This is a genomic window from Azospirillum sp. A1-3, assembly GCF_023806445.1.
Classification (GTDB): domain Bacteria; phylum Pseudomonadota; class Alphaproteobacteria; order Azospirillales; family Azospirillaceae; genus Azospirillum.
In genome coordinates this window covers 2,460,001-2,570,889 of the sequence record NZ_JAMSLU010000001.1, presented here as the reverse complement: position 1 = coordinate 2,570,889, position 110,889 = coordinate 2,460,001, and the positions used below count along the sequence as shown (strand labels likewise).

Sequence of the window (110,889 nt, the reverse complement as noted above, 5' to 3'; positions counted from 1 at the left end):
GCCGACGCCGTGCTGGACGGAGGCGGGCAGAGCCGTTAGCTTGCCGCCGAACCGCAAACGACCTTCGGAATGATGCCCATGCGCCCCTCCGGCCGCGCCTTCGACCAACTGCGCACCGTCTCCCTCGAGCCCGGCTTCAGCCGCTATGCCGAGGGCTCCTGCATGGTGCGCTTCGGCAACACGCATGTGCTGTGCACCGCCAGCGTCGACGAGACGGTGCCGCGTTTCCTGAAGAACACCGGGCTCGGCTGGGTCACCGCCGAATACGGTATGCTGCCGCGCTCCACCCACAGCCGCACCGACCGCGAAGCGGCGAAGGGCAAGCAGTCCGGCCGCACCCAGGAAATTCAGCGCCTGATCGGCCGTGCGCTGCGCGCCGTCACCGACCGGTCGGCGATGGGCGAGAAGCAGATCAAGATCGACTGCGACGTCATCCAGGCCGACGGCGGCACCCGCACCGCCGCCATCACCGGCAGCTATGTCGCCCTGCATCTCGCCTTCCAGCATCTGATGCAGATCGGCGCGCTGAAGACCATGCCGCTGACCGATCAGGTCGCCGCCGTATCCTGCGGCCTCTATCAGGGCAACGCCGTGCTCGACCTCGACTATGACGAGGATTCCAAGGCGCAGGCCGACGCCAACTTCGTCCTGACCGGCAAGGCCGGCATCGTCGAAATCCAGGGCACCGCCGAGGAAACCCCCTTCTCCGAGCCGCAGTTCATGGAGCTGATGGCGCTCGCCCGCAAGGGCGTGAACGAGCTGGTGGCGTTGCAGAAGCAGGTCCTCGGCATCAAGTAAGCCGGCATCTGCCAGAGGTCCATCATCCAGAGGTCCGTTACCATGTCCGCTCCCCGCCGCTTCACCGGCGACACGCTCGTCATCGCCAGCCACAACAAGGGCAAGGTGCGCGAGATCGCCGACCTGCTCGGCCCCTATGTCGCCACCTTCACCTCGGCCGGGGAGCTGGGCCTGCCCGAACCGGAGGAGACCGGGACCACCTTCATCGCCAACGCGGAGCTGAAGGCGAAGGCCGCGGCATCCGCCGGCCATGTCGCGCTCGCCGATGACAGCGGGCTGGTGGTGCCGGCGCTGAACGGCGATCCCGGTATCTATTCCGCCCGCTGGGCCGGCCCGACCAAGGACTTCGCCATGGCGATGCGGAAGGTCGAGGACGGGATGGCAGGGAAGGCGGATCGCAGCGCCTATTTCGTCTGCGCCCTGTCGCTCGCCTGGCCGGACGGCCATGTCGAGACGGTGGAGGGCCGCTGCTACGGCACGCTGGTGTGGCCGCCGCGCGGTCCCCACGGCTTTGGCTATGACCCGATGTTCCTGCCGGACGGCCACGAGCTGTCTTTCGGCGAGATGGATCCGGCCAAGAAGCACGAGATGAGCCACCGCGCCGACGCCTTCCGCCAGCTGGTGGAGCGGTGCTTCCGGTGAGCGTTTCCGATCCTGGTTTTGCCGTCTACGTTCATTGGCCCTTCTGCAAGTCGAAGTGCCCCTATTGCGATTTCAACAGCCATGTCCGCGAGCGGGTCGACCATGACCGCTGGCGGGCAGGGCTGGTGCGCGAGCTGGATCATTACGCCGACCTTACCGCCGGCCGCACCGTCACCTCGATCTTCTTTGGCGGCGGCACCCCGTCGCTGATGGAGCCCTCGACCGTCGGTGCCGTCATCGACCGGGTTGCCCAACGCTGGCCGGTGGCCGACGGGCTGGAGGTGACGCTGGAGGCCAACCCGACCTCCGTCGAAGCCGACAAGTTCCGTGCCTTCCGCACAGCCGGGATCGACCGGGTTTCTCTGGGCATCCAGGCTCTGGACGACGCCAGCCTGAAGTTCCTCGGCCGCGAGCACAATGCGGCGGAGGCGACCGGCGCCATCGAACTGGCGGCGCAGACCTTCGACCGCTTTTCCTTCGACCTGATCTATGCCCGTCCCGGCCAGACGGTGGCGGCGTGGCAGGCGGAGTTGGCGCGGGCGCTGGACTACGCGGTCGGCCACCTGTCGGTCTATCAACTGACCATCGAGCAGGGCACGGCCTTCTATCCGCTCCATGCCCGTGGCGATCTGGTGCTGCCGGACGAGGATTTGGCCGGCGATCTTTATGAGGCGACGCAGAGCCAGTTGAGGACGGCCGGGCTGCCGGCCTACGAGATTTCCAACCATGCCCGCCCAGGCGAGGAAAGCCGCCACAACCTGACCTATTGGCGTTATGGCGACTATGTCGGCATCGGTCCCGGCGCCCATGGCCGGCTGACGCTGGACGGCGAGAAGTTCGCCACCCGCGCCCATCGCGCCCCGGAAATCTGGCTGGAACGGGTGGAGCGCGACGGGCATGGTGCCGCCGCCCCCGATCCCATCGACCGTGATGCCCGCGGCACCGAACTGCTGATGATGGGGCTGCGCCTGAGCGAGGGGGTGCGGCTTGCCCGTCTGGTGGAGGAAACCGGCCGGTCGTTGGACGATTTCGTGGATCCGGCAGCCTTGTCCCGCCTGATCGACGGCGGTTTCCTGACGCGCGATGCCGACCGTCTGGTTGCGACATCGGAGGGGCTACAGCGTCTGAACGCGGTGCTCGGCGCAATTCTGGCGTAAGATCCCTTGTCTTCAATCGGGAAAGGGCAGGGGATGCTCATCAGCCTGATCGTCGCTGCCGCAACGAACGATGTGATCGGCCGTGACGGCCGGCTTCCCTGGCATCTTCCCAGCGATCTACGCCGGTTCAGGGAATTGACGATGGGAAAACCGATCCTGATGGGTCGGAAAACCTGGGACTCCCTGCCGCGCCGCCCGCTGCCCGGCCGCGACAATCTGGTGGTGAGCCATCGGGGCCTCGTCGGCGAGCATGACGGCGCCCGCTGGTTCACCGGTCTCGGGGCAGCAGTGTCGTGGGCACAAGGCTCCGGTGCGGCCGAACTGTGCATCATCGGCGGTGCCGCTCTGTTCCGTGAGACACTGCCGATCGCCGATCGCCTGCACCTGACCCGCATCGAAAGCACAGTGGACGGCGACACGCTGATGCCGCCCATCGGAGCGGAATGGGCAGAGGTGTGGTCGAGCGCGCCCATGGAAGAGAATGGGCTGTTCTATCGCTACATCGACCTTCAAAAGGTGCGGGGGTAGGGGGCGAGCGCCCCCCTTAAGCCCGTTACTCTTCGCCGCCCAGCCGGTGCAGAACGTCGTCTAGCTGGTCGAGCGTCTGGTAATGGATGGTGATCGTCCCGCGTTGACCCTGCGGGTTGATTGCGACCTTCAGCCCGATGCGGGCAGAGATCTCCTCCTCCAGATTGATCAGGTCGACATCCTTCATCGCAGGGGCGGATCCGGCACCGCCAGCCGCGGCCTTGCCCTTCTTCGCCTTGGGTTGATCGCCACGCATCAGGTCTTCGGTCTGGCGGACGTTCAGGCCGCGCGTCACCACCTCGCGGGCGACGGCGGCCGGGTCCGGGGCGGTCAGCAGGGCACGGGCATGGCCGGCGGTCAGCGCACCATCCTGCACCATCGACTTGACCGGCTCCGGCAGGGCCAGCAGGCGCATCATGTTGGCGACATGGCTGCGGCTCTTCCCGACAGCGCGGGCCAGATCCTCCTGCGTGTGCTCGAACTCCTCCATCAGGCGACGATAGCCTTCTGCCTCTTCCAGCGGGGTCAGATCCTGGCGCTGGATGTTCTCGATCAGCGCGATTTCCAGCGCCTCACGGTCGCTGAGATCGCGGATGACGACCGGAACCTCATGCAGGCCGGCGATCTGCGCGGCGCGCCAGCGGCGTTCGCCGGCGATCAGCTCATAGGAATTGGCATCCTCGCCATCGCGGCGGACGAGGAGGGGCTGCAGGATTCCCTTGTCGCGAATGGAGTCGACAAGGCCCTGGATGGCCTCCTCGTCGAACTTCCGCCGCGGCTGGTACTTGCCGGGGTGCACGAACTCGATCGGCACCTGCTTGGACTGCCGCACCTTGTCGAGCGCCGAGTAATCCTCGGTCGCCTCGCCGAACAGAGCGGAAAGGCCACGGCCCAGGCTGGCGCGGCGGGCGCCCCCTTGCTTGGTGTCGTCGATCATGCGGTCAGTCTCTTCTCACGGCGCAGCACCTCGCCCGCCAGATGGATGTAGGCCTGGGATCCGGGGCAACGCATGTCGTAGATCAGCACCGGCTTGCCGTGGGACGGCGCCTCCGACACCTTGACGTTGCGCGGGATCACGGTGTCGTACACCTTCTCCCCGAAGAAGCCGCGGACGTCCGCCGCCACCATGTCCGACAGGTTGTTGCGCTTGTCGAACATCGTCAGCACGACGCCGTGGATGTCCAGGTTCGGGTTGAAGGCGCGCTTCACCCGCTCGATGGTGCGGACCAGATGGCTGAGACCCTCCAGCGCGTAGAACTCGCACTGCAGGGGAACCATCACCGCATGCGACGCCACGAGCGCATTCAGCGTCAGCAGGCCCAGCGCCGGCGGGCAGTCGATCAGGACGTAATCATACTCCAGCGCGCTGTTGGCGACGGCCTCGCGCAGGCGGAACTCGCGGCGCTCGGCACCGACCAGCTCGATCTCCGCGCCCGACAGATCGACCGACGAGGTGATGATCGACAGGTTCGGCACCGAGGAGGGGGTCGCGGCCTGCTCCAGCGATACGTCGTCGAACAGCACGTCATAGATGCCGACGCGGCGGTCCGAGCGGGGGATGCCAAGACCGGTGGACGCGTTGCCCTGCGGGTCGAGGTCGATCACCAGCACCCGCTTGCCGATGACTGCGAGCGCGGTGGCGAGGTTGATCGTCGTCGTGGTCTTGCCCACGCCGCCCTTCTGGTTGGCAATCGCAACCACGCGGGCAAGGGGACGGGTGACGGCAGACATGGCAGCCTCTCGGGAGTCCGGTTGGCGGGAAGAGGGCGGGGGAACGGTGTCAGGCACGATCTTCACGCACGCTCAAGATGGCTCACACGCAGGATGGTCCCGCTCGGATCGGTGCGGCTGTCGAATCGCTCGGGAACCAGTGTCCAATATTGCGTTGCAGCGGTCAATTCGTCGTCCAGAGCCGCGCCCTTCAGGAACAGGCACTTGCCGCGCGATCCGATGAAGGGATGGGCCCAGGCGAACAGGTCGGCCAGCGGCGCCAGGGCACGGGCGGTGACGACATCGGCGTCGATGCCGGTGACGGTTTCGATCCGCTTGGTGTGGACGGTGACCGGCGCCTCGCAGACCCGGGCGACCTCGCGCAGGAAGGCGCATTTGCGCACGTCGCTCTCGATCAGATGCACCTGCGGCACGCCGAGAATGGCGAGCACCAGACCGGGAAAGCCGGCGCCGCTGCCGAGATCGACCAGTACCCGCACGCCGTCCGGCAGCAGGGGATGGAGTTGGGCGGAGTCGAGGAAGTGACGCTTCCAGGCATCCGGCAGGGTGGAGGGGCCGACCAGATTGATCTTCGGCTGCCACTTGCGCAGCAGAGCCTCGTAGGCGATCAGGCGGTCGAGCGTTTCACGTGAAACACCCGTGGCCTCCTGAAATGCAACCGCATCGAACCCGCTCATTCCGCAGCCACCCCGGACGGTTCCACATCGCGCCGCTTCACGTGGCGGAGCAGGGCGACCAGCGCCGCCGGGGTCATGCCGGGGATGCGGGCCGCAGCGCCCAGCGTCGCCGGGCGTGACTGGCGCAGCTTCTGCCGGATTTCCGCCGACAGGCTGCCGATGCCGTCGACATCGAGATCGTCGGGCAGGGCGAGCGACTCGTCCTTGCGGAAGGCGCGGATGTCGGCCTCCTGCCGGCCGAGATAGCCGGCATATTTGCCGTCGATCTCCAGCTGCTCGGCAATCTCCGGCGCGATCCCGCCAAGCTCCGGCCACAGTCGGGCGAGGGCGGCAAGGTCAATGTCGGGATAACGCAGCAGGTCGGCGGCACTGCGGCGCACGCCGTCCTGGTTCACCGCGACCCCCTGGCGGGAGAGTTCGGCCGGCGTCGCCTGCAGTGAGGCGACCAGCGCACGCCCCGCAGACAGAGCGGCGCTCTTCGCGGCGAAGACATCACGCCGCTCGGAACCGACGCAGCCGATGGCGACACCCTTGTCGGTCAGCCGCTGGTCGGCATTGTCGGCGCGCAGCAGCAGCCGGTATTCGGCGCGCGAGGTGAACATGCGGTAGGGCTCGTTGGTGCCCCGGCCGATCAGGTCGTCGATCAGCACGCCGATATAGGCGTCGGCGCGGTCGAGGACGAAGCCGTCGCGGTTGCCGCTCGCCGCCAGAGCGGCGTTGATGCCGGCCATCAGGCCCTGGGCCGCGGCCTCTTCATAGCCGGTGGTGCCATTGATCTGGCCGGCCAGGAACAGGCACGGCGCCCGGCGAGTCTCCAGCGTCGGCTTCAGCTCGCGCGGATCGACATAGTCGTATTCGATGGCGTAGCCGGGGCGGATCATCACCACCTTCTCCAGCCCCGGCATGCTGGCGAGGATGCCGAGCTGCACGTCACGGGGTAGGGAGGTCGAGATGCCGTTCGGGTAGACGGTGGGATCGTCCAGCCCTTCCGGTTCGAGGAAGATCTGGTGCTTCTCCTTCTCGGCGAAGCGGACAACCTTGTCCTCGATGGAGGGGCAGTAGCGCGGACCCGTACCGGTGATCTGGCCGGAATACATCGGGGCGCGATGCAGGTTGGCACGGATCAGCGCATGGGCATCCGGCGTCGTCCAGGTGATCGCGCAATCGATCTGCGGCGTGTCGATCCGCTCCGTTATATAGGAGAAGGGCGGGGGCGGCGTGTCGCCCGGCTGCTTCTCCAGCGCGTCCCAATCGATGGTGCGGCCGTCGAGCCGGGGGGGCGTTCCGGTCTTCAGCCGGCCGAGCGGGAAGCCGATACGAGCCAGCGTGTCGGACAGGCCAATAGAGGGCGCCTCGCCAACGCGGCCGGCGGGGGTGCGCTCCTCACCGATGTGGATCAGGCCGCGCAGGAAGGTGCCGGTGGTCAGCACCACCGCACCGGCGCGGATGGACTCGCCGGCCCCGGTAACGACACCGGTGATGCGATGGTCGGCGTCGACGATCAGGTCCTCGGCGCCGCCGGCTTCGATGAACAGGTTCTCCTGCTCGGCCAGCAGCGACTGCATCGCCTGACGATAGAGCTTGCGGTCGGCCTGGGCGCGCGGGCCGCGGACGGCGGGACCCTTGCTGCGGTTCAGGATGCGGAACTGGATGCCGCCGCGGTCGATGGCCTTCGCCATCACACCGTCCAGCGCATCGATCTCTCGCACCAGATGGCCCTTGGCCAAGCCGCCAATGGCGGGGTTGCAGGACATCTCGCCGATGGTTTCGACCTTGTGGGTCAGCAGGAGCGTACGCGCACCCATGCGCGCTGCCGCCGCAGCCGCCTCACAGCCGGCGTGACCGCCGCCGACAACGATGACATCAAAGTTCCGCATGCGCGGGACCATAGCCGAATGGCCGCACGGATCCAAGAGGCGGGGCAGGGACAAGTGAGGCGCATCAGCGCTGTTTCACGTGAAACACCCCCTCACCTGCCGCCGTCACTTGCCGATACAGAAGTCACGGAAGATCACATCCAGCAGATCCTCCACATCCACCCGCCCGGTAATCCGTCCCAGCGCCCGGCTGGCGAGACGCACATCCTCCGCCGCCAGCTCCGGCAGCGGCGCGTCGAGCGCGCGCAGCAGTGACTCCCGGCATTCCATTAACGCGGCACGATGGCGGGCGCGGGTCAGAGACGGAGCGCTGCCGATGGCGAGCCGATCGGCGCTGAATGCCGTCAGCTTTTCCTCCAACGTCTTCAGACCGGTGCCGGTGTGGGCAGAGACCAGGATCGGGGCCAGATCCGGTCGCAGGTCGGTGGCCGTCGCGAGGTCAGTCTTGTTGAACACCACCACGGTGTCGCGGTCGATCAGGCCCAGCGTCGCCGGGTCGAGATCGGGCAGGGTGGTGGCGTCGAACACCGCCACCTTCACGTCGGCCCGCGCCGCCCGGTCGCGGGCGCGGCGGATGCCTTCCTCTTCGACTTCATCGGCAGCAGCTTCGCGCAAGCCTGCGGTGTCGGCCAGCACGACCGGATAGCCGCCGAGGTCGAGATGCACCTCAATGATGTCGCGGGTGGTGCCGGCGCGGGCGGAGACGATGGCGGCCTCGCGTCGGGCAAGAGTGTTCAGCAGGCTCGACTTGCCGGCGTTCGGCGCGCCGACGATGGCGATGTGCAGACCTTCGCGCAGACGCTCGCCCCGTCCACCGTCATCGAGATGCGCTGCGATCTCATCAGCCAATCCGGCGATCACCGGACGGACGGCATCGGCGATACCGCCGGGCAGATCGTCTTCGGCGAAGTCGATGTCGGCCTCGATATGGGCAAGAGCGCGGGTCAGCCGCTCCCGCCAGCCGTCATAGAGTTTGCCGAGCGCACCTTCCATCTGCCGCAACGCCTGCCGGCGCTGGGCATTGGTCTCTGCATCGATCAGGTCGGCGACCGCTTCGGCCTCCGTCAGGTCGAGCTTGCCGTTCTCGAAAGCGCGGCGGGTGAACTCGCCGGGTTCCGCCAGCCGCAGGCCGGGCAGGGTGGCGAGCGCCTCGATCACGCCGGTGACGACGGCGCGGCCACCATGCAGGTGCAACTCCACCACATCCTCGCCGGTGAAGCTGGCGGGGGCGGTGAAGCGCAGGACCAGTGCGTCGTCCAGCGCGTCGCCGGTGCGCGGGTCGCGCAGCTTGGTCAGCACGGCCCGACGTGGTGCGGGCAGAGGGCGACCGGTCAGCGCCGCGAGGGCGGATCCGGCCTCGGGTCCCGAAATGCGAACCACCGCCACACCGGAGCGGCCAGGGGCGGTGGCGAGAGCGTAGATGGTGGTCGTGAACATCGGGGATGGATCAGCCGCGCTGCTCGGGCCGCAGCTCCCGCTGCTCCGGCGTCAGCATCAGGCGTTCGACGCGGCGGCCTTCGACCAGATGGGTCTGCAGGATTTCGTCGACGTCGCCGGTGCTGTGGTAGGTGTACCAGACACCTTCCGGATAGATCACCAGCGTCGGGCCCAGCTCGCAGCGGTCGAGGCAACCGGCGGAATTGATCCGCACCTTGCCGTCGAAGCCGAGTTCACGGGCGCGGGCCTTCATATAGTCGCGCAGCTTTTCCGACCCGTGGGCGGCGCAGGAGCCGCGCTTGTGCCCATCGGGACGGCGGTTGGTGCAGCAGAAGACATGGGCTTCGAAATAGGGCTTTTGTGATTCAAGAGTTTGGTCGGTCACTTTCTTCCTTCCTGACCCAGGGCTGACGCCATCTGGGACCAAAACATCTTCTGCATCTGCTCCATGCCCTGGATACCGGCGGGGAGCCAGGTCTTCAGCATGGTCTCCGGGTCCATGGCCTGCAGGTTCGCACGCATGCGCTCCTGGATCTCCTGCATCATGGCATCCTGCATCGGCTTCACATCGGGCAGGCCCAGGAAGTGCCGGGCCTCGTCCGGGGTGCAGTCGATGTCGACGGTGATTTTCATGGGAACCCCCTCCAGACCCGGATCGGGTGCCGGATCCGGCACCGTTGCAGGCATTGGCCGTGTTGATTTTGGGGTTGAGCGCCGCGGCGGCTCATGCCCCACTATACAGATAGGATGCACTGGCGCAACGCCACCCCGGCGCCACCTATTGTCTAACGACACACCAACAGATCGGACACCGCCATGCCCGCCACTCCGTTGGGCGCGAACCTGCTAGGCCGGGAGACGAGCCCCTATCTGCTGCAGCACAAGGACAACCCGGTGCACTGGATGCCCTGGGGGCCGGAGGCCTTCGCCCGTGCCAAGGCGGAGAACAAGCCGGTGCTGCTGTCGGTCGGCTATGCCGCCTGCCACTGGTGCCACGTTATGGCGCATGAGAGCTTCGAGAATCCCGAGATCGCCGGGCTGATGAACGAGCTGTTCGTCAACATCAAGGTCGACCGGGAAGAGCGGCCGGATCTCGACACCATCTATCAGTCGGCGTTGGCGCTGCTGGGACAGCAGGGCGGTTGGCCGCTGACCATGTTCCTGACGCCGGATGCGGAGCCCTTCTGGGGCGGCACCTATTTCCCGCCGGCTCCGCGTTATGGCCGGGCCGGCTTCCCCGACGTGCTGCGCGGCATCGCGGGCACCTTTGCCAATGAGTCTGACAAGGTCGGCAAGAATGTCGACGCGCTGAAATCGGCGCTCGCGGGAATGGGAGAGAACCGGTCGGCCGGCGCCGTCGATGCCGGGGTGCTGGATCAGGTGGCGCAACGGCTGCTGCGGGAGGTCGACCCGATCCATGGCGGCATCGGCAGCGCGCCGAAATTCCCGCAGGTGCCGCTGTTCGAACTGCTGTGGCGGGCATGGCAGCGCACCGGGCGCGAACCCTTCCGCGAGGCGGTGACCCACACGCTGGCCAACATGGCGCAGGGCGGCATCTACGATCATCTCGGCGGCGGCTTCGCCCGCTATTCCGTCGATGAACGCTGGCTGGTGCCGCATTTCGAGAAGATGCTCTACGACAACGCGGAGCTGCTCGACCTGATGACGCTGGTCTGGCAGGAGACGCGCGATCCGCTGCTGGAAACCCGCATCCGCGAGACGGTCGGCTGGCTGCTGCGCGAGATGATCGCCGACGGTGGCGGCTTCGCCGCGACGCTCGACGCCGACAGCGAGGGCGAAGAGGGACTCTTCTATATATGGCAGGACCATGAGGTCGACCGGCTGCTCGGTCCCGCTCTCGGCGACAACGGTCTGGCGACGTTTAAGCGCGTTTACGAGGTGCTGCCCCAGGGCAATTGGGAGGGCGTCACCATCCTGAACCGGCTGGGCGGCCTGACCCTGGCCGACGACGCCACCGAGGCGACGCTCGCCAAGGGCCGGGAGATCCTGTTGCGGGCGCGGGCCAAGCGGGTGCGGCCAGGCTGGGACGACAAGGTGCTGGCCGACTGGAACGGCCTGATGATCGCGGCGCTGACCCATGCCGCCCTGGCGCTGGACGAGCCGGACTGGCTGGACGCCGCCGGCCGCGCCTTCGCCTTCGTCCGCGACCGGATGGATACAGGCGGGCGGCTTTGCCACAGCTGGCGGCACGGGCAGGGCAAGCATGCGGGGATGCTCGACGATTACGCCCAGATGGCGCGCGCCGCCCTGGCGTTGCACGAGGCGACCGGGGATCCGGCGGCGCTCGATCAGGCGAAGATTTGGGCGGCGACGCTCGACGCCCATTTCTGGGACAGCGCCAACGGCGGCTATTTCTTCACCGCCGACGATGCCGAAGGGCTGATCGTCCGAACCAAGAGCGTCTACGACAACGCCACGCCCAGCGGCAACGGCACCATGCTGGCGGTGCTGACCACGCTGTTCCAGCGCACCGGCGAGGATGCCTATCGCGAGCGGGCAGAGGCACTCGCCGCCGCCTTCTCGGGGGAGTTGACACGCAACTTCTTCCCGCTGCCAACCTTCCTGAACGCGGTGGAGCTGATGACGGCACCGCTGCAGATCGTCATCGTCGGACCGCCCAAGGCGGCGGAAACGGAGGCGCTGCGCCGCACCGTGCTGGACCGCTCGCTGCCCAACCGTATCCTGACCGTGCTGGCGCCCAAGGGGGATTTTCCAGCGGATCTGCCCGCCAATCATCCGGCCCAGGGGAAGGGGATGCGCGACGGGACGGCCACCGCCTATGTCTGCCGCGGCATGACTTGTTCGGCCCCGGTGACGGCGCCGGCGGATCTGGCGGCGCTTCTGGGAACGAAAAGCTGACTTCCGGGGAGGAAACCATGGCGCGTCTTTCCATCGACAGCCCGCTGGGGCCCCTGATGCTGAGCGGGGACGGATCCGCCCTCACCTCGGTCGGCTGGGGCCGCTTCGACCATGACGAACCCGATGCGGTGCTGGCCGAGACGGCGCGCCAGCTGGAGGCCTATTTCACGGGACGGCTCCAGCGCTTCGACCTGCCGCTGAAGCCGGCAGGTACCGCCTTCCGGCGCAACGTCTGGGACGCGATGCTGGCGATCCCCTATGGCGGCACCGCGACCTATGGCGGGATGGCGAAGATGCTGGGCAGCGGGCCACGCGCGGTCGGCGGGGCCTGCGGCGCCAATCCGATCCCGATCATCATTCCCTGTCATCGGGTGCTGGCGAGCGGCGGAGCGCCCGGCGGCTATTCCGGCCATGGCGGGCTGGACACCAAGGCGTGGCTGCTGGCGCTGGAACGCCGGCATGCCGGCGTGGGGCAGGGCAACGGTGCGGCGGCGGAGCAATTCGCGTTGCTCTGAGACGCCTGAGACCTCGAAAAAGAAGGGAGACGAAACCACCATGGTTCATGCAATCCGCATCCACGAGCACGGTGGGCCGGAGGTTCTGCGCTGGGACGAGATCGAGGTCGGAGAGCCCGGTCCTGGTCAGGTGCGCATCCGCCAGACCGCGGTCGGACTGAACTACATCGACACCTACCACCGCTCCGGCGCCTACAAGCTGCCGGATCTGCCGGCGGTGATCGGCATGGCGGGCACCGGCGTTGTCGAGGCGTTGGGGCCGGACGTCACCACGCTGAAAATCGGCGACCGCGTCGGCTACGCCATGTCGATCGGCGCTTACGCCGAGAGCCGCCTGATCGCCGCCGACCGGCTGGTGCCGCTGCCGAGCTGGCTCGACGAGCAGGCGACCGCCGCCACGCTGCTCCAGGGGTTGACCGCGCAGTATCTGCTGCGCAGCACCTATGTGGTCCAGCCCGGCGATACCATCCTGGTGCAGGCCGCCGCAGGCGGAGTGGGGCTGCTGCTATGCTCCTGGGCGCGCCATCTCGGCGTCACGGTGATCGGCACCGTCGGGTCGGAGGAGAAGGCCGAACTGGCGAAGGCCCATGGCTGTCACCACACCATCGACTACACCCGTGAGGATTTCGTCCAGCGGGTAAAGGACCTAACGGACGGGCAGGGCGTGCCGGTGGTCTATGACGGCGTCGGCAAGACGACCTTCCTGAAGGGGCTGGACTGCCTGCGGCCGCGTGGGCTGATGGTGCTGTTCGGCGCCGCGTCTGGCACGCCGGCGCCGCTGGATCTGGGGCTGCTGGCGACGAAGGGGTCGCTCTATGTGACTCGGCCGACGCTGGCGACCTACACCGCCAAGCGGGAGGATTTGATGGCGTCCGCCGCAGATCTGTTCGACGCGGTGAAGAATGGCGGGGTGACCTTCACGGTGAACCAGCGCTTTGCGCTGAAGGACACGGCGGAGGCGCACCGGGCGCTTGAGGCGCGGGCGACGACAGGGTCGACGGTGCTGGTGCCGTAAGGTTTCGGCTGGCGAATGCCCCCACCCTAACCCTCTCTCGCGGAACGCGGGGGAGGGTCGGTGAGGGGGCATTCAGTGGAGCTACTCCACTGCCCAGAGCGGGTTCTTGATCTTCTTCAGCATCTCCGCATGCGCCGCGGCCTCGTCGTCGCTGAGGGCGAAGACGCGGGCTTCGCGGAAGGGGCGGTCGATACGGACCGGACCGGCGGGACCACTCTTCGATGCCGGACCGCCGGCAAAGGACAGGCCGGTTTGCCGGCCGCCCAGCAGCTCCAGATAAACCTCGGCCAGCAGTTGGGCGTCGAGAAGCGCGCCGTGCAGGGTGCGGTTTGAGTTGTCGACGCCGAAGCGCTTGCACAGCGCATCCAGGGTGGCGGGCGAGCCGGGGAACTTCTGCCGGGCCATCAGCAGCGTGTCGATGGCGCGGTCCTTCGGCATCACCGGATGGCCGGCGATCTTCAGCTCCCAATTCAGGAAGTGCATATCGAAGGCGGCGTTGTGGATCACCAGCGGGGCGTCACCGATGAAGGCGACGAAGTCGGCGGCCACGTCGTTGAACAGCGGCTTGTCGGCCAGGAATTCCGAACTCAGCCCATGGACGGCGAAGGCCTCCGGCGGCATGTCGCGTTCGGGGTTGAGGTAGACGTGGAAGCGTTCACCAGTGGCGAGGTGGTTGACCAGTTCGATGCAGCCGATCTCGACCAGCCGGTGACCCTCCTCCGGCTTGAAGCCCGTGGTTTCGGTGTCGAGAACGATTTCACGCATGATGGATCTGCCCTGGTTGATAGCCGCGCGGCGGCCAGTGCCTGCCCGGCCGCCGTGCCATCCGATGTTGTCTGACTTGGCGCACAATGCCCTGAAGTGCCCGCTGCGTCACCAGCCGACCGGCACCCGTCGGCACGACATAGTCGGCACGGCGACGTTTCTCCGCATCCGGCATCTGGCGGGCGAGGATACCGGCGAACTTCTCCGCCGTCATGCCCGGCCGGGCCAGCACGCGGGCGCGCTGGACGGCGAAGGGTGCGGAGACGACGATGGTGGCATCGACGCGCCGCTCGCCATGGGTCTCGAACAGCAAAGGGATGTCCAGAACGGCGATCTTCGCGCCACGCCGTGCGGCTCGCGCGAGGAAGTCGCGCTGCGCCGCCTGGACCATCGGGTGCAGGATCGCCTCCAGCCGCTTCAGCGCATCGGCATCGCGGAACACCGCCGCCCCCAGCGCCGGGCGGCTGACCGCGCCGTCGATCACCACGCCGGGGAAGGCGGCGTCGATGGCCGGCACCGCCCGGCCGCCCCGGCCGAGCAGCCCATGCACCACCGCATCGGAATCGCAGACCGGGGCACCCATCGCCTGCAGCATGCGGGCGGCGGTGCTCTTGCCCATGCCGATGGAGCCGGTCAGACCCAGCACGATCATGACCCGAGCCTCAGCCTTCCAGGACGAAACGGGTCAGTTCCGGCGTCACCTGCGGCTCGACGCCGAACCAGGCCTTGAAGCCGGGACGCGCCTGATGCAGCAGCATACCGATGCCGCCGGCCATCGGGTTGCCACGCGCCCTGGCCTCGGCCAGCAGCGGGGTTTCCAGCGGCACATAGACGATGTCGTTGACGACAGCCGAGACGGGCAGGGCGCGCAAAGGCAGGTCAAGCGCCGGCTGCCCCGCCATGCCCTGGGTGGTGGTGTTGACCAGCAGAGCGGCGCCTTCGAGCGCGGTTTCACGTGAAACCCAATCCACCACCGTCACACCGCCATTCAGGCCGGCCGCGGCCAGATCCGCCGCCAATTCCTCGGCGCGGGCGCGGGTGCGGTTGACCAGACGGACCTCCGGCGCACCGGCGTCGAGCAGGGCGACCACCACGGCGCGGGCGGCACCGCCGGCACCGATCACCACCGCCGGGCCACGCTCCGCTGTCCAGCCCGGCTGTTCGGCGCGCAGATTCTCGATGAAGCCGAAGCCGTCGGTGTTGCCGCCTTCCAGCGCGCCGTCCTCCGCCACCACGATGGTGTTGACGGCGCCCATGCGCCGCGCGGTTTCGTCCAGCCGGTCGACGGTGCGGAAAGCGATCTCCTTATGCGGGACGGTGACGTTGCAGCCGCGAAAGCCGAGCGCGGGCAGGGCGCGGATCGCCTGTTCCGCGCGCTCGGGCGCCACCGCCAGCGGCACATAGGCGCCATCGATCCCATACTGGCGCAGCCAGAATCCATGCAGCCGGGGCGACCGCGAATGGCTGATCGGCCAGCCCATCACACCGGCGATCTTGGCCTTGCCGCTGATAAAGTGACCTGCCGTCATTCCTTGCCCACTCCATGCACGCGCAGAAAGCCGAGCAGCGGCAGAAGCGGCAGCCCGAGGATGGTGAAGAAGTCGCCCTCAACCCGATGGAACAGCTGCGCCCCCAGCCCTTCCAGCTGATAGGCGCCGACCGAATGCAGCACGTCGTCGCCGACACAGGTAAGATAGTCGTCGAGGAAGGCTTCGGAGAAATTGCGCATGGTCAGGCGGGCACTGTCGATCTGGTGCCACATCCGTTCGCCGTTGCGCACCACCACGGCACAGCTGACCAGCCGGTGGGTCTTGCCGCGCAGATCGAGAAGCTGGGCGCGCGCCGCGGCGCGGTCGGCCGGCTTGTCGAACCAGCGCCCCTCGCATTCCAGCATCTGGTCGGCACCGACCACTAGCGCACCGGGGTGGCGGCGGGTGATGCGCTGGGCCTTCAGCTCGGCCAGGGCCTCGGCGACGATGTCGGCGGAGACGCCCTCCGCCCGGCCGGCGGCCTTCACCTCGTCCTCGTCGACCAGCGGCTTGTCGAGGATCGCTGTCACACCGGCCTGCTCCAGCATCGCCGCCCGCGTGCGCGAACCCGACGCCAGGACGAGCTTGGGAGCCGTGCTCACGTCTTCTTTCCTTCCGGGCTGAAGTTGGCGCTCTGGCGGCGGGCGAGCAGCATCATGATCTCGGCCGCTGTCTCTTCGATGGAGCGGCGGGATACGTCGATCACCGGCCAGCCACGCCGGCTGAACAGGCGTCGCGCCTCCTGAACCTCGGCGCGGACCAGCTCGGGGTCGGCGTAGCTGGAGCCCTCGCCCTGGTTCAGCAGCTTCAGACGGTTGCGGCGGATCTGCACCAGCCGATCGGGATCCTTGGTCAGCCCGACGATCAGCGGCCGGGTCAGCAGGTCCAGTTCCGCCGGCAGCGGGCTGCCCGGCACCAGCGGGATGTTGGCCGCCTTGATGCCGCGGTTGGCCAGATAGATGCAGGTCGGCGTCTTGGAACTGCGCGACACGCCGATCAGCACCACGTCGGCCTCGTGCAGGTCCCAGTTCGACTGGCCGTCGTCGTGGGACAGGGCGAAATCGACCGCGTCGATCCGGCTGAAATACTCGGCGTCCAGCACATGCTGGCGGCCGGGCTGGCGCTGCGATTCCACGCCCAGGAAGGCGGCAAGCGCGTTGATCAGCGGATCGAGCACGGGGATGCAGGGGACCTGCATCTCGCGGCAGAAATCCTGCAGGCGGCGACGCAGCGTCTCGTCGACCAGCGTGAACATCACCAGCCCGTGGTTGTCCCGAATCCCCTCCAGCACGAGGTCGAGCTGGCGGTCGGTCCGCACCAGATTCCAGAAATGCTCGATGGGACGCACGTCGTCGAACTGGATGACGCAGGCGCGCGCCACGCTGTTGATGGTCTCGCCCGTCGCATCGGACACGAGATGTAGGTGGAACTCTTTCATCCGTCCCCAACATTCTGTGGAGAACCCGGCCCAGATCTGTGGACAACCGGATCCGCCTTCGTTTCGTCCCGACCGGGGGACTCCTCCTCCCCGATACGGCCAAGCGCGGAACAACTCCGCCGACCGCTTCGGAAGCTGGGAAGATCCGGCCCCGTCCGCCCTGTTATCCACGGGACTCCCGTTCGTCCAGCTATAGCATTTCCGCCGTTTCCGACGGTAGTGCTCCGAATCGTCCACAGATCCGCGCACATGGACGCACAAGCCCCCGGATCTGTGGATAGATTCTCTTGAGTCGGGGATCACCGTTATCCACAGGCATCCACCTCATCCTCTTCCTTTCTCCCTTTAAAAAATATAGTGAAGAAGAGGGGATAAACCCGTCCCGGAATCCGGCGCGGAATCGGCGCTGGAATCGCAGGGTTTCAGATTCGCACGTCCCAGATTCGCAAAGCCAAGGAACGCACCGTCTTGTCCGCCACCAGCTCCGACGTCCAGAATCAGGCTTCCCAGCCTGCCCTGAAGCCGATGCTCGCCGCCCTGGCGGGAGAGGTGCGGGCGCGTCCGCCCTTCTGGCTGATGCGTCAGGCCGGACGCTATCTGCCGGAATATCGCGAGCTGCGGGCGAAGGCCGGCAGCTTCCTCGACCTCTGCTACAATCCCGACTTCGCGGTCGAGGTGACTTTGCAGCCGCTGCGCCGCTACGGCATGGACGCGGCGATTCTGTTCTCCGACATCCTGGTGGTGCCGCATGCCCTGGGGCAGCCGCTGGCCTATCTGGAAGGGGAGGGGCCGAAGCTGGATCCGGTCCGCAACGTGGAGGACCTGAAGCGCCTGTCGCGCGACCGCTTCCACGAGACGCTGGCGCCGGTCTACGAGACGGTGCGCCGGCTCTCCACCGCGATTCCGGACGGGACGACGCTGATCGGCTTTGCGGGGGCTCCCTGGACCATCGCCTGCTACATGGTCGAAGGGGCGGGCTCCAAGGAGTATGCGCACGTCAAGCGCTGGGCCTATGGCGACCCGGCGGGATTCGGCCAGCTGATCGACCTGATCGTCGAGGTGACCGCCGACTATCTCTGCCGCCAGATCGAGGCGGGGGCCGAAGTGGTGCAGCTGTTCGACAGCTGGGCCGGCGTGCTGCCGGTGGCGGAGTTCCGCCGCTGGGTGATCGAGCCGACGCGGCGGATCGTCGCATTGGTGAAGGCGAAGCACCCGAACACCCCGGTCATCGGCTTCCCGCGCGGGGCCGGCCACGCCTATGAGGAATACGTCACCGAGGCTCGTGTGGACGCCGTCGGTCTCGACACCACCGTCCCGCCGGTGTGGGCGGCGCAGACTCTCCAGACGCGGCTGCCGGTGCAGGGAAACCTCGACCCGATCATGCTGGCGGCGGGCGGCAAGGCGCTGGAGACCGCGACGCGCGACATCCTGGAGGCGTTGGCCGGCGGCCCCTTCGTGTTCAACCTGGGCCACGGCGTCATCCAGTCGACCCCGCCGCAGCATGTCGCCGATCTGACCCGCATCCTGCGGGAATGGCCGGGTCGCGGCTGAGGCATTCCGGCGAACCGGCGCTAAGGGGCTGAAAAAGCGACGGAGGGGGTCTGGACAGAGCGACGGCGACGCTCCAGTTTAGCGGGCACCATGAGCCAGCAATTCTCCCAGACCTCCGCCTCGACCAGCGCAACCTCCGGCGGCTCGCCGCGGCGTGTCGCCGTCGTGCTGTTCAACCTCGGCGGTCCCGACGCGCCGGAGGCGGTGCGGCCCTTCCTGTTCAACCTGTTCGCCGATCCGGCCATCATCCGGCTGCCGAACCCGTTCCGTTTCCTGATCGCCAGCCTGATCAGCGGACGGCGGGCCAAGCCGGCCACCGCGATCTATGCCCAGATCGGCGGCAAGTCGCCGCTGCTGGAGAACACGCAAGCCCAGGCGGCGGCGCTGGAAGCGATGCTGGGGGCAGATCCGGCGACGGCCGGCGCGGAGACCAAGGTCTTCATCGCCATGCGCTACTGGCACCCGATGAGCGCCGAGACGGCCGCCCGGGTGAAGGCCTACGACCCGGATCTGGTCGTGCTGCTGCCGCTCTACCCGCAATTCTCCACCACCACCACGGCGTCGAGCGCCAAGGCGTGGCAAGAGGCGGCGCACACCGTCGGGCTGACGGCGCCGACGAAGCTGCTGTGCTGCTATCCGACCCAGCCCGGCTTCATCGACGGCACGGCGGATCTGATCCGCCCGCTGTACGAGGCGGCCAAGGCCCATGGCAAGCCGCGCGTCCTGTTCTCCGCCCACGGGCTGCCGAAGAAGGTGGTGGCCGCCGGCGACCCCTATCAGTGGCAGTGCGAGCGGACGGCGGAATCCATCGCCGCGGCGCTGGGCATCGACGATCTCGACTGGATCAACTGCTACCAGAGCCGCGTCGGCCCGATGGAGTGGATCGGTCCCAGCACCGACGCCGAGATCCGTCGCGCCGGCCAGGACGGCGTGCCGATCCTGGTGGTGCCGATGGCCTTCGTGTCGGAGCATTCCGAGACGCTGGTGGAGATCGAGGTCGAATACCGCCATCTCGCCAAGGAGGCAGGGGTGCCGCACTTCACCCGCGTGCCGACCGTCGGGGTGCATCCCGGCTTCATCGACGGGCTGGCGGCGCTGGTGCGGCAGACGGTCGCGGGCAAGGCGGCGATCTGCTCCCAGAAGGGCGACCGGATCTGCCCGTCCAACTTCTCCGGCTGCCCGCAGGCGCGGCCTTGAGCCGCAACGCTGAACCGCGACGGCCGAACCGCAAAGAATAGAGGGGACACGCCCGGTGCTGTACGATTGGGTCAAGGCGCTGCACGTCATCAGCATCATCGCCTGGATGGCGGGGCTGCTCTACCTGCCGCGGCTGTTCGTCTACCACTGCCAAGTGCCGGCCGGATCCGAGGCGTCGGAAACCTTCAAGGTGATGGAGCGGCGCCTGCTGCGCGCCATCATGAACCCGGCGATGATCGCCTCGTACGTGTTCGGCATCACCATGATCGTGCTGACGCCGGAATGGATGAAGCAGGGCTGGCTGCACGCCAAGATTCTCTTCGTGCTGCTGCTGACCGTCAGCCATATGATGATGGCCCGCTGGCGCCGGGACTTCGCCGAGGACCGCAACACCCGGCCGCAGCGCTTCTTCCGCATCGCCAACGAGGTGCCAACGCTGCTGATGATCGGTATCGTCATCTTCGTCATCGTGAAGCCCTTCTGACTGGCAGCAGGTGAACGCGCCGTCTTCCACCTCCCGGAAAAAGCGGAATCCGCGACCTGTGCGGGTTTCGCTTTCGTTTGACTTGCGCCTGCCGATCCGATAACCATGTCAGGACCACGGGGTTTTCGCCCCGCGGCCTCCCACGCCCACATCTGCCGATCCGACGCTCTGACTTTGAGCCGGGCCTGGTGGCTGGCGATCCGCTCCTGTGCGACCATTATCCGGACGCCCTGGCGCGCACCCGCCAAAGCGCCACCCGCTGCCCACCCGACGCGACCGCGTTGCGGCGCCCCCCGCCGCCAACCGCCGTCGGCCGGACCTTCTGGCACCTCCCATCCCCAAGGCCACTCCCCCGCATGACGATTTCACAGGCAATCCGATGCATCTCCAAGAGCTGAAGTGCAAAAGCCCCGCCGAACTGCTGGCGTTCGCGGAGGAGCTTCAGATCGAGAACGCGAGCACGCTGCGCAAGCAGGACATGATGTTCGCGATCCTGAAGCAACTGGCCGAAAACGATATTCCGATCTTCGGCGACGGCGTGCTGGAGGTGCTGCAGGACGGGTTCGGCTTCCTGCGCTCGCCGGAAGCCAATTATCTGCCGGGTCCCGACGACATCTATGTCAGTCCCAGCCAAGTGCGCCGCTTCGGCCTGCGCACCGGCGACACGGTGGAGGGGCAGATCCGCTCGCCCAAGGACGGTGAGCGCTATTTTGCCCTGCTGAAGGTCAACACCATCAATTTCGATACGCCGGACAAGGTCCGTCACCGTATCAACTTCGACAACCTGACGCCGCTCTATCCGGAAGAACGCATCCGGATGGAGGTCGAGGACCCGACCAAGAAGAACCTCACCGGCCGCATCGTCGACCTGGTGGCGCCGCTGGGCAAGGGGCAGCGCGGGCTGATCGTAGCACCGCCGCGCACCGGCAAGACGGTGATGCTGCAGAACATCGCCCACTCGGTCGCCACCAACCACCCCGAAGCCTATCTGATCGTCCTCTTGATCGACGAGCGTCCGGAAGAAGTGACGGACATGGCCCGCTCGGTCCGCGGCGAGGTCATCAGCTCCACCTTCGACGAGCCGGCCACCCGCCACGTCCAGGTCGCGGAAATGGTGATCGAGAAGGCCAAGCGCCTGGTTGAGCACAAGCGCGACGTGGTCATCCTGCTGGACTCGATCACCCGTCTGGCCCGCGCCTACAACACCGTCGTGCCGTCGTCGGGCAAGGTGCTGACCGGTGGTGTCGACGCCAACGCCCTGCAGCGTCCCAAGCGCTTCTTCGGTGCCGCCCGCAATGTGGAAGAGGGTGGATCGCTGACCATCATCGCCACCGCGCTGATCGACACCGGCAGCCGCATGGACGAGGTGATCTTCGAAGAGTTCAAGGGCACCGGCAACTCGGAAATCGTGCTGGACCGCAAGCTCTCCGACAAGCGCACCTTCCCGGCCATCGACATCTCCAAGTCGGGCACCCGCAAGGAGGAACTGCTGGTCGACAAGGGCACCATGTCGAAGATGTGGATCCTGCGCCGCATCTTGATGCCGATGGGCGTGACCGACGCGGTGGACTTCCTGGTCGACAAGCTGAAGCACACCAAGTCGAACAACGAGTTCTTCGAGAGCATGAACCAGTAGGGGCCGGAACCGGGGCCGGATCTGCCGGCCCCTTGCCCGGATCTTTGCTGGGACCTTCAGGGAGCGTTATCCCCGCGAAGGCGGGGAACCATGCTTCTCCTGACGGTCGCTTCCAAAGGTTCTGGATTCCCGCCTTCGCGGGAATGACGGCCGGATGGGGCGACAGGCGGTTCGGAACGAGCGGCATAAGAAAAGGGCGGGGGCCTTTCGGCCACCCGCCCTTTCTTTTTTAGCTCAGCTTCTTCCCTTGGCTCGATCCACTGGATCAGAACGGGGGCTGCTGCGGCTGTTCGGCCTGCTGGCCCGACTGGCGGTGGTACAGCTCGGCGAAGTCGATCGGGTTGATCATCAGCGGCGGGAAGCCACCTTCGCGGGTCGCGCTGGAGACGATGGCGCGGGCGAACGGGAAGATCATCCGGGCGCCTTCGATCATCAGGACCGGGCGGTGATGCTCCTCCGGCAGGCCGGGGAACTGGAACAGCGCGCCATAGGCCAGTTCGACCAGGAAGGCCACGGATTCGCCCTGGCGGGCCTCGCAGCGCAGGTTCAGCGTCAGCTCATAGATGTCGTCGCCGACCTTCTGGCCCTGGACGTCGACACCGATGTTCACCTGCGGCTGCGGCTGGTTCGGCAGCAGGCTCTGCGGGGCGTTGGGGTTCTCGAACGAGAAGTCCTTCACATACTGCGCGAGGACATGCATCGGCAGCGAAGAGGTCTGCTGCTGCTCGGCGCCGTTGCTCATCTGATCGGACATAACGGACTCCTAATCGCCGGCTGTCGTCCCGGCCATCGTTCCGCATCGGGAAAGGGCGGGGACGGTGGGCCGACCCGGATGTGAGGTGACAGGGGGTGGTTCGCGACGGTTGTGCCTTCGCCCAAGGGGCTGGCTATCACGGATCGGTCGTCCTGCCAACGGAAACCGCCGGCCCGCCGGCCGGTCAGCGCCGCTCATCCGGGCGGTGCTTCCCCCATTGGGAATCGGTCAGCCGGGGCGCGTCGCGGTCGTCGGTTTCCTCGCTCATCTTCCCGTCGCCCATCTTGCTCTCGCCGGGCGTAACGTCGCGGTAGTCGCCGTCGATCACGCCGGGCACGCCGGTGGTGGGGCGGAAAGGATCATCGGCCGGGCGGGGGCCGTCCGCGCCGAAACCGGGTCCGCCGAATCCCCCGGCTCCGAAATTGCCGGCGCCGAAGCCGGGACGGCCGGCGGTGGTGGTGAAGACCGGCATCCCGGCCCCCATGCGGCCGAGCAGCCAACGGCCGATGCCGCGGCGCAGCGGCCCGATCAGCAGGGCGATGCCAAGGATGTCGGTCAGGAAGCCGGGGATGATCAGCAGGATGCCGGCCAGCACGGCGCAGAAACCGTCCAGAACGGTGCCGATCGGCGCCTCGCCGCGGGCGGCTGCGGCCTGGGCGCGGGTCAGCGAGGCCAGACCCTGGTGGCGGACCAGCAGCACACCCACCACCGCCGACAGGGCCAGCAGCCCGATGGTCGGCCCGGCGCCGATCCAATCGCCGACCTGGATGAATCCGACGATCTCCAGGATCGGCAGAAGAAGGATCAACAACAGGGGATTCATGGTGTCCTTGCTCTTCGGGCTCGCTGCCCCTATCTAGGTTTGGATAGGTCGTCCGGTCGAAACACCGTCGGCCTCATCCAATTGGCCGTTGCTGGCGGGCAAGCAACACGTAATGCCGACCGGCCGCAAGGTCCAGAGGCGGGCCGGATCCGCCGGCGATTTCGCCGCGGCACAAAGCTCACGACAAGTCGTTTTGGAAGGAACAGATGATGGGAGACGGGTTCGTGTTCATCGAGATCGTGATCTTCGCGATGATCGCGGCCTTCCTCGTTTATCGGCTGCGCAGCGTCCTCGGCCGCCGGACGGGGGAGGAGCGTCAGCGTTCCAACCCCTTCACCGCCGCTCCGAACCCGGCGAAGCCCGACAATGTCGTGCCCCTGCCGGAGCGCAACCGGCCGCGGCCTGATGTCGCACCCGGTGCGGACGTGACGGCCTCGGACGAGCCGCTGTCGCTGGCCGCCTCCATCGACCAGATCCGGGCCGCCGATCCGAATTTCGACGAGAAGCATTTCCTGGAAGGCGCCAAGGCGGCCTTCGCCATGATCGTCGACGCCTTCGCCCGCGGCGACACCGCAACGCTGCGTCCGCTGCTGGCCGACGATGTCTATGACAGCTTCGCCCGCGTCATCCGCGACCGTCAGGCCGCCGGCGAGCAGCACGAGGCCCGCATCGAACTGGTGCGCGAGGCCGAGGTGGTGGAGGCGAAGCTGGATGCCGGCCGCACCGCCCGCGTCACCGTGCGTCTGGTCTCCGATCAGGTGAATGTGGTGCGCGACCGCGACGGCGCCGTCATCGACGGCGATCCCAAGGCGCTGGTCGAGAACACCGACGTCTGGACCTTCGCCCGCAACCTCCGCTCCCGCGATCCCAACTGGGCGCTGGTCGAGGTGCGTCCGGTTCAGTAACGAACGACCAGTGGTAATGACGTTCCATCACCGTCCCAGTTTCAGCGCCATCGCCCTCTTCGGGGCGGTGGCGTTGCTGTTTTCGGCCTGCGCCCCCAAGGAAGAGGCGAAGCCGCCGCCCGATGCCCTGACCCTGGCGCCGCTGTCCTTCACCGACTTGGCCGGTTGGCGCACCGACCCTCTGGCCCAGGCGGTGCCGGCGCTCGCCCGCTCCTGCGCCCGATTCAAGACCCAACCGAAAGACCGCCCGGTGGGGCCGGGCGGGGTGGCGGGGACCATTGGCGACTGGCAGGGCCCTTGCGCGCAGCTGGCGGATCTGCCGCCCGGCGACGATGCCGCCGCCCGAGCCTTCTTCGAGGCGAACTTCACCCCCTATGCCGCCGGAAACAACGGGACGCGCGAGGGGCTGTTCACCGGCTATTACGAGGCCGAGCTGGAGGGCAGCCGCAAACCGGATCCGGCCTATCCGGTGCCGCTTTATCGCCGGCCGGCCGATCTGGTGATGGTCGATCTCGGCGACTTCTCCGACCGCTGGAAGGGGGAGCGCACCGCCGGCCGGGTGATCGATGGCAAGCTGAAACCCTACGAGGATCGTGCCGCCATCGTCGCGGGGTCGCTCAAGGGCAAGGGCCTGGAACTGGTCTGGGTGAAGGACCCGATCGGTGCCTTCTTCCTGCAAATCCAGGGGTCGGGGCGGATCCAGTTCCCCGACGGCGGCGAGATGCGCGTTGGCTACGCCGGCCAGAACGGCCACAAGTACGTCGCCATCGGCAAGGAACTGATCGAGCGCGGCGCGCTGAAACGGGAGGAGGTTTCGCTGCAGACCATCCGCGCTTGGCTGCTCGCCCATCCCGATCAGGCGCCGGCGGTGATGAACGTCAACCCGTCCTACGTCTTCTTCCAGCCGCTGTCGGGCGACGGCCCCAACGGTGCCCAGGGCGTGGCGCTGACCCCCGGCCGCAGTCTGGCGGTGGATTCCAAGTTCATGCCCTATGGCGTGCCGGTCTGGCTGGATGCCGAGGACCCGTTGGATGCCGGGCAGCGATTGCAGCGGTTGCTGGTCGCCCAGGACACCGGCGGGGCGATCCGTGGTCCGGTGCGCGGCGACGTCTTCTGGGGCCATGGCCCGGAGGCGGAGCAGCGGGCCGGGGTGATGAAGAGCCGGGGGAATTATGCGCTGCTGCTGCCGAAGAGCGTGAAGGTGGCGGCAGGCGGGTAGGGGCCCGGCAGAGGAATGTTTCACGTGAAGCAGGGGGCACCCGATACGAGTGCCCCCTGCTTCCTTACAGAATGAACTTCGACAGATCGGCGTTCTTCGCCAGACCACCGACCCGCTCGCGAACCAGGGCGGCGTCGATGGTGATGGTCTCGCCGGCGCGGTCGCTGGCGGCGAAGCTGATCTCCTCCAGCAGGCGCTCCAACACCGTGTGCAGGCGGCGGGCGCCGATGTTCTCGACCGAGCTGTTGATCTCCGCTGCCAGACGGGCCAGCTCGTCGATGCTGTCGTCGGTAAAGACCAGATCGACCTCCTCCGTCTTCATCAGCGCCTTGTACTGACGGATCAGGCTGGCTTCCGGTTCGGTCAGGATGCGCTTGAAATCATCCTGGCTCAGCGCCTTCAGCTCGACCCGGATCGGCAGGCGGCCCTGCAGTTCGGGCAGCAGGTCGGACGGCTTGGCGATGTGGAAGGCGCCCGACGCGATGAACAGGATGTGGTCGGTCTTCACCGGGCCGTGCTTGGTCGACACCGTCGTGCCTTCGATCAGCGGCAGCAGGTCGCGCTGAACGCCCTCGCGGCTGACATCGGCGCCACGGGCGTCGGAGCGGGCGGAGATCTTGTCGATCTCGTCCAAGAAGACGATGCCGTTCTGCTCGACCGCGCGGATCGCCTCCGCCACCACCTTCTCCTGGTCCAGCAGCTTGTCGGACTCTTCGGCCATCAGCACGCCGTGGCTTTCGGCCACCGTCATGCGGCGGGTCTTGGTGCGGCCGCCCATCATCTTGCCGAACATGTCGTTCAGGTTCAGCATCCCCATCTGGGCGCCCGGCATGCCGGGGATGTCGAAGGTCGGCATGTTGCCGGCCCCGGTGTCGGCAACCTGGACCTCGATCTCCTTGTCGTTCAGCGTGCCTTCGCGCAGCATCTTGCGGAACTTGGCGCGCGTCTCCGCACTGGCGCTGTCGCCGCACAGCGCGTCGAGCACGCGCTCCTCGGCGCGCAGTTCGGCCTTGGCGGCGACCTCCTTGCGCAGGCGCTCGCGGGTCAGGCCGATGGCGGCCTCCACCAGATCGCGGACGATCTGTTCCACGTCGCGGCCGACATAGCCGACCTCGGTGAACTTGGTCGCCTCCACCTTCAGGAAGGGGGCCTGGGCCAGCCGGGCAAGGCGGCGGGCGATCTCGGTCTTGCCGACGCCGGTCGGGCCGATCATCAGGATGTTCTTCGGCAGCACCTCTTCGCGCAGGCCCTCCGGCAGTTGCTGCCGGCGCCAGCGGTTGCGGAGCGCGATGGCGACCGCGCGCTTGGCGTCGTTCTGCCCGACGATGTAGCGGTCGAGTTCCGAGACGATCTCGCGCGGGCTGAAGGCGGCGCTGTCGGCGGAGACGGATGCGGTGCTGGCGGTCTGGCTGGTGTTCTGGCTCATGGCGGTCACAGCTTTTCCAGGGTGACGTTTTCGTTGGTGTAGACGCAGATGCCGGCGGCGATCCTCATCGCCTTGCGCGCCACCGCCTCCGCATCCATCCCGTCGATGTCGATCAGCGCACGCGCCGCCGACAGGGCGTAGGACCCGCCGGAGCCGATGCCGATCAGCCCGTCCTCCGGCTCCAGCACGTCGCCGTTGCCGGTCAGCACCAGGCTGACGGACTTGTCGGCCACGGCCATCATCGCTTCCAGCCGGCGCAGGTAACGGTCGGTGCGCCAGTCCTTGGCCATCTCGACGCAGGCGCGGGTCAGCTGGCCGGGATACTGCTCCAGCTTGCCCTCCAGCCGCTCGAACAGGGTCAGCGCGTCGGCGGTGGCGCCGGCGAAGCCCGCCATCACCGTGCCGCCGGCCAGCCAGCGGACCTTGCGCGCGTTGGCCTTCATCACCGTCTGGCCGACCGAGACCTGCCCGTCGCCGGCGATCACCACCTGACCGTTCTTGCGCACGGACAGGATGGTGGTGCCGTGCCATTGGATGGGATCGTGTGGATTGGACGCTGGATAGGTCATGCGGAAACCACGCTGGAAAATGGGGAACGGCCTGCCGCCCCCTGGAGTGCTGCGCCGATGCGGCGCGCGGACCCCTTTGAATCGTGGCGGCAGGACATCCGGTCTATGTGGGAGGGGCGATGTCGCCGTCAAGCAGTTCGCCGTCTGGCGCCTCGTCCTGCCACAGCGGGTCGGGCGAGCTCTTGCGGCGTGATTTGCCCGGTTTGGATGGAGCGGGAGGCTGAACGGCGCCCACCGGATCCGCCCCGAGCCGATCGAGCAGCGGGCCGACCGCCAGGAACTCCACCAGTCCGGCCGGCGTGACGGGGGAGCGGCCGGCGGCCGGTGCCACGCCGATCAGAGCGCCGCTTCCGTCGAACAGCGGATCACCGGCTTGCGTCACCGCGGTGAAAAGGTCGGCCGAGCCCAGATCCGCCTGGATCAGTGTGCCGCTACGAGCCTCGTCCGCCGGCAGACCGCCGACGATGCCGGTTATTTCCTTGCCGTGCCCGCCGACGATCGCCTTCACCGGTTCGCTGATGCGCGGGGTCGCGGTACGGATGGTCAAGGCGGGCAGCCGCGCCGGCACCCGAACCAGGGCAAAGCCGCTGGCCGCGTCGCGCCCAACCACCCAGCCGGTCAGCTCCACGCCACGGGCCGGCCGCACCGTGACGGTGGGGTCGGATCCGGAGAGGGGAGCCAGCAGCACCGCCTGCACCTCGCCAGCGACGTCGGTTTCTCCGATCGCCAGCCCGTGCGATCGGCCGACCGGTATCCTTGCCGATGCGATGCGGCCGAATCCGGTCCCGCCGCGCAGAAGCAGGCGGTTAGGGGCGGCCTGTGCAGGGGCTGAGACCGGAGCGGAGGGAGCCTTCGCCGGCGTGGCGGCCGGCGTCAGCGGAATGGGGCCGGATCCGGCCGGTGCCGCCACGGGAAACACCGTCGATGGCGGCGCGGCTGGGGAGGGCAGGGAGCCGCCGGACAGCAGAGCACGGAAACCGGCATCGGCGGCGAGCGCCTCCACCGCCGCAGCGAAGGCTTCCTCGACCAGCAGGGTCTCGCCCTGGGGCACGCCGCGTTCCTGCGCCGTGGCGCCGGTGGTGACGAGGCGATGGACCAGCCCGCCGCCGCGCGCGTCGTAGACCGTCCATTCCACCTTAACGCTGCCGGTGCCGGAACTGCCCTTGCTGCTGCCGGTCAACCAGTTGGTGCGGTGGCACAGCTCCAGTTGCACGTCGCGCAGGTCGCCCAGCACGGTGAAGCGGGCGCGGCTGCGGTTGCCGTCAGGGTTGTCGGGACCGCCGGGCCGACCGACCACGTCGAAGCCGGCGGCGGTCATCACCTCGGCAAACCGCTCGTCGAAGGTGGAGCCGCGCCGCATGTTGACACCGCTGGTCCAATAGACGTCGTCATAGGGCGGGGCGCAGTCGATGCCCCAGACATAGCGGCCGATCTGCATCCCGCGCCGCATCGACCCGATGGTCAGTTCGCCGAAGCGGAAGGGCGCGGTGGTCCCGGCGGCGACCGGCGCCGCCGCCTTTCCGACCGGCGGAGGCGGGGACATGCCGCCGCAGCCGGCCGGCAAAAGGCCGAGAAGGAGAATCAAAGCTGCGGCGAATGGGCGCGGGTGGATCGTCATAAGCGGATATGCACGCAGGGAGTGTGAAAGACTGTACCCCGCACACCCATGTAGGACAATCGTCGGAATGGACAGAGCGCGCATCATTCGTGCCGGATGCTGGCGCGTGCGGATGCTTCCTGCTACAAAACCGCCATGGACCAGACCCCCACCAACGGCGGCCGCCGCGCCTCAATCGAGCGGAACACCACGGAGACCCGGATCCGGGTCGCGCTGAACCTGGACGGCACCGGCGTTTACGACGTCAAGACGGGGGTCGGCTTCCTCGACCATATGCTGGAGCAGCTGTCGCGCCACAGCCTGATGGACCTGACGGTCCTGGCCGACGGCGACCTGCACATCGACTATCACCACACCACCGAGGACACCGGCATCGCCATCGGCATGGCGGTGGCGAAGGCGCTGGGCGACCGCAAAGGCATCCAGCGCTATGGCCATTCCTATGTCCCGATGGACGAGACGCTGACGCGGGTGGCGCTGGACTTCTCCAACCGGCCCTACCTGATCTGGAAGGTGAACTTCACCCGCGACAAGATCGGCGATTTCGACACCGAGCTGTTCCGCGAGTGGTTCCAGGCCTTCGCCATGGCCGCCGGCGTGACGCTGCACGTCGAGAACCTGTATGGCGAGAACAACCACCATATCGTGGAAAGCTGCTACAAGGCGCTTGCCCGCGCGCTGCGCGCCGGGGTGGAGATCGACCCGCGCAAGCGCGATGCGGTGCCCTCCACCAAGGGCACGCTCGGCGGATCGCTCTGACGGCGGGGACCTGAAGTCTCCCTCCGCCGTCCTATCGGAAGGTTTGTCACGTCCATGGAAACGGTCGCGCTGATCGATTACGGCTCCGGCAACCTGCGCTCCGCCGCCAAGGCGATCGAGCGCGCGGCCGGCGAAGCCGAAGCCTCCTACAATGTCCTCGTCACCTCCGACGCCGATGCGGTCCGCCAAGCCGACCGCGTGGTGCTGCCCGGCGTCGGCGCCTTTGCCGACTGCAAGCGCGGCCTGTCGGAGGTCCCCGGCATGCTCGACGCGCTGGAGGAGGTGGTGCACCGCCGCGGCCGGCCCTTCCTGGGCATCTGCGTCGGCATGCAGCTGATGGCCGAACGCGGCCGCGAATATGGCGTGACCGAGGGGCTCGGCTGGATCCGCGGCGAGGTGGTGAAGCTGGAGCCGGCCGATCCCACCCTGAAAATCCCGCATATGGGCTGGAACGAGCTGAACATCCGCCGTCCGCACCCGGTCCTGGCCGGGCTGCCGGAGGGCGCGCATGCCTATTTCGTCCATTCCTACCAGTTCAAGCCGGCCGACCCTGACACGCTGATCGCGTCCGCCGATTACGGCGGACCTTTCGCCGCGGTGGTCGGGCGCGACAATCTGGTCGGCACGCAGTTCCACCCGGAAAAGAGCCAGGCCACCGGTCTGGCGCTGATCGCCAATTTCCTGCGCTGGAAGGTCTGACGCGATGGCCGAGATCGCCATCGACAAGGTCGATGCGCTGAAGACCGCCGACCTGCACGACCTGTGCGACGCGGCCGACGATGCCATCCGCGCCGGCGGCGGCTTCGGCTGGGTCGAGCCGCCGCCGCGCGACGTGATGGAGCGCTTCTGGAAGGGCGTGCTGGTGGTGCCGGAACGGGTGCTGTTCGTCGCCCGCCTGGACGGGGTGGTGGCCGGATCCGCCCAGCTGGTCAAGCCGCCGCGCAACAACGAGGCGCAGGCCCACGCCGCCCAGCTGACCACCAGCTTCGTCGCCCCCTGGGCGCGCGGCCACGGCCTTGCCCGCCGCCTGACCCTGGCGGTGGTGGAGGAGGCGCGCGCCGTCGGCTTCCAGGTGCTGAACCTGGACGTCCGGGTGACGCAGGAGGCGGCCATCACGCTCTACGAATCGCTCGGCTTCAAGCGCTGGGGCACCCATCCCTTCTATGCGCTGGTGCAGGGCAAGCCGCTTGCCGGACATTTCTACTGCAAAGACCTTCAGCCCGATTCCCAGCCGCCCGCCGAATAACGCCCGACAACCGCCAGCCACGCCATAGGAAGACGCCCGCGATGATCATCTATCCCGCCATCGACCTCAAGGACGGTGCCTGCGTCCGCCTGCTGCGCGGCGAGATGAGCCAGGCCACGGTCTTCAACACCGATCCCGGCGAACAGGCCCGCCTGTTCCAGAGCCAGGGCTTCGAATGGCTGCATCTGGTCGACCTCAACGGCGCCTTCGAAGGCAAGCCGGTGAACGGCGCCGCGGTGGAAAGCATCTTGAAGTCAGTGACCATTCCGGTCCAGCTCGGCGGCGGCATCCGCGACCTGAACACCATCGGCATGTGGCTGGAGAAGGGGATCAGCCGCGTCATCCTGGGCACGGTGGCGCTGCGTGATCCTGAACTGGTCAAGGCCGCCTGCCGCGAGTTCCCCGGCAAGGTCGCCGTTGGCATCGACGCGCGCGAAGGCTATGTCGCCGTGGCTGGCTGGGCCGAGACCTCCGACATCAAGGCGCTCGATCTGGCGCTGAAGTTCGAGGACTGCGGCGTCGCCGCCATCATCTACACCGACATCAACCGCGACGGCGCCATGGGCGGCGTCAATGTCGAGTCCACCTCCGACCTCGCCTTCCATCTGACCACCCCGGTGATCGCGTCGGGCGGCGTCTCCTCCATCGAGGACCTGAAGGCGCTGAAGTTGGAGGAGGATACCGGGATCGAGGGCGTGATCTGCGGCCGCGCGCTGTATGACGGCCGGATCGACCCGAAAGAGGCGCTGGCCCTGCTCTCCGCCCCCGCCGTCGAGGACGCCGACTGATGCTGAAGATGCGCGTCATCCCCTGCCTGGACGTCAAGGACGGCCGGGTGGTCAAGGGGGTCAATTTCGTCGATCTGGTCGATGCTGGCGATCCGGTGGAGCAGGCCCGCGTCTATGACCGCGAGGGGGCCGACGAGCTGACCTTCCTCGACATCACCGCCAGCCACGAGAACCGCGACACCATCTTCGACGTGGTGCGGCGGACGGCGGAGCAGGTCTTCATGCCGCTGACCGTCGGCGGCGGCGTGCGCACGGTGGACGACATCCGCAAGCTGCTGCTGGCCGGCGCCGACAAGGTGTCGATCAACACCGCGGCGATCCACCGTCCGGAGTTCGTGCGCGAGGGGGCCGAGAAGTTCGGCGCCCAATGCATCGTCGTCGCCATCGACGCCAAGAAGGTCGCTCCCGGCAAATGGGAGGTTTTCACCCATGGCGGGCGCAACGCCACCGGCATCGACGCGGTGGAATGGGCCAAGCGGATGGAATCGCTGGGAGCCGGCGAGATCCTGCTGACCTCGATGGACCGCGACGGTACCAAGAGCGGCTTCGATCTGGAGTTGACGCGCACGGTGGCGGACTCGATCCGCATTCCGGTGATCGCGTCCGGCGGCGTCGGCACGCTCGACCATCTGGTGGAGGGCATCCGCGAGGGCCACGCCACCGCCGTGCTCGCCGCCTCGATCTTCCATTTCGGCACCTACACCATCGGTCAGGCCAAGGCGGCGCTGAGTGCCGCCGGAATCCCGGTGCGCCCGGCCAAGGCGGTGGAGACGGCTGCCGCGGAGAAAGCCAATGGGTGACAAGAAGGCAGTAGAGAAGGCGGCCGAAAAGGCGGCGGCCCTGCCGTCGGCCCCTCTGTCCGCCGAGGTGCTCGACCGGCTGTTCACCACCGTGCTGGCCCGCAAGGGGGCGGATCCGGAGACCTCCTACACCGCGAAGCTCTACAGCCGCGGCACCGCCAAGATCGCCCAGAAGGTGGGCGAGGAGGCGGTGGAGGCGATCCTTGAGGCCGTGCGCGGCGACAAGGCGGCGCTGGCCGCGGAATCCGCCGACCTGCTCTATCACCTGCTGGTGCTGTGGGCCGACCTCGGACTGGATCCGGCGGAGGTCTGGAGCAAGCTCGCCCAGCGCGAGGGCACCAGCGGCATCGACGAGAAGAAGTCCCGTAAAGTTTGATCGGGACTCCCCACCAAGAGGACGCATGCGATGGCCAAGAGCTATGACGCCAACAACGTGTTCGCCCGCATCCTACGCGGCGAAATCCCGTGCAAGAAGGTGCATGAGACGGAACACGCGCTCGCCTTCCACGACATCGACCCGCAGGCGCCGACCCATGTGCTGGTGATCCCGAAGGGCGCCTATGTCGACATGGACGACTTCACCGCCAAGGCGTCGGATGCCGAGATCGCCGGCCTGTTCCGCGCGGTCGGCGAGGTCGCCCGCATGGTCGGCGCCGACGGCCCCGGCTATCGCGTTCTGTCCAATTGCGGCGAGGCCGCGCATCAGGAAGTGCCCCACCTGCACATCCACCTGTTCGCCGGCCGCGACCTGGGGCGGATGATCGGGAAGGCTTGAGGGCGTTCAGCGTTTTGCCCCCTCCCTAACCCTCCCCCTCTTCGAGGGAGAGGGAACTCCGCTGCTCTCGTGCTCAACTCCCTCTCCCGCGAAGCGGGGGAGGGTCGGGGAGGGGGTATTCGAAGCCGACACCCCCCGCAATTCCATCACCGCCGCCGCACCCCCACCCGCCGACGCGTGCCTTTCCTCGGCGGCACCGCATTCAAAATCGCCAGGATCGCATCGATCCGCTCCTCGTCCAGATCGCCAATGCGCTCCGACAGCCGGTTGGCAAGCTCGGTCGCTCTCGCGCTCAGCCCCGCGGTGTCGACGGTCACGCGGGGGTGGGACAGATCCGCCAGCCGTTCCAGCTCCTCCGCCTCGTCCCAGATGATGCCGAAATAGGCGCAGATCTGCCGGACCAGCTGGGGGGAGGGCTGGCCACGCTTGCCGTGTTCCAGGGCCGACAGATAGGCGGACGAGATGGACAGGTCGGTCGCCATCTGCTTCAGCGTCACGCCCTTGGCGTCGCGCAGCGACCGGACCCGTTCGCCGAACGGGGTCATGTGGAGTCCCTGACTGTGTGGGACTCAGTCCTTACGGTCGCGCCGCCGTTTGATCAAGACATACAGCGCGCCGTCGCCGCCATCCTTCGGCCGGGCCGGCTGGATCGCCAGCACCATCGGGCGCAGGGCCGGATCCGCCAGCCAGCGGGGGGTCGCCTGACGCAGCACGCCCAGTCCGCCGAAGCTGCCCTTGCCGGTGATGACCAGAACACAGCGCCGCCCCTCGTTCCAGGCGCGGTGGACGAAAGCGGCAAGCGCGTGGTGAGCCTGGGCCTGGGTCATGCCGTGCAGGTCGATGCGGCCGTCGATCTCCAACTCGCCGCGGCGGAAGCGGTCGCCGGTGCGGCGGTCGATGTTGGCGGTCGAACCCGGCGTCAGCGGCGGATGGCTGGGCCGGGCCAGGCCGGGCGGAGAAGGGTGGCGGCGCGCGGTCGGCGGCGGGGCGAGGCTGGTCGCCACCGGCTCCTCCACCAGTTCCGCCATGGTCGCCACCGGTTCCGGCTCTGCCTCGACCGCGCGGCCCGGCATTGGTTCGGCGTCGCGCATGGCGAGCCGCCACAGGCGCCGCTCGTCGGGCGTGGGCAGTCGTCTGCGGGTCATCGGCGCGGAACCTTCTGCGGAAACGAAAAGGGCGGTGCCGACGGATAAAGCCCGTCGGCCCGCCCCTGTCAATGTGTGTTGCCGCAACGCGAAAGAAAAGGCGTCCGGAGAAAGGATGGTGGCGGCGGCGACGGTCAGCCGCCCGCCTTCAACGCGTCCAAACGCCCCTTCAACAGGGTGTATTCGGGGTCGCTCGGCTTGAACTGGGTGATCAGCTTGCTCCAATGGGCCTCGGCCTCGTCCTTGCGGCCCGACATCATGGCATCGAGGCCGAGCAGCCACAGCGCGTCCTTGTTCTCCGGCTCCGCCTTCAGCGCCAGACGCAGGGCGGACGTCGCCTCTTCCGGCAGCGGCTTCGGCGTCTCGTTGCGCGGCTGGGTCTGCAGCACGGCGTTGGCGTAGGCGACCTGCACGTCGGCCCGCTCCGGCGCCCGCTCACGTGCCTTGCGGGCGGCGTCCAGCGCCTTGGCCGGCTCGCCCAGCACGCCGTAGGAGCGGGCGAGCTTCAGCCAGCCATCGACGTCGGACGGGTCGGCGTCCAGCCTTGCGGCGAGGTTGGCGACCATGCCGCGGATCATCTCGTCCTGGCCGGCCATGCTGGCAGGAGCGTTCGGTGCGGCGTTGGGAGCGGCCTGCGGGCCACCCGGCTGACCTTGCGCCGCCTGCTCCTTCTGTTCCGGCGGAAGCGGCTGCGGCGTCACCTTGGCGGGGTCGAGGTTCAGCGCCACCGCGGCCTCGCGGATCTGGTCGCGGACCACCGGCACCCACGGCGCGTCGGCGGGAGATTCCGCCATCAGCGCGCTCCAGCGGTCCAGCGCCCCTTGCTGGTCGCCGGCCTGGAAGCGGGCAAGGGCGGCGAAGAAGCGGGCGCGCGGGTCCTTCGGCTCCTTGGCGAGCACGGCGTCGAAGGCGGCCACCGCCTCTTCCGGGACCATGCCGTCGTTGGCGGAGACCAGCGTTTCGCCGAACAGGCCCTGGATCTCGACATCGTCCTTGTTCAGGGCGACGGCGTGGCGCAGCGCGTCGGCCGCGTCGGCGTTGCGGCCCATCTTGGCATAGGCTTGGCCCAGGATCAGCCAGCCCTGCAGATCGTTGGGGTTCTCGGCCAGCTGGGCCTTCAGCTTGTCCATCGCGGCAAGCACGCTCTTGGGCGGACCGCCGCGCTCCTGCTCCAGATTGCGGGAGGCCAGCGGCTGGGCCGGCAGGTCGGGGCGGCCGACCGAGCCGTAGACCGCAAGCGCGCCGACCGGCAGAACCAAGGCCAGCAGCACCGCCAGCAGGCGACCGCTGCGCACCGTCGTCGGTGCACCGTCGTTGCCGCCCTTCTCGGCGGTTGCCAGCATGCGCCGGGCGATTTCCGCCTTGGCCGCTTCGGCCTGGGCGTCGTTGATCAGGCCACGCGCCCGGTCGCGTTCCAGCTCGTCCAGCTGGTCGCGATAGACCTCGCGGTCGAACTCTTCCCGGTCGGGGCCGGATCCTGCCGACCGCAGCAGCGGCGGCACGAGCAGCAGCAGAACGGCCGCGGTCAGGACGGCGGCGAAAATCCAGAACAGCATCAGTCGTCTTTCCGCAGCAGGGCGTCCAGCCGCCGCCGCTCATCCGCGCTCAGGGGAGCGGTATCGGCGCCGGCGGCGACACCGCGCCGCCCGCGCAGGAACAGGAAGGTGCCGGCCGCACCCAGCAGCAGCACGGCGAAGGGGCCGATCCACAGCACCAGCGTGGTCGCCTTGAAGGGCGGCCGCAGCAGGACATAGTCGCCGTAGCGGTCGGTGACGAACTCCATCACCTTGTTATCGCTGTCGCCGGCCTTCAGCCGGTCGCGCACCAGCAGGCGCAGGTCGCGGGCCAGCGGCGCATTGCTGTCGTCGATCGACTGGTTCTGGCAGACGAGGCAGCGCAGCTCCTGGCTGATGGTGCGGGCGCGGGATTCCAGCGCCGGGTCCTGCAGCACCTCGTCCGGCTGGACGGCCAGGGCGGGCGTGATGGCGGGGGACAAGGCCGACAGCGCCAGCAGGGCGGCGAGAAGGATGCGCTTCATCATCCCTGCCTCAGATGCTTGACCATGGGGAGGATCTGCTCCTCCACCACCTGCGGGGTCAGCGGGCCGACATGCTTGTAGCGGATGCGGCCCTTGCGGTCGATCAGGTAGCTTTCCGGCACGCCGTAGACGCCCCAGTCGATCGACACCCGGCCGTCCTGGTCGGCGCCGATGGCGGCATAGGGGTTGCCGTTGCGCGCCAGCCAGGTCAGCGCGTCCTCCGGCTTGTCCTTGTAGTTGATGCCGTAGACCGTCACCCCCTGCTCCCGCGACAGGCGGGTGATGACGGGATGCTCCGCCTTGCAGGGGATGCACCAGGAGGCGAAGACGTTCACCAGCGTCACGTCACCGCTCAGCTTGGCCGAGGACAGGCCGGCGGTGGCCGGTTGGCCCGGGATCGCCGGCAGGTCGAAGGTCGGGGCCGGCTTGTCGATCAGGGCCGACGGGATGTCGCGCGGGTCACGTTCGAACCCCAGGTAGAAGGCCACGCCCACCCCGATGAACAGCAGGAAGGGCAGCAGGTACAGAAGGCGGCGCATCGTGTCTTGGTCCTCATTCGGCCGGAAGCGGGGCCGATTTTCCGGCCGCCCGGCGGCGTTCGGGCGCGCCGATGCGGAAGCGACGGTCGGTCAGGCTCACCAGCCCGCCCAGCATCATCCCAACGCCGCCGATCCAGATCCACGGCACCAGCGGGTGGTGATAGATGCGGACGATCCAGGCGGTGCCGTTCTGCGTCGGGTCGCCCAGCGCCACATACAGGTCGGAGAAGACCGTGGTGTGGATGGCCGATTCCGTGGTGGTCATGCGGGTGGTGCTGTAGCTGCGGCGCTCCGGCTCCAGCGTGGCGATGGGCCGGCCGTCCTTCGTCACCGTGAAGATGCCGCGCTCCGCCTTGAAGTTTGGGCCGTTCACCAGCCCGACGCTGTCGAAGTGGAACTCGTAACCGGCGACGCTGGTCTGGTCGCCCGGCTTCATCGACGTGATGGATTCCGTCTGCCAGGCGGAGGTGCCAGTCATGCCCAGGATCGACAGGCCGATGCTGGCATGGGCGATGGTCATGCCCCAGGCGCTGCGCGGCAGATGCACCGCACGGTTCCAGCTGTTGCGGAACGAGGTGCGGAACAGGGCGATGCGGTCGGCGAACTCGACCAGCGAACCGACGAAGGCCCAGGCGGCGAGCGCGATACCGACCAGCGCCATCAGCGGCCCGCCGCCCGCCTTGACATAGGCGGTGATGGCGACGGCGATCACCACGGCGACGCCGGCCACCCACAGCCGGGTCAGCGCCGACCCCAGATCCGCCCGTTTCCAGGACAGGTAGGGGCCGACCACCATGGCGATCACCACTGGGATGGCGACCGGAACGAAGGTGGCGTTGAAGAAGGGGGCGCCGACCGACACCTTGCCCAGCTTCATGATGTCGAGGAACAGCGGATAGAGCGTGCCGATGAACACCGTCGCCGTCGCGGTCGACAGCAGCAGGTTGTTCAGCACCAGCGCGCCTTCGCGGCTGATCGGCGCGAACAGCCCGCCCGCCTTCAGCGACGGCGCCCGCAGGCTGTAGAGCAGCAGCGAACCGCCGGTGGCGACCGCCAGCAGCACCAGGATGAAGATGCCGCGCTTGGGATCGACGGCGAAGGCGTGGACCGAGGTCAGGATGCCGGAGCGCACCAGGAAGGTGCCCATCAGCGACAGCGAGAAGGTGACGATGGACAGCAGGATGGTCCAGCTCTTCAGCGCGTCGCGCTTCTCCACCACGATGGCGGAATGCAGCAGCGCCGTGCCGGCCAGCCAGGGCATGAAAGAGGCGTTCTCGACGGGGTCCCAGTACCACCAGCCGCCCCAGCCCAGCTCGTAATAGGCCCACCAGGAGCCCATGGCGATGCCCATGGTCAGGGTCGACCAGGCCGCCAGCGTCCAGGGCCGCACCCAGCGCGCCCAGGCGGGATCGACCCGCCCTTCGATCAAAGCGGCGACCGCGAACGAGAAGGCCATGGAGAAGCCGACATAGCCGGCATAGAGGAAGGGCGGGTGGAAGGCGAGGCCGGGGTCCTGCAGCAGCGGGTTCAGGTCGTTGCCGTCCAGCGGCGCCGGGACCACGCGGATGAAGGGGTTGGAGGTGATCAGGATGAACAGCAGGAAACCGACCCCGATCAAACCCTGGACCGCCAGAACCCGCGCCTTCAGCGTCGGCGGCAGGTTGCGCCCGAACAGGGCCACGGCAGCGCCGAAGATCGTCAGCATGACGATCCACAACATCATCGAGCCCTCGTGGTTACCCCAGACGCCCGACACCTTGTAGAGCATCGGCTTGGCCGAGTGGCTGTTCTGCACCACGTTCAGCACGCTGAAATCGGACACCACATGCGCCCAGGTCAGGGCGCCGTAGGCGATCAGCACCAGCATCATCTGGGCGATTGCCGCGGGCACCGCGACGTTCATCCAGGCGGTGTTGCGGGTGGCGGCGCCGACCAGCGGCGGGACCGACTGCACCAGTGCGACGAACAGCGCCAGCACCAGCGCGTAATGGCCGAGTTCGGGGATCACGGGCCCGCTACTCCTTCTTCGCGGTCTTGGTCTCGGACTCCGCCGGCTTCTTGTAGACGCCGGCCTGCTTCAACGCCTCCGACACCTCCGGCGGCATGTAGTTCTCATCATGCTTGGCCAGCACCTCGCGCGCTACGAAGACGCCGCCGGTCATTTTGCCCTCTGCCACCACGCCCTGACCCTCGCGGAACAGGTCGGGCAGCTGGCCGCGATAGCGGACGTCCACCGTGTTGGCGGTGTCGGTGACGCGGAAGGAGGTGGTGACGCCGTCCGGCAGCTTCTGCACGCTGCCTTCCTCGACCAGCCCGCCCAGGCGGAAATTGCGGTCGCCCACATGCTGGGCCTGCAGCTGGCTGGGGCTGTAGAAGAAGACGATGTTGTCCTGGAAGGCGGTCAGCGCCAGGGCGGTCGCGGTGCCCAGCCCGAGAAGGGCGAGGCCCAGCATGTAGAGGCGGCGTTTCTTGCGGGTCATCCTTCGCTCGCTTCCGCCGGCGTTCCGGCGTTCTGATCGGCCGCTTTGCGGCCAGCATTATTGGGGCCATTGCGGGTGCGGCGGCGGGCCGGGCGGGCGCTTTCCAGCGCCTTCAGCGTCGCCTCGGCGTTGCGCAGCCCCTTCCAGGTGGCGGCCAACAGGCCCAGCAGGACCAGGGTGGCGATGCCGTAGGCCGGCCAGACGTAGGCGGCGTACCCGCCCATGTGGAAGAAGTCGCTCATCATCCTTACCCCCGCATCCCGTCCGCCACGGCGCCGTCACCGGCGACCGAAAGCCGCAGCGTCTGGATTTTGCGCTGGGCGATCTCGGTGCGCACGCGCAGCATGACGACCGACAGGAAATAGGCGGTGAAGGCGCCGGCCATCACCAGAAGCGGCGTCAGCATGCTGGGGTCGATGCTGGGACCGCCCATGCGCACGACGCTGGCGGGCTGGTGCAGCGTGTTCCACCAATCGACCGAGAACTTGATGATCGGCACATTGACGATGCCGACCAGCAGCAGGACGTTGCCGGCCTTCATGCCGCGTTGCGGATCGTCGAAGGCGTTCACCAGGGCCATGTAGCCGAGATAGAGGAAGAACAGGATCAGCACGCTGGTCAGCCGCGCGTCCCACACCCACCAGGTGCCCCACATCGGCGCGCCCCACAGCGACCCGGTCACCAGGCAGACGAAGGTGAAGCCGGCGCCGATGGGGGCGGCGGCCTTGGCGAACAGGTCGGCCAGCGGGTGCTTCCACACCAGACCCACGCCGGCGGCGATGGCCATGTTGGTGTAGATGAACATGCTCATCCAGGCGGCGGGCACATGGATGTACATGATCCGCACCGTCTCGCCCTGCTGATAGTCGGGCGGCGAGCTGAACAGGCTGAGCCACAGCCCGAGGATCGTCAGGATCACGGTCGCCCCGGCGCACCATGGCAGCAGCACGGCCGAAAGGCGCAGGAAGCGGGCGGGATTGGCGAAACGATGCATAGAACGATGGCCCCGGTACAGGTGACCTTGGTCAGGCTTGCCGACGATATAAGCGCATGTATGGCGGACTGCGAGGGGTTTCGCCTTGATCTCGGTCAGGAAGATTCGCCATTCATTCGTACTCTTACACAAAGGTATCAGGCGCCTCATGCCATTGCAGGCGCCTGTTTCACTCCCCGTCAGACGCCGGCGGCAGGGATTTTCATCCCTGTCCGCCGGTGATTTTTATGCGATCAGGCCGCCATGTCCTCCCGCACCGCCGCCCGCATCGCCTCGGCGATCCGGTCGAAATCGCCCAGGCTGACCGGCAGCAGGCCAAAGCGGAAGGGATAGCCCCAGTTCCGCACCCCGGCGGTCAACTCCAGTTGGTGCAGCAGCGGCTGGATCGGCGCTTCCTCAGCCGGCCACCAGGACACGTCGCGCCGGAAGGGAATGAAGCCGCCGCCCATGTCGAACTGGTAGGGCTCGCCCGGCAGGACGGTGCCGATGGCGGTGAAGGATTTCAGCCCATCCGCCGCACCGAATTTGTCGGTGGGGGAGTAGTAGACCACCCGGTCGCCCGGCCGGATCCGCCGCAGCGGAGCCGCCTTGCCGTGGCAGACCTGCATGAAGCCGCCGGCCCGGCCGCGCCGCACATGTTCGGCGCTGGCCACCGCGATCCAGGCTGCCATCTGGGCGCCGGTGCGCGTGGTGCCGCCGCTCACGACCGCACCTGTTCGGCCTTGGCTTCGTGCTGGTTGGCTTCCTCACCCTGGTTGGGGGCGAACACGCGCAGACGATGGCCGTCCGGGTCCTGTGCAACGAAGGTATGACCGAAATCCATCGCCGTCGGCGGCTGCAAGATGGTCAGGCCGCGGGCGCTCCAGTCGGCGTGGAGGTCGCGCACCGCGGCCTCGCCGGCGACGGTGAAGGCGATCTCGCCGCCGCCGGGCGCTGTCGCCGCCGGCTCCACCGTGTGGCGCGACCACAGGCCCAGCATCAGCCCGTCGCCCGCCTTGAACATGGCGAAGGTGGGGGAGGCTTCCACCGCCGGCCGGCCCAGCAGATCGGCGTAGAAGGCGGCGCTGGCGGCCGGGCTGTCGACGTAGAGCAGGACGAAATCCAGGGCGAGGGCGGCGGTGTTGGTGGCGGTCTGGGTGGCGGTCATGGCTGGCTCCGGTCTTGAAGGATTGGGGTGGGGCGGTCGGTTCGTTCCGTTCGTCGCCCTCACCGGCAAAGCCAAGACTAAGCCGACATGCTGACAGTTTCCGTCAGCATGGTGTCACCGTTGCGGGATGCCTTCCGCCGCGCGCCACTCCTTCAGCATCGCCTGCCGGCGGCGGGGATAGCGGGTCTCGCTGGCGGTCAGCGCCAGGATGCGGTCGGTGCGGAAATGGCGGAAGGACTGGCGCAGCTCGCACCACGCCACCATCACCCGCACCCGGTCGAAGAAGCCCAGCGCGAACGGCCAGACGATGCGCCGGCTTTCCGATCCGTCGCGGTCGCGATAGGCGATCTCCAGCTTGCGCTCGGTCCGGATGGCGCTGCGGATGGTCGCCAATTCGGTATCCCCTGCGGCGATCGGTTCGCCCGGACCCACCAGCAGGGTGGAGCCGTCCAGCCCCTCCCGCTTGTCCGGTGGCAGCACCGCGGCGATCTTGGCGAGCGCGTTGCGCGCCGCCCCGCCCAGCCGGCTGTCGCCGCGGTCCACCACCCAGCGGGAGCCCAGCACCAGCGCCTCCAGCTCCTCCTCGGTGAACATCAGCGGCGGCAGCAGGAAGCCGGCGCGCAGGAGATAGCCGACCCCCGGTTCCCCCTCGATCATCGCGCCCTGCGCCTGCAGCGTGGCGATGTCGCGATAGAGCGTGCGCAGGCTGACCCCCAACTCGCCGGCGAGCGACTTGCCGCTGACCGGCTGGCGATGCCGCCGCAGAACCTGCATCAGATCGAGGAGTCGTTCGGCGCGCGACATGGAGAACTGCGAGAAGGAAAGGGGGTCTCATAATGCCAAGGGGCGCTCCCCGATGGGAAGCGCCCCTTGTCATGGCAGGTCTCGCCCGGCGGTTGCCGGGCGTTCCCGAACCTTATCGACGGATCACTCCGCCTTCTTGGTCAGGTCCTCGCCGGTGGTCTGGTCGACCTGCTTCATCGACAGCTTGACCTTGCCGCGGTCGTCGAAGCCGATGACCTTGACCTTCACCGAGTCACCCTGCGACACGACGTCCGACACCTTGCCGACGCGCTGCTGCGCCAGTTCTGAGATGTGGACGAGGCCGTCGCGCGAACCCAGGAAGTTCACGAAGGCGCCGAAATCGACGACCTTCACAACCTTGCCGGTGTAGACGACGTTCATCTCCGGCTCGGCGACGATGCCCTTGATCCACTCGATGGCGGCGTCCGACTTCTTCTGGTCGACGGCCGAGACCTTGACGGTGCCGTCGTCGTCGATGTCGATCTTGGCGCCGGTCTGCTCCACGATCTCGCGGATCACCTTGCCGCCGGAGCCGATCACGTCGCGGATCTTCTCCTTCGGGATGTTGATGACGGTGATGCGCGGGGCGTTCTCGTTGACGCCTTCACGGGCGCCGGTCAGCGCCTTCGACATCTCGCCCAGGATGTGCAGGCGGCCGTCCTTGGCCTGGCCCAGCGCGATCTTCATGATTTCCTCGGTGATCGAGGTGATCTTGATGTCCATCTGCAGCGCGGTGACGCCGACCTCGGTGCCGGCGACCTTGAAATCCATGTCGCCCAGGTGATCTTCGTCACCCAGGATGTCCGACAGGACCGCGAAGCCGCTGTCTTCCTTGATCAGGCCCATGGCGATGCCGGCGACCGGACGGGCCAGCGGCGCGCCGGCGTCCATCAGCGACAGCGAGGTGCCGCAGACGGTGGCCATCGAGGAGGAGCCGTTGGACTCCGTGACTTCCGACACGACGCGCAGCGTGTAGGGGAAGTCTTCCTTCTTCGGCAGCAGCGGATGGATCGCGCGCCACGCCAGCTTGCCGTGGCCGATCTCGCGGCGGCCCGGGCTGCCCATGCGGCCGGCTTCACCCACCGAGTACGGGGGGAAGTTGTAGTGCAGCATGAAGTGCTCGCGATACTCGCCTTCGAGCGCGTCGATGATCTGCTCGTCCTGGCTGGTGCCCAGCGTGGTGACGACCAGCGCCTGGGTCTCGCCGCGGGTGAACAGGGCCGAACCGTGGGCGCGCGGCAGGATGCCGACTTCCGACACGATCGGGCGCACGGTCTTGGTGTCGCGGCCGTCGATGCGGCGGCCGGTCTTCAGGACGGCGCCGCGCAGGATGTCGGCCTCAAGCTCCTTGAACTCGAAACCGATCGACTGGGCGTCGAATTCCTCGGCCAGCGTCTCGAGGGCCTTCGCCTTGGCGGCGCCGACCTTCTCATAGCGGCTCTGCTTCACCGTCTCGGTGTAGGCGGCCTCGACGGCGGCGCCGACGGTCTCGCGCAGGCGGGCCTTCAGGGCCTTGCGGTCATAGGCCGGCTCCGGCAGGTCCCACGGCTCCTTGGCGGCTTCCTCGGCCAGGTCGATGATCATGTTGATCACCGGCTGGAAATTGGTGTGGCCGAACATGACGGCGCCCAGCATGACCTCTTCGGTCAGCTCCTTGGCTTCCGATTCGACCATCAGCACGCCTTCGACGGTGCCGGCGACGACCAGATCCAGGTCGCTGTCCTCGACCTCGTCCATGGTCGGGTTCAGGATGTACTGGCCGTTCTTGTAGCCGACGCGGGCGGCGCCGATCGGACCCAGGAACGGGATGCCGGAGATCGTCAGGGCGGCCGAGGCGCCGACCATCGCCACGATGTCCGGATCATTCTCCAGATCATGGCTCAGCACGGTGCAGACGACCTGCGTCTCGTTGCGGAAGCCATCGGCGAACAGCGGACGGATCGGACGGTCGATCAGGCGGCTGACCAGCGTTTCCTTCTCGGTCGGACGGCCTTCGCGCTTGAAGAAGCCGCCGGGGATCTTGCCGGCTGCGAACGCCTTTTCCTGGTAATTGACGGTCAGCGGGAAGAAATCGATGCCCGGCTTCGGCGCCTTGGCGGCGACGGCGGTGCACAGGACGGTGGTGTCACCATAGGTGACCAGAACCGCACCGTTGGCCTGACGGGCGATCTTGCCCGTTTCCAGGACCAGCTTGCGCCCGCCCCATTCGATTTCTTTGCGATGAACAGTGAACATGGATTCTTTCCTTCCATCCGACACCCTGCAACGGCCGGATTGCCGCCCAAGGCCGGGGCCATCGGTCGTAGGACCCCGCGAGAAAACTGGAGATGTGGTGTTCGACAACAGGACTAAACGAATCAAGATAGAAGTGTCGTGGATGCAAAAAAGGCCGGTCCCCGAATAATCGGGCCGGCCTGTCCGTCACGAAACGCTCAAGATCGAGTTTCTATTGCCAATAACCAATGAGGTGTTCCGGAACGATACAGGGGAAAGGCATCTTCGATGGTCCGCTGGACTGGGCGGGAAACCCCCGGCCGGTGGCCGGCCAGGGGAACCCGAACCCGTCAGCGGGACAGCGCGCCTGATTAGCGGCGCAGGCCCAGACGCTCGATCAGAGCGGCGTAGCGCGACTGATCCTTCTTCTTCAGGTAGTCGAGCAGACGGCGGCGCTGACCGACCATCACCAGCAGACCACGGCGGGAGTGGAAGTCCTTCTTGTGGCCCTTCAGGTGATCCGTCAGGTTGCTGATGCGCTCCGTCAGGATCGACACCTGGACCTCGGGCGAACCGGTGTCGTTGGTGCCGCGGGAAAATTCCTTGATCAGCTCTTGCTTGCGCTCGGGCGTAATCGACATCGAGGTCTCCTAAATCACGTGAGGTTGAGTACGCGCACCGGACGGACCTCCGCCCCCTCGACACGGGCCAACGCGACCGGCGTTCCGCCGAAAAGCGCAATGACGGTGCCATCCCCACCGTCAGCACCCTGAACCGCCATCAGGCGGTCACGATCCTGCCGGGTGAGGAGAGCGACCGTCTGGCCGTGCCTCAGTCGGTGCGCTTCCGCTTCCGTCAGGGCCAGCGCCGGGATGTCGTCCAGCGCGGTCTCGATCGGCAACAGAAGTCGTTCGACGGCCGCACCTTGATCCATGGCGGCCAGTTCGTCCAGGGAAATCGCGCGGTCCAGCGTGAAGGAGCCGACGCGCAAACGGCGCAGAAGCCCGACATGGCCGACCGTGCCAAGCGCTTCCGACAGGTCGCGGGCGAGCGAGCGGACATAGGTGCCCTTGCCGCAATCGACCTCGAACACCGCATGGTCGGCGTCGGGTTCCTCGACCAGTTCGAAGCGGTCGATGCGCACGGTGCGGGCGGCCAGATCGACCGCGTCGCCTTCGCGCGCGATGTCATAGGCACGCTCGCCGTCGATCTTGATGGCGCAGAACTGCGGCGGCACCTGCTGGATCTCGCCCAGGAAGGCGGGCAGGGCGGCGCGGATCTGCTCGGTCGTCGGCCGGTGGTCGGAGCGGTCGATCACCGCGCCTTCGCGGTCGTCGGTGGTGGTGCGCTCACCCCAGCGGATGGAGAAGCGGTAGGTTTTGGCGCCGTCCATGGCGTAGGAGACGGTCTTGGTCGCCTCGCCCAGCGCAATCGGCAGGATGCCGGTCGCCAGCGGGTCCAGCGTGCCGCCATGCCCGGCCTTCTCGGCGTTCAGCAGGCGGCGCACCTTCGAAAGCGCCTGGGTGGAGGTCATGCCTTCCGGCTTGTCCAGCACGATCCAGCCATGGATCGGCGTACCCTTGCGCTTACGAGCCACGACGGCCGCCCCGGCTCTCGTCCCCGCCTTCGCTCTCGCCCCTATCCTCGCCCCTGTCCTCGCCCTTGTCCTCGTCGTCGAGCATGGCGTGGTCGTCTTCGTCGAGGTCGTCGTCCTCGTCCGTCTCGTCGGGGCCGAGATCGTCGCCGTCCTCATCCCAGGAGTCGTCCTCGTCTTCATCCTCGTCGTGGTCGTCGTCGCCGTTGACGCGGCCCAGCGGATGGCCGCTCAGGTCGCGGGCGACCTCCGGGCTGTGCAGGATACTGTCGATGCGGTGGGCGTAGTCGAAGGAGGTGTCGCCTTCGAAGCTCAGCGTCGGGGCATGACGCAGGTTGACCATGCGCGCGACCTGCCCGCGCAGGAAGGCGGCCGCCCGCTTCAGGGCGACCTGGGCCTCCTCCATCCGCTCGCCGCCCAGCGTCGAATAGAAGACGGTGGCGTTGGACAGGTCGGGGCTGATCCGCACTTCGGTGACCGTGACGTTCAGCGAGGCCAGCTCCGGATCGTGGAAGTCCCCGCGGCGGAACAGGTCGGCGAGGGCGTGGCGCACCTCCTCGCCGACGCGCAGTTGCCGTTGGGACGGGGGCTTGCCGGCGATGAACGCGCCGCGCTTCTTGCTGGCCATGGTACGTGTCTTTCGTCGATGTCTGCTACCCGGGCGGCCTGACCGCGGTCAGGACCAGAGAACGGGCACGTCGTAAAGTCTTATGGTTCGGTCGGCACTTACCAGCGTCAAGCCATCCGCCTGAGCCTGTGCGATCAGCATCCGGTCGAAAGGGTCGCGGTGGTGGTTCGGAAGCCTGTCCAGTTGGCCGATGTGACGAACTTCGACAGGCAACAGGGAAAAGCCGCTTGCCAAAGCCAATCCGGACAAATCGTCCGGCGCCTCCAACTTTCCGTTCAACGCCTTGATGCGCAGTTCCCAAAGCGACGCAATGCTGACCAAGACCGTGATGGTCGTATCGGAAACCAGTTCATGCACGAGCGGAGGCAACCGTTCGGGCGTGCCCAGAACCCACAGCAGGACATGAGAGTCGAGCAGCAGCTTCATTGGCCTGATTTCGCACGTCGAGCCTTTGCAGCTTCGATGTCACGCAGCACCGTGTCCGGCAGCGGCTTGTCCGCATCGATCCCATGGAAGGCATCGATCAGCCAATCCGGCGTCTCATCGAAATCCTCGGCAACCTGGATTTTTCCCCTGGCAATGCCGAGCAGTCGTGGACGAGCCGTACTGGAGGCACTGGTCGCCTCTGCAATGGGTACAAGTTTCACCGCCGGTTTCCCGTCGCGAAGGATGACGATTTCCTCGCCATTCTCCACGCGGTCGATCAGTTCAGCCATGTGCCCATCGGCTTCGGATAGCGGGATGCGATCCATAGCATCACCTCCAGGTAGGCTTCACCCCCTCGTCCGGACAATGTCCGGAAAACGAACCGCCCGGCCCGCTCCGGTGAAAACACCGGAAGGGGCCGGGCGGGCCGTCGGTCTTACAGCTCGCGGGCGATTTCCTCGATCTCGAAGGCTTCGATCTGATCGCCGGCCTGGATGTTGTCGTAGTTCTCGAAGGCCATGCCGCACTCGTAACCCTCGCGCACTTCCTTGACTTCGTCCTTGAAGCGCTTGAGCGTCTTGAGCGTGCCTTCGTGAATGACGACGTTGTCGCGCAGCAGGCGGACGCCGGCGCCGCGCTTGACGGTGCCCTGCGTGACCATACAACCGGCGACCTTGCCGACCTTCGTGATGTTGAACACCTCGCGGATGGTCGCGTAACCGATGAAGCGTTCCCGCAGCGTCGGAGACAGCAGACCGGTCAGCGCCGCCTTCACGTCGTCGATCACGTTGTAGATGATCGAGTAGTAGCGGATTTCGACGCCGTCGCGCTTGGCAAGGTCGCGGGCCTGCGGGTTGGCGCGGACGTTGAAGCCGATGATCATCGCGTTGGACGCATTCGCCAGCGTGATGTCGGACTCGTTGATCGCACCGACCGAGTTGTGCAGGACGCGGACCTTGACCTCGGTGTTCTCGGCCGTGAGCTTCTCCAGCGAGCTGGCGATGGCTTCGATCGAGCCCTGCACGTCGCCCTTGATGACGACCGGCAGTTCCTTGGCCTCGCCGGCCTGGATGCGGCTGAACATGTCCTGCAGCGAACCGCGGGCGGAGGCCGCAACCACCGCTTCGCGCTTCTTGCGCTGGCGGAACTCGGCGATCTCGCGGGCACGGGCTTCGGACTCGACGACGGTGAAGTCGTCGCCGGCCATCGGCGTGCCGTTCAGGCCCAGGACCTCGACCGGGACGGCCGGGGCCGCCTCGTTGACGTTCTGGCCGCGGTCGTTGATGAGGGCGCGGACGCGGCCCCATTCGGCGCCGGTCACGAACACGTCGCCGACCTTCAGCGTACCGCGCTGGACCAGCACGGTGGCGACCGAACCACGGCCACGCTCCAGCTTCGCCTCGATGACGACGCCTTCGGCGGCGCGCTCGGGGTTGGCCCGCAGCTCCAGGATTTCGGCCTGGAGGAGGATGGCCTCTTCCAGCTTCTGCAGGTTCAGCTTCGCCTTGGCCGACACCTCGACGTCGAGCACGTCGCCGCCCATCTCCTCGACCACCAGCTCGTGCTGGAGCAGTTCCTGACGGACGCGCTCCGGACGGGCGTCCGGCAGGTCGCACTTGTTGATCGCGACGATGATCGGAACCTTGGCCGCCTTGGCGTGGCGGATGGCCTCGATCGTCTGCGGCATGACGCCATCGTTCGCGGCGACCACCAGCACGACCACGTCGGTGACGTTGGCGCCGCGGGCACGCATCTCGGTGAAGGCGGCGTGACCCGGCGTGTCGATGAAGGTGATGCGCGAACCCGACTCCAGCTGCACCTGATAGGCGCCGATGTGCTGGGTGATGCCGCCGGCCTCGCCCGACACCACGTCGGTCTGGCGAAGCGCGTCGAGCAGCGAGGTCTTGCCGTGGTCGACGTGGCCCATGATGGTGACGACCGGCGGACGCGGCACCAGGATGGCGCCCTCTTCCTCGGTGGCACGCAGGCCGATTTCGACGTCGGACTCCGACACGCGGCGGACGCGGTGGCCGAACTCGGTGATCAGCAACTCGGCGGTGTCGGCGTCGATGGTCTGGTTGATGGTCGCCATCACGCCCATGCGCATCAGCGCCTTGATGACGTCCGCACCGCGCTCGGCCATGCGGTTGGCGAGTTCCTGGACCGTGATGACCTCCGGCAGGACGACGTCGCGGGTGACCTTCGCGGTCTCCTGACGGCTCATCTGCCGCATGCGCTCACGTTCGCGGGCACGGCGGACGGCGGCCAGCGAGCGGGTGCGGTCGCTGCCGTCGTCGCTGAGCGCCTGCGAGACGGTCAGCTTGGTGCCCTTGCGGCGGTCGGCGCCGGCGGGAGCCTTGGCGGCGGGACGGGCGGGAGCGGCCTTGGCCGGAGCGCCACCACGACCGCCCTTGCGGCGGTTGTCGTCCTCTTCCTCGACGGCGCGGGGGGCCGGAGCACCGGCACCGGGCAGCGTGCGGCCGGGAGCGGCGTCGGCGGCGGGACGGCCGGCGGCACCACCGGGGCGCTGGTCGCCGGCCGGACGGGCACCGGCCGGACGCGCGCCGTCACGGCCCGCACCGTCGCGGGCGCCATCGCGGCGGGGTGCCGGTTCGGCATCGCGGCGCTTGGCGTCCTCGGCTTCCTTGCGCTTGGCCTCTTCCTCCTTGCGGCGGCGTTCGGCCTCTTCGGCGACCTTGCGGTCTGCTTCCTGAATGGCGCGCATCTCGTCCAGCTCGCGCTGGCGCAAGGTCTCGGCGTCCAGAATAATCGGCGGCATTTCCGGCGTAGCCTGGGCCGGGGCTTCCGCGGCGGCCGGAGCGGCGGCTTCGGAGGGGGCGGTCGGAGCGGTTTCAGGCTCTTCGGCGGCGCGGGCGGCGGCCTCGGCGGCGCGCGCTTCGGCACGGACCGCTTCTTCCTCGGCCTCGATCCGGCGCTGCTCTTCGAACGCAGCGGCGCCACGCAGCGCACGCAAGCGCGATTCCAGCTCCTCGCGGGTCAGCTGGCGCCCGGCAGGGGCACCGCCGCCGCGGGGTCGTTGGCCCTGCGCACCGCGCATGGGCAGGCCCTGGGCAGCTTGACGCGCGGCGGCGCCGCCGTCGGCGACGCCGGGCACGGCGCCCTTTTCAACATGACGCTTGCGCTTGACCTCTACGGTCACCGCTTTTGACCGGCCATGGGAGAAGCTCTGCCGGACCTGGGTCTCGACCGGCTTCTTCGACTCCAGCTTTCCTTTGCTGGCGCCGGTTAGGTGCAAGACTTTCTTCTGGTCCTGGTCGTTGCTGTCGGTCATCGGTTCCCGAATGGTCAGACGTTACATCGCAGGCCGGCCGGCCGTATCGCCGACTCCCAAGCCCTTATCAGAATCCTGGTGCGCATCCCGGTCCCCTTGGGGACCTTTCAGGTCCAGGTGCCCCTGGGGACCTTTCAGCCCCCTCAGGCGTGCCGCTTCGCGGACCAGCCCAGCGGCCAGCCTGCCTCGCGCCACCACGGCATGCACCGCATGATCGCGTCCCAGCGCCGCGGCCAAGGCCGAGGACTCGAACAGATCGATCACCGGCAGCGACGGCGCGAGCGCCGTCACCTTGCCGCGTTGGTCGAGCGAGCCGTCCGCGGCTTCGACCAGCAGGGCCGGCGGGGGACCCGCACGGCCGACCTGGTTGGCCCTCAACGCCTCGCGCACCTTCTCGTATCCTGCCAGAACATGGCCGGCACGGCGGGCAAGGCCCAACGCATGCAGACAACGCCGTTCCAGCAGCCGTTCCAGCCTTTCGGCCAGATCGGGCGGTACTTTCACCGCCCGGCGGGCCGCCTTGGCAAAAACGGATTTCCCCATGGCTTTCGCCAGGGCATCCCTGTCGGCCGTGACCCAAAGGCCGCGGCCGGGCAGACGTTCCTCCAGGTCCGGCACCACCTCGCCGTCGGGGCCGATCACGAAGCGGATCATGCCCTCTTTCGGCCCGACCGTACCCGACGCGATGCAGCGGCGCAGAGGCCCCTTCTCGTCGTCGGCCGGCAGGCGGTCCGTCCCGGCACCGTCATCCGGTGCCAATTCCTGATCCGGCACCGCATCCGCGGCGGCGGTCGGTGTCCGTTCGTCGTTCCGTTCGGTCATCCGATCGTCATCCGCTCGCGCGGTCCCGAATAATCGTTCCTGTCGGGCGCAGTTCCAACCGGCATTGCTGCCGGTCAGGCCTGCGCGCCCTGACCACCGGCGCTGCCATCTGCCGCAGGGGCCGTGGCGGCGCCGTCCTGTTCCTCACCCTCGAACCAGTGGGCGCGCGCGGCCATGATGATCGCGTTCGCTTCCTCTTCCGAAGGAGCGTCTTTGGCGCCGTCCTTGCTCAGGATCTCGACCAGCTCGTCGCCGGCCAGATCGGCCAGGTCGTCCAGCGTCTTCACGCCGTTCTCGCCCAGCTTCACCAGCTGCGTGGCAGTGAAGCCGGTCAGCTCGGCGACGATGTCCTCGACGCCCAGTTCCAGGCGACGCTCGTTGGCCTGCTCGTCCTGCACTTCCAGGAAGGCGAGGGCGCGCTGCTTCAGCTCGTCGGCGACCGACTCGTCGAAGCCTTCGATCTCGGCCAGTTCCTCGGTCTCGACGAAGGCGATCTCCTCGACGGAGGTGAAGCCTTCGGCGACCAGAAGGTGGGCGATCACGTCGTCGACGTCCAGGGCCTGCATGAACAGGGCGGAGCGGTTGTGGATTTCCTCCGACCGGCGCTCCGACTCTTCCTGTTCGGTCAGGATGTCGATGTCCCAGCCGGTCAGCATCGAGGCGAGGCGCACATTCTGGCCGCGGCGGCCGATGGCCAGCGACAGCTGGTCGTCGGGCACCACCACCTCGATGCGGCGGTTGTCGTCGTCGAGCACGACCTTGGCGACCTCGGCCGGGGCGAGCGCGTTGACGACGAAGGTCGCCGCCTCGCCCGACCACGGGATGATGTCGATCTTCTCGCCCTGCAACTCGCCGACGACGGCCTGGACGCGGCTGCCGCGCATGCCGACGCAGGCGCCGACCGGGTCGATGGAGCTGTCGTTGCTGTGCACGGCGATCTTGGCGCGCGACCCCGGATCACGGGCGACCGCCCGGATCTCGATGATGCCGTCGTAGATCTCCGGCACTTCCTGGGCGAACAGCTTCGCCATGAACATGGGATGCGTGCGCGACAGGAAGATCTGCGGGCCGCGCGGTTCCTCGCGGACGTCGAAGATATAGGCGCGGACGCGGTCGCCGTTCTTGAAATGCTCGCGCGGCAGCAGTTCGTCGCGGCGCAGGATCGCTTCGGCGCGGCCCAGGTCGACGGTGACGTTGCCGTATTCGACGCGCTTGACCAGACCGTTGACGATCTCGCCGTTGCGGTCCTTGTACTCGTTGAACTGGCGCTTGCGCTCGGCGTCGCGCACCTTCTGCACGATCACCTGCTTGGCGGTCTGGGCGGCGATGCGGCCGAAATCGATCGGCGGCAGCGGGTCGACCAGGAAGTCGCCGATCTTGGCGCCGGGCTTGCGGCGCTGGGCGTAGGGCAGGGTGACCTGCGTCGCCTCGTTCTCCACCGCCTCGACCACCTCCAGGTGACGGGTCAGATGGATGTCGCCGGTCTTGCGATCGATGCGGGCGCGGATGTCGTGCTCGTGGCCGTACTTGGAGCGGCCGGCCTTCTGAATCGCCTGCTCCATCGCCTCCAGGACTTCGTCCCGGTCGATGTTCTTTTCGCGGGCGACCGCGTCAGCGACTTGCAGCAGTTCCATCCGTTACACTTCCTGAGTCGGTCTTGTGTGATGCCGGTCTTGCGTGATGTCCGGTCGGGTCGGCGGGGTGGGGGCAGGCAATCCAGGCCAGGCAGTCCGATGGCGCGTCCTGATGGACGGGTCCGTCAGTTCTGCAGGCCCTCCTGCTGCTCCTGGCTGGCGCGGATCAGCTCGTCCGTCAGCACCAGCTTGGCGCGCAGGATATTGTCGAACTCCAGCCGGGCGGCTCCCTGTTCGGTGTCGATGCACACGAGGCCGTCCTCGACGCCCTTCAGCATGCCTTTGAAGCGCTTGCGGCCGTCGATGGCCATGCGGCTTTCCAGCCTGGCTTCGAAGCCGGCGAAGCGCACGAAATCCTTGAGCCGGGTCAGCGGCCGGTCGATGCCGGGCGAGCTGACTTCCAGCGTGTAGGCCTCGCGGATCGGGTCTTCCACGTCCAGCAGGGCCGAAACGGAACGGCTGATGTCGGCGCAATCCTCGACGGTCATGGGCGCGCCGTCGGCGCGCTCCGCCATGATCTGGAGGATCGCCCGCTGGCCGCCGGAGATCTGTACGCGCACGACCTCATAGCCCATGGCTTCGACCGACGGCGTGATGATCTGTTCGATGCGACCTGTAGCGTCCATTCCACCTAACCCAAAGCCTGCGGCCGGGATCGAACCGGACGAGGTTTCCACAACAGAAGGTTCAACAAGCGCGTGCTTCCACACGCTCATAAAAAAATAAGTGGGCAAAAGCCCACCCGCAAAGCGTCTCGCCGGCCCGGTTGCCCGGGCCGCCGATCCGTATGGGTTCTCAGCGGTGAATATAGTCATTCCGTCCGATGCCGCAAGCCTTTTCCGGTCCGATCGCCGTGCTCGGCCGGAATCTCAAGCGGAACGGGTATGCGTCAGCCTCGCGGGCGGCGGACGAACCGCATGAAGACCGGCTTGCGGCCGGCGGCGATGGCCTTTTCCTCATATCGGGTGGCGGGCCAGTCGTCGGGGCGGATGCGCCAGTCCGACGGGCGGCGTGCCGTCCACTCGAAATCGGGATGATTCACCGTGTGTTCAAGCATCCAGCGCACCAGACCCATGTCGTCGCTGGCCAGACGCAGTTCGGCGCCGTCCTTCAGCACGCGGGCGAGCCGCGGCAGATTCTCCGGCCCGATGAAGCGGCGGTCGGCGTGGCGCTTCTTCGGCCAGGGGTCGGCGAACAGCACGAAGGCGCGGCCGATGGAGGCATCGGGCAGGGCGTCCAGCAGCGGCCGGGCGTCGTCGGGCTGGATGCGCACATTCCGCAGATCGTCGTCATCGACCATGCCCAGCAGGCCGGCGATGCCGTTGAGGAAGGGCTCCGCGCCAATGAAGCCGACATCCGGATGGTGCCCGGCCTGCCAAGCAAGGTGATGGCCCATGCCGAACCCGACCTCCAGCCAGACCTCCCGTTTCGGGCTGTCGAACAGGCCGGCGGGGTCCAGCCGGTCGCCGGGCTGCGGCAGCGTGATCTGGAGCTGCGGCAGCAGAACGTCGATCAGTTCCGTCCGGCGCTTGCGCAACGGCCGGCCCTTGCGGCGCCCGAACAGGCGGTTGGAGCTTTCGGCGAGGGGGCCGGCGGCGAGGGGGCCAGTGGTGCTGTCGTCGGTCATGTCGGAACGCTGTATCGGGAAAAGGGATGGGCCTCAAAAGAAAGCAGGGGCCGTTGCCAGCCCCTGCCGTCCATCCGCCTTGCGGCGGGTCCTATGGTGCGAACGCGCTTTTACAGGAAGGCGCTGCGCAGGTCGCCGACCAGATCGGTCTTCTCCCACGAGAAGCCGCCGTCCACCTCCGGCTCGCGGCCGAAATGGCCATAGGCGGCGGTGCGGGCGTAGATCGGCTTGTTCAGGCCCAGATGCGTGCGGATGCCGCGCGGGGACAGGTCCACCAGCTGCTGCAGCACGTCGGACAGGCGATCCTCGTCGACAGTGCCGGTGCCGTGGGTGTCGACATAGACCGACAGCGGCTTCGACACGCCGATGGCGTAGGAGACCTGGATCGTGCACTTCTCCGCCAGTTCCGCCGCGACGACGTTCTTGGCGAGGTAGCGGGCGGCGTAGGCGGCCGAGCGGTCGACCTTCGTCGGATCCTTGCCGGAGAAGGCGCCGCCGCCATGCGGAGCGGCACCGCCGTAGGTGTCGACGATGATCTTGCGGCCGGTCAGGCCGGCGTCACCGTCCGGGCCGCCGATGACGAAGCGGCCGGTCGGATTGACGTACAGGTGCTTCGGGTCGCACATCCAGCCTTCCGGCAGGCAGTTGACGATGTGCGGCAGGACGATCTCACGCACGGCGTCCTGGTCCAGCCCCTCGGCATGCTGGGTCGACAGCACGATGGCGGTGGCGCGGGTCGGACGGCCGTCGACGTACTGCAGGGTGACCTGGCTCTTGGCGTCCGGACCCAGCTGCGGGGCGGCGCCGGAATGGCGCGCCTCGGCCAGCGACTTCAGGATGGCGTGGCTGTAGTAGATCGGGGCCGGCATCAGCGCCGGGGTCTCGCGGCAGGCATAGCCGAACATGATGCCCTGGTCGCCGGCACCCTCGTCCTTGTTGCCCGCAGCGTCGACGCCCACGGCGATGTCGGCGGACTGGGAGTGGACGAAGCACTTGACGTCCATCTTCTCCCAATGGAAGCCGTCCTGCTCGTAACCGATGTCCTTCACCGCCGCGCGGGCGACTTCGACCAGCTGGTCGGCCTTGATGCTGTCGGGGCCGCGAACTTCGCCGGCCAGAACGACCTGGTTGGTGGTCGCGAGCGTCTCGACGGCCACGCGGGCCTGCGGGTCGTGCGAAAGATAAAGATCGACGATGGCGTCGGAAATGCGGTCGCAGACCTTGTCGGGATGACCTTCCGACACGGACTCGCTGGTGAAGACGTAATTCAGCTTTGCCACGGGAAACCTCGGCATTCGGCGGCACGCTATTTCATGAGCCGAAACGGCAGACCGGTACAGCGGCCGCAGACACCGATCCAAAACGGGTTGTGACAAGGAATTCAGCCGGGGTCAAGAAATCTACCGGCGGTAGGGCCCCGGACCGATTACCGCAGGCGCCGCACGAAGGGGGAGCACGGTCGAGCCCATGCCATCCCCGTTCGGTGGGTATCACATGCCGTGTGGCAACCGGCAGGAGGTACTTGACAACGTTACTCGGCGGCTTCCGCAACGGCGGCGCTGGCCACGGCCTTGGTCAGTTCGAACAGGCGCTTGCGCACCGACGGATCGCTGATCTTGTAGTAGGCGCGGACCAGTTCCAGCGTCTCGCGCTTGGCCATCGGATCGGGCTCGTAGGTGCTGGCGGAGCGCTCTTCGGTCGCACCGGACTCGTCCTCGTCGTCGACGCGGGCGGCAGCCGCTTCGGCCGGCATGTCGTCGAAGAAGAAGGAGACCGGTACATCCAGGACGCGGCTGAGGTCGAACAGACGCGACGCGCCGATGCGGTTGGCGCCGCGCTCGTACTTCTGCACCTGCTGGAAGGTCAGGCCGATCGCCTCGCCGAGTTTCTCCTGGCTCATGCCGAGAAGCGTGCGGCGAAGACGGACGCGGGATCCGACATGGACATCGATGGGATTCGGCTTTCCGGTCTTCGGACGGCCGGCACCCGCACGGCGCCCGCGCGGCGCCCCAGTTTCAGTCTGCATCTCGTTTATCCCTGTAACGGTTGTGCAACCTAGTTACGACATATCCACGTATGCAGTCAAGCCCGCTCCGGTCAAGCCCGATACACGAAATTGTTCTGCCAGTGGCGGGCGGATTGCCCGTATTGCTGCGTCACCGGTGATATCGCGAGGCCAAGGCCGCCAGAAAACAGCCTAGAAGCACTATGCCGAAAATCCAGTCTCCCATACGGGCATAGGCTGTGACGCCGTCAGGCGCTTCCGGCAACGTGGTATCGATGAAGCCCCGCTCACCCAGACCGAGCAATTGTTGCACACGACCGTAGGAGTCCACCACCCCGGATATTCCCGTATTCGCCACCCGCACGAGCGGCAGTCCTTCCTCCACGGCACGGACCTGATTGATCGCAAAATGCTGGTGCGGACCGGCGGTGCGGCCGTACCAGGCGTCATTGGTCAGGTTCAACAGCCAGTGCGGCCGGTCTGCGGTATCGACCACGGCGCCGGGGAAGATGCTCTCATAGCAGATCAATGGGCTGAAGGAGGGCAGGCCGGCCACACGACCTTCCAGATCCAAGGTGCGCGGACCGGGGCCGGCCGAGAACTCCGCCCCGTTGCCGGCGATGGCACCGACGGGCAGCCATTGCCGCAGCGGCATGTACTCGCCGAAGGGCACGAGATGGAACTTGTCGTAGTCGGCGACAGCCGCACCGCTGCCGTCCACCGCCACCATGCCGTTGAAATAACGACGCTCGCCGTCCGCACCGACCGTCGTGCGCGGCGCCCCGGTGATCAGCAGACCGCCCGGCGGGATGACGGAGGCCATCGCCTGGCGCACCCGCGCATCCTCCTCGACGAAGAAGGGGACGGCGGTTTCCGGCCAGATGATGACGTTGGGCGGCGGGGCCGACGGATCGGCCGGCGGGGCGGCGGACAGGGCGAGATGGTTCTGGAAATTCTGCACCCGCTCGGCCGGCGCCCATTTCAGCCGCTGGTCGATCGCCGCCTGGACCAGCCGGAGACGGACGCCCGGTACCGGCTCGTCCACCGCGCCGGCCAGCCTCCAGGCGCCCCAGCCGCCCAGCACCGCCAGCAGCGCCAACCCGGCGGCAACGCCGGCCCAGGCGCGACGCGGTGTGGTGTCGCGGTCGGGCAGGGCCGCGGGCAGAGAGGCGACCAGCACCGTCACCAGCGTCAGCCCATAGATGCCGACCAGCGAGACGGTCTGCAGCACCGGCAGCACCCCGACCCAGCCATAGCCGATCAGGTTCCAGGGAAAGCCGGTGAAGACGTGGCCGCGCAGCCATTCCCACAGGCACCAGCAGGCGGCGAACAGCAGCGGTCGGCCCAGCCCGATGCCGAAGCCGCGCCGGCGCAGCATGTGGAAGGTCAGGGTGGCGCCGCCGCTGAACATCGCCAGCAGGATCGGCAGACCGACGGCCGACAGCGGCAGGGCCCACCAGAAGCGCTCGATATCGGTGAACAGGGCGGCGCTGATCCAATAGAGTCCCAGCAGGTGATGGCCGAAGCCGAAGAACCAGCCGAGGGCAAAGGCGCCCTTCTTCGTCTCAGCTCCGTCCAGCAGCCAGATCAGGCCGGGAAAGGCGACCAGCAGCACCGGTATCAGGTCGGCCGGCGGAACCGCCAGCGTGGCGAGCCCACCCAGCAAGGCCGCGGCAGCCAGCCGGCGCCAGCCGGTCAGCGCGGCCAGCCGCGCGGAAACACGGCCCAGCCGGGCGGGGACGGGCAGCGCATCGGTGACGGTCAAGACGGGAAACTCCGGCAGCGGCAAGGAATGGCGGGCGGCGCCATAGGTAATGCGGCCGGACAGGGGCGCCAAGGCTGTTGTGGGCGGAGCTGTGTTGTGGGGGTGGGGGAGGCGTCAGACCCCCACCCCAATCCTTACGCCGTCTCCGCCAGCTCCGAACTGTTGGCCGGGACGTTGTGGACGCGCAGGCGCTTCAGGCGGCGGGAGTCGGCGTCGACGATCTCGAACTCCAGGCCCGAGGGATGGATCAGCCGTTCGCCCAGCCCGGGCACGCGGCCGGCGATGGAAACGACCAGACCGCCCAACGTGTCGATGTCCTCGCGCTCCTCCTCGGACAGGACCGGGCCGACGCGATGCTCGAAATCTTCGATGGGCAGGCGGGCGTCGGCGATCAGGCTGCCGTCGGGACGCTCGACCAGCCGCGGCGCCGCGGTCTCATCATGCTCGTCCTCGATCTCGCCGACGATCTCCTCCACCAGATCCTCGATGGTGACGAGGCCGTCGATGCCGCCGAACTCGTCCACCACCAGGGCCATGTGCTGGCGGGTCTGGCGCATCTGCACCAGCAGGTCGAGCACATGCATGGAGGGGGCGACGATCTTCGCTTCGCGGATGATGCCGGTCAGGTCAGGCTTCTGGCGCAGGCCCTCGGGCGAGGCGGCCTGCTTCGCCAGCAGGGTCAGCACGTCCTTGATGTGGATGATGCCGACCACGTCGTCCAGCGTCTCGCGGTACACCGGCAGGCGGGAATGGCCTTCCTCGGCGACGCGCTGGACCAGGGCGGGGAAGGGGGTGTCGATGTCGACGGAGATGATGTCGGCCCGCGGCACCATGACGTCGGCGACGGTGCGGTCGCGCAGCTTCAGGATGTTGGTCAGCAGCGCCCGCTCGCCGGCGCCCAGCGAATCCTCGCCGTCCTCGCTCGCGGCATCGTCCAGGCCGGAGATCAGCTCTTCGATCGTGCCGCGCAGGGAATTGTCCTCGCGGCCACCCCAGACGGTGCGGAGCCACCCCTTGAACAGGTGGCCCAGGGAATGGTCTTCGGCCCCGTGGTCATCACGGGGCGTGCGACTGTCGGATATCTCGCTCATCGGTCCGGCGATTGGTGGTTGGCGGCGTAAGGATCGGCGATTCCGAGCGTGGCGAGCAGCCGGGTTTCCAGCGCCTCCATCTCCTCGGCCTCGTCGTCCGTCTCGTGATCATAACCCAGCAGATGCAGAACACCATGCATCACAAGGTGAGTCATGTGGTCTTTGAAGCTTTTCCCCTGTTCGGACGCCTCGCGGGCGACCGTTTCATAGGCGAGGATGACGTCGCCCAGCATCACCGGCACGCCGTCTTGCGCTTCCGGCTCCTCGGCCTCGGTCAGGGCGAAGGACAGGACGTTGGTCGGCTTGTCCTTGCCGCGATACTCGCGGTTCAGCCTGTGGACCAGCTCGTCGTCGGCCAGCACGACCGACAGCTCGGCCGGGCCTTCCTCGTCGTCATAGGCCGCACCCAGGGCGCCGAGCGCTGCGCGCTCCGCCAGCCACTCGGCATCCTCGGCCCAATCGCCGGCTTCACGTGAAACAGTGATGTCGACCGCGCTGGTCATTCCGGATCTCCAACGATCGCAGGTCCGCTGACGGTCGTTTCGGGTGCGGAACTGATGCGGCGGGCCTGTTTGCGTTCCGCCTCGCGGGCATCGGCCTGGTCATAGGCGCGGATGATGCGGGCGACCATCGGGTGGCGGACGACGTCGGCGTCGGTGAAGCGGACGAAGCGCACGCCTTCCACCCCGCGCAGGATGTCCAGCGCGTCGCGCAGGCCCGACCGGGTGCCCGACGGCAGGTCGATCTGCGAGATGTCGCCGGTGATGACCATCCGCCCGCCTTCGCCGAGACGGGTCAGGAACATCTTCATCTGCATCGGCGTGGTGTTCTGCGCCTCGTCCAGGATAACGAAGGCGTTGCCCAGCGTCCGGCCGCGCATGAAGGCCAACGGCGCGATCTCGATCTCGCCGGACTCCAGCCGCTTCTTCACCTGTTCCGCCGGCAGCATGTCGTGCAGCGCGTCATAGAGCGGACGCAGGTAAGGATCGACCTTTTCCTTCAGGTCGCCGGGCAGGAAGCCCAGTCGCTCGCCCGCTTCGACCGCCGGGCGCGACAGTACGATGCGATCAACCTGACCGGTGGTCAGCAGCGCCACCGCCTGCGCCACCGCCAGATAGGTCTTGCCGGTACCGGCCGGGCCGAGACCGAAGACCAGTTCGCTCTCCGCCAGGGCTTGCAGATAGGCGGCCTGGGTGGGGGAGCGCGGTGTGATCGGGCCGCGCCGGCGGGTGCGCAGGGCAATCTCGGCCCGGGTGATGGTCGCCTGCTGGCCGGGCGCGCGCGGCTCCTCGCCCGTCGCCACACCGGCGAAACCGGCATCGGCGGTCGCCATACGGACGGCGCCGTCGACTTCACCGCCGTCGATGGTCTGGCCGCGGGTCAGCCGGCCATACAGGCCGTTCAGCGCCGTCCGCGCCGTTTCGGCGGCGTCGGACGGGCCGGAGATGGTCAGGGTGTTGCCGCGGGAAATCAGCGACACGCCGAGAAGAGATTCGATGCGGGCGAGGTGGCGATCATGCTCCCCGTACAGCATCGGCAGAAGCCGGTTGTCATCGAATTGAACGTCGATACGCCGTTCGGGCAGACCGTTCAAGCGCTTGCCTCCAAGGTTACGGCAGGCTGGAAGGGAGAGGCGGTGGTGTGTTCACCGGTTACGACCGTGCCGGCGAGGCTGTTGGCCAGCGCGGCGTCGACCCGCACCTCGACGATGCGGCCGAGCAGCCGTTCGTTCGCCTCGGCATGGACCGACTGCATCCACGGGCTGCGGCCCAGCAGCTGGCCGTCGCGGCGCCCGACACGGTCGAACAGGACCGGCACACTGCGGCCGATGAAGCTGTGGTTGAAGGCGACCTGCTGGGCGTTCAGCAACTGGTGCAGAGCCGCCAGACGGGATTCCTTCACCTCTTCCGGCACCTGGGCACCCTCGACCGAGGCCGGGGTACCGGGACGCGGGCTGTATTTGAAGGAATAGGCCTGGGCATAGCCGATCTCGGTGACCAGCTTCAGCGTCGCGGCGAAATCGGCGTCGCTCTCGCCGGGGAAGCCGACGATGAAGTCGCCGGACATCGCCAGATCGGGCTTGGCCGTGCGCAGCCGGTCGACCAGCCGGCGGTAATCGTCGGCGGTGTGCTTGCGGTTCATCGCCGCCAGGATGCGGTCGGACCCGGCCTGCACCGGCAGATGCAGGTAGGGCATCAGCTGCGGCACCTCGGCATGGGCGCGGATCAGGTCGTCGGCCATGTCGCGCGGGTGCGAGGTGGTGTAGCGGATGCGCTCCAGCCCATCGATCTCCGCCAGTTGGCGGATCAGCCGGCCGAGGCCCCAGGTGGTGCCGTCCGGCCCGTCGCCGTGCCAGGCGTTGACGTTCTGGCCCAGCAGGTTGATTTCGCGCGTGCCGCCGGCCACCAGCCGCTTCGCTTCGGCGAGGATCCGGTCGGCGGGACGGGAGAACTCGGCACCGCGGGTGTAGGGCACGACGCAGAAGGTGCAGAACTTGTCGCAGCCCTCCTGCACCGCCAGGAAGGCGGAGACGCCTTGGGCGCCGGCTTCCTCCGGCAGGAAATCGAACTTGGATTCGGCCGGGAAATCGGTGTTCAGCACGCTGCCGGCGGCACGGCTGGCCTTCGCCACCATCTCCGGCAGGGTGTGGTAGGTCTGCGGGCCGAAGACCATGTCGACGAAGGGGGCGCGGGCGACGATCTCCTCGCCCTCGGCCTGGGCGACGCAGCCGGCGACCGCCAGGATCATCCGGCCGTCCTCGGCCTCCGCCTTGCGGTCCTTCATCTGGCGCAGCCGGCCAAGCTCGGAGAAGACCTTCTCGGCGGCCTTTTCGCGGATGTGGCAGGTGTTCAGGATCACCATGTCGGCGCCGTCCGGCTCATCGACCGGTTGGTAGCCCAGCGGTGCCAGGACGTCCGCCATCCGGGCGGAGTCGTACACGTTCATCTGGCAGCCCCAGGTCTTGATGAACAGCTTCTTGGTCAACCCGCACCCTTCCGCTCAGAACAAAAACGAATAGCGCGCTCACGATGCTGCGTGGCGCGCGGCACGCCGCATATCCGGCGTCGCTCCTGAAAAGATGGTATCGCGTGTGGGGCGAATCGAGTCAATCCCGCTTCGCCCCACCCATGTTTGCAACGACGTCGTTTCCGCAATGCGGACCGAGGGCCGGAATGGTCACGCCGCGCCGGCTTGCAGGCCGTCGCGCCAGAACCAGTCGGTCCGGCGCACGCGGTCAGTCCAAAGTCGCTCCGCCGCCGTCCGGCTGAACAGGGCGCTGAAAGGGACGGGGGTGTCTCCCGCCAGGACGGGCGCGTTCGCAGCCGGGGCGGCCAGCACCGAGCTCATCACCGGGGTGGCGCCGATGGCGACGTCCTGCGCGTCCGCCTGTTCCGGCTTGCCGATCATGCCGGCGGCGCCGGCCAGCGAGCCTTCGACCAGTTCCAGGCCCAGCAGCCGGTTCATGTCGACCGGACCGGGCATCTGCATGCCCAGCGTCAGGGCGCGGGAGAAGCCGAACCGCTCGTAATAGGGGGCGTCGCCGACCAGGATCACCGACTTGTGGCCCAGCGCCACCGCCTTGTTCAGGCTCATCCGGATCAGCTTGCTGCCCAGCCCGCTGCCCTGCAGATGGGCGGCGACCGCGATGGGGCCGAGCAGGATGGACTGGGTGGTGCCGCCGACCAGGATCGGCCAGTAGCGGATGGTGCCCACCACCACCTCGCGCCCATGCTCGTCATGCTCGATGGCGACGAGGTTCAGGGCGGGGATGGAGTCGACGCCGTCGCGCAGCCGATAGGCGGTCTTGGTGAAACGGTCGGGACCGAAGGAGGCGTCCAGCAGGGCTTCGATGGCGGCGGCGTGCTTCGGCTCTTCGACGGTGATGATCATGCGTGGGGCTCCCGGCGGGAAGAAAGTCTTCTCAGAAGGCTTTTGGAGGGCGGATCGCGCCGCCGCCGGAAGGCCGGGGGTGTCAGGTCCCCGTTGTGCCTTTGGCGTTCGCACGCGACCCAAGGACGGCCGCAACCGCGATGCGCGGTGCGAGGCTCCGTCGTCGGATGCGAAGGGCGTGCGAACGAGACATGGACAAGGCTCTTCGGCCGTTGCTGGGACTTGCGCATATATCATCGTCTCCCCCCCGTCGCAAGACCATGCAGACCCGGAGACTGTGCATGACTGTGTCCATCCCAGTGCGGGCATGTCGCATCATTGTCCGGCCGCGTTCTGGACAGTGCGGGGAGGGGACTTTATCCTGCGCGGAACCGCCGCCCGGCCACCCGGAACCCCAGCCGGAACCCCAAGCCGCCGGCCCGTTTTTACGGCCGGCGCCGTTCATCGGACCGCCCGCCATGTACACCGCCGTTACCCACGACATCCGCGTCACCGTCCAGCCCGTTTTCCTGGAAGACCAGTCGGCTCCGGCCGAGGGGCGCTTCGTCTGGGCTTATCACGTCCGCATCGAGAACGAAGGCAGCGAGACGGTGCAACTGCGCACCCGCCACTGGCGCATCACCGACGCCATGGGCCGCGTGCAGGAGGTGCGGGGGCCCGGCGTGGTCGGCGAGCAGCCCGTGCTGGAGCCGGGCGACCATTTCGAATACACCAGCGGCACCCCGCTCGGCACGCCGTCCGGCATCATGGCCGGCAGCTATGGCATGGAGGGGGAGGACGGGCGCGCCTTCGACGTGACCATCCCGGCCTTCTCGCTGGACAGTCCGCACCAGCCGATGCAGCTGAACTGATCGGACGGCCCGACTGCCCGGCAATTCCGGACGCAGACGAATAATACAATAGAATGTGTGTGGATATTGGAAGAAATTAACAGGCGGCTTTGACAATCCGCATGGCTGTCCGTACTTTGTCCATAGCTTGCAGGCCATGGGGCGGGACCTAAATCTAGGGACTTCCGAAAGGCGGCAAGCGGCGGAAACCGTGGCTGGCGCCGTCGCTCCGCATTCTGCGAATGGGTTCTTTCGTCTTGCTGCCCGTTCGGTTGATCCGCCGGGGCTTCGGCTCCGTACTGACGACGGAAGTGACGCCAGACACGATGGGCGTGTTGCGCGACGGCCGTCGGATTGCGGCCATCGGCTTCGCGCAGGGCGTTTCCCAGTTATGGAAAGGATGTTTCCCGTGACGGCTACCAAGACCCCGCACGCCAAGCCCCCGGTCGCCGACAACGTGCTTCGCGGCCCCGGCCTGTCCCGGCCCGACCCCGTCGCCCGTCCGTCCCGCACCGAGGCGGAAGAGGCCGTGCGCACCCTGATCCGCTGGGCCGGCGACGACCCGGCGCGCGAAGGGCTGGTCGGCACGCCGGACCGCGTCGTCCGCTCCTATGAGGAATTCTTCGCCGGCTACGGCATCGACCCGGTTGAGATCCTGTCGCGCACCTTCGAGGAGACCGACGGCTACGACGAGATGGTCGTGCTGCGCGACATCCGGGTGGAGTCCTACTGCGAGCACCACATGGTGCCGATCATCGGCAAGGCGCATGTCGCCTATCTGCCGCGCCGCCGCGTCGTCGGCATCTCCAAGCTGGCGCGTCTGGTCGAGGCCTATGGCAAGCGCCTGCAGATCCAGGAGAAGATGACGGCGCAGATCGCCAACACCATCGACGAGGTCCTGCAGCCCGAGGGCGTCGCCGTCGTGGTCGAGGCGCAGCACCAGTGCATGACCACCCGCGGCGTCCACAAGACCGGCGTGACCATGGTGACCAGCCGCATGCTGGGCGCCTTCCGCACCGACCCGTCGACCCGCCGCGAGTTCCTCACCATGATCGGCAACCCGTCCTCACGCGGGATGGAGTGAGGTCCAGAGGGCTTTACACCCTCAACGCCGCCTGCCAAGCTCCCGCCGCACTTTGTCAGTGAGTGGTGTGGAATTCGGGGTGTGAGGTATGGCGGCGAAGGTGACACCGGCGGTCAATGCGGCGAAGGCGGCTGGCCTCGCCTTCCGGCTGATGGAGTACGAATACGATCCGTCGGCCGACGCCATCGGCCTGCATGCGGCCGAATCGCTCGGGCTCGACCCTGCCATCGTCTACAAGACCCTGATCGTCCAGCTTGAACCCAAGGCGCTGGCCTGCGCCGTCATCCCGGTCGCGGCCAAGCTGGATTTGAAGGCCATCGCCGCGGCAGCGAAGGCGAAGAAGGCCGACCTTGCCGACCCGGCGCTGGCGGAAAAGACCACGGGATTCCTGGTCGGCGGCATCAGCCCGCTGGGCCAGAAGAAGGCGCTGCCGACCTTCATCGACGCGAGCGCCGAAACGCTGCCGGAAATGGTGGTGAATGGCGGCCGGCGCGGCCTGCAGATCGTGCTCGCGCCGGCCGATCTGGCCAAGGCGACGAAGGCGACGGTCTGCGCCATCGTCGCGCACTGAAACCGGAACGGTGGTGGTGACCCCGGCAGGACTCGAACCTGCTGCCTCAAGTTTAGGAAACTCGCGCTCTATCCTGATGAGCTACGGGGCCACTTGCGCCGCACCTTAACGGTTTCGCCGGCAAGGTGAAAGTGGCTTTTGGGGGAAGCGCCTCCTCACGGCGTCAGTCGGAATAGCGTTCCTCCAGCCACGGGTCGGCGTGGTTGTTGTAGCCGCGGACCTCCCAATAGCCTTTGCGGTCGCCAGCCAGCAGTTCGATCCGCTTCACCCACTTGGCGCTTTTCCAGAAATACAGCTTGGGCAGCACGATGCGCACCGGGCCGCCATGGTCGCGGCTGATCGGCTGGCCTTCCCAGGTCGTGGCGAGCAGCACGCCGTCGTCGTCGAAGTCCGACAGGGCGACGTTGGTGGTGTAGCCGTCGAAGGAATGGAAGACGACGAAGCGCGCCTCCGGCTTCGGCCGGGCCAACTCCAGCAGGCGGCGGGCGCTGACGCCCTCCCACCGGTTGTCGTAGCGCGACCAGGTGGTGACGCAATGGATGTCGGAGACGAAGCTCTCCTGCGGCTGGGCCTGGAAATCGTCCCAGGTCCAGGACAGCCGGTTCTCCACCAGCCCGTCGACGGCGAGCGTCCAGTTGTCCGTCGTCACCTTCGGCGTGATGCCGAGGTCCAGCACCGGCCAGTCGGTCACCAGACGCTGGCCGGGCGGCAGCCGGTCGCGCGCCGGGTCGGCGGCGTGGCCGGTCAGCGCGCGGCCGTCGCGCGCCCATTGCTCCTTGGTGGCGACCAGCTTGTCGCGGACGGAACCGTCCTGCCCGATCCGTTGATCCGGTTCCAATCCGCTGCTTCCGTCCGATCCGGCGGGTGTGTCGTTCATGGCTCGTCCTTTTCTCCGATTCCGGCTTTTCCGGCAGGGGTCCCGCTTAAAAAAGGAACAGACAGTCGGGTTGGCAAGCGGAAGCGGGAGAACTAACTTCCCGAAGCCCGGCATATTGGAGCCACAGTTCCGCGCCAGGGTTCCGCTTTGCCGCTGTTTGCCACCGCTTTCCGAAGACCAGCCGAGTGATTTGCCGATGATCCGGTCCGCAACGCCTGCCGCACCCGCCCTTGCACGGGGCTGGCGTTTGTTTTTGTCCGGCGGCTTCGCCGTCCTGCTGCTTGCGGCTCTGCTCGCCGGGGTGGGGTTGGCGGGCTCCGCCGCGCTGGCCGCGTCGCCGGCACCGGCCGCCGCTGCTCCGGCCGCCGCCCCGGCCACCGGTGCCGCCACCCCAGCCTCCGCCGCCCCGGTGGTGGTCGACGAGGGGACCGTGCAGCAGCTGGAGGCGCTGGTCGGTACGCTGGAGAACCAGGATGCACGCACCCAGCTGGTCAGCCAGTTGCGCAACCTGATCGCCGCCCAGCGCGGCCTCGCCCAGGCCAAGGAGGCGGAGGGCGAGTCGGCGCTGCCGCAGACCCTCGGCGCCCGCGCGCTCTCCTTCCTGGCGGCGCGGATGGACGTGGTCAGCCGCCAGCTGGTGCAGGTCGCCAACGTCTTCTCCGACCTGCCGGGGGCGCTGTCCTGGGTCCAGCGGCAGGCGCAGGACGACACCGCCCGTGAACGCTGGGTGCAGATCGGCATCCAACTGGCGATGATCCTCGGCATCGGCGCGGTGGCGGCCCGCGGAATTGCCTGGCTGCTCAGCCGGCCGCGACAGGCGATGGCGGCCCGCCATGTCGGCTCCCCCCTGCTGCGCATCCCGATGCTGCTGGGCCGCGCGGTGCTGGAACTGGCGCCGATCCTCGGATTCATCGTCGTCGCCTACACGATCCTGTCGGTGACGGAGCCGGCGCCGCGCGTGCGGCTGGTGGCGCTGGCGGTGGTGAATGCCACCGTCATCACCCAGGCGCTGCTGATCCTGGTGCGGATGCTGTTCGCGCCGGACGCGCCCAACCTGCGGCTGGTCCACACCAGCGATGCCGGGGCGCGCCGCTGCTACATCTGGTCGCGCCGGCTGATCGCGGTGGCGGTCTACGGCTATTTCCTGGCGGAGGGCGCCTATGTGCTCGGCCTGCCGCTGGGTGCCTATGGCGCGCTGCTGAAGCTGTTGGGCGTGGTGATCGCCGGCATGCTGATCGCGCTGATCCTGCAGAACCGCGTCGGCGTCGCCGAGTGGATGCGCGGCAACCCGCTGTCAGGCGACGGCGATCCGCTGGCGACCGCCCGGCGCGAGGCGGAAGGGCAGGGGGCGGTCCTGCGCACCGCGCGCCGCCGCTTCGCCGAGATCTGGCACGTGCTGGCCATCCTCTATGTCGTGGTGACGTTGGGCGTGTGGGTGCTGAACGTTTATGGCGGGTTCGAGTATCTGGCCCGCGGCACCGCCGTGACCGTGCTGTCGGTGGTGGTGGCGCGTCTGCTGGTGACCGGGCTGAACCGGACGCTGCGCCGCGGCCTGACGATGAACCGCGAGCTGGCCGGCAACCTGCCGCAGCTCCACACCCGCGCCTTCCACTATCTTCCCATCGTCCAGCGCATCGGCAAGGTCATCATCTGGCTGGTGGCGCTGGGGGCCGCGCTGAACGGCTGGGGCGTCGACACGCTGGGACTGGTCGAGTCGGCCGCCGGCCGCCGCATCGTCGGCAGCGCCATCTCCATCGGCCTGCTGCTGGCCGGCGCCATCGTCGCCTGGGAGGTGGTGAGCGCACTGATCGAGCATTTCCTGCGCACCACCGACAAGAACGGCGCCCGCATCGAGCGCAGCGCCCGCATGCGCACGCTGCTGCCGCTGCTGCGCAACGCTTTTCTGATCCTGCTGGTGACGATGGTGTCGCTGATCACCCTGTCGGAACTGGGCGTCAACATCGCGCCGCTGCTGGCCGGTGCCGGTGTCGTCGGTCTGGCCATTGGTTTCGGCTCGCAGACCCTGGTCAAGGACATCATCACCGGCCTGTTCATCCTGTTCGAGGACACGGTGTCGGTCGGCGACGTGGTGGATGTCGGCGGCGGCCATTCCGGCACGGTGGAGGCGATCTCCATCCGTTCCATCCGCCTGCGCGACGGGGCCGGCGCCGTCCATTCCGTGCCCTTCAGCGCCGTCACCACCGTGAAGAACATGAGCAAGGACTTCTCGGTCACGCTGTTCAACATCACGGTGTCCAACCGCGAGGATCCCGACCGCATCATCGCCGCGTTGAAGGAGACCGGCGCCGAGGTGCAGGCGCAGCCGCAGTTCGCCGCCGACATCCTGAACCCGCTGGAGGTGCTGGGCGTCGACAAGCTGTCTGACACCGGCATCAACATCCTGGCCCAGTTCAAGACCCGCCCGACCCGCCAATGGGGCGTCACGCGCGAGTTCAACCGCCTGCTGAAGAAGAAGTTCGACGAGCTGGGCATTTCCATGCCGACCCAGTCGATGCAGCTGGTCGTCGGCCAGAACCCGCACGACCGTGCGCTGGCGGAGGCGCTCAGCCAGGGGTCCTGACGGCCAGGGCTCCAACCAAGGGCCAAGCTCCGACTGTACCGGAAAGGGAACCGCCCGGCTTTGCCGGGCGTTTTCCTTTGTCCGTCCGATGAACCGGAGCGTGCTGCAAAATGCTCAGCGATGCCTTTTCCCGTTTCGCCCGCTGGATGGAGCGTCAGTCCGGCCGGCCGGGTGCCTTCGTCACCGCCTTCGCGGTTGTGCTCATCTGGGGCCTGACCGGGCCGCTGTTCCACTTCTCCGACACATGGCAGCTGGTGATCAACACCGGCACCACCATTGTCACCTTCCTGATGGTGTTCATCATCCAGAACGCCCAGAATCGTGACACCCAGGCCATACACCTGAAGTTGGACGAGTTGATCCGCGCCACCCACTCCGCCCGCAACGGCATGATCGACCTGGAGGAGATGCCTGAAACCGAGGTGGCGAAGGTGAAGCGCAGCTTCGAACACCTCGCCAAGACGGCCGAGTGCCTGGACCACCGCATCGACGAGAAGGTGGAACGCGCGGTCGAACGCGAGGTGGACGAGGAACTGGACGAACGCGGGGTGCCCGATCCGCCGGATCGGCGATAGAAGGCATTCCGTCGGATCGGCGGTAGAGAAGGCTTTATTCGGCGGGAGCCGGCGGGCAGGGTGGACGGCGCCAGGCGCGCAGAGCGTCGTCCAGCGCGCGGGCGAAGGTGGAGCGTTCGGTCGGCGACAGGAAGGACCCGACCCCCACCGACTGGCCATGCGAACTCAGCGTGACCTGCCCGGCCGGACCACGGCGGTCGTGGTCGGCACGCTCGTCGTGGGTGATCCGCAGCCAGTAGGGATGGAAGGACCAGCGGCGTTCCGGCGCCTTCCAGTGGACGCGCTGCACCGTCAGCGCGCTCTCCGTCAGCTGCACCCGCTCATACTGGCGGGCGGAGCGGTAGCTGACGCGGAAGGCCAGCCACAGCGCCAGCACGTCCAGCCCGCAGAAGGGCACCACCGGCCAGGCGCCATGGGAGACGAAGATGCCGGCCACGATCAGGTTCATCACCACCACCACGCCCATCAGAACCCGGAAGCCGTTGCGGCCAAGGCTGCGGTGCGGATGGAGGATGGCGTCGAAGAACACGCGCACGGCACCGCTTCCGCCGCCGCTCTCCGCAGGGGTGGGGCCGTCGCCGGGCTGGCCATCAGGCTGGGGGCCGCAGATGTCGATGGGCATGGCCGCCATCCTAACCCAGCGGAGGCCGGCAAAAAACCGTGACGAAGACGGGGTTATGCCGCCTTCGACACCATCGGCACCGCGCCGCCGTTCAGCACCCAGGCCATGGCGCTGTCCATTCCGGTGAAATCGGCCCCTGAATGATCGGTAGCGGAGAAATCGGCAGCCGGTCCACCGTCAAGCTCTCCGGCAAGGTCGCCGTCGGCCGGCGTCACCTTGGCCTGGACGAAAATCCGCGCCTGATCGTCGGTGCCCGCCGCGATCATCGCATCGGCCATCACCGAGGCCCAGTGCCAGTCGGTCATCACCACCGCGCAGCGCAGTTGGCCGCAGCGTCGCGCGAGCTTCATCAGGGCGACGACGATCTCCGGCCGGAACCCGTCGGCCTCGAAGCGGTCGAACTCGACGAGGCTGCTCCATGGCGTGCCGCGGGCGCCCAGGTTGGCGCAGTGCACCTCCACCTGCCGGGCGACGGCGTCGCGCTGCTCCATCGACAGGGTGCCCTGCAACCGGACATGCAGGCCCCAGTCCTTTATTTCCACAAGATAAGACGCGCTCATTTCGAAATACCCTTATCCGATCTGAACGCCACAACCCGGAAGATCCGTGGTTCGATTGACGGCATTCAAACGGTGCCTTGGCAGTTAGCAAATCATACGCCACCGTCGAAGGAGCCGGAAAGCGGGATTCCTGCGACCAAATCTGTTGGATTGACGTCAATTACTCCAACTTTTGTCGCAAATTGCGACGCAACGCTGCAGTTTGGACACCGACTCAAGACTGGGGCTCAAGACTGGCCGCCATCCGATCGTGACGGCACGCCCCGCCTCTGGCGCAAGCCCGGCCGTTGCGGCTATGGTGGCGGCCATGAAGCCCGCCGCCATCCAGGAATTCTTCCGCCGCCTGTCCGCTGCCAACCCGGAACCCCGGAGCGAGCTGGAATACGTCAATCCTTACACGCTGCTGGTCGCCGTGGTGCTGTCCGCCCAGGCCACCGACATCGGCGTGAACAAGGCGACCGGTCCGCTGTTCAAGGTCGTCACCACGCCCCAGCAGATGGTGGCGCTGGGTGAGGAAGGGCTGCGCCAGTACATCAAGACCATCGGCCTGTTCAACACCAAGGCCAAGAACGTCATCCGCCTGTCGGAACTGCTGATCGAGCGCCATGGCGGCGAGGTGCCGCGCGACCGCGAGGCGCTGGAACAGCTTCCCGGCGTCGGCCGCAAGACGGCGAACGTCGTCCTGAACGTCGCCTTCGGGGAGGAGACCATCGCGGTCGACACCCACATCTTCCGCGTCGGCAACCGCACCGGGCTGGCTCCCGGCAAGACGCCGGACGCGGTGGAGGCGAAGCTGCTGAAAGCGGTGCCGAAGCTCTACCGCCGCCATGCCCACCATTGGCTGATCCTGCACGGCCGCTATGTCTGCAAGGCGCGCAAGCCGGACTGCCCGATCTGCCCGGTCGCCGACCTCTGCGGCTACAAGGACAAGATCATCGCCTGATCCCTGAGGGGAAACGCAGAACGCCCGGCATGGCGGGAGCCAGCCGGGCGTTGCTTTGCGTGCCTTGCGCTTCGGAAAGCGGGTCAGACGGCCTCGGCCGCCGGAACCTGCCCGACGGGCGCCTGGGCCGGCGCCTGAACCGGGGCCGGAGCGGCGGCGGGCTTGGCGCTGTACAGCTGGATGTCGCCGATCAGCTGGCCGCCGGCATCGACCGCCAGCTCGCCGAAGCGGATCGAGCCGGTGATCCTGCCGGTGGAGCGGACGGTCAGACGGCCGCGGACGGAGATGTCACCCTCGAAGCGGCCGGCGATGTCGGCCTCCTCGATCTCGACGGAGCCCTTGAACAGGCCGCTCTCGGCGATCTCGACCGAGCGGCCTTCGCGCAGCTTGGCCTCGACCGTGCCCTCCACCACCAGCACGTCGCAGGAGCCGATCTCGCCGGTCAGGGAGATGTCGCGGCCAACGGTCAGGCGGCGCTGCTCCGGCATGGCGGGAGCCATCGGGGCCTGGGCGACCGGAGCCTGGACGGGCGCCTGGGCTGCGTGAGCCGCCGCCGGGGTGGCGACGGGAATCGACGGCTGGCGCGGGGCGGAGCCCGGCATGTCGACGACCCGGCGCGGCACGTCGGGCTTGAAGCCGGCACCCGGCATGGACGGCGCGGACGGGGGCTTGGGGATGCTGTTCATGTCGGGTCCCTTCGAGGCGGAAGGCATGTCGGGATAGGCCGGAGAGGCGCTCTGCGGATCGGTCAGGGCGTGGGCCATGCTGGGTGCGGCGTCTCCGGCCGCCACGGCGGATACCGGGGCGGAGGCCGGATGGTGTCCAGGAGCCTGTGCCGGATTGTTGAGGGAGGCGAGCGGCGACGAGACGGCGCCGGGCTCGCCCGGGGTGTACGGACGGACACCCGGCTGCGGCGGGACGGGGCTGTCTGCCTTGGGAGCGGCGGGCGGTGTCTTTCGTCCGAACAGCATGAGCGGTTCCCCCAATCTGGACATGCGGGTGGCGGGATGGCCTGGAAGTCGAAAGGCCCGGTGCCGGAAGCGCGCCGCCGGGAAGGCGGGCGCCGCAGGCGATATCCGGGCAGGCGACGGCGTGCGGCCGTGCCGCCTAGCGGCGTATCACGGTCGTCCGGCCCGCCGCAAGGGGAGCCGACATGGACTGTAGGACATGAACCATGAAGGCGCTGGCGACGACCGGGACCAGCAAATTGACGAAGGGGATTGTCGAAAGGAAGGCAATGACGGTCCCGGCCAAAAAAGGTTTCAGCGGCCGGGCCCGCCGCATCGCCCGCGCCGTGGCGCGGTCCATCCGGCGGTGCGCCACCATCTCGAAATATTCCCGCCCCAGCAGATAGCCGTTGACGGTGTAGAAGACGATCAGGTTCAGGCCGGGCGCGAAGATGTAGACCGGCAGCGCCAGCAGGTTGATCGCCAGCACCAGCAGCAGGAACCGCAATGCCGTCGCCAGTTCCTCCAGCCAGCCGGCATGGCGCGGAGCGGGCAGGGCGGGGTAATGCCGCGCCTCCACCCGCTCCACCACCTCGTCCAGAAAGAAGCTCGACACCGTGCCGACGGTGGCCGGGAACAGCAGCCACGCCAGCACCAGCACCCCCAGCCCGCCCATCACGTCGATGGTGGCATCGACCCAGCCGTAACCGGTCAGCGGCGTCACCGACAGCGCCCACCATGCGCCGCCGGCCAGCAGGGCATAGGCGATCACCGAAACGAGCACGCCGATCCACACCACCCGGCGCACGCGCGGGTCGGACAGCTGGGCGAAGGCAAGCACGAGGGCGCGGATCATCGGCGGTCCGTGGATCGGTTGAGGAGGAGGGGAGAACGGACGCCCGCATATCTACGGTGGCCGGGCGCCGGGTTCCAGTCCCCCCTTCCGTCATCCCATCAGGCCAGCGGACTGAACACCAGCGCCGCGTTGGTTCCGCCGAAGCCGAAGCTGTTCGACAGGGCATGGCGGATGCGCCGTTCCTTCGGCCGCAGCGGCACGAGGTCCAGGTCGCAGCCCTCCGACGGCGCCTCCAGGTTCAGGGTGGGCGGCGCCACCTGATCGCGCAGCGCCAGGATGGCGAAGATCGCCTCCACGGCGCCCGCCGCTCCCAGCAGATGGCCGGTCGCCGATTTGGTCGAAGACATGGAAAGGCCGGCCGCCGCCGGGCCGAACAGGCGCTTGACCGCCGCGATCTCCACCGGGTCGCCGGCGGGGGTGGAGGTGGCATGGGCGTTGACGTAGTCGACGGCGTCCGGCGCCAGCCCCGCCCGCTTCAGCGCGGCGCGCATGGCGCGGAAGGCGCCGTTGCCGTCCTCCGCCGGGGAGGTGATGTGGTAGGCATCACCCGACAGGCCGTAGCCGGTCACCTCGGCATAGATCCTGGCCCCGCGCCGTTTCGCGTGCTCCAACTCCTCCAGCACCAGCACGCCGGCTCCTTCGCCCATGACGAAGCCGTCGCGGTCGCGGTCCCAGGGGCGCGATGCGCGGGCCGGGTCGTCGTTGAAGCCCGTCGACATCGCGCGGGCGGCGCAGAAGCCCGCAATCCCCAGCCGGCAGATCGCCGCCTCGCTGCCGCCGGCCAGCATGACGTCGGCATCGTCCATGGCGATCAGCCGGGCGGCGTCGCCGATGGCATGCGCCCCCGTCGCGCAGGCGGTCACCGCGGCATGATTCGGTCCGCGGAAGCCGTGGCGGATCGAGACATGGCCCGACGCAAGGTTGATGAGGGTCGACGGAACGAAGAAGGGCGAGATGCGGCGCGGTCCCTTCTCGTGCAGGGTCAGCGCCGCCTCGGCCAGACCCGGCAGGCCGCCGATGCCGGAGCCGATCATCACGCCGGTGCGCTCCTGCGCCTCCGCGTCCGTCGGGCGCCAGCCGGCATCGGCTACCGCCTCTTCCGCGGCGGCGAGCGCCAGAAGGATGAAACGGTCCATCTTGCGCTGGTCCTTGGGCGGCACCACCGCATCCGCGTCGAAGGCGGCGTCGCCGCTGTCCGGCACCTGGCCGGCGATGCGGCAGGGCAGGTCGGCGGCATCGACCCCGCTCACCGCCCGGATGCCGCTTCGGCCGTCCAGCACGGCGCGCCAGCTCGGCGCCACGCCGGCACCGAGCGGAGTGACGGCGCCAAGGCCGGTGACCACGACTCGTCTCATTCGGTTTCGTCCTTTTCAGGGATCGTCAATTCCGGACGCAGCCGGTCCGGCCGGATCGGTTCGCCGCTGTTGCGATCGACCAGCACCGGTTCGACCGGCTGCCCGGTCTCGCGGTCGACCAGCCGGAACGCTCCGTCGGGCAGCAGCCAGCGTCCGCCCCAATCGGCCATGGCGATCAGCACCGGCAGGAAATCCCGTCCCTTGTCGGTCAGGTGGTAGCCGTGGCGCAGCGGGCGTTCCTGGTAGGGCCGCCTTTCCAGCAGCCCGGCCTGAACCAGGGCCTGCAGTCGCCGGGTCAGCATGTTGGTGGCAAGCCCGATGCTGCGCTGGAACTCGTCGAAGCGGGTAACGCCCAGCATCGCGTCGCGCAGGATCAGCAGGGACCACCATTCCCCGACATCGTCGAGGCCGCGGGCGATGGGGCAGGGGAAGTCGGTCAGCCGGGTGCGTCGCATGGCGGCGACTGTCTCACAGTCACTTTCATCATGCAAGTGACTGTGGTCGGCTCCAACCCGCGGGAGTTTCGGGAGTGCTTCCAGGAGCCGCACTTGTGATGCGGGCGGCGGTCGCTATACTCGCGCCGCAATTCCGCCCATACCGCGAGATCCCTCAGGAGAACCCATGGCCACGTCTGCCTACGACGTCACCGGCATCGGCAACGCCATCGTGGACGTGATCGCCCACGCCGATGACGCCTTCCTCGCCGCCAACACCATCGAGAAGGGGGCGATGACGCTGATCGACGCCGCCCGGGCGGAGGAGCTGTACGGCCGGATGGGGCCGGGCGTCGAGGTCTCCGGCGGCTCGGCCGGCAACACCATGGCGGGCATCGCCATGCTCGGCGGTCGCGGCGCCTATGTCGGCAAGGTCGCCAAGGACCAGCTGGGCGACGTGTTCCGCCACGACATCCGCGCCTCCGGCGTCGCCTTCGACAGCGCGCCGCTGCTGGGTGGGGCGCCGACCGCGCGCTGCCTGATCCTGGTCACGCCGGACGCCCAGCGCTCCATGAACACCTATCTCGGCGCCTGCGTCGAGCTGGGGCCGGAGGACATCGACGAGGCGCTGATCGCCGGGTCGCAGGTGACCTATCTGGAAGGCTATCTGTGGGATCCGCCCCGCGCCAAGGAGGCCTTCCGCAAGGCGGCTGAGATCGCGCACGCCGCCGGCCGCAAGGTGTCGCTGTCGCTGTCCGACAGCTTCTGCGTCCACCGCCACCATGCCGAGTTCGTCGATCTGGTGGAGCGCCACGTCGACATCCTGTTCGCCAACGAGCACGAGATCGGCGCCCTCTACGGCACCGACAGGTTCGAGGACGCGCTGGCGGCGGTGAAGCGTCTGGGCAAGACCGCGGCGCTGACCCGCAGCGAGAAGGGCGCCGTCATCGTTTCCGGCGGCGAGGTGGTCGAGGTGGCGGCCGAGCCGGTGGAGCGGGTGGTCGACACCACCGGCGCCGGCGATCTCTATGCCGCCGGTTTCCTGTTCGGCCATACCCGCGGCCTGTCCCCGGCGGTCTGTGGCCATCTGGGCGCCGTCGCCGCGGCGGAGATCATCAGCCATGTCGGCGCCCGGCCGGAAGTGAACCTGCGCGAACTGGTCGCCGCCAAGGGCCTGCTGGCGTAAGCCGTCCCCCGGGCGCGATTTGCGCGTCAAATCGCGAAGACGTTGCCGGCCGCGTTGCATTCTGCAACTGCGGCCGGTTCCGTTTTGGGGTTAATTCAACTGATCATCGATCACGGGACGTTCCGGCACCGTGATCCTGGCGCACAGCAGCGCCATCGCCGTCCCGCTGTCGGGGGCGGCCACCGCCCAACGCTCCGGCCGGTCCGGTCGCGGGACGGTCAGCAGCCACAGCCGGTCTTTCTCGCCGAAGCGTTCGTTGAAAAGTGTGTATTCGCGCGGCCCCTGCCGGCGCAGGTCGTTCAGCCGGGTTTGCAGCTCCACCGCTTGGGCGTTGCGCACGGCGATGGCCTCTTCCGCCTGCCGCAGTTCCGTCTCCTGGTGGTGCATGTCGCGGCGTAGCGACTCGGTGGTTCGGGTCAGCTCCGTCCGTCCCTGATGCAGCTGCGAGCGGCGGCGCTGGACGGCGGCGATCCGGTTGCCGATCCGCAGAATGGATACGGTGATCCAGCTGAGGCAGGCCATCAGGATCACCATTTCCAGCACGAGCAGCAGCGGCGTCTGCGCGCTCATCGTCCCTCCGCTCCTCCGGCACGCTCCTTGCGTGCTTGCGCCGGCGTTTCAGCAACGGGCGTGCCAAGAGCGGCTGCGAGTATCGGGGCGATGGGGCAAGGGATGGGGTGGTGATGGAGGCGGTGCGGACGATCCTCGACTCGGCGGTTCCGCTGGTGGCGGCGCTGGCGGTGCTGTGCCACCTGTGCTGGGTCGGCATCCGGCACAGCTGGGACCGGGTCGCCGGGCTGGACCGGCTGCGCCAGTCGGTGGTGCCCCTGAAGGAACGCCAGCGCGGGGAGACCGAGGCGCTGGCCGACCTGACCTGCCGGCTGGAGGAGGCGAAGGGCCGGCTGTCGGCTGCCGAACAGCGGGTCGGCCATCTTCAGCGCCAGATCGATGCGGTGGACAAGGAATCGCCGGTCTTCCTGCACATCCTCGGCCTGCCCGCAGGCAATCGCCGCGCCTTCCGGGCGGAGGTGCAGTACGACACCGCCGTCGCCACCGCCGCCCGCGCCGCGGGAAAGCCGGTGAACCCGGTCTGGCGTTATGACAACCGGGTGCTGGTCCATGCGCTGGACCTGCAGTCTGCCCGGCGCGAGGCGGAGCACGTCTTTCCGCACAAGGCCGGCTTCAAGGTCTTCTTCCACGCGCCGGTGCCCTGATACCTCCCTCTTGCGCCGGGATTCCAGCCCCAAAGGCCGGCTCTGCGGTCTTCCGCCACAGCGTCGGCTCGGGTAAGCTGCCGGTCCCGCCGCCCATCCTGAACTTCCCGACAGATTGCCGATTCATGCAAGTCTACCTGCCGATTGCCGAGATGTCGGTCAACGCGCTGCTGGTGCTCGGCATGGGCTGGCTCGTGGGGTTCCTGTCGGGGATGTTCGGTGTCGGCGGCGGATTCCTGATGACGCCGCTGCTGATCTTCATCGGCGTTCCCCCCGCCATCGCCGTCGGCACCCAGGCCAACCAGCTGGTCGCCGCCAGCGTGTCGGGCGTGCTGGCCCATTGGCGGCGCGGCAACGTCGACGTCAAGCTGGGCGTGGTGATGCTGGCCGGCGGCGTGATCGGCACCGCGGTGGGGGTGTGGATCTTCGGCATCCTTCAGCGGCTGGGCCAGATCGACATCGCCATCACCCTGTCCTACGTCTTCTTCCTGGGCACCATCGGCGGCATGATGCTGGTGGAAAGCAGCCGCGCCATCCTGCGCCGCCGCGCGCCGACGGCGAAACGCGGCAAGCTGCACCGCCACATCTGGCTGCACGGCCTGCCCTTCAAGATGCGGTTCCAGCGGTCGAAGCTGTACATCTCCGCCCTGCTGCCGGCGGGGATCGGGGCGGTCGGCGGCATGCTGGTGGCGATCATGGGCATCGGCGGCGGCTTCCTTCTGGTGCCGGCGATGATCTATCTGCTGAACATGCCGGCCGGGCTGGTCGCCGGCACCTCGCTGTTCCAGATCATCTTCACCACCGCGGCGGCGACCCTGCTGCAGGCCGCCACCAACCAGACGGTGGACGCCATGCTGGCGCTTCTGCTGCTGATCGGCGGCGTGATCGGCGCCCAGTTCGGAACGAAGGCGGGCAGCCGCCTGCGCGGCGAAACCGCCCGGCTGGCGCTGGCGACCATCGTCGTCGCGGTGGCGCTGAAGCTGGCCTGGGATCTGTTCTCCCGCCCCGACGACCTGTTCACCCTGACCACGGGGTTGAGATGATGGCGGGGCGGAAGAAACGCAGGCTGATCCAGGCCGCCGCGGCGCTGGCCGGGCTGCTGCTGGGCGGCACGGTGGCGGCGACGGTGTGGGCGCAGCAGCTGGTCGCCGACCTGTCCAGCCACCTGATCGCCATCACCACCGGCTTCACCGGCACGGAGGTCGTGCTGTTCGGCACCACCGACGGGGCGGGCGACGTCGCCATCGTCGTCACCGGCCCGCGCGGCCCCGCCACTGTCCGCCGCAAGCAGCGGGTGGCCGGCATGTGGATGAACACCGACAGCGTGCGCTTCGAGCAGGTGCCGAGCTTCTACACGGTGGCGGTCAGCCGGCCGCTCGACCAGCTGGTCGGCCGCCCGGTTCTGGAACGCCAACAGCTGGGGTTGCCGCAGCTGCAATTGCCGGCCGACGCCACCCTGCCGCCGGAGGAGCTTGCCGCCTACCGCAGCGCGCTGATCCGCAACAAGCAGCGCCAGGGGCTTTACGCAATTTCCATGGGACAGGTCGCCTTCCTGGGCGAACGGCTGTTCCGCACCAACATCTATTTTCCGGCAAACGTCCCGACCGGGCTGTACAATGTCGAAGCCTTGCTGATTCGCGACGGCGACGTGGTCAGTGCCCAGACCACGCCGCTGGTGGTGTCCAAGATCGGGTTCAGCGCCGAAGTGTCGGACTTCGCCCGCAACCGCCCGGTCATCTACGGGGTGGCCGCCGTCGTCGGCGCCATCGCGGCCGGCTGGGCGGCCGGCGCCGCATTCCGCCGGATCTAAGCCGAGAGGGTGATCGAGATGAGCGACGCGACGCAGTCCACGACGCCGGAAACGCCCACCCAGCCGCCGGCTCCCAAGCCGGTGCGCATCTTCCTTGTGGTGGTCGACGACAGCCCGGAGCTGAAGGTGGCGCTCCGCTATGCCTGCCTGCGCGCCCGCAAGTCGGGCGGCAAGGTGGCGCTGCTGACCGTCCTGGAAAAGGGCGAGATGCAGCACTGGCTGGCGGTGGAGAACCTGATCCGCGAGGAACAGCGCGCCGAGGCGGAGCAGATGCTCCAGAAGCTGGCGCGCGAGGTCAACCAGCTGACCGGCACCCTGCCGGCGCTCTATGTCCGCGAAGGCAACCGCACCGAGGAGGTGCTGGCCCTGATTGGGGAGGAGCCGAGCATTTCCATCCTGGTGCTGGCCGCCGGCACCGACCCGGAAGGCCCCGGTCCGCTGATCTCCTACTACACCGGGCGCGGCCTGGGGCGGCTGCGCATCCCGCTGACCATCGTGCCCGGCGGGCTCAGCAACGAGGCGCTGGACGCGATTACGTAAGTAAGGATAGGGGACACGGTCAGAGCGCGCATGCCGGATGCCGAATACCCACACAGTCCGGGTCCTTGATCCGCCCGGCGATTCGGCCCAAATTTCCCCCAATCGTGCCGCGGCCCAATCCCGGGCGCGCCGGCGGTTCCATTCCGCCGCCGATGGAGGACCAGACCATGTTCATTCAGACCGAGCAGACGCCCAACCCGGCGACTCTCAAGTTCCTGCCGGGGCGTGACGTGCTCGGACGCGGCACCGCCGACTTCACCAGCCGCGAGGATGCCGCCCGTTCGCCGCTCGCCCAGCGCCTGTTCGAGATCGACGGCGTCGTCGGCGTCTTCCTGGGCGCCGACTTCATCACCATCACCAAGACCGATGCGCGTGACTGGTTCCTGCTGAAGCCGTCGATCCTCGGCGTCATCATGGAGCATTTCACCGCCGACCGCCCGGTCCTGCTGGAGGACGGCGGCGACGGCCATGCCGCGGCGTCGAATGCCGACGACGAAGAGATCGTCGAGCAGATCAAGGAACTGCTGGACACCCGCGTCCGCCCGTCGGTCGCCCAGGACGGCGGCGACATCACCTTCCAGGGCTTCGAGCGCGGCGTCGTCTATCTGGCGATGAAGGGGGCCTGCTCCGGCTGCCCCAGCTCGACCGCCACGCTGAAGCACGGCATCGAGAACATGCTGCGCCACTACATCCCCGAAGTGGTCGAAGTCCGCGCGGTCCAGTAATCCGCTCTCCGGTTATGCCGGTCCGCCCTTGATGCGGCGGGCCGGCATTCCCATGCTGGCGGGATGATCATCTCCGCCAGCTACAAGACCGACATTCCCGCCTTCTACGGGCGCTGGTTCCTGAACCGCCTGGACGCCGGCTATTGCCGGATGGTCAACCCCTATGGCGGACAGACCTACCGCATCGACCTGACCCGGCCGGTGGTCGACGGCTTCATCTTCTGGACCAAGAATCTGGGACCGTTCCTCGGCGCGCTCGACAGCGTGGCGGAGCGGGGCTTTCCCTTCATCGTGCAGTACAGCGTCACCGGCCTGCCCACCGCGCTGGAACGCTCGGTTCCCGATTGGGAGACGGCGGTCGGCCATATGGCGCGGGTGCGCGAGCGCTGGGGACCGCGGGCGGTGGTCTGGCGCTACGACCCCATTGCCTTCACCGACGCGACCCCGCCGGACTGGCACCGCGAGACCTTCGCCCGGATCGCACGTGCGCTGCACGGGGTGACCGACGAGGTGGTGGTCTCCTTCCTGCAGCCCTACCGCAAGACCGCCCGCAACCTCGCCGCCGCCGGCATCGGCTGGCGCGACCCGGAGGCGGAGGAGAAACGCGCGCTGCTGGCGGAGTTGGCGGAGATCGCGGCGGGGGAGGGGATGGCGCTGACACTCTGCACCCAGCCGGAACTGGTGGGGGCGCCCGGCACGGCGCCGGCTCGCTGCGTCGATGCGGAGAGGCTGTCGGATGTCGCCGGCTATCCGGTTGCGGCCAGGGAGAAGGGAAACCGGCCCGGCTGCCTCTGTGCGGAGAGCCGCGACATCGGTGACTACGACAGCTGTCCGCACGGCTGCGTCTACTGCTATGCCGTTGCCGACCGTGGCAAGGCCCAGCAGCGCTTCGCCGCGCATGATCCTGAGGGGGAGTTTCTGGTGGCGCGGCGGTCAGCCACCGCCTGAGAGTGACGGCCCCGCCCGTTCAGGCGGGGCCGCTTCCCTCACGCTACTGAACGCAGGCCATGGTCGCCGGCCAGATCGGCGATGCTGACGATGGGCAGATCGTGCTCCACGGCGAAGGCAACCAGCTCCGGCAGGCGGGCCATTGTGCCGTCGGGGTTCATCACCTCGCACAGGACACCGGCGGGCTTGCGGCCGGCCCGGAACATCAGGTCGATGGTGGCCTCGGTATGGCCGCGGCGGGCGGCGAGGCCGCCGGGATTGGCGCGGATCGGGAAGACATGGCCCGGCCGCGCCAGGTCCTCGGGCCGGCAATCTTCAGCTATGGCCGTTCGGATGGTGGTGACGCGGTCGGCGGCCGATACCCCGGTGGTGACACCGGTTCGGGCCTCGATCGATACCGTAAAGGCAGTGCCGAAGCGGGCGCTGTTGGCCGACACCATCGGCGGAAGATCGAGCCTTTCCAGTCGTTCTTCCGGCAGGATCAGGCAGACAATTCCGCTGCAGGTCCGGATCAGGAAGGCCATCTGGTCGATGGTAATGGCATCGGCCGGGTAGATGATGTCGCCTTCATTCTCGCGGTCGTCATCGTCGACTACGATGACTCCGCCGCCCTTGCGGATGCGCTCGACTGCGAGGGCGATCCGCTCTTCCGGCGTACCGAAACGGGAAAGAAGGCCATCATGGGTCTGGGGCTGATTCATGGTTCTCACTCCAAAAATTGGGCGAGCCTGAATCAGGGCGCAAAAGAGATCCTCCGGCATCGGGAAGCAATGCATCCACGGTGTCGGCGCAAGCCATCGCCGTCACCCCGGTCCAGGCTTTACGTCCGGCATGGGTGGCTGCGTAGCCAGCTCATTCTCTTCCATCCGGACTGTAACCGTCGGCCCCGGCCTTGCACCGGGTCTGCTGTCCCCGTGGCGGGTGCCACGGGCGCTCGCGGGCTCCCCTTCAGTTGAAGGGATACCGCCGGTCGGGAGTTTCACCCTGCCCTGAGAACAAGCATATGTCGCCGCCTGTTTGCGGACGGCGGCCTCAGCTTCGTGGGCGGAGTGGTGTCTGTCAAGGGTGCGGGTGACGGGTGCGCACAGGCTTTACGGACAAACCTTCCGCACCGTCTCCACCAGCTTTTCCGGGTTGAACGGCTTCACCAGCCAGCCGGTGGCGCCGGCTTCGCGGCCGGCGGACTTCTTGGCGGGGTCGGCTTCGGTGGTCAGCAGCAGGATCGGGGTGGCGCGGTTGAGGGACGAGCCGCGGATGGCGCGGGTCAGCGCCAGCCCGTCCAGGCCCGGCATGTTCAGGTCGGTGATGATGCAGTCGAACTTGCGCTGGTTGACGAGCGCGAGGCCGGCATTGCCGTCCGACGCCTCCGCCACCTCATAGCCGGCGCCTTTCAGCGTGAAACCGACCATGTCGCGGATGGTCTTGGAATCGTCGACGGTCAGGACGCTCTTGGTCGCAGAGGGGGGCATGAAAGGCGGCTCCGGTTGCTCGGCCGAAAGGAATAAGGGAAAGGCCTAGGCAATTTCCCGGCGACCGTCAACCGCTGGCGTTCCTTACCCCGAACAACGCCAAACCCCCGGTCCGGCGGCATCGCCGCTGAACCGGGGGGTTGGCAGAGGCGATATGGTTACGCCTTCGTATCGACGTGCTGGCCGCCGGCGTCACCGCCCTTGGCGACGCCGACCATCGCCTCGCGCAGCAGGCGGCCGTGGATGGTGTAGCCGGGCTGCAGGACCTGGACGACGGTGCCGGCGGCCTTGCCGGTGTTCTCGATCTCGAACATCACCTGATGGAAGTTCGGGTCGAACGGTTCGCCGGCCGGGTCCAGCTTCTTGATGCCGGCGCGGTCGAAGGCGGCGAACAGCTGGCGCTCGGTCGCCTCGACGCCGACGGCAAGGCCCTTCAGCATCTCGTCCTGCTCGCGGCCCTCGGCGGGCACGGCGTCCAGCGCGCGGCGCAGGTTGTCGGCGACCGACACCAGTTCCTTGGCGAAGCTGGACACGGCGAACTTGCTGGCGTCCTCGCGGTCGCGCTGGGCACGGCGGCGGGTGTTCTCCGTCTCCGCCATGGCGCGCAGAAGCTGGTCCTTCAGGCTGGCGACCTCGGCTTCCAGCTTGGCGACGCGGTCCTCGGGCGAACCGGTTTCCGCAGCGTTGGCGGCGGCGGTCTCGGCGGTGGCCTCGGTCGGCTCCACCGTGGCGTCGGAGGGCTTGTTCTGCTCTTCGCTCATGGTTTTCTCAATTCTTGCTTCGTCAAAAGGCGGAGTGAGTGAGGGAGGCGGCGCTCAGCCGATCAGCCGGCTGACCACCTTGGCGGTGTAATCCACCAGCGGAATGATGCGGGCGTAATTGATGCGGGTCGGGCCGATGACGCCGATGGCGCCGATCACCTGTTCCCGGCTGTTCTGGAAGGGGGAGATGATCATCGAACAGCCGGAATGGCTGAACAGCACATTCTCGGCACCGATGAAGATCTGCACGCCGTCGCCGCGCCCGGTGGCGTCCAGCATGCGCAGCATCGTCTCCTTGGTCTCCAGCGCCTCGAACAGGCCGCGCACCCGCTCCAGGTCGGAGAGCGCGGTGACGTCCTCCAGCAGGCGGGACTGGCCGCGGACGATCAGCTGGCCGGCGTTCGACCCGCCGCTGCCGGCCCAGGTGGCCAGACCGGCGGCGACCACCTTGCGCGACAATTCGTCCAGCTGGGTCTTCTGCTGCTCGATCTCCTGCAGCACCTCCTGCCGCGCCTCGTCCAGCGTGCGGCCGGCGAGCTTGGCGCTGAGGAAGTTCGACACCGTCTGCAGGGTGGAGGTCGGCACCCCCATCGGCACCTCGATCACCCGGTTCTCGACCAGCCCGTCCTCGTTCACCAGGACGACCAGGGCGCGACCGGGGCCGAGCGACACGAATTCGATATGCTTCAGCGGCCGGTCGGTCTTGGGCGCCACCACCAGCCCGGCGCAGTGCGACAGGCCGGACAGCATGGTCGACGCCTCGCCCAGCACGTCGGCGAAGGCGCGGCCGGAGGCGGAGCATTTCGCTTCGATCGAGGCACGCTCGTCCTCGGTCAGCGACCCGATTTCCAGCAGGCCGTCGACGAAGATGCGCAGGCCGGCGTCGGTCGGAATGCGGCCGGCAGACGTGTGCGGGGCATAGAGCAGCCCCTGCTCCTCCAGGTCGGCCATCACGTTGCGGATGGTCGCGGGCGACAAGGCCATGCCAAGCCGCCTGGAGATCGTGCGCGAGCCGACCGGTTCGCCGGACGCGACATAGGCGTCGACGATCAGCCGGAAAATCTCGCGCGATCGCTGGTTCAGCTCGTTGATCATGGACTAGGGCGGTCGGGCTCTGTTCGGGCTGGGCGGCTGCGGAACGGAAGTTCCGTCAACCGGTCCGAATTTAGGCAGGTCCGACCGCCGAATCAACGTGCGGGGCGAAGAAGCCCCGCCACCATGCGACCTTGAAACGGTCGCAAGGCCGTTTCATCACGACCGCTCGACGCCCCTTACTGCTCCGCCAGGAAGTTGCGGTACTGCGTGGCGATGGCGGCGACCGCCGCCTCGTACAGCTGCCGGCCATGCTCCGGGCGGGCGAGGCCGGGGGCGGAGCCGATGCGGCCGTCGGGATAACGGCGGCGGAAGTCACGGGCGTCGTGGAAGCCGCCGGCCGGCGCCTGTTCCGGCTCCAGCGCCGCGGTCTTGATCGAGTCGGGATAGGCGTACTGGGTCAGCGACACCTCGCTGGGGGTGGCGTGCGAGCCCTCCTTGCCCTGGTACAGCTCGCGCGACAGGCGGGCGACCTCGCCATTCTCCCACCAGCTCACCAGGGCGCAGCGCAGGTCCGGCGCATCGCGGCCGCGCAGCGCCCGGTTCTCCGCATGGATCTCGTAGAAGGCGGCGCGGACGGTGGCGATGTTGCCGCCATGGCCGTTGACGAAGAAGAAGCGCTCGAACCCGTGTTCGGCCAGCGAGCCGACATAGTCGCGCAGCAGGGCGATCAGCGTCGACGGCTTCAGCGTCATCGAGCCGGGGAATTCCATATGGTGCACGGCCATGCCGACCGGGATGGTCGGGCCGACCAGCGCGCCGGTGGCGTCGCCGACGCCCTTGGCGATGACCTCGGCACAGATAGCGTCGGTGCCGACCAGCCCGTTCGGCCCATGCTGCTCGGTCGAGCCGATCGGCATGATGATGCCCTTGGAGGTCTTGAGGTAGGTTTCGACCTCGGCCCAGGTGCTCAGGTGAAGCTGCACGGTGGCGGATCCTTTTCGACGATGCTTGCCGGTAATGCGGCCGGGAATGCGTTGGCCCTCATGTTAGGCGGCCAGACGGCCGCGACAACCGCTCCCTGCGCCGGGCGGGCATGACGGGGCCGTGGCGATGGCCGTCCTCATCCCGCGCTGGCGCATTGCTCCGGCGGTGACTACAATCGCGTGTAATTGGCCCGCATGGGCGTCTGTTCCGGGGTGCGGTGGTGGTTGCGCGCGTCAACACGGTGGCGTTCCAGGGCATCGAGGTGCTGGGGATCGACGTTCAGGTCCAGATGTCCGGCGGAATCGTCGCCTTCACCGTCGTCGGTTTGCCCGATAAGGCGGTGGGCGAAAGCCGGGAGCGGGTGCGCGCCGCGCTGCATGCGCTGGGGCTGGCGCTGCCGGCCAAGCGCATCACCGTCAACCTCGCCCCTGCCGACGTGCTGAAGGAGGGCAGCCATTTCGACCTCCCCATCGCGCTCGGCCTGCTGACGGTGATGGGGGTTCTGCCGGATGCGGAGATCGCCCGCTATGTCGCGCTGGGCGAGCTGGCGCTGGACGGCGCGTTGACACCGGTGGCCGGCGTGCTACCCGCCGCCATCGACGCGCTGGCCAACGACCGCGGCCTGATCTGCCCGGCCGCCTGTGGTGGCGAAGCGGCCTGGGCCGGTCCCGATCTGGACGTGCTGGCGCCGGCCAACTTGCTGGCCCTCATCAACCATTTCAAGGGCACCCAGGTTCTGACCCCGCCCAAGCCGCGGCTGCAGGAACAGGACGCGCCGCCGCCCGACCTGCGCGACGTGAAGGGCAACGAGACCGCCAAGCGCGCACTGGAGGTCGCCGCCGCCGGATCGCACAACCTGCTGATGATCGGGCCGCCCGGATCCGGCAAGTCGATGCTGGCCGCCCGCCTGCCCGGCCTGCTGCCGCCGCTCGACCCGGCGGAGGCGCTGGAGGTGTCGATGATCCACAGCGTCGGCGGGCTGCTGGAGGGTGGGCGTCTGCTGCGCCAGCGCCCCTACCGCGCGCCGCACCAGTCCGCCAGCCTGCCGGCACTGGTCGGCGGTGGCACGCGGGCTAAGCCGGGCGAGATTTCCCTGGCGCACCAGGGCGTTCTCTTCCTAGACGAACTGCCCGAATTCCCACGCGCCCTGCTGGAGGCGCTGCGCCAGCCGCTGGAGACCGGCAAGGCGGTGGTCAGCCGTGCCAACCATCATGTAACCTATCCGGCGCGTGTGCAACTGGTGGCGGCGATGAATCCCTGCCGCTGTGGCCATCTCGACGATGCCTCGCTCGCCTGCGCGCGGGCGCCGAAATGTTCCGCAGATTATCAATCTAAAATAAGTGGACCGCTGTTCGATCGTATCGATCTGCATATCGACGTGCCGGCGGTCAGTCCCGCCGACCTCAGCCTGCCGCCTCCCGCCGAGGGAAGCGCCGACATCGCCGCCCGCGTTGCCGTCGCCCGCGCCATCCAGGCGGAACGCTATGGCGGCTTCGGTCCTTACCCGGCCGGCCGGGCGGTGCGGACGAATGCCGAGGCCGACGGCGAACTTCTGGAGAAGGTGGCCTCCCCCGACGCCCCCGGCCGCGCCCTGCTGACCGAGGCGGCGGAGCGGCTGAAGCTGTCCGCCCGCGGCTATCACCGGGTGATGCGGGTGGGGCGGACCTTGGCCGATCTGGACGGGGTCGAGGGGGTCAGGCGTCGCCACATCGCGGAGGCGCTGAGCTACCGGCGGATCGCGCCGGGGCGGTAGCGCTCCGGCGAGCGCCGCTGTCGGGGCCGCGCTTCAGATCGGTTGCGATCGTCAGCAGTCTGCCGGGGCGGGTCGGCCGATCAATTGCCGCAGCCGCCGTTCGAGCCCGCGGCCATATTTCACCACGGTGCCGGCCCACAGCCGGTTTTGCCAGTTCACCGCGGCCCGGCGATTGACGAAGAGGACGTCGGTGTTGTCCAAGGAGAATGGCAACATATGAAATCCCAGCGACCGCATCCGCTGTTTCACCGCCTCCACCGCCGGCCGCATTTCGGGATAGAAGAAGTCGTGGAACTCGACGGTGATCTGATCGATGTCCGAGAACTCCTCGTCCGCAGCGGCCGCGAACATGTCCAATTCGGCACCCTCGATGTCGATCTTCAACAAGGCGATGCGGCCGATGCCGGAGCGGCGCCGGAACTCCGCCAGGGTCATGGCTTCGGCCCGGATGGTCCGAATTGCCTGTTCTCCCGGAGAACGGTTGAAGCCGCTCGCACAGCGGTCCGGATAGACATGGATGTCCAGGCTGCCCGATGCGCCGGAAATCGCAACCTGCTGAAGCGTCAGCCTGGGATGTCGGGCGATCTGTTCGGCACATTCAGGGACAGGCTCGGCTGAAAAGACCTTGCAGCCATACCGCTCGATGACGGTGTGCGCGAATTTTCCTTCATTGCAGCCGAAATCGAGCACAATGGAATTCTCGTCGATCAGTGAAAAAAATGTGTGCTCACAAATTCGGTCCAGTTTAATCATTTCCAATCCTCTACCCGTTAATTAAAAATTTCAATATTTTTGTGAATGTATTTAGCAATATATCCAGATGTTATTTCAGAAAGTCACGGCCCCTCGAACACCGGCGGCTTGCCCGCCCCCGGACAGACGGTCGCCGGCACCGACTCCTGCTCCACGAAGGTCACGGCGGCGGCCATGGCGCAGTCCTCGCTGGAGGTCACGATGTGGCTGGCGGCGCGGAAGACCAGATGGCGGCTCTTCGGCAGGGTGGCGGCGGCACGGTCGCCCCAGTCCGGCGGGGTGACGGGGTCGTAGGCGCCGGACAGCAGCAGGACCGGCACCGGGCTGGCGACCGGCAGGCGCTCGGCAGGTTCCTGATGGCCGGCGGGCCAGAGACGGCAGACGCGCCGGCCCGGATCGTCGGCGGCGACGAGCCCGTAGGGAGCATAGCGGCGGGCGTTGTCGGTGCGCTTCTGCGGATCGGCATTGTTGACCGACTCACGGCATTCGACGGAAAAGGCCAGCCCGTCGGCGACCTCTGGATCGCCCAGCCAGTTGGTCGGCGCCCATTCGGCGAGGGTGGCATATTGGCCGCGGATGGCGCGGTCGAGCATGATCGGCAATGCCGGCACCGCTTCACTGACCGCCATCGCCTCCAGCCCGGCGGCGATGATCGCTCCGCCGGTCAGCCGTAGGACACGGCGCGTCTCATGATCGCCGACCACGATATCGACGGGATTGCGATCCAGCCGCTCGACCAGCGAGAGGAAGCGCTTCTCCAGGTCGGGAAAGGCGGAGCGGCAGGTCCGGTTGGCGGCGCAGTCGTCGAACAGCCGGCGGTAGGCACGCTGGGCCAGCCCGGCCGTCTCCTCCTGCGCGTTGACGTCGGGCGGATAGATGCTGTCGAACACGGCGGTGCGGACGCGGCCGCCCTGCCGCCGCAGGATCTCCAGCCCGACGCGCGTGCCGTAGGACACCGCGAACAGGTTCACCCGTTGGGCGCCCAGCGCCGTCGCAATGTCCAGCGCATCCTCCGCCGCAACGGGGGTGGAGAACTGCGTGGTATCCAGCCCGGCCGCCTCCAGCCGCGCGACGCAGGCGCTGATTGCGGAGCGTTCCGCCGCCGACCGCTGCTCGCGCGTCTGCGGCCGGGTGCCGCGGGTGGCGTCGACGGCGTCCAGCTCCGGGCAATCGGTGTCCGGCTCCGCCCGGCCGACGCCGCGCGGGTCGAACAGGATCAGGTTGCGGGTGCGGCGGAAGGGGGCCGACAGCTCCCACCACACCTCCATCCGCTCTTCCGTCGCCTGGCCGATGCCGAAGGGGGAGGCGCCGGGACCACCCTCCAGAAACAGCACGGGGTCCGGGTCGGGCTGGCGCGCGGTGCTGAGCAGCACGGCGACCGGCAGGCGCAGGCTGCGGCTGTTGGCGCGGTCGCGGCGTTCCGGCACCGCCACCGTCCCGCACAGCGCCGCTTCTCCGTCGGGAACGGTGAACCAGCAGGGGCCAGGGGTGAAGCGGGTCTCCGCCGCCGCGGGCAGGGCCAACAGCGTACCCATCACCACGGCAACCGCCGCGAGCGCAGCCCGCAGCTTGCGGGCGAAGCGCACCGCTATCGGCCATGCGGGAGAGGAGAGGATGGACACGGACGGACGACCTGGACCTGATGGATGGAGTACCGCAGACGGTTTTGGGCGGCGGCTTTGTGTTTGACCGAGCGACCTTCGCTTGTCCAGAGGAGCCCGGCGCCATCCCGGGCGTCGGTAAAACGGCCGATAGGTGATGCTGATCTGCAACAGCCGTGCGGCAAAGATCACGCCGTTACCGGATGGACGGGTTGACGGAACACATCCGCACACGGAATTATTTCGCCACCAGAGGCCCGACGGACGGAGCCTCTCATTTGTAGGAGCAGATCATGCCGACCTTGTGGACGGCGATGCGGAGCCGCTGGCTCGATTCCGGGGCATCCTCCGGACCGGGCCGATTGTGCGACCACCTGCGGCGCGACATCGGACTGGTGGACGGGGAAGCGGCGGATGGAGAAGGGCCACCGCTCGGCTGCCGTCTTCCGCCTTTTCACATCCGCGATCGGAACCTATCGGACGCGCGGACATTTTTGACCTTGCAACCGTATCGCTGACCGGCGATACCGGATCCGCCGGCCTCTCACGCCGGTATCACTCAACCCCTGGAGAGTATCGATGAAAGCCATCGTAACCACCGCCTGGACTCGCCGATCGGGCGATCCGGCCATCACCGCCGCCAATCGGGCCGCCCATATGGCCGCCAATCATGCCCAGCCGGCCCGCCTTCTTCCCGCACCCTTCGAACGTGAATTCCGGATATCGAGAGGATCCCATGTGTGTCTTTCTGGGTTTTTGCGGTCACCGTCTCTTCGTTGAACACGCCCGCTGGGCATCGCCGGCCGGGTCCTTCGACCTGCGGCGTGAGAACGGGGAAGTCATCCTATGGCTTGGACGCCTGAACATCATCTACACACCGGCCCGTTGGGGACCACCCTCCCGCGCTGCATAGCGCGCGGCGTCGCGGAGACCTGCTGAATGCCGGCCCGCGTTCGTCATGACGAGGTCCTTACCGTCGTCCAGGTGCTTGAGGCGTTCCGCAAGCTCGACCCCGACCTGCCCATCCAGTATGCGCTGAGTTTCATGACCATCGCGCAGAGCGAAGGCATCTCCATCGGCGAACTGGCGGAACGCCTGGGCATCGCCCAATCCTCCGCGTCGCGCAACGTTGCGGCGCTCAGCCGCTGGCACAGCTTCGGCAAGGCCGGCCTCGATCTGGTGCAGGCGCAGGAAGACCCGCGCGAACGTCGCCGCAAGATCGTCACCCTGACCGACAAGGGCCGTGAGTTCCTGGACGCGCTACGCGCCATCGTGAACCCGCCCGAGCAGCGCCGCGCCGCCAAAACAGCCTGATTTTTATCGTCAAGCGATCCCGTTCAGTGCCGTGCGCAGCATTCCCACCAGCGTGCGCACTGCCAGCTCCTGCCGCTCCAGCGCCAAGCCGCCGAACCGCCGCAACTCCTTGGCCCGTTCGGGCAGCGGCGGCATGTGGAAGAAGCCGTAGGGGATATCCAGGTCGGCGCTCTCGATGATGTGGCGCGCCCGGTAGAACAGATGGTTGCCGAGGAAGCCGCCGGAGAAATCGCCGAAGGTCACCGGCAACCCGGCCATCGACAATTCCCGCATCACCCGCGGCACCGGCAGGGTGCTGCCATAGGCGGTCGGCCCGTCGGGCACGATGTCGGCGTGTTCCCGCACCGTGCCGGCCGCGTCCGGCAGCGGGCTTTCGTCGCGGTTCCAGGCCAGACGTTCCAGCCGGATGTAATCGCTCGACTCGAGGTAGGCGAAGCTGAGCGCCGCCAGCGGCTGGTGTTCCGCCAACAGTTCGGCGAAGGCGTCGCCGCAGACGTCATAGAGAGGGGGCAGGGTAGCGGTGACGACCCCCGGCTCCCCCGCCAGCCGGTCCATCAGCAGAGCGGTCGGATCGGCCGTCCAGGGATGGTCTGACTCTGGGGCCGGCTCGCCGTCCGGGAGGATCCCGAACGGCGCGAAGCCGGTGAGCAGGATGGGAGCCGTCACGGGCAAGGCATCCTTACAGTCGCATCCTTACGGCCGCAGCAGGCCGATGATGTCCTTCACGTCGTTCAGGTTCTTCTCCGCGATGGCGGAGGCGCGCTCGCCGCCCTTCTTCAGCAGCCGGTCGATCTCCGCCTTGTCGGCCAGCAGCTCCTTCATGCGGGTGGTGATCGGCGCCAGCTTGTCCACCGACAAATCGACCAGCGACTTCTTGAAGTCGGAGAACTGGGCACCCGCGAACTGCGCCAGCACCTGCTCGCGCGACTGGCTGGCCAGCGCGCCATAGATGGTGACGAGGTTGTCGGCCTCGGGACGGGCTTCCAGTTCGGTCACCGTCTCCGGCAGGGGTTCCGGGTCGGTCTTGGCCTTGCGGATCTTCTGCGCGATGGTGTCGGCGTCGTCGGTCATGTTGATGCGCGAATATTCGGACTCGTCCGACTTCGACATCTTCTTCTTGCCGTCGCGCAGGCTCATCACCCGGGTTGCCTCGCCCAGGATTTGCGGCTCGGGCAGCGGGAAGAACTCGGTCGCATAGCGGCGGTTGAAGGCGCCGGCGATGTCGCGCGCCAGCTCCAGATGCTGCTTCTGGTCCTCGCCCACCGGCACATGGGTGGCCTTGTAGAGCAGGATGTCGGCGGCCATCAGGGTGGGGTAGGCGTACAGGCCCAGATTGGCCATGTCCTTCTGCTTGCCGGCCTTTTCCTTGAACTGCGTCATGCGGTTCAGCCAGCCCAGCGGCGTGTGGCAGGACAGGATCCAGCCCAACTCGGCATGGCCGGAGACGACCGACTGGTTGAACAGGATGTTCTTGTCCGGGTCGATGCCGGCGGCGATGTAGGCCGCGGCGACCTCGCGGATGTTGTTGCGCAGAACTTCCGGGTCCTGGTCGATGGTCAGCGCGTGCAGGTCGACGACGCAGAAGATGCACTCGTAGCTGTTCTGCAGTTCCACCCAGTTGCGCAGCGCCCCCAGATAGTTGCCGAGGTGAAGCTGCCGGGTCGGCTGCATGCCGGAGAAAATGCGGTTCACGGGTGGTCTCGCTCGAAAACTCTGGGAGGCGGCAGTTATCGCCCCCCGAAGTCCGCCGGTCAAGGCGCGGCGCGCTCATGGCGGCCGTCCGCACGGATCGTCGCGGCCGGGTAGCGCCGGTTGTATTGAATGCACTTGTGTGCTACCGCCGCGTTCGTGTGGTTGGGAGGGGGCGGACCCGCCGCCCCCGCCACACGAGAAGGAGAAGAAGGATGAAAGAGATCCTTACCCTTCTGGTCCTGATCCTGGAGATTATCAAGCGCGTGCTTGAACTCTACCAGGGTTAAGACTGGACCAGGGAGCGACGGGAAGGCAGCCCGTCGCTCCCACGGTTCAAGATAAGTCCGGAGCCGATTGCCCGCAAGGGTATGCGGGCCTCAGCTTCCCGAAAAAATTGCACAAAGCTACGCCACGCTCTCGCGCTGCAGCGTATCCTTACTTGGCCGCGCGGCGGCGCTCGATGGCATCCCAAAGCAGGGCTTCGATCTGCACGCCGTCCAGCCGGTTGATCTCCTGGATACCGGTGGGGGAGGTGACGTTGATTTCGGTCATATAGTCGCCGATCACGTCGATGCCGACGAAGACCAGACCCTTTTCCCGCAGAACCGGACCGATGGCGGCGCACATCTCGCGCTCGCGTGCCGTCAGCTCGGTCTTTTGGGCGCTGCCGCCGGCATGGAAGTTGGCGCGGGCCTCGCCCTCCAGCGGCATGCGGCTGACCGCGCCCACCGGTTCGCCGTCGACCAGGATGATGCGCTTGTCGCCCTGGCGGATTTCCGGCAGGTACTTCTGCACGATCACCGGCTCGCGGTAGAGCTGGGTGAACATCTCCAGCAGCGATCCCAGATTCTCGTCATCGGGCTTCAGGTGGAAGACGCCGGCGCCGCCGTTGCCGAACAGCGGCTTGACGATGATGTCCTTGTGCTCCGCCCGGAAGTCGAGGATGGCCTGCTTGTCGCTGGTGATCAGCGTCGGCGGCATCAGGTCGGGGAACTTGGTGATGAACAGCTTTTCGGGCGCGTTGCGCACCTCGGCCGGGTCGTTGACCACCAGAACCTTGGGCTGCACATGTTCCAGCAGATGGGTGGAGGTGATGTAGGCCATGTCGAAGGGCGGGTCCTGCCGCAGCAGGATGACGTCCATGGTCGACAGGTCGGTCATCACCGGCTCGCCCAGCGTGTAATGAGCGCCGCGCTGGCGCACCACCGTCATCTCGCGCACGCGGGCGGTCAGGCGGTTGCCGGTCAGGATCAGGTCGCGCGGGTGGTAGTGGTACAGGCGATGGCCGCGCTTCTGCGCCTCCAGCGCCATCATGAAGCTGGAGTCGGTGTCGATGTTGATCGACTCGATGGGGTCCATCTGGAAGGCGACGGCGAGGCTCATGACGGGTCTCCGGACCTCTGCAAACGGGATCAGTTCAGGCGGTTCTTCAACTGCTGGATCAGCGAGGCGGTCTGGTGGCGGTGATGGTCGTCGCCGGTCAGCGCCATGAAGGTCTCCAGCGCGGTGATGGCGTCCTTCAGGTTGCCGGCATGGGCCTCCAGAAGGCCGGTCTCGCGCCACAGCGACGGCTCGTGCGGGGCGAACAGGCGCATCGCCTCCAGCACCTCCAGCGCCTTCGGCACCTCGTGGGCCGACAGGTGGCGCAGCTTGATGTTGTTCTGCAGACGCAGCAGCACGTCGCGGTTCGACACCGGCTGGTAATGGCCGGGCTCCAGCTCGGCGGCGCTGCCGGCGGTGGCCTTCAGCAGGTCGCGCAGATCGACGACGCTGCGGGTCTGCCCCTCGTTGAAGGGGTCGAGGATGGCGCGCGCCCCGTCCTTCTCGATGCGGACCAGGAAATGGCCGGGGAAGTTCAGCCCGACCATCGGCCAGCCCTGCGAGCGGGCAGCGTGCATATAGAGGATGCCCAGCGCCACCGGCAGACCGCGCCGGCGGTCGATCACCCGCAGCAGGTTGGCGTTCTGCAGGTCGTCGTAGGTGTCGTGGTCGCCGGCATAGCCGTGGCGCCCGCCGATCACCGCATGCAGGTGCGCGATGCGCGTCTCCAGCCTGTCGTCGGCAGGATCCTGCGCCGCGACGCGGGCGGCCAGATCCTCGACGATGGCGCGGATATGGGCGCGGTAGGGGGCGAGGTCGGCGTTCGGCAGCTCCAGCGCGCCCAGCGCCAGAGCGGCTTCGGCCAGATCGATCTCGTCGTCCGGCTGGTCGCCGATGCGGCGCAGGATTTCGCGGGCTTCCGCGCGGTTGCTCAAGACTGTCGCCCTCTCATGTCGCCCCTCACAGTCTCCAGGCATCGACCAGATGACGGGGCCAGGCCCAAGGGGTAACCAGCATCACGTCGAAGCGCAAGACATAGCCGGCATAGCGCGGGTTGGCGCCGAGGAAGGCATGGGCGGCGCGGGCCAGCCGACCGCGCTGGCGGGCGTTCAGCGCCTCGTTGGCGGTGTCCCAGTCACCGCGCGCCTTAACCTCGACGATGGCGATGGTCTTGCCGCGCTTCGCCACGATGTCGATCTCGCCCATCGGCGTGCGCAGGCGGCTGGCCAGGATGCGGTAGCCGCGCAGCCGCAGCGACAGGCGGCACAGCGCCTCCGCCCGGCGACCCAGGCTTTCGGCACGCAGGCGCCGCGCATCCAGGTCGGTCATTTCGCCTTCTCCTCGCGCTGCAGTTCCAGCGCGCGGGCATAGACGGTGCGCTTGTGCTGACCGGTGCGGGCGGCGACGTCGGCGGCGGCGTCGCGCACCGACAGGCGGGTCAGCGCCTCGCGCAGCAGGGCGTCGACGTCGGCCTCGCCCGGCGTCGCCTCCTCTCCCGGCGGGCCGATGACCAGCACGACCTCGCCGCGCGGCGGGCCGGCCTCGGCATAATGGGCGGCGAGGTCCGGCAGGGTGCCGCGCCGCACCTCCTCATACAGCTTGGTCAACTCGCGGGCGACGGCGGCCTCGCGCGGGCCCAGGATGTCGGCGAGGTCGGCCAGCGACTCCGGCAGGCGCTGCGGCGATTCGAAGAAGACCAGCGTGGCGGGCACACCCTTCAGCTCGCCGGCGGTGGCGCGCCGCGCGCTGCTCTTGTTCGGCAGGAAGCCGGCGAACAGGAAGCGGTCGGTCGGCAGGCCGGACAGCACCAGCGCCACCAGCGGGGCGGAGGCGCCGGGCAGGGTGGTCACCGCCACGCCTTCCGCCACGCATTCCCGCACCAGCTTGTAGCCGGGGTCGGAGACCAGCGGCGTGCCGGCGTCGGTGACCAGCGCGATGGCCTCGCCCTTTTTCATGCGTTCGATCAGGACCGGACGCATCTTTGCGGCGTTGTGTTCGTGGTAGGAGACGAAGGGGGTGTGGATGCCGTGGATGCCCATCAGCTTGGCGGTGACGCGCGTGTCCTCGCAGGCGATGGCGTCGGCCCGCTTCAGCGTGTCGAGCGCGCGCAGCGTGATGTCCGCGGCGTTTCCGATGGGGGTAGCGACGACATGGAGTCCGCCCGCGAGTTTACTTGGCGCGGCGAGGGGGCTACCTTGAGCGCCACTTTCGGCCGGCTCGTTGGGGGGCATGCCTTGGGCCTCGCCTTCGGTATCGGCGGCCGTTTCAGCAGATGTGGAGATGATTGGTGGCACGCTTGGCAACAGCTTTCTCACAGGGTCTGAAACGTCACGGCGTGGCAGCCTTGCTGGTCGCCGGCCTGTTGTCGGCCTGTTCGACTGTAAGCGCGCCGCCGCGGGTGGCACAAGCGCCGCAACCGGTTCCGGCCCCGGAGGCTCCCCTGCCGGAGACGCAAGGCCCGGTCAAGGTCGCGGTCCTGGTGCCGCTCAGCGGGCAGAGCGCCGCCATCGGCCAGTCCATGCTGGACGCCGCCCAGATGGCGCTGTTCGACATGGCCGGCGACCGGCTGCAGCTGTTGCCGCGCGACACCAAGGGCACGCCGAACGGCGCCGCCGACGCGGCACGCCAGGCGCTGGCCGAGGGCGCCCGCCTCATCATCGGTCCGCTGTTCGCCGCCGACGTCGCCGCGGTGCGGCCCATCGCCCAGAATGCCGGCGTTGACGTGCTGGCCTTCACCAACGACGCCACCCAGGCCGGCAACGGCACCTATGTGATGGGCTTCGTCCCGGCCGATCAGGTCAGCCGCGTCGCCGGTTACGCCCGGTCGCGCGGGGCGACGCGCTTCACCGTGCTGGCGCCGCGCTCGCCTTACGGCGACGCGGTGGTCAATGCCATGCAGGCCATCGCGCCGCGGCTCGGCGCCATGACCACGCAGGTGGAGCGCTACGACCCGGCCATCACCGATCTGTCGGTTCCGGCCAAGCAGGTCGCGCAGGAAACTCCGCAGCCGCAGGCGGTGATGCTGGCCGAAGGCGGGCAGCGCGCCCAGGGCATCGCCCAGGCGCTGGCCGCCAATGGCGTGCAGCCGCAACAGGTCAAGCTGCTGGGCACCGGCCTGTGGGACGACAGCTCGCAGGGGGCGCTGGGGCAGGAGCCGGCGCTGGTCGGCGCGCTCTACGCCGCCCCGGCGCCGCAGACCCGTGCCCGCTTCGAGTCGCAGTTCGAGCAGGTCTACGGCCGCAAGCCGCCGCGCATCGCCACGCTGGCCTATGACGCGACCTCGATCGCCGCGGTGCTGACCCGCAGCGGCGGTCCGGTTCCCTTCGATCGCATGGCGATGACCAACCCCAACGGCTTCGAGGGTCTGGACGGCCTGTTCCGCCTGCGGTCCGACGGCATGGTCGAACGTGGGCTGGCGGTGATGGAGATCACCCCGACCGGCGCCCGCGTGGTCGATCCGGCACCGCCCAGCTTCGAGATGCTGGGGCAGTAAGCGAAAAAGCCCTCTCCCGAGCCGGGAGAGGGCTTTTTCATTGCTATCCTTACTTACGCCCGCGCCCGCAGGTAGGGGGTCAGGCGCCATTCGGCGAATTTGATCAGGCGGGTGGCGACGAAATTCAGCACCAGATAGATCGCCCCGGCGACGATGAACAGCTCGAAGACCGCGAAGGTCTGGGCGATCATGCGCCGGGCGATGCCGGTGACCTCCATCAGCGTGATGGTGCTGGCGAGCGAAGTCGCCTTGACCATCAGGATCACCTCGTTGCCGTAGGCCGGCAGCATCTGGCGGATCGCCACCGGCAGGACGATGCGGCGGAAGGCCAGCGCCCGCGACATGCCGCAGGCGCGCGCCGCCTCGACCTGTCCCTGCGGCACCGACAGGATGGCGCCGCGCAGCACCTCGCTGGTGTAGGCGCCGGTGTTCAGCGTCAGCGCCAGGATGGCGCACCAGTAGGGCTCGCGCAGGAAGGGCCACAGGAAGCTGTCGCGGATGAACTCGAACTGGCCCAGCCCGTAATAGACCAGGAAGATCTGCACCAGCAGCGGCGTGCCGCGGAAGACGAAGACATAGGCCGCAGCCAGCTTTTCCACCACGCGGTTGCCAGACAGCCGCAGAAGCGCGACGGCGAAGGCCACCAGCGCGCCCAGCGCCAGCGAACCCAGGATCAGTTGCAGCGTCAGCGACAGGCCGCCGAGCATGCGGGGCAGACTGTCCCACATCAGTTGCCAGTTCATGGCCTCAGGCCCTCCGGACGCCGCGATTGGCGGAGATTTCGGCGCGGTTGAACAGCGCCGTCGAAATGGTGGTCAGCAGCAGATACAGCACGGCGGCGGTGCTGTAGAACAGGAAGGGCTGGCGCGTGGCGCCGGCCGCCAGATGGGTGATGCGCATCAACTCGGCCAGCGCAGTCACCGACACCAGCGCGGTGTCCTTCAGCGTCAGCTGCCAGACATTGCCGAGGCCGGGCAGGGCGAAGCGCAGGGTCTGCGGCACCAGCACCCGGCGCAGGATCAGCCAGCGGCTCATCCCGCAGGCGCGCGCCGCCTCGATCTGGCCGAAGGGGACCGACTGCACCGCGCCGCGGATCACCTCGGTCGAATAGGCGCCGGAGATCAGCCCGACCGCCAGCACGCCGATGGTGAAGGCGTTCAGGTCGACCCGCCCGTCATAGCCGAAGGCGGCGGCGATGGAGGTGGCGACCCCGCTGCCGCCGAAGAACAGCAGATAGATCACCAGCAGTTCGGGGATGCCGCGGACGATGGTGGTGTAGAAGTCGGCCAGGACGTTCAGCGCCAGGGAGTGGCTGAGCTTGGCCGAGGCGCCGAGCGATCCGACGACGATGCCGAAGGCGAAGGCCGACACGGCGACCGCGACGGTCATCGCGGTGCCCATCAGAAGCTGTCCGCCCCAGCCGTTGGGACCGAAGGAAAGGAGTTCCAGCATTGGCACGCCCGGTAAGGCCCGCCGGGCGCGGCGCGGACGGCCGGCCGTACGGGGGTCAGCGAACGGAGATCACGGAACGACTGGCGCCCGGTTGCCGTGAAGGCCGCCGGGCGCCGTTCCGATCAGACAGGAGAGCCGAAGGCCCGCCTTACTTGGTCCCCTTATTTGGTGGGGGAGATGTCATAGCCGAAATGCTGGGTGCTCAGCTTCTTGACGGTGCCGTCCTTCAGGGCCTCGGCGATCGCCTTGTCGAACATCGCCTTCAGGTCGGCGGTGTCCTTGCGCAGGCCAACGCCCATGCCCTCGCCGATCACGCCGCCGATGAAGTTCGGGCCGACGATGACCATCTTGTCCGGCGTGGCCTTCACCACCGCCTCGACCACCGAACGGTCGCCCAGCATGGCGTCGACGCGGCCGGAGCTGAGATCGATGCCGGCATTGTCGATCTTGTCGTAGGTGCGCATGGTCACCTTCGGCAGATGCTTGTCCATGAAGTCGGCCTGGATGGTCGACACCTGGACGCCGACGGCCTTGCCCTTCAGGGCGTCGGCCAGCTTCTCCAGCACCGGCTTGGCCTTGCCCTGGTCGTTCAGGTCGACGCGGTCGTCGCCGAGCTTCAGCGACTTGGCCAGCGGCGAGTCGGCCATCACGGCGAACACCGACGGCTCGGTGCCGTAGGGAACCGAGAAGTCGATGACCTTCTTGCGTTCGTCGGTGATGGTCATCGCCGACATGATGGCGTCGTACTTGCCCTGCTGCAGGGCCGGGATGATGCCGTCCCAATCCTGGGCGACGAACTCGCAGGTGACCTTCATGCGCTTGCACAGGTCGTTGGCGAGATCGACCTCGAAACCGATCAGCTTGCCCGAGGTGTCGGTGGCGTTCCACGGAGGATAGGCGCCCTCGCTGGCGATGCGGACCGTCTTCCATTCCTTGGCGTTGGCGGCGCCTGCCGCGGCCACAGCCATCATGGCGCCGAGCGCCAGGGCCGAAACGATCTTCTTCAACGAACACACTCCTCTGTTCGGTTCGCCCGTTCTCTGGCCCCTGCCGGGGCCGGGCTGTTTCTGACGGTCCGGTCCTGCCCTCTGCCTCGTCCCCTCACGCCGCGCCGGACAGATGGCGCGAGAGGAACTGCCGCACCCGGTCCGAGTCGGGGTCGGTCAGCACCTTGTCGGGTGACCCCTCCTCCTCGATCCGCCCCTGGTGCAGGAAAACCACCTTGGACGCCACTTCGCGGGCGAAGCCCATCTCGTGCGTCACCAGGATCATCGTGTTGCCTTCGTCCGCCAGCTGGCGGATGACGCGCAGGACCTCGCCGACCAGCTCGGGGTCGAGCGCCGAGGTCGGCTCGTCGAACAGCATGACCTTGGGCTGCATGGCGAGCGCGCGGGCGATGGCGGCGCGCTGCTGCTGGCCGCCCGACAGCTGGACCGGATAGGCGTCGGCCTTCGCCAGGATGCCGACCTTGTCCAGCAGCATGCGGGCGCGGTCGATGGCTTCCGCCTTCGGCACGCCCAGCACATGCACCGGCGCCTCGATCACGTTCTGCAGGATGGTCATGTGGGTCCAGAGGTTGAAGCTCTGGAACACCATGCCGAGGCTGGTGCGGATGCGCTCCACCTGACGGGTGTCGGCGGGGACGCTGGCGCCGCCGCGCGTCTTCTTCAGCGCGATGGCCTCGCCGCCGATGACGACCCGCCCGTCGTCCGGGATCTCCAGCATGTTGATGCAGCGCAGCAGCGTGCTCTTGCCCGAGCCCGACGAGCCGATCAGCGTGATGACGTCGCCCTCGCGGGCGGTCAGCGAGACGCCCTTCAGCACCTCCAGCTCGCCGAACCGCTTGTGCAGATCCTCCACGACGACGGCGGCGGGAGCGGACTCGCTGACTGGCGGGTGACGGTGCATGCGCGAAAAACCGGCTGGTTCGGGTGGCGGGGGAAGGCTGCGCCGACGCGGCGGGCCGATGCGGCCGGCCAAGGCTTCGGTATGACCATTGGGGCACAGGCTAGACCGGGGCATGCACGTTTCGCAACGCAGATTTCACATCAAATGCACGTTAAGCCGCTTGTGTCCGGAAACAGTGCGTTACCACAACAAAAGTACCAGAATCTGCGGCCCCAGGATACGCAGGCACATCGCCAGCGGGTAGACGGTGGCGTAGGCCAGCGCCGGAGCCTCCGACGCGACCAGCGCGTTGGCGTAGGCCAATCCCGGCGGGTTGGTCTGCGATCCGGCCAGCACGCCGCAGATGGTCAGGAAATTCAGCTTCATCAGCCCGCGCGCGACCAGCCCGGTCAGCAGCAGCGGCACCAGCGTCACCAGCATGCCCCACATCATCCAGGGCCAGCCGGCGCCGCTGGCCAGCGTGGCGACGAAGCGGTCGCCCGACGCGATGCCCAGCACGGCCAGGAACAGGATGATGCCGATCTCGCGCAGCGCCAGGTTGGCGGCCGGCGGCATGAACCACACCAGCGGCCCGACATGGCCGACGCGGCCCAGGATCAGCGCGACGATTAGCGGCCCGCCGGCAAGGCCGAGGCGCAGCGGCGCCGGCATGCCCGGCAGGAAGATCGGAATGGCGCCGAGCGCCGCGCCCAGCGCGATGCCCAGGAACATCGGGATCATCTCCACCTGCTGCAGCTTGCGGGCGGAGTTGCCGAAGACCCGGCCGACGGCGGCGAGGCTGTCCGGCCGGCCGATCACCGTCAGGATGTCGCCGAACTGCAGCTTCAGCGCCGGGGTCGGCACCAGCTCCACGCCCGACCGGTTGACTCGGCTGACCACCACGTCATGAGCGTCCTGCAGGTTCAGCGCCGCGATCGACTTGCCCAGCACCGTATTGTTGGTGACGACGATGCGCTCCCATTTCAGGTCGGTGCCCTTGGTGGTGAGCGGCCGGTCGAACTCCTGCCCCAGCAGGGTCCGCACCTGCTCCAGCTTCGGCCGCGGCCCGACCACATGCAGCACGTCGCCCAGCTTCAGGCAGGTGTTGTTGTGGGGGACGCACAGCGTGCCGTCGCGCAGCAGGCGGGAGGCGACCACGCCATGGCCGCACAGCGCGTCGACGGACCCGAGCGGCCGGCCCTCAAGCTCCGGGTTGCGCACGGTCAGGTCCATGGTCTCCAGCGTCGACACCTCGGCGCGGCGGCACTCCTCGAAGCGGGCGGCCTCGGCCTCCGGGTCGATGCGGAACAGGATGCGGACGGCGGCCATCGCCAGCAGGTTGCCGGCGATGCCGAAGGGGTAGGTGACGGCGAAGGCAAGGCCGGGCAGGGCCATCACCGCCGCATCGGCCCCGACCTCCGTCAGCACCTGCTGGGTGGCGGCCAGCGCCGGGGCGTTGGTCACCGCGCCGGAGAACACGCCGAGCGAGGAGCCCAGCGACAGCACCCCCGACGACACCAGCGCCGCGGTCAGCAGGATGCTGGACCCCACCATCAGCAGGGCCAGCCCGTTCAGCGCCAGCCCGCTGCGGCGGAGCGCGGCGAAGAAGCCGGGGCCGACCTGGATGCCGATGGTGTAGACGAACAGGATCAGGCCGAAATCGCGGATGAAGTCCATCATCTCCGGGTTGAAGGCGATGCCCGCCTGCTTGGCGAGGTGGCCGCCGGCGATGCCGGAGAACAGAACGCCGCCGATGCCGAGCCCGACCCCGCGGATCTTGATATGGCCGAGCGCCACGCCCGCCGCCGACACGAGCCCGAGCATGAGCACCACCCGCGCGATCGGCGGCATGGCCTGGAGAATGTCTGCGAAAGCCGACATGGAGCAACTCGCTTCCTGAACACATTTGGGCAAACCGCCGCTGCGTTCGGTGGGATCCCGGATGACTGCGGCACTCCCCCTTCGATTGGGGGAGAATGGCGCGACGATGCGGTAGGACCGCGGGCAAAGCGTTGATTCAGAACAAGTGCACGGCCTTTAGCCGTGACAATCCCGGCATCCGGCGCTGCGGTGAACGCATGGGAGTGCAGCGCTGCGGGGCATGCGGCCCGTCATCGGGCGGCGTCCGAATCCTCGAACTCCATCCAAATTTTGCCATTTTCTTCCCCTAGACCTTATCTCAAGCAACCGGCCCCGCAGGTCGCGCAGCGGCGTCCCCCTAGCGCCACCGCAGCGACGAACGAAGCCGTTCCACAAGGTATCGACCGGCCGGACCCGGCCGGACGCAAGGCCATCGCGAGAACCCCCTCGCGGTGGCCTTTTCTTTTGGGCGGGTTGTTTTGGTCGAGGTGGCGGCGGGAGGCTGCGACAGCATTCTTGCTCAGGCTTTCCCGTTCCCTTGTGCTATAGCAGCGCCTCCCTCAACCGGAAGCGCGACCCGTTCCCATGCCCGTCTTTGCCGGATCAGAGCTGACCTGCCTGCGTGGCGACCGTCTGGTCTTCACCGGGCTGGAGTTCCGCATCGCCCCCGGCGGTGCGCTGGTGCTGCTCGGCCCCAACGGCAGCGGCAAGTCCAGCCTGCTGCGGGTGATGGCCGGGCTGCTGAAGCCGCTGCGCGGGACGTTGGACTGGGACGGGGTGCCGGTTTCCGAGGATCCCGACGGCCACCGGTCGCGGGTGCAGTATGTCGGCCATCTCGACGCGGTGAAGCCGGTGCTGACCGCGGCGGAGAATCTCGCCTTCTGGGCGGCGCTGGCCGGTGCCGCCGACCCGTCGGCCAACGCGCGGGCCGCGCTCGACCGGCTGGGAGTGCCGCACATCGCCGGGGTGCCGGGCCGCTATCTGTCGGCCGGTCAGAAGCGCCGACTGAACCTCGCGCGGTTGCTGGCGGCACCGGCGACGCTGTGGCTGCTGGACGAGCCGACCGTGGCGCTCGACCGCGCCGCCATCGCCCTGTTCGAGGGGCTGATCGCCGAACACCGGGCCCAGGGCGGCATGGTGGTGCTGTCCACCCACACCGACATCGCCACCCCCGGCGGCGAGGAACTGCATCTCGACGAGTTCGCCCCCTACGCCGACGATGAAGAGGCCGGCGACGAAGACCATGAGGAAGAGGGGGCCGCGCCATGAGCCGTTTTCTGCGCCTTGTCGCGCGCGACCTGCGGCTGGCCCTGCGCCAGGGGTCCGACGCCACCATCGCCGTCATGTTCTTCGTGCTGTGCGTGGTGCTGTTCCCCTTCGGCGTCGGGCCGGAGCCGAACATCCTCGCCCGCATCGCCGCCGGTGTGATCTGGGTGGCGGCTCTGCTCGCCTCGCTGCTGTCGCTGGAACGGCTGTTCCAGACCGATTACGAGGACGGGTCGCTGGAACTGCTCTCGCTCTCTCCCCTGCCGCTGGAGGCTGCGGTGCTGGCGAAGACGCTGGCCCATTGGCTGGTTACCGGCGTGCCGCTGATCGTCGCCGCGCCGCTGCTGGCCGTTCTGCTGAATATGGATGCGCAAGGGTTCGGCGTTCTGGTGCTGACGCTGACCCTGGGCACGCCGATCCTGAGCCTGATCGGCGCCATCGGGGCGGCGTTGACGCTGGGGGCGCGCCGCGGCGGCGTGCTGCTGTCGCTGCTGATCCTGCCGCTCTATATTCCCGTGCTGATCTTCGGCGCCGGCGCCATCGACGCGGCGATCAACGGCCTGACCCCGCGCCCGCACCTGCTGCTTCTCGCCGGCATCCTCGCCGCTTCCCTGCCGCTCGCCCCTTGGGCTGGGGCCGCGGCTCTGAGGCAGGCGGTGGAGTAGGGGGCTAGGATTTCGTCGCCTTCTCCGGCAGCAGCTTCTCGATCGCCTCGCGCACCTTGTCCGACTCGGGGTCGATCATGGTGGAGAACCAGGACACCAGCTTGCCGTCGGGCCCGATCAGATATTTGTGGAAGTTCCAGCGCGGCTTGGCGAGGAAGCCCAACTCGTCGGCCGCCCAGCGGTAGAAGGGATGGGCGCCGTCGCCCGACACCACCGTCTTGTCGGTCAACGGGAAATCGATGCGGTAGTTGACCTCGCAGAAATCCTTGATCTGGGTGGCGCTCCCCGGCTCCTGGCCGCCGAAATCGTCCGACGGCACGCCGACCACCACCAGCCCGCGGTCGCGGTAGCGTTGCCACAGCGCCTCCAGCCCCTTGTATTGCGGGGTGAATCCGCATTGCGAGGCGGTGTTGACCACCAGGACCGCCTTGCCCTTGAACTGCGACAGCGGCAACGGCTGGCCGTCGATGCCCTGGAAGGTGAAGTCGTATGCGCTGCTTGCGGCGGTGCTGCTCGCGGCCATGGCGCTGGCGGCTCCCATCACGGAAAGGACCGCCGCCATGGCGACGGTGCGAAGTCGGGTTCGGACGGTCATCGGTACGGCTCGGCGGTTGGAGGGATTTGCATCCTTACGTCTACGATGCCCGATACGAGGTCCGGCGCCTATCGGATCATGATGGGACAGGCCGGTCGCCGGTCGCATCGGGTCTACCCCTTTCGGACGGGTAGCCATGGCGCCGGTCGATCGACAGTTGATAAGTAAGGATGCACGGCGATCGGTCGCCGCCATTCTTGCAACCGTCCTCGTCCACCGATCAGCGCCCGAAAAATGTCCCACCCGGCCGAGCCTCAGCCTGAGCATAAAAATCTATCCCATCGAAATGGGTATACGGACGTCAGCCCGGCTGCCGCCGCTCCCGTCGCCGATGCAAGCCCCTTCCAGGAGAACAGGCCGATGAACGCCGGAGCCATCATGCAGGACACCCAGTCGCCCCGGACGGCCGTGCGCCGGGTGGCCCGTGCCGCTGCCAAAGCCGTGGTGGCCGTCACGGCGGTGCTGGCTTTCGGCGCCGCCTTGTCGACGCCGTCGCTCGCCGACCCGGGGGAGCATGGCCGCGGCCATGCCTGGGGCCACCACAAGAAGAAGCACCATCACGACGACGGCCCGGTCGTCATCTATGGCGCGCCGCCGCCGGTGGTCGTGGTTCCGGCCCCGCCGCCCCCGCCGCGCGTCGTCTATGCGCCTTCCTACGCGCCGCCGCCGGCGGTCATCTATGCCCCGCCGCCCCCGCAGCCGGGCGTCAGCGTCCAGATGAACATTCCGCTCCGTTAACGACCCATGTTTTCCAAGCGCTCCGGCTGTCGGCCTCACCCGGCGGCCGGAGCGTTTTGCGTTTCGGCACCGCTGTCATGGGCTGTGACCATCCTGTGCCCTTGTCGCGCGTCCCGCCCCGTGTCACGGCCTGCTCCCCACAGGCTCTTTGCCCGCCGTCCGCACCGCATGCATTGAAAAGCCTGGATCATCAGTCCTTTCGTGACAGGACCCGCCTGCACCGGTAGGATCGCGCGGCCTGTCGCGAAGGCGGTAGGCCGTTCGGGTGATTCACGGAAACTCAACCGATGTCCGGCCATCTGTCGGCTGGGAGCATCTTGCGGCCCGTGGTCGGTATCGGGGAGGGAAAGACCGAATGTTCGTGATGATCGGCTTCGGCATCGTGATCTTCAGCGTGTTCGGTGGCTACATCCTCGGCGGTGGCCACATGGGCGTGCTGTGGATGCCGTTCGAGTTCATGATCATCCTGGGCTCCGGTGCCGGTGCCTTTTTCATCGCAAATCCAAAATCTGTGGTGACCCACACCGGCAAGGAGCTGGGTCACCTGTTCAAAGGACCGAAATACAAGAAAGAGGACTTCCTGGAGGTCCTCACCATGATGTATCAGGTCTTCAAGATCGCGAAGACCAAGGGCCTGCTGGCACTCGAACAGCATATCGAGAAACCGGAAGACTCACCGCTCTTCCAGCAATTCCCGAAATTCTACGGCGACCATCATGCCATCGCTTTCCTCTGTACCTATCTCCGTCTGATGTCGCTTGGTGCGGACAATCCGCACGAGTTGGTCGACCTGATGGACGAGGACATCGAGACGATGCACCACGAACACCAGCGCATCGCCGACGCCATCCAGGCGGTGGCCGACGCGGTGCCGGCGCTGGGCATCGTGGCGGCGGTGCTGGGCGTGATTCACACCATGGGCTCGATCACCGAACCGCCGGAAGTGCTGGGCAAGCTGATCGGCGGCGCGCTGGTCGGCACCTTCACCGGCATTCTGGTCGCCTACGGCTTTCTCGCCCCAATCGCCAGCGGCCTGAAAAACATCTATCACGCGGAAGGCAAATATTATCAGGCAATGAAGACCGGCCTGATTGCGCATCTCTCCGGCTACGCGCCCGCCATTTCGGTGGAATACGCCCGCAACGTGCTGGAACCGGAATACCGTCCGACCTTCGCCCAGGTGGAAGAGGCGACCTCCGCCCTGCCGCCGGCCTGATCCGTTGTCCTGATCGACCGAGGGTCCCGATGCCGGACATCGACATCGCCTGGAACGAGGGAACGGTCGGCGAATGGGACGCCCTGTTCGCCCGCGTTCCGCGCTCCACCCTGCTGCAGAGCTTCGCCTATGGCCGCGCCATGGGCCGCACCTATGGCCATGTCCCGCGCCTTGGCGTGATCCGCCGCGACGGCGAGCCGGTCGGCCTCGTCCAGACGCTGGACCGCCGCATGCTGAAGGTCTTTCAAGACCGCCAATGCTACCGCGGCCCGCTTTGGCTCGACGGCACGATCCCCGATGCCGCCACGCTGGAAGCGGTGTTCCGCCTGCTGCGCCGCGCCTGTCCGCGGTCGCCGCTCAGCCGCGCCAGCCTGTTGCCGGAACTTCCCGCCGGGCCGGAGACGGAGGAGCTGCTCGCCCGCTGCGGCTTCCGCAAGATCGGGCCGGGCTACCAGACGGTCTGGTTCGACCTGACCCGCAACGAGGAGGCGATGCGCGCCGGCTTCGCCCGCGACTGGCGGCAGCGCTTGCGCGGGGCGGAGAAGGCCGGCCTCGTCCTTGATACCGACTGGAAGGCCGACAACCTGCCCTGGCTGATGAAGCAGGAGCACGACCAGGCGCTGGAGAAGGGCTTTCGCGCCATGACCGGGCCGCTGGCCGTCCGCCTGCGCAACGCCATGGTCAAGGGCGGTGGCCGCAATGATGGTGTGGTGATGGTGACGGCGCTCGACGGCCGCGCCCCGGTCGCTTGCGGCCTGTTCTTCCGCCACGGCGTCTGCGCCACCAGTCAGATCAGTTGGGCCAACGAGTCGGGCCGCAAGAGCGGCGCCATGCGGCTGGTGCTGTGGAAGGCCATGCAGGAACTGAAGCAGCATGGCGTCCGCGCGCTCGATCTTGGCGGCATCAATCCCGACACCGCCCCCGGCGTCACCGAGTTCAAGCTCGGCACCGGCGGGGAGGCGGTGGAGACGGTCGGCCAATATCGCTGATGCGCTTTGCCAGATGATGGCCGGGGCGGTTCCGGCTATCCTTACCTGCGTGCCGACCCGACACGCCCCTACCGCACGGGATGTCCGCCATGTCAGATCTCGAACCCCTGAAGCCCGGCGAAGCCGATGTCGCCATCGAACGCGCCATGCAGCAGCGGCCGAAGGCGATGATCATCCGCGACAAGCTGCAGAAGATGCTGGAGGACGAGAACACCGCCCGCCAGTTCGTCGGCGCCATCCGCAACATGATGAACAAGGAATAGGGACACCGGCGGCCTCCGCCGCCGGATTGCCTACCAGCCGGTCAGCAGCTGTTCGCCTTGTTGCAGCCCTTTTCCTCCACCAGCGCCGGTGCCGGAGTGCGCGCCAGCTGCAGGCCGCCGCGGCTGTCGTCGAACATCTTCTCGATCGCCCGTCGGGCCTGTTGGAAGACCTGAAGCTCCCGTCCCTCCAGCTTCTCGCCGGTCGGCAGGTCGACGGAGCGCGGGTTCACCTGATGCCCCGTCTTCAGCACCTCATAATGCAGGTGCGGCCCGGTCGACCGTCCGGTGGTGCCGACATAGCCGATGATATCGCCCTGATCGACCCGCCCGCCGCGGCGGATCGACTTGGCGAAGCGGCTCATATGGGCATAGGCGGTGGAGATCTCGGTGTTGTGGCGGATGCGGACATAGTTGCCGTAGGAGCTGCTGCGTTCCGCGATCTCGATGGTGCCGCGGCCGGCCGCATAGATCGGCGTCCCGGTCGGCGCGGCGAAGTCCACACCCTTGTGCATCTTGCTGAAGCCCAGGATCGGATGGTGGCGCATGCCGAAGCCGGATGTGATGCGGGCGCCGTCGATGGGCGTGCGCAGGAGGGCGCGGCGGATGCTTTCGCCGTCGCCGTTGTAATAGTCGATCCGCCCGTCGCGGGTCTTGAAGCGGTAGATCGGCATGTCGTCGCCGCTCAGCGTCAGCGAGGCATACAGCAGTTCGCCTTCGCCGGCCTCCTTGCCCTCCGTCGTGACCAGCTTCTCATACAGAATCTCGAAACGGTCGCCCGGCTGCAGGTCGCGCTGGAAATCGACGTCGTAGGAGAAGTTCTGGATGAACGCCATCATGACCGAGATTGGCACCCCGGCCTGGGCCCCCGCCTCGAACAGGCTGGAGCGGATGACGCCCTGGGCCGCCACCGGCTTGCGCGTGACCGGTTTCTCGATCTGGCTGGAGGTGAAGCCGGCATCGCCCTTGCGCGCGATCGACACCGACCGCAGCGGATCCGGGGCGAATTCGAACCCGACGAACTTGCGGGTACCGCCGCGACGCGGTTCGAACAGGACCGTCACATGCTGGCCGACCTGGAGACGGCGCGGATTGTAGACCTCGCGCAATGCGGCCACCGCATCGTGGGCATCGTTGGCCGGCACATTGGCGGTGGATAGCAGATCCATCAGCGTATCGCCGCGGCCGATGGACAGGGTTTGGCGGTCGACCGGTCCGGTGGCGCGTTCACTGTCCCCGGCATCGTCCTTGCCCTCGGAGTTGCTCTCCGCGCCCATGTTTGGCTTCACCGCCGGCTTGAAAGCATGGGGAACCCGGCCATTCGGCGCATCCGCGTTGCGCGCGACAACAGTCGCAGGCGTCAACGCACCGGCCGAGATGATGGCAAGCAAGGCGAGCGTGGGAAGGCGGGAGAGCCTCGAACGCACCGTCGTCCTCCTCCTGTAACCCCAGG

118 protein-coding genes, 1 tRNA gene, 1 pseudogene and 1 riboswitch (1 of these 121 only partly in view) are annotated in these 110,889 nt (G+C 67.8%); of the genes and pseudogenes, 43 read left to right on the top strand and 77 right to left on the bottom strand.

The features are described 5' to 3' along the window. The 5 genes in view from M5E06_RS12435 to M5E06_RS12415 are tightly spaced (at most 42 nt apart) and all read left to right on the top strand, a layout consistent with a single transcriptional unit that may run on beyond the window. Positions 1–39, top strand: the 3' end of a protein-coding gene (locus M5E06_RS12435) for an MFS transporter (protein WP_252138375.1). The gene continues 1,239 nt to the left of window position 1, outside the view; the window shows 39 of its 1,278 coding nt (coding positions 1,240–1,278); the start codon falls outside the window, past its left edge; it ends in the stop codon at positions 37–39. Between the two features lie 39 nt (positions 40–78). After that, positions 79–798, top strand: a complete 720-nt coding sequence (gene rph / locus M5E06_RS12430; protein WP_252138374.1) for a ribonuclease PH — start codon at positions 79–81, stop codon at positions 796–798. Between the two features lie 42 nt (positions 799–840). Further along, positions 841–1,440, top strand: coding sequence for an RdgB/HAM1 family non-canonical purine NTP pyrophosphatase (gene rdgB / locus M5E06_RS12425; protein ID WP_252138373.1), 600 nt, complete (start codon positions 841–843; stop codon positions 1,438–1,440). Beyond that, positions 1,428–2,597 (top strand): radical SAM family heme chaperone HemW, encoded by a 1,170-nt coding sequence (gene hemW, locus M5E06_RS12420; protein WP_252138372.1) that lies wholly within the window; start codon positions 1,428–1,430, stop codon positions 2,595–2,597. Before rdgB ends, hemW begins: the two co-directional genes overlap by 13 nt. A 33-nt stretch (positions 2,598–2,630) precedes the next feature. After that, on the top strand, positions 2,631–3,125 hold the full coding sequence (locus M5E06_RS12415; RefSeq protein WP_109154736.1) for a dihydrofolate reductase: 495 nt from the start codon (positions 2,631–2,633) through the stop codon (positions 3,123–3,125). Between the two features lie 25 nt (positions 3,126–3,150). On the opposite strand, the gene M5E06_RS12410 is transcribed toward M5E06_RS12415, so the two are convergent. The 7 genes from M5E06_RS12410 to M5E06_RS12380 form a co-directional block, all read right to left on the bottom strand. Next, a complete protein-coding gene (locus tag M5E06_RS12410; RefSeq protein WP_252138371.1) occupies positions 3,151–4,062 on the bottom strand; it encodes a ParB/RepB/Spo0J family partition protein in 912 nt (303 codons plus the stop codon). Further along, positions 4,059–4,856, bottom strand: coding sequence for a ParA family protein (locus M5E06_RS12405; RefSeq protein ID WP_109074936.1), 798 nt, complete (start codon positions 4,854–4,856; stop codon positions 4,059–4,061). Before M5E06_RS12405 ends, M5E06_RS12410 begins: the two co-directional genes overlap by 4 nt. Before the next feature lie 62 nt (positions 4,857–4,918). After that, positions 4,919–5,533, bottom strand: coding sequence for a 16S rRNA (guanine(527)-N(7))-methyltransferase RsmG (rsmG, locus tag M5E06_RS12400; RefSeq protein ID WP_252138370.1), 615 nt, complete (start codon positions 5,531–5,533; stop codon positions 4,919–4,921). After that, positions 5,530–7,410 carry a tRNA uridine-5-carboxymethylaminomethyl(34) synthesis enzyme MnmG gene (gene mnmG / locus M5E06_RS12395; protein WP_252138369.1) on the bottom strand — a complete coding sequence of 627 codons (1,881 nt, stop codon included), beginning with the start codon at positions 7,408–7,410 and terminating at the stop codon, positions 5,530–5,532. The genes rsmG and mnmG overlap by 4 nt, the downstream gene beginning before the upstream one ends. A gap of 105 nt (positions 7,411–7,515) precedes the next feature. Then, positions 7,516–8,847 (bottom strand): tRNA uridine-5-carboxymethylaminomethyl(34) synthesis GTPase MnmE, encoded by a 1,332-nt coding sequence (mnmE, locus tag M5E06_RS12390; RefSeq protein ID WP_252138368.1) that lies wholly within the window; start codon positions 8,845–8,847, stop codon positions 7,516–7,518. Positions 8,848–8,857: 10 nt separating this feature from the next. Next, a complete protein-coding gene (locus M5E06_RS12385) occupies positions 8,858–9,232 on the bottom strand; it encodes a (2Fe-2S) ferredoxin domain-containing protein (RefSeq protein ID WP_252138367.1) in 375 nt (124 codons plus the stop codon). Then, complete coding sequence (locus M5E06_RS12380; protein ID WP_063635627.1) at positions 9,229–9,480, bottom strand: DUF6489 family protein; 252 nt, start codon at positions 9,478–9,480, stop codon at positions 9,229–9,231. The genes M5E06_RS12385 and M5E06_RS12380 overlap by 4 nt, the downstream gene beginning before the upstream one ends. 183 nt (positions 9,481–9,663) lie before the next feature. Between M5E06_RS12380 and M5E06_RS12375 the strand changes: the two genes are divergently transcribed. The 3 genes from M5E06_RS12375 to M5E06_RS12365 are packed head-to-tail and all read left to right on the top strand — an operon-like array spanning position 9,664 to position 13,257. Further along, positions 9,664–11,727: a thioredoxin domain-containing protein gene (locus tag M5E06_RS12375; protein WP_252138366.1), complete on the top strand. Its 2,064-nt coding sequence runs from the start codon at positions 9,664–9,666 to the stop codon at positions 11,725–11,727. Between the two features lie 17 nt (positions 11,728–11,744). Continuing rightward, a complete protein-coding gene (locus M5E06_RS12370) occupies positions 11,745–12,242 on the top strand; it encodes a methylated-DNA--[protein]-cysteine S-methyltransferase (protein ID WP_252138365.1) in 498 nt (165 codons plus the stop codon). A 40-nt stretch (positions 12,243–12,282) separates the two neighbouring features. Next, positions 12,283–13,257 (top strand): quinone oxidoreductase family protein, encoded by a 975-nt coding sequence (locus tag M5E06_RS12365; protein ID WP_252138364.1) that lies wholly within the window; start codon positions 12,283–12,285, stop codon positions 13,255–13,257. 81 nt (positions 13,258–13,338) lie between these two features. Here M5E06_RS12365 and dnaQ read toward each other — a convergent pair whose 3' ends face one another. From dnaQ to M5E06_RS12340, 5 genes are read right to left on the bottom strand one after another with little or no spacing between them, the layout of a single operon-like run. Beyond that, a complete protein-coding gene (dnaQ, locus tag M5E06_RS12360) occupies positions 13,339–14,022 on the bottom strand; it encodes a DNA polymerase III subunit epsilon (RefSeq protein WP_252138363.1) in 684 nt (227 codons plus the stop codon). Then, a complete protein-coding gene (gene coaE / locus M5E06_RS12355; RefSeq protein ID WP_252138362.1) occupies positions 14,015–14,674 on the bottom strand; it encodes a dephospho-CoA kinase in 660 nt (219 codons plus the stop codon). Before coaE ends, dnaQ begins: the two co-directional genes overlap by 8 nt. A gap of 10 nt (positions 14,675–14,684) precedes the next feature. Beyond that, on the bottom strand, positions 14,685–15,551 hold the full coding sequence (locus tag M5E06_RS12350) for a shikimate dehydrogenase (protein ID WP_252138361.1): 867 nt from the start codon (positions 15,549–15,551) through the stop codon (positions 14,685–14,687). Then, complete coding sequence (locus M5E06_RS12345; RefSeq protein WP_353654319.1) at positions 15,548–16,153, bottom strand: Maf family protein; 606 nt, start codon at positions 16,151–16,153, stop codon at positions 15,548–15,550. Before M5E06_RS12345 ends, M5E06_RS12350 begins: the two co-directional genes overlap by 4 nt. Beyond that, complete coding sequence (locus tag M5E06_RS12340) at positions 16,150–16,989, bottom strand: pyruvate, water dikinase regulatory protein (protein ID WP_085086922.1); 840 nt, start codon at positions 16,987–16,989, stop codon at positions 16,150–16,152. The genes M5E06_RS12345 and M5E06_RS12340 overlap by 4 nt, the downstream gene beginning before the upstream one ends. 525 nt (positions 16,990–17,514) lie before the next feature. Between M5E06_RS12340 and hemE the strand changes: the two genes are divergently transcribed. The 4 genes from hemE (at position 17,515) to rho (ending at position 21,857) form a co-directional block, all read left to right on the top strand. Next, positions 17,515–18,540: a uroporphyrinogen decarboxylase gene (gene hemE / locus M5E06_RS12335; protein WP_252138546.1), complete on the top strand. Its 1,026-nt coding sequence runs from the start codon at positions 17,515–17,517 to the stop codon at positions 18,538–18,540. A 90-nt stretch (positions 18,541–18,630) separates the two neighbouring features. Then, positions 18,631–19,737: a ferrochelatase gene (hemH, locus tag M5E06_RS12330; RefSeq protein ID WP_252138360.1), complete on the top strand. Its 1,107-nt coding sequence runs from the start codon at positions 18,631–18,633 to the stop codon at positions 19,735–19,737. 55 nt (positions 19,738–19,792) lie between these two features. After that, positions 19,793–20,221 carry a protoporphyrinogen oxidase HemJ gene (hemJ, locus tag M5E06_RS12325; RefSeq protein ID WP_252138359.1) on the top strand — a complete coding sequence of 143 codons (429 nt, stop codon included), beginning with the start codon at positions 19,793–19,795 and terminating at the stop codon, positions 20,219–20,221. A 379-nt stretch (positions 20,222–20,600) separates the two neighbouring features. Next, on the top strand, positions 20,601–21,857 hold the full coding sequence (rho, locus tag M5E06_RS12320) for a transcription termination factor Rho (protein ID WP_085086916.1): 1,257 nt from the start codon (positions 20,601–20,603) through the stop codon (positions 21,855–21,857). A gap of 265 nt (positions 21,858–22,122) precedes the next feature. On the opposite strand, the gene secB is transcribed toward rho, so the two are convergent. Further along, positions 22,123–22,611: a protein-export chaperone SecB gene (secB, locus tag M5E06_RS12315; RefSeq protein WP_109074923.1), complete on the bottom strand. Its 489-nt coding sequence runs from the start codon at positions 22,609–22,611 to the stop codon at positions 22,123–22,125. A 184-nt stretch (positions 22,612–22,795) separates the two neighbouring features. Next, on the bottom strand, positions 22,796–23,434 hold the full coding sequence (locus tag M5E06_RS12310) for an FxsA family protein (protein ID WP_252138358.1): 639 nt from the start codon (positions 23,432–23,434) through the stop codon (positions 22,796–22,798). Positions 23,435–23,643: 209 nt separating this feature from the next. Between M5E06_RS12310 and M5E06_RS12305 the strand changes: the two genes are divergently transcribed. Both M5E06_RS12305 and mltA read left to right on the top strand, forming a co-directional pair. Continuing rightward, positions 23,644–24,339, top strand: coding sequence for a Tim44/TimA family putative adaptor protein (locus M5E06_RS12305; protein WP_252138545.1), 696 nt, complete (start codon positions 23,644–23,646; stop codon positions 24,337–24,339). A gap of 16 nt (positions 24,340–24,355) precedes the next feature. Next, positions 24,356–25,558 carry a murein transglycosylase A gene (gene mltA / locus M5E06_RS12300; RefSeq protein ID WP_252138357.1) on the top strand — a complete coding sequence of 401 codons (1,203 nt, stop codon included), beginning with the start codon at positions 24,356–24,358 and terminating at the stop codon, positions 25,556–25,558. Positions 25,559–25,622: 64 nt separating this feature from the next. Here the strand turns inward: mltA and hslU are convergent, their stop codons facing one another. From hslU to M5E06_RS12285, 3 genes are all read right to left on the bottom strand, one after another. Continuing rightward, a complete protein-coding gene (gene hslU, locus M5E06_RS12295) occupies positions 25,623–26,984 on the bottom strand; it encodes an ATP-dependent protease ATPase subunit HslU (RefSeq protein ID WP_252138356.1) in 1,362 nt (453 codons plus the stop codon). A gap of 5 nt (positions 26,985–26,989) precedes the next feature. Continuing rightward, positions 26,990–27,553 carry an ATP-dependent protease subunit HslV gene (gene hslV / locus M5E06_RS12290; protein WP_085090547.1) on the bottom strand — a complete coding sequence of 188 codons (564 nt, stop codon included), beginning with the start codon at positions 27,551–27,553 and terminating at the stop codon, positions 26,990–26,992. Positions 27,554–27,656: 103 nt separating this feature from the next. After that, the gene (locus M5E06_RS12285) at positions 27,657–29,096 is read right to left on the bottom strand and encodes a serine protease (protein WP_252138355.1); all 1,440 of its coding nucleotides are present in this window, start codon (positions 29,094–29,096) and stop codon (positions 27,657–27,659) included. 210 nt (positions 29,097–29,306) lie between these two features. On the opposite strand from M5E06_RS12285, the gene hisB reads away from it, so the two are divergent. From hisB to M5E06_RS12250, 7 genes are read left to right on the top strand one after another with little or no spacing between them, the layout of a single operon-like run. After that, positions 29,307–29,930, top strand: a complete 624-nt coding sequence (hisB, locus tag M5E06_RS12280; protein WP_109075005.1) for an imidazoleglycerol-phosphate dehydratase HisB — start codon at positions 29,307–29,309, stop codon at positions 29,928–29,930. Between the two features lie 54 nt (positions 29,931–29,984). Next, positions 29,985–30,629, top strand: a complete 645-nt coding sequence (gene hisH / locus M5E06_RS12275) for an imidazole glycerol phosphate synthase subunit HisH (protein WP_252138354.1) — start codon at positions 29,985–29,987, stop codon at positions 30,627–30,629. A 4-nt stretch (positions 30,630–30,633) separates the two neighbouring features. Continuing rightward, on the top strand, positions 30,634–31,176 hold the full coding sequence (locus M5E06_RS12270) for a GNAT family N-acetyltransferase (RefSeq protein WP_109154716.1): 543 nt from the start codon (positions 30,634–30,636) through the stop codon (positions 31,174–31,176). A gap of 41 nt (positions 31,177–31,217) precedes the next feature. Further along, a complete protein-coding gene (gene hisA, locus M5E06_RS12265) occupies positions 31,218–31,964 on the top strand; it encodes a 1-(5-phosphoribosyl)-5-[(5-phosphoribosylamino)methylideneamino]imidazole-4-carboxamide isomerase (protein ID WP_109074916.1) in 747 nt (248 codons plus the stop codon). Continuing rightward, complete coding sequence (gene hisF / locus M5E06_RS12260; protein WP_252138353.1) at positions 31,964–32,764, top strand: imidazole glycerol phosphate synthase subunit HisF; 801 nt, start codon at positions 31,964–31,966, stop codon at positions 32,762–32,764. The genes hisA and hisF overlap by 1 nt, the downstream gene beginning before the upstream one ends. Next, positions 32,757–33,140, top strand: coding sequence for a phosphoribosyl-ATP diphosphatase (locus tag M5E06_RS12255; RefSeq protein WP_252138352.1), 384 nt, complete (start codon positions 32,757–32,759; stop codon positions 33,138–33,140). Before hisF ends, M5E06_RS12255 begins: the two co-directional genes overlap by 8 nt. 30 nt (positions 33,141–33,170) lie before the next feature. Beyond that, positions 33,171–33,539 (top strand): histidine triad nucleotide-binding protein, encoded by a 369-nt coding sequence (locus M5E06_RS12250; RefSeq protein WP_109149784.1) that lies wholly within the window; start codon positions 33,171–33,173, stop codon positions 33,537–33,539. Between the two features lie 146 nt (positions 33,540–33,685). On the opposite strand, the gene M5E06_RS12245 is transcribed toward M5E06_RS12250, so the two are convergent. The 31 genes and pseudogenes from M5E06_RS12245 to M5E06_RS12095 form a co-directional block, all read right to left on the bottom strand. Next, complete coding sequence (locus tag M5E06_RS12245) at positions 33,686–34,084, bottom strand: helix-turn-helix domain-containing protein (protein WP_252138351.1); 399 nt, start codon at positions 34,082–34,084, stop codon at positions 33,686–33,688. 24 nt (positions 34,085–34,108) lie between these two features. Further along, on the bottom strand, positions 34,109–34,684 hold the full coding sequence (locus tag M5E06_RS12240; RefSeq protein ID WP_252138350.1) for a Smr/MutS family protein: 576 nt from the start codon (positions 34,682–34,684) through the stop codon (positions 34,109–34,111). Between the two features lie 134 nt (positions 34,685–34,818). Continuing rightward, entirely contained in the window at positions 34,819–36,240 is a 1,422-nt protein-coding gene (gene ccmI, locus M5E06_RS12235) for a c-type cytochrome biogenesis protein CcmI (protein ID WP_252138349.1), read from the bottom strand. Next, positions 36,240–36,722 (bottom strand): cytochrome c-type biogenesis protein, encoded by a 483-nt coding sequence (locus tag M5E06_RS12230; protein ID WP_252138544.1) that lies wholly within the window; start codon positions 36,720–36,722, stop codon positions 36,240–36,242. Before M5E06_RS12230 ends, ccmI begins: the two co-directional genes overlap by 1 nt. Further along, positions 36,722–37,261 (bottom strand): DsbE family thiol:disulfide interchange protein, encoded by a 540-nt coding sequence (locus M5E06_RS12225; RefSeq protein WP_252138348.1) that lies wholly within the window; start codon positions 37,259–37,261, stop codon positions 36,722–36,724. The genes M5E06_RS12230 and M5E06_RS12225 overlap by 1 nt, the downstream gene beginning before the upstream one ends. 13 nt (positions 37,262–37,274) lie before the next feature. Next, the gene (locus M5E06_RS12220; RefSeq protein ID WP_252138347.1) at positions 37,275–39,269 is read right to left on the bottom strand and encodes a heme lyase CcmF/NrfE family subunit; all 1,995 of its coding nucleotides are present in this window, start codon (positions 39,267–39,269) and stop codon (positions 37,275–37,277) included. Positions 39,270–39,276: 7 nt separating this feature from the next. Next, on the bottom strand, positions 39,277–39,741 hold the full coding sequence (gene ccmE / locus M5E06_RS12215; RefSeq protein ID WP_109074907.1) for a cytochrome c maturation protein CcmE: 465 nt from the start codon (positions 39,739–39,741) through the stop codon (positions 39,277–39,279). Continuing rightward, positions 39,738–39,986, bottom strand: coding sequence for a heme exporter protein CcmD (ccmD, locus tag M5E06_RS12210; protein ID WP_252138346.1), 249 nt, complete (start codon positions 39,984–39,986; stop codon positions 39,738–39,740). The genes ccmE and ccmD overlap by 4 nt, the downstream gene beginning before the upstream one ends. A gap of 2 nt (positions 39,987–39,988) precedes the next feature. Then, positions 39,989–40,735 (bottom strand): heme ABC transporter permease, encoded by a 747-nt coding sequence (locus M5E06_RS12205; protein ID WP_109074906.1) that lies wholly within the window; start codon positions 40,733–40,735, stop codon positions 39,989–39,991. A 233-nt stretch (positions 40,736–40,968) separates the two neighbouring features. Next, positions 40,969–41,439, bottom strand: a complete 471-nt coding sequence (locus tag M5E06_RS12200; RefSeq protein WP_252138345.1) for an EVE domain-containing protein — start codon at positions 41,437–41,439, stop codon at positions 40,969–40,971. Beyond that, positions 41,436–41,882, bottom strand: a complete 447-nt coding sequence (locus M5E06_RS12195) for a VOC family protein (RefSeq protein WP_252138344.1) — start codon at positions 41,880–41,882, stop codon at positions 41,436–41,438. The genes M5E06_RS12200 and M5E06_RS12195 overlap by 4 nt, the downstream gene beginning before the upstream one ends. 114 nt (positions 41,883–41,996) lie before the next feature. After that, complete coding sequence (locus tag M5E06_RS12190; RefSeq protein WP_252138343.1) at positions 41,997–42,686, bottom strand: helix-turn-helix transcriptional regulator; 690 nt, start codon at positions 42,684–42,686, stop codon at positions 41,997–41,999. Between the two features lie 123 nt (positions 42,687–42,809). Next, entirely contained in the window at positions 42,810–44,921 is a 2,112-nt protein-coding gene (gene pnp, locus M5E06_RS12185) for a polyribonucleotide nucleotidyltransferase (RefSeq protein ID WP_252138342.1), read from the bottom strand. Between the two features lie 350 nt (positions 44,922–45,271). Then, positions 45,272–45,541 carry a 30S ribosomal protein S15 gene (rpsO, locus tag M5E06_RS12180; protein WP_063635662.1) on the bottom strand — a complete coding sequence of 90 codons (270 nt, stop codon included), beginning with the start codon at positions 45,539–45,541 and terminating at the stop codon, positions 45,272–45,274. Between the two features lie 14 nt (positions 45,542–45,555). After that, a complete protein-coding gene (gene truB, locus M5E06_RS12175; protein ID WP_252138341.1) occupies positions 45,556–46,497 on the bottom strand; it encodes a tRNA pseudouridine(55) synthase TruB in 942 nt (313 codons plus the stop codon). A 115-nt stretch (positions 46,498–46,612) separates the two neighbouring features. After that, positions 46,613–47,122 (bottom strand): annotated as a pseudogene (rbfA, locus tag M5E06_RS12170) (30S ribosome-binding factor RbfA); the annotation flags it as partial. 48 nt (positions 47,123–47,170) lie between these two features. Next, positions 47,171–47,548, bottom strand: a complete 378-nt coding sequence (locus tag M5E06_RS12165; protein ID WP_252138340.1) for a type II toxin-antitoxin system VapC family toxin — start codon at positions 47,546–47,548, stop codon at positions 47,171–47,173. Next, positions 47,545–47,874: a type II toxin-antitoxin system Phd/YefM family antitoxin gene (locus tag M5E06_RS12160; protein ID WP_252138339.1), complete on the bottom strand. Its 330-nt coding sequence runs from the start codon at positions 47,872–47,874 to the stop codon at positions 47,545–47,547. The genes M5E06_RS12165 and M5E06_RS12160 overlap by 4 nt, the downstream gene beginning before the upstream one ends. Before the next feature lie 110 nt (positions 47,875–47,984). Further along, entirely contained in the window at positions 47,985–50,840 is a 2,856-nt protein-coding gene (gene infB, locus M5E06_RS12155; RefSeq protein ID WP_252138338.1) for a translation initiation factor IF-2, read from the bottom strand. A 21-nt stretch (positions 50,841–50,861) separates the two neighbouring features. Continuing rightward, complete coding sequence (locus M5E06_RS12150) at positions 50,862–51,662, bottom strand: RNA-binding protein (RefSeq protein ID WP_252138337.1); 801 nt, start codon at positions 51,660–51,662, stop codon at positions 50,862–50,864. Positions 51,663–51,736: 74 nt separating this feature from the next. Continuing rightward, the gene (nusA, locus tag M5E06_RS12145) at positions 51,737–53,296 is read right to left on the bottom strand and encodes a transcription termination factor NusA (RefSeq protein WP_109149770.1); all 1,560 of its coding nucleotides are present in this window, start codon (positions 53,294–53,296) and stop codon (positions 51,737–51,739) included. A 125-nt stretch (positions 53,297–53,421) separates the two neighbouring features. Continuing rightward, the gene (gene rimP / locus M5E06_RS12140; RefSeq protein ID WP_252138336.1) at positions 53,422–53,922 is read right to left on the bottom strand and encodes a ribosome maturation factor RimP; all 501 of its coding nucleotides are present in this window, start codon (positions 53,920–53,922) and stop codon (positions 53,422–53,424) included. A 263-nt stretch (positions 53,923–54,185) separates the two neighbouring features. Continuing rightward, positions 54,186–54,923, bottom strand: a complete 738-nt coding sequence (gene trmB / locus M5E06_RS12135; protein WP_252138335.1) for a tRNA (guanine(46)-N(7))-methyltransferase TrmB — start codon at positions 54,921–54,923, stop codon at positions 54,186–54,188. 110 nt (positions 54,924–55,033) lie between these two features. Further along, positions 55,034–56,218: a methionine adenosyltransferase gene (gene metK / locus M5E06_RS12130; protein WP_286208653.1), complete on the bottom strand. Its 1,185-nt coding sequence runs from the start codon at positions 56,216–56,218 to the stop codon at positions 55,034–55,036. A gap of 236 nt (positions 56,219–56,454) precedes the next feature. Continuing rightward, positions 56,455–56,949, bottom strand: coding sequence for a helix-turn-helix domain-containing protein (locus M5E06_RS12125; protein ID WP_109074892.1), 495 nt, complete (start codon positions 56,947–56,949; stop codon positions 56,455–56,457). Positions 56,950–57,079: 130 nt separating this feature from the next. Then, complete coding sequence (lnt, locus tag M5E06_RS12120) at positions 57,080–58,693, bottom strand: apolipoprotein N-acyltransferase (RefSeq protein WP_252138334.1); 1,614 nt, start codon at positions 58,691–58,693, stop codon at positions 57,080–57,082. A 134-nt stretch (positions 58,694–58,827) separates the two neighbouring features. Continuing rightward, positions 58,828–59,784, bottom strand: a complete 957-nt coding sequence (locus M5E06_RS12115; protein WP_109149766.1) for a hemolysin family protein — start codon at positions 59,782–59,784, stop codon at positions 58,828–58,830. Next, positions 59,781–60,287, bottom strand: a complete 507-nt coding sequence (gene ybeY / locus M5E06_RS12110; RefSeq protein ID WP_252138333.1) for an rRNA maturation RNase YbeY — start codon at positions 60,285–60,287, stop codon at positions 59,781–59,783. The genes M5E06_RS12115 and ybeY overlap by 4 nt, the downstream gene beginning before the upstream one ends. Continuing rightward, positions 60,284–61,378 (bottom strand): PhoH family protein, encoded by a 1,095-nt coding sequence (locus M5E06_RS12105; protein WP_252138332.1) that lies wholly within the window; start codon positions 61,376–61,378, stop codon positions 60,284–60,286. Before M5E06_RS12105 ends, ybeY begins: the two co-directional genes overlap by 4 nt. Next, positions 61,375–62,769: a tRNA (N6-isopentenyl adenosine(37)-C2)-methylthiotransferase MiaB gene (miaB, locus tag M5E06_RS12100; protein WP_252138331.1), complete on the bottom strand. Its 1,395-nt coding sequence runs from the start codon at positions 62,767–62,769 to the stop codon at positions 61,375–61,377. The genes M5E06_RS12105 and miaB overlap by 4 nt, the downstream gene beginning before the upstream one ends. Positions 62,770–62,961: 192 nt before the next feature. Continuing rightward, the gene (locus M5E06_RS12095; protein WP_109149763.1) at positions 62,962–63,675 is read right to left on the bottom strand and encodes a GNAT family N-acetyltransferase; all 714 of its coding nucleotides are present in this window, start codon (positions 63,673–63,675) and stop codon (positions 62,962–62,964) included. Positions 63,676–64,133: 458 nt separating this feature from the next. Between M5E06_RS12095 and apaG the strand changes: the two genes are divergently transcribed. From apaG to ybaK, 3 genes are all read left to right on the top strand, one after another. After that, complete coding sequence (apaG, locus tag M5E06_RS12090) at positions 64,134–64,526, top strand: Co2+/Mg2+ efflux facilitator ApaG/CorD (RefSeq protein ID WP_109074886.1); 393 nt, start codon at positions 64,134–64,136, stop codon at positions 64,524–64,526. 436 nt (positions 64,527–64,962) lie between these two features. Continuing rightward, positions 64,963–65,589: a GTP cyclohydrolase I FolE gene (folE, locus tag M5E06_RS12085; protein ID WP_109075001.1), complete on the top strand. Its 627-nt coding sequence runs from the start codon at positions 64,963–64,965 to the stop codon at positions 65,587–65,589. Positions 65,590–65,677: 88 nt separating this feature from the next. Beyond that, the gene (ybaK, locus tag M5E06_RS12080) at positions 65,678–66,160 is read left to right on the top strand and encodes a Cys-tRNA(Pro) deacylase (protein WP_252138330.1); all 483 of its coding nucleotides are present in this window, start codon (positions 65,678–65,680) and stop codon (positions 66,158–66,160) included. A gap of 14 nt (positions 66,161–66,174) precedes the next feature. Here ybaK and M5E06_RS12075 read toward each other — a convergent pair. Together M5E06_RS12075 and M5E06_RS12070 are read right to left on the bottom strand one after the other, a co-directional pair. Further along, a tRNA-Arg gene (locus M5E06_RS12075) sits at positions 66,175–66,251 on the bottom strand. Positions 66,252–66,323: 72 nt separating this feature from the next. Continuing rightward, complete coding sequence (locus M5E06_RS12070) at positions 66,324–67,037, bottom strand: sulfite oxidase-like oxidoreductase (RefSeq protein WP_252138329.1); 714 nt, start codon at positions 67,035–67,037, stop codon at positions 66,324–66,326. Positions 67,038–67,284: 247 nt separating this feature from the next. Between M5E06_RS12070 and M5E06_RS12065 the strand changes: the two genes are divergently transcribed. Then, positions 67,285–69,618, top strand: coding sequence for a mechanosensitive ion channel domain-containing protein (locus M5E06_RS12065; RefSeq protein WP_252138328.1), 2,334 nt, complete (start codon positions 67,285–67,287; stop codon positions 69,616–69,618). A 110-nt stretch (positions 69,619–69,728) separates the two neighbouring features. Next, on the top strand, positions 69,729–70,193 hold the full coding sequence (locus M5E06_RS12060; RefSeq protein ID WP_109149761.1) for a low affinity iron permease family protein: 465 nt from the start codon (positions 69,729–69,731) through the stop codon (positions 70,191–70,193). A gap of 34 nt (positions 70,194–70,227) precedes the next feature. On the opposite strand, the gene M5E06_RS12055 is transcribed toward M5E06_RS12060, so the two are convergent. After that, positions 70,228–70,815: a DUF2244 domain-containing protein gene (locus tag M5E06_RS12055; protein ID WP_252138327.1), complete on the bottom strand. Its 588-nt coding sequence runs from the start codon at positions 70,813–70,815 to the stop codon at positions 70,228–70,230. Between the two features lie 53 nt (positions 70,816–70,868). Then, a complete protein-coding gene (locus M5E06_RS12050; RefSeq protein ID WP_252138326.1) occupies positions 70,869–71,375 on the bottom strand; it encodes a hypothetical protein in 507 nt (168 codons plus the stop codon). A 307-nt stretch (positions 71,376–71,682) separates the two neighbouring features. On the opposite strand from M5E06_RS12050, the gene nth reads away from it, so the two are divergent. After that, a complete protein-coding gene (gene nth, locus M5E06_RS12045; RefSeq protein WP_252138325.1) occupies positions 71,683–72,318 on the top strand; it encodes an endonuclease III in 636 nt (211 codons plus the stop codon). 83 nt (positions 72,319–72,401) lie between these two features. On the opposite strand, the gene M5E06_RS12040 is transcribed toward nth, so the two are convergent. The 4 genes from M5E06_RS12040 to M5E06_RS12025 form a co-directional block, all read right to left on the bottom strand. Beyond that, entirely contained in the window at positions 72,402–73,289 is an 888-nt protein-coding gene (locus tag M5E06_RS12040; RefSeq protein ID WP_252138324.1) for a bactofilin family protein, read from the bottom strand. A gap of 136 nt (positions 73,290–73,425) precedes the next feature. Further along, positions 73,426–74,121 carry an EI24 domain-containing protein gene (locus tag M5E06_RS12035; RefSeq protein WP_252138323.1) on the bottom strand — a complete coding sequence of 232 codons (696 nt, stop codon included), beginning with the start codon at positions 74,119–74,121 and terminating at the stop codon, positions 73,426–73,428. A gap of 98 nt (positions 74,122–74,219) precedes the next feature. Continuing rightward, entirely contained in the window at positions 74,220–75,476 is a 1,257-nt protein-coding gene (fabF, locus tag M5E06_RS12030; RefSeq protein ID WP_252138322.1) for a beta-ketoacyl-ACP synthase II, read from the bottom strand. Continuing rightward, entirely contained in the window at positions 75,473–75,931 is a 459-nt protein-coding gene (locus M5E06_RS12025) for a winged helix-turn-helix transcriptional regulator (protein WP_252138321.1), read from the bottom strand. Before M5E06_RS12025 ends, fabF begins: the two co-directional genes overlap by 4 nt. Before the next feature lie 166 nt (positions 75,932–76,097). On the opposite strand from M5E06_RS12025, the gene M5E06_RS12020 reads away from it, so the two are divergent. Then, entirely contained in the window at positions 76,098–77,096 is a 999-nt protein-coding gene (locus M5E06_RS12020; protein WP_252138320.1) for an adenosine kinase, read from the top strand. 90 nt (positions 77,097–77,186) lie between these two features. On the opposite strand, the gene M5E06_RS12015 is transcribed toward M5E06_RS12020, so the two are convergent. Continuing rightward, positions 77,187–77,666 carry a hypothetical protein gene (locus M5E06_RS12015; protein WP_252138319.1) on the bottom strand — a complete coding sequence of 160 codons (480 nt, stop codon included), beginning with the start codon at positions 77,664–77,666 and terminating at the stop codon, positions 77,187–77,189. 113 nt (positions 77,667–77,779) lie between these two features. Here M5E06_RS12015 and M5E06_RS12010 point away from each other — a divergent pair, with 113 nt between their 5' ends. The 6 genes from M5E06_RS12010 to M5E06_RS11985 all read left to right on the top strand — a co-directional run bounded on the left by M5E06_RS12010 (position 77,780) and on the right by M5E06_RS11985 (position 82,333). After that, complete coding sequence (locus tag M5E06_RS12010; protein ID WP_286208652.1) at positions 77,780–78,310, top strand: hypothetical protein; 531 nt, start codon at positions 77,780–77,782, stop codon at positions 78,308–78,310. A 125-nt stretch (positions 78,311–78,435) separates the two neighbouring features. Continuing rightward, on the top strand, positions 78,436–79,353 hold the full coding sequence (locus M5E06_RS12005) for a sulfite exporter TauE/SafE family protein (RefSeq protein WP_252138318.1): 918 nt from the start codon (positions 78,436–78,438) through the stop codon (positions 79,351–79,353). Then, positions 79,350–80,120, top strand: coding sequence for a TIGR02186 family protein (locus M5E06_RS12000; RefSeq protein ID WP_252138317.1), 771 nt, complete (start codon positions 79,350–79,352; stop codon positions 80,118–80,120). Before M5E06_RS12005 ends, M5E06_RS12000 begins: the two co-directional genes overlap by 4 nt. A gap of 18 nt (positions 80,121–80,138) precedes the next feature. Beyond that, the gene (locus tag M5E06_RS11995; protein WP_252138316.1) at positions 80,139–80,660 is read left to right on the top strand and encodes a universal stress protein; all 522 of its coding nucleotides are present in this window, start codon (positions 80,139–80,141) and stop codon (positions 80,658–80,660) included. A 167-nt stretch (positions 80,661–80,827) separates the two neighbouring features. Continuing rightward, positions 80,828–81,385, top strand: coding sequence for a NifU family protein (locus M5E06_RS11990; protein WP_252138315.1), 558 nt, complete (start codon positions 80,828–80,830; stop codon positions 81,383–81,385). A 63-nt stretch (positions 81,386–81,448) separates the two neighbouring features. Continuing rightward, entirely contained in the window at positions 81,449–82,333 is an 885-nt protein-coding gene (locus M5E06_RS11985; protein ID WP_252138314.1) for a DUF1848 domain-containing protein, read from the top strand. A 38-nt stretch (positions 82,334–82,371) separates the two neighbouring features. Here the strand turns inward: M5E06_RS11985 and ribB are convergent, their stop codons facing one another. From ribB to M5E06_RS11960, 5 genes are all read right to left on the bottom strand, one after another. Continuing rightward, on the bottom strand, positions 82,372–83,034 hold the full coding sequence (gene ribB / locus M5E06_RS11980) for a 3,4-dihydroxy-2-butanone-4-phosphate synthase (RefSeq protein WP_252138542.1): 663 nt from the start codon (positions 83,032–83,034) through the stop codon (positions 82,372–82,374). A 149-nt stretch (positions 83,035–83,183) separates the two neighbouring features. Next, positions 83,184–83,334, bottom strand: a riboswitch (FMN riboswitch). Positions 83,335–83,424: 90 nt separating this feature from the next. Continuing rightward, complete coding sequence (locus M5E06_RS11975; protein WP_252138313.1) at positions 83,425–83,802, bottom strand: response regulator; 378 nt, start codon at positions 83,800–83,802, stop codon at positions 83,425–83,427. A gap of 158 nt (positions 83,803–83,960) precedes the next feature. Then, positions 83,961–84,563: a nucleotide exchange factor GrpE gene (gene grpE / locus M5E06_RS11970; RefSeq protein WP_109074868.1), complete on the bottom strand. Its 603-nt coding sequence runs from the start codon at positions 84,561–84,563 to the stop codon at positions 83,961–83,963. A gap of 54 nt (positions 84,564–84,617) precedes the next feature. Further along, positions 84,618–85,658, bottom strand: a complete 1,041-nt coding sequence (gene hrcA / locus M5E06_RS11965; protein WP_109149745.1) for a heat-inducible transcriptional repressor HrcA — start codon at positions 85,656–85,658, stop codon at positions 84,618–84,620. Positions 85,659–85,834: 176 nt separating this feature from the next. After that, on the bottom strand, positions 85,835–86,581 hold the full coding sequence (locus M5E06_RS11960; protein ID WP_109149744.1) for a creatininase family protein: 747 nt from the start codon (positions 86,579–86,581) through the stop codon (positions 85,835–85,837). 221 nt (positions 86,582–86,802) lie between these two features. Between M5E06_RS11960 and M5E06_RS11955 the strand changes: the two genes are divergently transcribed. Further along, a complete protein-coding gene (locus M5E06_RS11955) occupies positions 86,803–88,335 on the top strand; it encodes a YifB family Mg chelatase-like AAA ATPase (protein ID WP_252138312.1) in 1,533 nt (510 codons plus the stop codon). A 51-nt stretch (positions 88,336–88,386) separates the two neighbouring features. On the opposite strand, the gene M5E06_RS11950 is transcribed toward M5E06_RS11955, so the two are convergent. Both M5E06_RS11950 and M5E06_RS11945 read right to left on the bottom strand, forming a co-directional pair. Then, positions 88,387–89,088: an FkbM family methyltransferase gene (locus tag M5E06_RS11950; RefSeq protein WP_252138311.1), complete on the bottom strand. Its 702-nt coding sequence runs from the start codon at positions 89,086–89,088 to the stop codon at positions 88,387–88,389. 83 nt (positions 89,089–89,171) lie between these two features. Beyond that, positions 89,172–90,710 (bottom strand): alpha/beta fold hydrolase, encoded by a 1,539-nt coding sequence (locus M5E06_RS11945; RefSeq protein ID WP_252138310.1) that lies wholly within the window; start codon positions 90,708–90,710, stop codon positions 89,172–89,174. Positions 90,711–91,628: 918 nt separating this feature from the next. Here M5E06_RS11945 and M5E06_RS11940 point away from each other — a divergent pair. After that, the gene (locus M5E06_RS11940; protein WP_109074864.1) at positions 91,629–92,003 is read left to right on the top strand and encodes a MarR family winged helix-turn-helix transcriptional regulator; all 375 of its coding nucleotides are present in this window, start codon (positions 91,629–91,631) and stop codon (positions 92,001–92,003) included. A 9-nt stretch (positions 92,004–92,012) separates the two neighbouring features. On the opposite strand, the gene M5E06_RS11935 is transcribed toward M5E06_RS11940, so the two are convergent. The 6 genes from M5E06_RS11935 to rsmI form a co-directional block, all read right to left on the bottom strand. Beyond that, a complete protein-coding gene (locus M5E06_RS11935) occupies positions 92,013–92,669 on the bottom strand; it encodes a pyroglutamyl-peptidase I (RefSeq protein ID WP_252138309.1) in 657 nt (218 codons plus the stop codon). 27 nt (positions 92,670–92,696) lie between these two features. Continuing rightward, a complete protein-coding gene (trpS, locus tag M5E06_RS11930; RefSeq protein WP_252138308.1) occupies positions 92,697–93,695 on the bottom strand; it encodes a tryptophan--tRNA ligase in 999 nt (332 codons plus the stop codon). Positions 93,696–94,130: 435 nt separating this feature from the next. After that, entirely contained in the window at positions 94,131–95,078 is a 948-nt protein-coding gene (gene gshB / locus M5E06_RS11925; RefSeq protein WP_252138307.1) for a glutathione synthase, read from the bottom strand. A gap of 29 nt (positions 95,079–95,107) precedes the next feature. Further along, positions 95,108–95,950 (bottom strand): SirB1 family protein, encoded by an 843-nt coding sequence (locus tag M5E06_RS11920; protein WP_252138306.1) that lies wholly within the window; start codon positions 95,948–95,950, stop codon positions 95,108–95,110. Between the two features lie 25 nt (positions 95,951–95,975). Then, complete coding sequence (locus M5E06_RS11915) at positions 95,976–96,344, bottom strand: YraN family protein (RefSeq protein ID WP_085090497.1); 369 nt, start codon at positions 96,342–96,344, stop codon at positions 95,976–95,978. Continuing rightward, complete coding sequence (rsmI, locus tag M5E06_RS11910; protein WP_252138305.1) at positions 96,341–97,246, bottom strand: 16S rRNA (cytidine(1402)-2'-O)-methyltransferase; 906 nt, start codon at positions 97,244–97,246, stop codon at positions 96,341–96,343. Before rsmI ends, M5E06_RS11915 begins: the two co-directional genes overlap by 4 nt. 104 nt (positions 97,247–97,350) lie before the next feature. Here rsmI and M5E06_RS11905 point away from each other — a divergent pair, with 104 nt between their 5' ends. Then, positions 97,351–98,508, top strand: coding sequence for a penicillin-binding protein activator (locus M5E06_RS11905; RefSeq protein ID WP_252138304.1), 1,158 nt, complete (start codon positions 97,351–97,353; stop codon positions 98,506–98,508). A gap of 53 nt (positions 98,509–98,561) precedes the next feature. Here M5E06_RS11905 and M5E06_RS11900 read toward each other — a convergent pair whose 3' ends face one another. The 5 genes from M5E06_RS11900 to M5E06_RS11880 form a co-directional block, all read right to left on the bottom strand. Next, positions 98,562–99,251, bottom strand: a complete 690-nt coding sequence (locus M5E06_RS11900; RefSeq protein WP_109074857.1) for an ABC transporter permease — start codon at positions 99,249–99,251, stop codon at positions 98,562–98,564. Positions 99,252–99,255: 4 nt separating this feature from the next. Beyond that, positions 99,256–99,960, bottom strand: coding sequence for an ABC transporter permease (locus tag M5E06_RS11895; protein ID WP_109074856.1), 705 nt, complete (start codon positions 99,958–99,960; stop codon positions 99,256–99,258). Between the two features lie 161 nt (positions 99,961–100,121). After that, positions 100,122–100,976: a lysine/arginine/ornithine ABC transporter substrate-binding protein gene (locus tag M5E06_RS11890; RefSeq protein ID WP_252138303.1), complete on the bottom strand. Its 855-nt coding sequence runs from the start codon at positions 100,974–100,976 to the stop codon at positions 100,122–100,124. Positions 100,977–101,061: 85 nt separating this feature from the next. Next, positions 101,062–101,868: an ABC transporter ATP-binding protein gene (locus M5E06_RS11885; protein WP_109074854.1), complete on the bottom strand. Its 807-nt coding sequence runs from the start codon at positions 101,866–101,868 to the stop codon at positions 101,062–101,064. Between the two features lie 180 nt (positions 101,869–102,048). Then, a complete protein-coding gene (locus M5E06_RS11880) occupies positions 102,049–103,728 on the bottom strand; it encodes a putative transporter (RefSeq protein WP_252138302.1) in 1,680 nt (559 codons plus the stop codon). A gap of 564 nt (positions 103,729–104,292) precedes the next feature. Between M5E06_RS11880 and ccmA the strand changes: the two genes are divergently transcribed. Continuing rightward, entirely contained in the window at positions 104,293–104,976 is a 684-nt protein-coding gene (gene ccmA, locus M5E06_RS11875) for a heme ABC exporter ATP-binding protein CcmA (protein WP_252138301.1), read from the top strand. Beyond that, positions 104,973–105,638 carry a heme exporter protein CcmB gene (gene ccmB, locus M5E06_RS11870; RefSeq protein WP_252138300.1) on the top strand — a complete coding sequence of 222 codons (666 nt, stop codon included), beginning with the start codon at positions 104,973–104,975 and terminating at the stop codon, positions 105,636–105,638. The genes ccmA and ccmB overlap by 4 nt, the downstream gene beginning before the upstream one ends. 4 nt (positions 105,639–105,642) lie before the next feature. On the opposite strand, the gene M5E06_RS11865 is transcribed toward ccmB, so the two are convergent. Continuing rightward, on the bottom strand, positions 105,643–106,233 hold the full coding sequence (locus M5E06_RS11865; RefSeq protein WP_252138299.1) for a glutathione peroxidase: 591 nt from the start codon (positions 106,231–106,233) through the stop codon (positions 105,643–105,645). Between the two features lie 360 nt (positions 106,234–106,593). On the opposite strand from M5E06_RS11865, the gene M5E06_RS11860 reads away from it, so the two are divergent. The 4 genes from M5E06_RS11860 to M5E06_RS11845 all read left to right on the top strand — a co-directional run bounded on the left by M5E06_RS11860 (position 106,594) and on the right by M5E06_RS11845 (position 109,439). Beyond that, the gene (locus tag M5E06_RS11860) at positions 106,594–106,971 is read left to right on the top strand and encodes a hypothetical protein (RefSeq protein ID WP_252138298.1); all 378 of its coding nucleotides are present in this window, start codon (positions 106,594–106,596) and stop codon (positions 106,969–106,971) included. Positions 106,972–107,326: 355 nt separating this feature from the next. Beyond that, the gene (motA, locus tag M5E06_RS11855) at positions 107,327–108,187 is read left to right on the top strand and encodes a flagellar motor stator protein MotA (RefSeq protein ID WP_109074851.1); all 861 of its coding nucleotides are present in this window, start codon (positions 107,327–107,329) and stop codon (positions 108,185–108,187) included. Positions 108,188–108,216: 29 nt separating this feature from the next. Then, on the top strand, positions 108,217–109,176 hold the full coding sequence (locus tag M5E06_RS11850) for a lipid II:glycine glycyltransferase FemX (RefSeq protein ID WP_252138297.1): 960 nt from the start codon (positions 108,217–108,219) through the stop codon (positions 109,174–109,176). A gap of 89 nt (positions 109,177–109,265) precedes the next feature. Then, complete coding sequence (locus M5E06_RS11845; RefSeq protein WP_158281987.1) at positions 109,266–109,439, top strand: hypothetical protein; 174 nt, start codon at positions 109,266–109,268, stop codon at positions 109,437–109,439. Between the two features lie 41 nt (positions 109,440–109,480). On the opposite strand, the gene M5E06_RS11840 is transcribed toward M5E06_RS11845, so the two are convergent. After that, complete coding sequence (locus M5E06_RS11840) at positions 109,481–110,713, bottom strand: M23 family metallopeptidase (RefSeq protein ID WP_252138296.1); 1,233 nt, start codon at positions 110,711–110,713, stop codon at positions 109,481–109,483. Positions 110,714–110,889: the final 176 nt, after the last annotated feature.

Coding starts and splice junctions, on each gene's coding strand:
- rph (WP_252138374.1), top strand. CDS start 79: ATGCGCCCCTCCGGCCGCGCCTTCGACCAACTGCGCACCGTCTCCCTC.
- rdgB (WP_252138373.1), top strand. CDS start 841: ATGTCCGCTCCCCGCCGCTTCACCGGCGACACGCTCGTCATCGCCAGC.
- M5E06_RS12415 (WP_109154736.1), top strand. CDS start 2,631: ATGCTCATCAGCCTGATCGTCGCTGCCGCAACGAACGATGTGATCGGC.
- M5E06_RS12410 (WP_252138371.1), bottom strand. CDS start 4,062: ATGATCGACGACACCAAGCAAGGGGGCGCCCGCCGCGCCAGCCTGGGC.
- M5E06_RS12405 (WP_109074936.1), bottom strand. CDS start 4,856: ATGTCTGCCGTCACCCGTCCCCTTGCCCGCGTGGTTGCGATTGCCAAC.
- rsmG (WP_252138370.1), bottom strand. CDS start 5,533: ATGAGCGGGTTCGATGCGGTTGCATTTCAGGAGGCCACGGGTGTTTCA.
- mnmG (WP_252138369.1), bottom strand. CDS start 7,410: ATGCGGAACTTTGATGTCATCGTTGTCGGCGGCGGTCACGCCGGCTGT.
- mnmE (WP_252138368.1), bottom strand. CDS start 8,847: ATGTTCACGACCACCATCTACGCTCTCGCCACCGCCCCTGGCCGCTCC.
- M5E06_RS12380 (WP_063635627.1), bottom strand. CDS start 9,480: ATGAAAATCACCGTCGACATCGACTGCACCCCGGACGAGGCCCGGCAC.
- M5E06_RS12375 (WP_252138366.1), top strand. CDS start 9,664: ATGCCCGCCACTCCGTTGGGCGCGAACCTGCTAGGCCGGGAGACGAGC.
- M5E06_RS12370 (WP_252138365.1), top strand. CDS start 11,745: ATGGCGCGTCTTTCCATCGACAGCCCGCTGGGGCCCCTGATGCTGAGC.
- M5E06_RS12365 (WP_252138364.1), top strand. CDS start 12,283: ATGGTTCATGCAATCCGCATCCACGAGCACGGTGGGCCGGAGGTTCTG.
- dnaQ (WP_252138363.1), bottom strand. CDS start 14,022: ATGCGTGAAATCGTTCTCGACACCGAAACCACGGGCTTCAAGCCGGAG.
- coaE (WP_252138362.1), bottom strand. CDS start 14,674: ATGATCGTGCTGGGTCTGACCGGCTCCATCGGCATGGGCAAGAGCACC.
- M5E06_RS12350 (WP_252138361.1), bottom strand. CDS start 15,551: ATGACGGCAGGTCACTTTATCAGCGGCAAGGCCAAGATCGCCGGTGTG.
- M5E06_RS12340 (WP_085086922.1), bottom strand. CDS start 16,989: ATGAAAGAGTTCCACCTACATCTCGTGTCCGATGCGACGGGCGAGACC.
- hemE (WP_252138546.1), top strand. CDS start 17,515: ATGCTCGCCGCCCTGGCGGGAGAGGTGCGGGCGCGTCCGCCCTTCTGG.
- hemH (WP_252138360.1), top strand. CDS start 18,631: ATGAGCCAGCAATTCTCCCAGACCTCCGCCTCGACCAGCGCAACCTCC.
- rho (WP_085086916.1), top strand. CDS start 20,601: ATGCATCTCCAAGAGCTGAAGTGCAAAAGCCCCGCCGAACTGCTGGCG.
- secB (WP_109074923.1), bottom strand. CDS start 22,611: ATGTCCGATCAGATGAGCAACGGCGCCGAGCAGCAGCAGACCTCTTCG.
- M5E06_RS12310 (WP_252138358.1), bottom strand. CDS start 23,434: ATGAATCCCCTGTTGTTGATCCTTCTTCTGCCGATCCTGGAGATCGTC.
- M5E06_RS12305 (WP_252138545.1), top strand. CDS start 23,644: ATGGGAGACGGGTTCGTGTTCATCGAGATCGTGATCTTCGCGATGATC.
- mltA (WP_252138357.1), top strand. CDS start 24,356: ATGACGTTCCATCACCGTCCCAGTTTCAGCGCCATCGCCCTCTTCGGG.
- hslU (WP_252138356.1), bottom strand. CDS start 26,984: ATGAGCCAGAACACCAGCCAGACCGCCAGCACCGCATCCGTCTCCGCC.
- hslV (WP_085090547.1), bottom strand. CDS start 27,553: ATGACCTATCCAGCGTCCAATCCACACGATCCCATCCAATGGCACGGC.
- M5E06_RS12285 (WP_252138355.1), bottom strand. CDS start 29,096: ATGTCCCCGCCTCCGCCGGTCGGAAAGGCGGCGGCGCCGGTCGCCGCC.
- hisB (WP_109075005.1), top strand. CDS start 29,307: ATGGACCAGACCCCCACCAACGGCGGCCGCCGCGCCTCAATCGAGCGG.
- hisH (WP_252138354.1), top strand. CDS start 29,985: ATGGAAACGGTCGCGCTGATCGATTACGGCTCCGGCAACCTGCGCTCC.
- M5E06_RS12270 (WP_109154716.1), top strand. CDS start 30,634: ATGGCCGAGATCGCCATCGACAAGGTCGATGCGCTGAAGACCGCCGAC.
- hisA (WP_109074916.1), top strand. CDS start 31,218: ATGATCATCTATCCCGCCATCGACCTCAAGGACGGTGCCTGCGTCCGC.
- hisF (WP_252138353.1), top strand. CDS start 31,964: ATGCTGAAGATGCGCGTCATCCCCTGCCTGGACGTCAAGGACGGCCGG.
- M5E06_RS12255 (WP_252138352.1), top strand. CDS start 32,757: ATGGGTGACAAGAAGGCAGTAGAGAAGGCGGCCGAAAAGGCGGCGGCC.
- M5E06_RS12250 (WP_109149784.1), top strand. CDS start 33,171: ATGGCCAAGAGCTATGACGCCAACAACGTGTTCGCCCGCATCCTACGC.
- M5E06_RS12245 (WP_252138351.1), bottom strand. CDS start 34,084: ATGACCCCGTTCGGCGAACGGGTCCGGTCGCTGCGCGACGCCAAGGGC.
- M5E06_RS12240 (WP_252138350.1), bottom strand. CDS start 34,684: ATGACCCGCAGACGACTGCCCACGCCCGACGAGCGGCGCCTGTGGCGG.
- ccmI (WP_252138349.1), bottom strand. CDS start 36,240: ATGCTGTTCTGGATTTTCGCCGCCGTCCTGACCGCGGCCGTTCTGCTG.
- M5E06_RS12230 (WP_252138544.1), bottom strand. CDS start 36,722: ATGAAGCGCATCCTTCTCGCCGCCCTGCTGGCGCTGTCGGCCTTGTCC.
- M5E06_RS12225 (WP_252138348.1), bottom strand. CDS start 37,261: ATGCGCCGCCTTCTGTACCTGCTGCCCTTCCTGCTGTTCATCGGGGTG.
- ccmE (WP_109074907.1), bottom strand. CDS start 39,741: ATGACCCGCAAGAAACGCCGCCTCTACATGCTGGGCCTCGCCCTTCTC.
- ccmD (WP_252138346.1), bottom strand. CDS start 39,986: ATGATGAGCGACTTCTTCCACATGGGCGGGTACGCCGCCTACGTCTGG.
- M5E06_RS12205 (WP_109074906.1), bottom strand. CDS start 40,735: ATGCATCGTTTCGCCAATCCCGCCCGCTTCCTGCGCCTTTCGGCCGTG.
- M5E06_RS12195 (WP_252138344.1), bottom strand. CDS start 41,882: ATGACCGCCACCCAGACCGCCACCAACACCGCCGCCCTCGCCCTGGAT.
- M5E06_RS12190 (WP_252138343.1), bottom strand. CDS start 42,686: ATGTCGCGCGCCGAACGACTCCTCGATCTGATGCAGGTTCTGCGGCGG.
- pnp (WP_252138342.1), bottom strand. CDS start 44,921: ATGTTCACTGTTCATCGCAAAGAAATCGAATGGGGCGGGCGCAAGCTG.
- rpsO (WP_063635662.1), bottom strand. CDS start 45,541: ATGTCGATTACGCCCGAGCGCAAGCAAGAGCTGATCAAGGAATTTTCC.
- M5E06_RS12165 (WP_252138340.1), bottom strand. CDS start 47,548: ATGAAGCTGCTGCTCGACTCTCATGTCCTGCTGTGGGTTCTGGGCACG.
- M5E06_RS12160 (WP_252138339.1), bottom strand. CDS start 47,874: ATGGATCGCATCCCGCTATCCGAAGCCGATGGGCACATGGCTGAACTG.
- infB (WP_252138338.1), bottom strand. CDS start 50,840: ATGACCGACAGCAACGACCAGGACCAGAAGAAAGTCTTGCACCTAACC.
- M5E06_RS12150 (WP_252138337.1), bottom strand. CDS start 51,662: ATGACCGAACGGAACGACGAACGGACACCGACCGCCGCCGCGGATGCG.
- nusA (WP_109149770.1), bottom strand. CDS start 53,296: ATGGAACTGCTGCAAGTCGCTGACGCGGTCGCCCGCGAAAAGAACATC.
- rimP (WP_252138336.1), bottom strand. CDS start 53,922: ATGGACGCTACAGGTCGCATCGAACAGATCATCACGCCGTCGGTCGAA.
- trmB (WP_252138335.1), bottom strand. CDS start 54,923: ATGACCGACGACAGCACCACTGGCCCCCTCGCCGCCGGCCCCCTCGCC.
- metK (WP_286208653.1), bottom strand. CDS start 56,218: ATGCCGAGGTTTCCCGTGGCAAAGCTGAATTACGTCTTCACCAGCGAG.
- M5E06_RS12125 (WP_109074892.1), bottom strand. CDS start 56,949: ATGCAGACTGAAACTGGGGCGCCGCGCGGGCGCCGTGCGGGTGCCGGC.
- M5E06_RS12115 (WP_109149766.1), bottom strand. CDS start 59,784: ATGAGCGAGATATCCGACAGTCGCACGCCCCGTGATGACCACGGGGCC.
- ybeY (WP_252138333.1), bottom strand. CDS start 60,287: ATGACCAGCGCGGTCGACATCACTGTTTCACGTGAAGCCGGCGATTGG.
- M5E06_RS12095 (WP_109149763.1), bottom strand. CDS start 63,675: ATGATCATCACCGTCGAAGAGCCGAAGCACGCCGCCGCCATCGAAGCC.
- apaG (WP_109074886.1), top strand. CDS start 64,134: ATGTACACCGCCGTTACCCACGACATCCGCGTCACCGTCCAGCCCGTT.
- ybaK (WP_252138330.1), top strand. CDS start 65,678: ATGGCGGCGAAGGTGACACCGGCGGTCAATGCGGCGAAGGCGGCTGGC.
- M5E06_RS12070 (WP_252138329.1), bottom strand. CDS start 67,037: ATGAACGACACACCCGCCGGATCGGACGGAAGCAGCGGATTGGAACCG.
- M5E06_RS12060 (WP_109149761.1), top strand. CDS start 69,729: ATGCTCAGCGATGCCTTTTCCCGTTTCGCCCGCTGGATGGAGCGTCAG.
- M5E06_RS12055 (WP_252138327.1), bottom strand. CDS start 70,815: ATGCCCATCGACATCTGCGGCCCCCAGCCTGATGGCCAGCCCGGCGAC.
- M5E06_RS12050 (WP_252138326.1), bottom strand. CDS start 71,375: ATGAGCGCGTCTTATCTTGTGGAAATAAAGGACTGGGGCCTGCATGTC.
- nth (WP_252138325.1), top strand. CDS start 71,683: ATGAAGCCCGCCGCCATCCAGGAATTCTTCCGCCGCCTGTCCGCTGCC.
- M5E06_RS12040 (WP_252138324.1), bottom strand. CDS start 73,289: ATGCTGTTCGGACGAAAGACACCGCCCGCCGCTCCCAAGGCAGACAGC.
- M5E06_RS12035 (WP_252138323.1), bottom strand. CDS start 74,121: ATGATCCGCGCCCTCGTGCTTGCCTTCGCCCAGCTGTCCGACCCGCGC.
- fabF (WP_252138322.1), bottom strand. CDS start 75,476: ATGAGACGAGTCGTGGTCACCGGCCTTGGCGCCGTCACTCCGCTCGGT.
- M5E06_RS12025 (WP_252138321.1), bottom strand. CDS start 75,931: ATGCGACGCACCCGGCTGACCGACTTCCCCTGCCCCATCGCCCGCGGC.
- M5E06_RS12020 (WP_252138320.1), top strand. CDS start 76,098: ATGGCCACGTCTGCCTACGACGTCACCGGCATCGGCAACGCCATCGTG.
- M5E06_RS12015 (WP_252138319.1), bottom strand. CDS start 77,666: ATGAGCGCGCAGACGCCGCTGCTGCTCGTGCTGGAAATGGTGATCCTG.
- M5E06_RS12010 (WP_286208652.1), top strand. CDS start 77,780: ATGGAGGCGGTGCGGACGATCCTCGACTCGGCGGTTCCGCTGGTGGCG.
- M5E06_RS12005 (WP_252138318.1), top strand. CDS start 78,436: ATGCAAGTCTACCTGCCGATTGCCGAGATGTCGGTCAACGCGCTGCTG.
- M5E06_RS12000 (WP_252138317.1), top strand. CDS start 79,350: ATGATGGCGGGGCGGAAGAAACGCAGGCTGATCCAGGCCGCCGCGGCG.
- M5E06_RS11995 (WP_252138316.1), top strand. CDS start 80,139: ATGAGCGACGCGACGCAGTCCACGACGCCGGAAACGCCCACCCAGCCG.
- M5E06_RS11990 (WP_252138315.1), top strand. CDS start 80,828: ATGTTCATTCAGACCGAGCAGACGCCCAACCCGGCGACTCTCAAGTTC.
- M5E06_RS11985 (WP_252138314.1), top strand. CDS start 81,449: ATGATCATCTCCGCCAGCTACAAGACCGACATTCCCGCCTTCTACGGG.
- ribB (WP_252138542.1), bottom strand. CDS start 83,034: ATGAATCAGCCCCAGACCCATGATGGCCTTCTTTCCCGTTTCGGTACG.
- M5E06_RS11975 (WP_252138313.1), bottom strand. CDS start 83,802: ATGCCCCCCTCTGCGACCAAGAGCGTCCTGACCGTCGACGATTCCAAG.
- grpE (WP_109074868.1), bottom strand. CDS start 84,563: ATGAGCGAAGAGCAGAACAAGCCCTCCGACGCCACGGTGGAGCCGACC.
- hrcA (WP_109149745.1), bottom strand. CDS start 85,658: ATGATCAACGAGCTGAACCAGCGATCGCGCGAGATTTTCCGGCTGATC.
- M5E06_RS11950 (WP_252138311.1), bottom strand. CDS start 89,088: ATGATTAAACTGGACCGAATTTGTGAGCACACATTTTTTTCACTGATC.
- M5E06_RS11940 (WP_109074864.1), top strand. CDS start 91,629: ATGCCGGCCCGCGTTCGTCATGACGAGGTCCTTACCGTCGTCCAGGTG.
- gshB (WP_252138307.1), bottom strand. CDS start 95,078: ATGAGCCTCGCCGTCGCCTTCCAGATGGACCCCATCGAGTCGATCAAC.
- M5E06_RS11915 (WP_085090497.1), bottom strand. CDS start 96,344: ATGACCGACCTGGATGCGCGGCGCCTGCGTGCCGAAAGCCTGGGTCGC.
- rsmI (WP_252138305.1), bottom strand. CDS start 97,246: ATGCCCCCCAACGAGCCGGCCGAAAGTGGCGCTCAAGGTAGCCCCCTC.
- M5E06_RS11900 (WP_109074857.1), bottom strand. CDS start 99,251: ATGAACTGGCAACTGATGTGGGACAGTCTGCCCCGCATGCTCGGCGGC.
- M5E06_RS11895 (WP_109074856.1), bottom strand. CDS start 99,960: ATGCTGGAACTCCTTTCCTTCGGTCCCAACGGCTGGGGCGGACAGCTT.
- M5E06_RS11885 (WP_109074854.1), bottom strand. CDS start 101,868: ATGCACCGTCACCCGCCAGTCAGCGAGTCCGCTCCCGCCGCCGTCGTC.
- M5E06_RS11880 (WP_252138302.1), bottom strand. CDS start 103,728: ATGTCGGCTTTCGCAGACATTCTCCAGGCCATGCCGCCGATCGCGCGG.
- ccmA (WP_252138301.1), top strand. CDS start 104,293: ATGCCCGTCTTTGCCGGATCAGAGCTGACCTGCCTGCGTGGCGACCGT.
- ccmB (WP_252138300.1), top strand. CDS start 104,973: ATGAGCCGTTTTCTGCGCCTTGTCGCGCGCGACCTGCGGCTGGCCCTG.
- M5E06_RS11865 (WP_252138299.1), bottom strand. CDS start 106,233: ATGACCGTCCGAACCCGACTTCGCACCGTCGCCATGGCGGCGGTCCTT.
- M5E06_RS11860 (WP_252138298.1), top strand. CDS start 106,594: ATGAACGCCGGAGCCATCATGCAGGACACCCAGTCGCCCCGGACGGCC.
- motA (WP_109074851.1), top strand. CDS start 107,327: ATGTTCGTGATGATCGGCTTCGGCATCGTGATCTTCAGCGTGTTCGGT.
- M5E06_RS11850 (WP_252138297.1), top strand. CDS start 108,217: ATGCCGGACATCGACATCGCCTGGAACGAGGGAACGGTCGGCGAATGG.
- M5E06_RS11845 (WP_158281987.1), top strand. CDS start 109,266: ATGTCAGATCTCGAACCCCTGAAGCCCGGCGAAGCCGATGTCGCCATC.
- M5E06_RS11840 (WP_252138296.1), bottom strand. CDS start 110,713: ATGGGCGCGGAGAGCAACTCCGAGGGCAAGGACGATGCCGGGGACAGT.